The sequence below is a fragment of the Achromobacter animicus genome (assembly GCF_040775605.1).
GTDB classification, from domain to species: Bacteria; Pseudomonadota; Gammaproteobacteria; order Burkholderiales; family Burkholderiaceae_B; genus Achromobacter; species Achromobacter animicus.
Map to the genome: position 1 here is coordinate 4,587,194 of NZ_JAYGJK010000001.1, position 111,871 is coordinate 4,699,064.

General features: G+C 65.3%; 102 protein-coding genes, 2 tRNA genes, 1 other RNA gene and 2 pseudogenes (2 of these 107 cut by a window edge). 51 read left to right on the forward strand and 56 right to left on the reverse strand.

The annotated features are described in order from the left end of the window. The 4 genes in view from AB3147_RS20965 to AB3147_RS20980 are tightly spaced (at most 20 nt apart) and all read left to right on the forward strand, a layout consistent with a single transcriptional unit that may run on beyond the window. Positions 1-725: the end of a branched-chain amino acid ABC transporter ATP-binding protein/permease gene (locus AB3147_RS20965; protein ID WP_367352877.1), read on the forward strand. 1,057 nt of this gene lie to the left of the window's left edge; 725 of the gene's 1,782 nt are visible here — the last part of the coding sequence; the start codon falls outside the window, past its left edge; the stop codon is at positions 723-725. After that, positions 718-1,422, forward strand: a complete 705-nt coding sequence (locus AB3147_RS20970; protein ID WP_218343211.1) for an ABC transporter ATP-binding protein — start codon at positions 718-720, stop codon at positions 1,420-1,422. The genes AB3147_RS20965 and AB3147_RS20970 overlap by 8 nt, the downstream gene beginning before the upstream one ends. A 20-nt stretch (positions 1,423-1,442) precedes the next feature. Continuing rightward, complete coding sequence (locus AB3147_RS20975) at positions 1,443-2,438, forward strand: NAD(P)H-quinone oxidoreductase (RefSeq protein ID WP_367352878.1); 996 nt, start codon at positions 1,443-1,445, stop codon at positions 2,436-2,438. After that, positions 2,435-3,202 (forward strand): SDR family oxidoreductase, encoded by a 768-nt coding sequence (locus tag AB3147_RS20980; protein WP_367352879.1) that lies wholly within the window; start codon positions 2,435-2,437, stop codon positions 3,200-3,202. The genes AB3147_RS20975 and AB3147_RS20980 overlap by 4 nt, the downstream gene beginning before the upstream one ends. A gap of 12 nt (positions 3,203-3,214) precedes the next feature. Here AB3147_RS20980 and AB3147_RS20985 read toward each other — a convergent pair whose 3' ends face one another. Further along, the gene (locus AB3147_RS20985) at positions 3,215-3,874 is read right to left on the reverse strand and encodes a thiopurine S-methyltransferase (protein ID WP_239215356.1); all 660 of its coding nucleotides are present in this window, start codon (positions 3,872-3,874) and stop codon (positions 3,215-3,217) included. 267 nt (positions 3,875-4,141) lie between these two features. Between AB3147_RS20985 and AB3147_RS20990 the strand changes: the two genes are divergently transcribed. Both AB3147_RS20990 and AB3147_RS20995 read left to right on the forward strand, forming a co-directional pair. Then, the gene (locus tag AB3147_RS20990; RefSeq protein ID WP_367352880.1) at positions 4,142-4,861 is read left to right on the forward strand and encodes a tetratricopeptide repeat protein; all 720 of its coding nucleotides are present in this window, start codon (positions 4,142-4,144) and stop codon (positions 4,859-4,861) included. 22 nt (positions 4,862-4,883) lie between these two features. After that, positions 4,884-5,639 (forward strand): hypothetical protein, encoded by a 756-nt coding sequence (locus tag AB3147_RS20995; protein WP_367352881.1) that lies wholly within the window; start codon positions 4,884-4,886, stop codon positions 5,637-5,639. Positions 5,640-5,669: 30 nt separating this feature from the next. On the opposite strand, the pseudogene AB3147_RS21000 reads toward AB3147_RS20995, so the two are convergent. The 4 genes and pseudogenes from AB3147_RS21000 to AB3147_RS21015 form a co-directional block, all read right to left on the reverse strand. Beyond that, positions 5,670-6,422 (reverse strand): annotated as a pseudogene (locus AB3147_RS21000) (YoaK family protein); the annotation flags it as partial. Positions 6,423-6,496: 74 nt separating this feature from the next. After that, the gene (locus AB3147_RS21005; protein WP_175138282.1) at positions 6,497-7,183 is read right to left on the reverse strand and encodes a lysozyme inhibitor LprI family protein; all 687 of its coding nucleotides are present in this window, start codon (positions 7,181-7,183) and stop codon (positions 6,497-6,499) included. Continuing rightward, entirely contained in the window at positions 7,180-8,409 is a 1,230-nt protein-coding gene (locus AB3147_RS21010; protein WP_367352882.1) for an SMI1/KNR4 family protein, read from the reverse strand. Before AB3147_RS21010 ends, AB3147_RS21005 begins: the two co-directional genes overlap by 4 nt. 185 nt (positions 8,410-8,594) lie before the next feature. Next, positions 8,595-9,641 (reverse strand): aldo/keto reductase, encoded by a 1,047-nt coding sequence (locus AB3147_RS21015; RefSeq protein ID WP_218343204.1) that lies wholly within the window; start codon positions 9,639-9,641, stop codon positions 8,595-8,597. A 318-nt stretch (positions 9,642-9,959) separates the two neighbouring features. Between AB3147_RS21015 and AB3147_RS21020 the strand changes: the two genes are divergently transcribed. The 3 genes from AB3147_RS21020 to ycaC all read left to right on the forward strand — a co-directional run bounded on the left by AB3147_RS21020 (position 9,960) and on the right by ycaC (position 12,808). Further along, the gene (locus tag AB3147_RS21020) at positions 9,960-10,919 is read left to right on the forward strand and encodes an AraC family transcriptional regulator (protein ID WP_175125989.1); all 960 of its coding nucleotides are present in this window, start codon (positions 9,960-9,962) and stop codon (positions 10,917-10,919) included. A 161-nt stretch (positions 10,920-11,080) separates the two neighbouring features. Continuing rightward, positions 11,081-12,052: a LysR substrate-binding domain-containing protein gene (locus AB3147_RS21025; protein WP_367352883.1), complete on the forward strand. Its 972-nt coding sequence runs from the start codon at positions 11,081-11,083 to the stop codon at positions 12,050-12,052. 129 nt (positions 12,053-12,181) lie between these two features. Next, positions 12,182-12,808 (forward strand): isochorismate family cysteine hydrolase YcaC, encoded by a 627-nt coding sequence (ycaC, locus tag AB3147_RS21030; protein WP_056570984.1) that lies wholly within the window; start codon positions 12,182-12,184, stop codon positions 12,806-12,808. An 83-nt stretch (positions 12,809-12,891) separates the two neighbouring features. Here the strand turns inward: ycaC and AB3147_RS21035 are convergent, their stop codons facing one another. Then, entirely contained in the window at positions 12,892-14,043 is a 1,152-nt protein-coding gene (locus tag AB3147_RS21035) for a sterol desaturase family protein (protein ID WP_367352884.1), read from the reverse strand. 253 nt (positions 14,044-14,296) lie between these two features. Here AB3147_RS21035 and AB3147_RS21040 point away from each other — a divergent pair, with 253 nt between their 5' ends. Beyond that, positions 14,297-14,539, forward strand: a complete 243-nt coding sequence (locus tag AB3147_RS21040; protein ID WP_175125986.1) for a YdcH family protein — start codon at positions 14,297-14,299, stop codon at positions 14,537-14,539. Between the two features lie 18 nt (positions 14,540-14,557). Here AB3147_RS21040 and AB3147_RS21045 read toward each other — a convergent pair whose 3' ends face one another. The 3 genes from AB3147_RS21045 to AB3147_RS21055 all read right to left on the reverse strand — a co-directional run bounded on the left by AB3147_RS21045 (position 14,558) and on the right by AB3147_RS21055 (position 17,871). Further along, positions 14,558-15,550 (reverse strand): Bug family tripartite tricarboxylate transporter substrate binding protein, encoded by a 993-nt coding sequence (locus AB3147_RS21045; protein ID WP_367352885.1) that lies wholly within the window; start codon positions 15,548-15,550, stop codon positions 14,558-14,560. 115 nt (positions 15,551-15,665) lie between these two features. Then, positions 15,666-16,880: a CaiB/BaiF CoA transferase family protein gene (locus AB3147_RS21050; RefSeq protein ID WP_367352886.1), complete on the reverse strand. Its 1,215-nt coding sequence runs from the start codon at positions 16,878-16,880 to the stop codon at positions 15,666-15,668. Between the two features lie 34 nt (positions 16,881-16,914). Continuing rightward, positions 16,915-17,871: a hydroxymethylglutaryl-CoA lyase gene (locus tag AB3147_RS21055; RefSeq protein ID WP_367352887.1), complete on the reverse strand. Its 957-nt coding sequence runs from the start codon at positions 17,869-17,871 to the stop codon at positions 16,915-16,917. A 114-nt stretch (positions 17,872-17,985) separates the two neighbouring features. Here AB3147_RS21055 and AB3147_RS21060 point away from each other — a divergent pair, with 114 nt between their 5' ends. The 3 genes from AB3147_RS21060 (at position 17,986) to AB3147_RS21070 (ending at position 20,086) form a co-directional block, all read left to right on the forward strand. Continuing rightward, positions 17,986-18,897 carry a LysR family transcriptional regulator gene (locus AB3147_RS21060; RefSeq protein WP_279972571.1) on the forward strand — a complete coding sequence of 304 codons (912 nt, stop codon included), beginning with the start codon at positions 17,986-17,988 and terminating at the stop codon, positions 18,895-18,897. A 163-nt stretch (positions 18,898-19,060) separates the two neighbouring features. After that, positions 19,061-19,663: a LysE/ArgO family amino acid transporter gene (locus AB3147_RS21065; RefSeq protein ID WP_175125981.1), complete on the forward strand. Its 603-nt coding sequence runs from the start codon at positions 19,061-19,063 to the stop codon at positions 19,661-19,663. An 81-nt stretch (positions 19,664-19,744) separates the two neighbouring features. After that, positions 19,745-20,086, forward strand: coding sequence for a hypothetical protein (locus AB3147_RS21070; RefSeq protein WP_367352888.1), 342 nt, complete (start codon positions 19,745-19,747; stop codon positions 20,084-20,086). Positions 20,087-20,173: 87 nt separating this feature from the next. Here the strand turns inward: AB3147_RS21070 and AB3147_RS21075 are convergent, their stop codons facing one another. After that, a complete protein-coding gene (locus AB3147_RS21075) occupies positions 20,174-20,503 on the reverse strand; it encodes a hypothetical protein (RefSeq protein ID WP_367352889.1) in 330 nt (109 codons plus the stop codon). Between the two features lie 204 nt (positions 20,504-20,707). Between AB3147_RS21075 and AB3147_RS21080 the strand changes: the two genes are divergently transcribed. Next, positions 20,708-21,616 carry a DNA/RNA non-specific endonuclease gene (locus tag AB3147_RS21080; RefSeq protein ID WP_367352890.1) on the forward strand — a complete coding sequence of 303 codons (909 nt, stop codon included), beginning with the start codon at positions 20,708-20,710 and terminating at the stop codon, positions 21,614-21,616. 64 nt (positions 21,617-21,680) lie between these two features. On the opposite strand, the gene AB3147_RS21085 is transcribed toward AB3147_RS21080, so the two are convergent. Continuing rightward, on the reverse strand, positions 21,681-22,763 hold the full coding sequence (locus AB3147_RS21085) for a flavodoxin family protein (RefSeq protein ID WP_367352891.1): 1,083 nt from the start codon (positions 22,761-22,763) through the stop codon (positions 21,681-21,683). 156 nt (positions 22,764-22,919) lie between these two features. Between AB3147_RS21085 and AB3147_RS21090 the strand changes: the two genes are divergently transcribed. Then, the gene (locus AB3147_RS21090; RefSeq protein ID WP_343738481.1) at positions 22,920-23,186 is read left to right on the forward strand and encodes a hypothetical protein; all 267 of its coding nucleotides are present in this window, start codon (positions 22,920-22,922) and stop codon (positions 23,184-23,186) included. A 90-nt stretch (positions 23,187-23,276) separates the two neighbouring features. On the opposite strand, the gene AB3147_RS21095 is transcribed toward AB3147_RS21090, so the two are convergent. Together AB3147_RS21095 and AB3147_RS21100 are read right to left on the reverse strand one after the other, a co-directional pair. Then, complete coding sequence (locus AB3147_RS21095; RefSeq protein ID WP_367352892.1) at positions 23,277-23,741, reverse strand: hypothetical protein; 465 nt, start codon at positions 23,739-23,741, stop codon at positions 23,277-23,279. Between the two features lie 141 nt (positions 23,742-23,882). Further along, entirely contained in the window at positions 23,883-24,776 is an 894-nt protein-coding gene (locus AB3147_RS21100; RefSeq protein WP_367352893.1) for a LysR family transcriptional regulator, read from the reverse strand. A gap of 83 nt (positions 24,777-24,859) precedes the next feature. Between AB3147_RS21100 and AB3147_RS21105 the strand changes: the two genes are divergently transcribed. Further along, the gene (locus AB3147_RS21105; protein WP_367352894.1) at positions 24,860-25,810 is read left to right on the forward strand and encodes an alpha/beta hydrolase family protein; all 951 of its coding nucleotides are present in this window, start codon (positions 24,860-24,862) and stop codon (positions 25,808-25,810) included. 32 nt (positions 25,811-25,842) lie between these two features. Beyond that, a complete protein-coding gene (locus tag AB3147_RS21110) occupies positions 25,843-26,823 on the forward strand; it encodes a Bug family tripartite tricarboxylate transporter substrate binding protein (protein ID WP_367352895.1) in 981 nt (326 codons plus the stop codon). A 189-nt stretch (positions 26,824-27,012) separates the two neighbouring features. Here the strand turns inward: AB3147_RS21110 and AB3147_RS21115 are convergent. From AB3147_RS21115 to ppk1, 6 genes are all read right to left on the reverse strand, one after another. Beyond that, a tRNA-Pro gene (locus AB3147_RS21115) sits at positions 27,013-27,089 on the reverse strand. Between the two features lie 58 nt (positions 27,090-27,147). Beyond that, on the reverse strand, positions 27,148-27,924 hold the full coding sequence (gene pstB, locus AB3147_RS21120) for a phosphate ABC transporter ATP-binding protein PstB (RefSeq protein ID WP_175126057.1): 777 nt from the start codon (positions 27,922-27,924) through the stop codon (positions 27,148-27,150). Positions 27,925-27,973: 49 nt separating this feature from the next. After that, positions 27,974-28,828, reverse strand: coding sequence for a phosphate ABC transporter permease PstA (pstA, locus tag AB3147_RS21125; protein WP_082579045.1), 855 nt, complete (start codon positions 28,826-28,828; stop codon positions 27,974-27,976). 24 nt (positions 28,829-28,852) lie between these two features. Continuing rightward, positions 28,853-29,869, reverse strand: a complete 1,017-nt coding sequence (gene pstC, locus AB3147_RS21130; protein WP_175126056.1) for a phosphate ABC transporter permease subunit PstC — start codon at positions 29,867-29,869, stop codon at positions 28,853-28,855. 100 nt (positions 29,870-29,969) lie between these two features. Next, entirely contained in the window at positions 29,970-31,010 is a 1,041-nt protein-coding gene (gene pstS, locus AB3147_RS21135; protein WP_175138263.1) for a phosphate ABC transporter substrate-binding protein PstS, read from the reverse strand. A 320-nt stretch (positions 31,011-31,330) separates the two neighbouring features. Then, positions 31,331-33,406 carry a polyphosphate kinase 1 gene (gene ppk1 / locus AB3147_RS21140; protein WP_175138262.1) on the reverse strand — a complete coding sequence of 692 codons (2,076 nt, stop codon included), beginning with the start codon at positions 33,404-33,406 and terminating at the stop codon, positions 31,331-31,333. Positions 33,407-33,625: 219 nt separating this feature from the next. Between ppk1 and ppx the strand changes: the two genes are divergently transcribed. Then, on the forward strand, positions 33,626-35,113 hold the full coding sequence (gene ppx / locus AB3147_RS21145; protein WP_175138261.1) for an exopolyphosphatase: 1,488 nt from the start codon (positions 33,626-33,628) through the stop codon (positions 35,111-35,113). A 159-nt stretch (positions 35,114-35,272) separates the two neighbouring features. Here ppx and AB3147_RS21150 read toward each other — a convergent pair whose 3' ends face one another. The 5 genes from AB3147_RS21150 to AB3147_RS21170 all read right to left on the reverse strand — a co-directional run bounded on the left by AB3147_RS21150 (position 35,273) and on the right by AB3147_RS21170 (position 41,193). Further along, complete coding sequence (locus AB3147_RS21150; protein ID WP_175126052.1) at positions 35,273-36,079, reverse strand: GNAT family N-acetyltransferase; 807 nt, start codon at positions 36,077-36,079, stop codon at positions 35,273-35,275. Positions 36,080-36,248: 169 nt separating this feature from the next. After that, positions 36,249-37,592 (reverse strand): phosphoglucosamine mutase, encoded by a 1,344-nt coding sequence (glmM, locus tag AB3147_RS21155; protein WP_175126051.1) that lies wholly within the window; start codon positions 37,590-37,592, stop codon positions 36,249-36,251. Continuing rightward, positions 37,589-38,434, reverse strand: coding sequence for a dihydropteroate synthase (gene folP, locus AB3147_RS21160; RefSeq protein ID WP_175126050.1), 846 nt, complete (start codon positions 38,432-38,434; stop codon positions 37,589-37,591). The genes glmM and folP overlap by 4 nt, the downstream gene beginning before the upstream one ends. A gap of 18 nt (positions 38,435-38,452) precedes the next feature. After that, a complete protein-coding gene (gene ftsH / locus AB3147_RS21165) occupies positions 38,453-40,339 on the reverse strand; it encodes an ATP-dependent zinc metalloprotease FtsH (protein ID WP_175126049.1) in 1,887 nt (628 codons plus the stop codon). Between the two features lie 221 nt (positions 40,340-40,560). Further along, positions 40,561-41,193, reverse strand: a complete 633-nt coding sequence (locus AB3147_RS21170) for an RlmE family RNA methyltransferase (RefSeq protein ID WP_175126048.1) — start codon at positions 41,191-41,193, stop codon at positions 40,561-40,563. A gap of 18 nt (positions 41,194-41,211) precedes the next feature. On the opposite strand from AB3147_RS21170, the gene AB3147_RS21175 reads away from it, so the two are divergent. Next, positions 41,212-41,814 (forward strand): YhbY family RNA-binding protein, encoded by a 603-nt coding sequence (locus AB3147_RS21175; RefSeq protein ID WP_367352896.1) that lies wholly within the window; start codon positions 41,212-41,214, stop codon positions 41,812-41,814. Positions 41,815-41,944: 130 nt separating this feature from the next. Here the strand turns inward: AB3147_RS21175 and greA are convergent, their stop codons facing one another. Next, positions 41,945-42,421: a transcription elongation factor GreA gene (gene greA, locus AB3147_RS21180; RefSeq protein WP_175126060.1), complete on the reverse strand. Its 477-nt coding sequence runs from the start codon at positions 42,419-42,421 to the stop codon at positions 41,945-41,947. On the opposite strand from greA, the gene AB3147_RS21185 reads away from it, so the two are divergent. Continuing rightward, a complete protein-coding gene (locus AB3147_RS21185; protein WP_367352897.1) occupies positions 42,420-42,671 on the forward strand; it encodes a hypothetical protein in 252 nt (83 codons plus the stop codon). The genes greA and AB3147_RS21185 overlap by 2 nt on opposite strands. Before the next feature lie 167 nt (positions 42,672-42,838). On the opposite strand, the gene AB3147_RS21190 is transcribed toward AB3147_RS21185, so the two are convergent. Beyond that, positions 42,839-44,149, reverse strand: coding sequence for a solute carrier family 23 protein (locus AB3147_RS21190; RefSeq protein ID WP_239215342.1), 1,311 nt, complete (start codon positions 44,147-44,149; stop codon positions 42,839-42,841). A 145-nt stretch (positions 44,150-44,294) separates the two neighbouring features. Between AB3147_RS21190 and AB3147_RS21195 the strand changes: the two genes are divergently transcribed. From AB3147_RS21195 to AB3147_RS21220, 6 genes are all read left to right on the forward strand, one after another. Next, positions 44,295-44,717 (forward strand): FlxA-like family protein, encoded by a 423-nt coding sequence (locus AB3147_RS21195; RefSeq protein ID WP_062841737.1) that lies wholly within the window; start codon positions 44,295-44,297, stop codon positions 44,715-44,717. Between the two features lie 116 nt (positions 44,718-44,833). Next, positions 44,834-46,159 (forward strand): ABC transporter substrate-binding protein, encoded by a 1,326-nt coding sequence (locus AB3147_RS21200; RefSeq protein WP_239215341.1) that lies wholly within the window; start codon positions 44,834-44,836, stop codon positions 46,157-46,159. Between the two features lie 90 nt (positions 46,160-46,249). Continuing rightward, positions 46,250-47,962: an ABC transporter permease gene (locus AB3147_RS21205; RefSeq protein ID WP_367352898.1), complete on the forward strand. Its 1,713-nt coding sequence runs from the start codon at positions 46,250-46,252 to the stop codon at positions 47,960-47,962. Beyond that, positions 47,959-49,044 (forward strand): ABC transporter ATP-binding protein, encoded by a 1,086-nt coding sequence (locus AB3147_RS21210; RefSeq protein WP_105240132.1) that lies wholly within the window; start codon positions 47,959-47,961, stop codon positions 49,042-49,044. The genes AB3147_RS21205 and AB3147_RS21210 overlap by 4 nt, the downstream gene beginning before the upstream one ends. Before the next feature lie 15 nt (positions 49,045-49,059). Continuing rightward, positions 49,060-49,968 carry a LysR family transcriptional regulator gene (locus tag AB3147_RS21215; RefSeq protein WP_175126042.1) on the forward strand — a complete coding sequence of 303 codons (909 nt, stop codon included), beginning with the start codon at positions 49,060-49,062 and terminating at the stop codon, positions 49,966-49,968. Positions 49,969-49,994: 26 nt separating this feature from the next. After that, a complete protein-coding gene (locus tag AB3147_RS21220; protein ID WP_239215340.1) occupies positions 49,995-50,639 on the forward strand; it encodes a histidine phosphatase family protein in 645 nt (214 codons plus the stop codon). A 43-nt stretch (positions 50,640-50,682) separates the two neighbouring features. On the opposite strand, the gene AB3147_RS21225 is transcribed toward AB3147_RS21220, so the two are convergent. The 3 genes from AB3147_RS21225 to carA all read right to left on the reverse strand — a co-directional run bounded on the left by AB3147_RS21225 (position 50,683) and on the right by carA (position 55,926). Further along, on the reverse strand, positions 50,683-51,447 hold the full coding sequence (locus tag AB3147_RS21225) for an SDR family oxidoreductase (protein WP_367352899.1): 765 nt from the start codon (positions 51,445-51,447) through the stop codon (positions 50,683-50,685). 74 nt (positions 51,448-51,521) lie between these two features. After that, a complete protein-coding gene (carB, locus tag AB3147_RS21230; protein WP_175126039.1) occupies positions 51,522-54,761 on the reverse strand; it encodes a carbamoyl-phosphate synthase large subunit in 3,240 nt (1,079 codons plus the stop codon). A 10-nt stretch (positions 54,762-54,771) separates the two neighbouring features. Beyond that, entirely contained in the window at positions 54,772-55,926 is a 1,155-nt protein-coding gene (gene carA / locus AB3147_RS21235; RefSeq protein ID WP_367352900.1) for a glutamine-hydrolyzing carbamoyl-phosphate synthase small subunit, read from the reverse strand. 235 nt (positions 55,927-56,161) lie between these two features. Here carA and tal point away from each other — a divergent pair, with 235 nt between their 5' ends. Further along, positions 56,162-57,115 (forward strand): transaldolase, encoded by a 954-nt coding sequence (gene tal / locus AB3147_RS21240; RefSeq protein ID WP_218343185.1) that lies wholly within the window; start codon positions 56,162-56,164, stop codon positions 57,113-57,115. A gap of 38 nt (positions 57,116-57,153) precedes the next feature. Here the strand turns inward: tal and AB3147_RS21245 are convergent, their stop codons facing one another. Then, on the reverse strand, positions 57,154-57,681 hold the full coding sequence (locus AB3147_RS21245) for a carboxymuconolactone decarboxylase family protein (protein WP_218343184.1): 528 nt from the start codon (positions 57,679-57,681) through the stop codon (positions 57,154-57,156). Positions 57,682-57,778: 97 nt separating this feature from the next. Between AB3147_RS21245 and AB3147_RS21250 the strand changes: the two genes are divergently transcribed. The 4 genes from AB3147_RS21250 (at position 57,779) to AB3147_RS21265 (ending at position 61,641) form a co-directional block, all read left to right on the forward strand. Further along, the gene (locus AB3147_RS21250) at positions 57,779-59,968 is read left to right on the forward strand and encodes an ATP-binding protein (protein WP_343738882.1); all 2,190 of its coding nucleotides are present in this window, start codon (positions 57,779-57,781) and stop codon (positions 59,966-59,968) included. 25 nt (positions 59,969-59,993) lie between these two features. After that, positions 59,994-60,350 carry a response regulator gene (locus tag AB3147_RS21255; RefSeq protein ID WP_224776719.1) on the forward strand — a complete coding sequence of 119 codons (357 nt, stop codon included), beginning with the start codon at positions 59,994-59,996 and terminating at the stop codon, positions 60,348-60,350. Positions 60,351-60,360: 10 nt separating this feature from the next. Next, positions 60,361-60,993, forward strand: coding sequence for a hypothetical protein (locus AB3147_RS21260; RefSeq protein ID WP_218343182.1), 633 nt, complete (start codon positions 60,361-60,363; stop codon positions 60,991-60,993). Positions 60,994-61,065: 72 nt separating this feature from the next. After that, entirely contained in the window at positions 61,066-61,641 is a 576-nt protein-coding gene (locus AB3147_RS21265) for a biliverdin-producing heme oxygenase (protein WP_367352901.1), read from the forward strand. 25 nt (positions 61,642-61,666) lie between these two features. Here AB3147_RS21265 and AB3147_RS21270 read toward each other — a convergent pair whose 3' ends face one another. The 12 genes from AB3147_RS21270 to AB3147_RS21325 form a co-directional block, all read right to left on the reverse strand. Further along, on the reverse strand, positions 61,667-62,461 hold the full coding sequence (locus AB3147_RS21270) for an ABC transporter permease (RefSeq protein WP_175126032.1): 795 nt from the start codon (positions 62,459-62,461) through the stop codon (positions 61,667-61,669). Positions 62,462-62,464: 3 nt separating this feature from the next. Then, positions 62,465-63,274 (reverse strand): ABC transporter ATP-binding protein, encoded by an 810-nt coding sequence (locus tag AB3147_RS21275; RefSeq protein WP_056570777.1) that lies wholly within the window; start codon positions 63,272-63,274, stop codon positions 62,465-62,467. After that, a complete protein-coding gene (locus tag AB3147_RS21280) occupies positions 63,267-64,307 on the reverse strand; it encodes an ABC transporter substrate-binding protein (protein ID WP_175186418.1) in 1,041 nt (346 codons plus the stop codon). Before AB3147_RS21280 ends, AB3147_RS21275 begins: the two co-directional genes overlap by 8 nt. Continuing rightward, positions 64,304-65,578, reverse strand: coding sequence for a CaiB/BaiF CoA transferase family protein (locus AB3147_RS21285; protein WP_175126030.1), 1,275 nt, complete (start codon positions 65,576-65,578; stop codon positions 64,304-64,306). The genes AB3147_RS21280 and AB3147_RS21285 overlap by 4 nt, the downstream gene beginning before the upstream one ends. Before the next feature lie 67 nt (positions 65,579-65,645). After that, positions 65,646-66,254 (reverse strand): recombination mediator RecR, encoded by a 609-nt coding sequence (gene recR, locus AB3147_RS21290; RefSeq protein WP_175126029.1) that lies wholly within the window; start codon positions 66,252-66,254, stop codon positions 65,646-65,648. 21 nt (positions 66,255-66,275) lie between these two features. Further along, positions 66,276-66,602, reverse strand: coding sequence for a YbaB/EbfC family nucleoid-associated protein (locus AB3147_RS21295; RefSeq protein WP_056326789.1), 327 nt, complete (start codon positions 66,600-66,602; stop codon positions 66,276-66,278). Between the two features lie 44 nt (positions 66,603-66,646). Beyond that, entirely contained in the window at positions 66,647-69,049 is a 2,403-nt protein-coding gene (gene dnaX / locus AB3147_RS21300; RefSeq protein ID WP_367352902.1) for a DNA polymerase III subunit gamma/tau, read from the reverse strand. 151 nt (positions 69,050-69,200) lie between these two features. Beyond that, positions 69,201-69,298: signal recognition particle sRNA small type (ffs, locus tag AB3147_RS21305), an RNA gene on the reverse strand. A 313-nt stretch (positions 69,299-69,611) separates the two neighbouring features. Continuing rightward, positions 69,612-73,070, reverse strand: a complete 3,459-nt coding sequence (locus tag AB3147_RS21310) for a UvrD-helicase domain-containing protein (protein ID WP_367352903.1) — start codon at positions 73,068-73,070, stop codon at positions 69,612-69,614. A gap of 2 nt (positions 73,071-73,072) precedes the next feature. After that, positions 73,073-75,742, reverse strand: coding sequence for a PD-(D/E)XK nuclease family protein (locus AB3147_RS21315; RefSeq protein ID WP_438860994.1), 2,670 nt, complete (start codon positions 75,740-75,742; stop codon positions 73,073-73,075). Between the two features lie 124 nt (positions 75,743-75,866). After that, positions 75,867-76,025: a hypothetical protein gene (locus tag AB3147_RS21320; RefSeq protein ID WP_175126025.1), complete on the reverse strand. Its 159-nt coding sequence runs from the start codon at positions 76,023-76,025 to the stop codon at positions 75,867-75,869. Between the two features lie 23 nt (positions 76,026-76,048). Then, on the reverse strand, positions 76,049-77,254 hold the full coding sequence (locus AB3147_RS21325; RefSeq protein ID WP_367352905.1) for an MFS transporter: 1,206 nt from the start codon (positions 77,252-77,254) through the stop codon (positions 76,049-76,051). A gap of 349 nt (positions 77,255-77,603) precedes the next feature. Here AB3147_RS21325 and AB3147_RS21330 point away from each other — a divergent pair. Both AB3147_RS21330 and pbpG read left to right on the forward strand, forming a co-directional pair. Further along, positions 77,604-77,678, forward strand: a tRNA-Arg gene (locus AB3147_RS21330). 311 nt (positions 77,679-77,989) lie between these two features. Then, positions 77,990-79,192, forward strand: a complete 1,203-nt coding sequence (pbpG, locus tag AB3147_RS21335; protein ID WP_246282928.1) for a D-alanyl-D-alanine endopeptidase — start codon at positions 77,990-77,992, stop codon at positions 79,190-79,192. A gap of 60 nt (positions 79,193-79,252) precedes the next feature. Here the strand turns inward: pbpG and AB3147_RS21340 are convergent, their stop codons facing one another. Together AB3147_RS21340 and AB3147_RS21345 are read right to left on the reverse strand one after the other, a co-directional pair. Further along, on the reverse strand, positions 79,253-80,482 hold the full coding sequence (locus tag AB3147_RS21340; protein ID WP_367352906.1) for an MFS transporter: 1,230 nt from the start codon (positions 80,480-80,482) through the stop codon (positions 79,253-79,255). Next, positions 80,467-81,675, reverse strand: a complete 1,209-nt coding sequence (locus AB3147_RS21345) for an MFS transporter (protein WP_367352907.1) — start codon at positions 81,673-81,675, stop codon at positions 80,467-80,469. The genes AB3147_RS21340 and AB3147_RS21345 overlap by 16 nt, the downstream gene beginning before the upstream one ends. Before the next feature lie 135 nt (positions 81,676-81,810). Between AB3147_RS21345 and AB3147_RS21350 the strand changes: the two genes are divergently transcribed. After that, a complete protein-coding gene (locus AB3147_RS21350) occupies positions 81,811-82,398 on the forward strand; it encodes a TetR/AcrR family transcriptional regulator (protein ID WP_175125913.1) in 588 nt (195 codons plus the stop codon). A gap of 83 nt (positions 82,399-82,481) precedes the next feature. Here AB3147_RS21350 and AB3147_RS21355 read toward each other — a convergent pair whose 3' ends face one another. Next, a complete protein-coding gene (locus AB3147_RS21355) occupies positions 82,482-82,868 on the reverse strand; it encodes a ribbon-helix-helix domain-containing protein (RefSeq protein ID WP_175125912.1) in 387 nt (128 codons plus the stop codon). A gap of 199 nt (positions 82,869-83,067) precedes the next feature. Here AB3147_RS21355 and adhP point away from each other — a divergent pair, with 199 nt between their 5' ends. The 5 genes from adhP (at position 83,068) to AB3147_RS21380 (ending at position 88,837) form a co-directional block, all read left to right on the forward strand. After that, on the forward strand, positions 83,068-84,093 hold the full coding sequence (gene adhP, locus AB3147_RS21360) for an alcohol dehydrogenase AdhP (protein ID WP_367352908.1): 1,026 nt from the start codon (positions 83,068-83,070) through the stop codon (positions 84,091-84,093). Between the two features lie 108 nt (positions 84,094-84,201). Next, positions 84,202-85,266 (forward strand): LacI family DNA-binding transcriptional regulator, encoded by a 1,065-nt coding sequence (locus AB3147_RS21365; RefSeq protein WP_286898074.1) that lies wholly within the window; start codon positions 84,202-84,204, stop codon positions 85,264-85,266. 149 nt (positions 85,267-85,415) lie between these two features. Continuing rightward, entirely contained in the window at positions 85,416-86,321 is a 906-nt protein-coding gene (locus tag AB3147_RS21370) for a dihydrodipicolinate synthase family protein (RefSeq protein WP_175125909.1), read from the forward strand. Positions 86,322-86,406: 85 nt separating this feature from the next. Further along, positions 86,407-87,390, forward strand: a complete 984-nt coding sequence (locus AB3147_RS21375; RefSeq protein WP_175125908.1) for a Bug family tripartite tricarboxylate transporter substrate binding protein — start codon at positions 86,407-86,409, stop codon at positions 87,388-87,390. Positions 87,391-87,409: 19 nt separating this feature from the next. Further along, complete coding sequence (locus tag AB3147_RS21380) at positions 87,410-88,837, forward strand: FAD-binding oxidoreductase (RefSeq protein ID WP_367352909.1); 1,428 nt, start codon at positions 87,410-87,412, stop codon at positions 88,835-88,837. Positions 88,838-88,886: 49 nt separating this feature from the next. Here AB3147_RS21380 and AB3147_RS28300 read toward each other — a convergent pair whose 3' ends face one another. Next, positions 88,887-89,021, reverse strand: coding sequence for a hypothetical protein (locus AB3147_RS28300; RefSeq protein ID WP_438860995.1), 135 nt, complete (start codon positions 89,019-89,021; stop codon positions 88,887-88,889). Positions 89,022-89,135: 114 nt separating this feature from the next. Continuing rightward, positions 89,136-90,728, reverse strand: a pseudogene (aceE, locus tag AB3147_RS21385) (pyruvate dehydrogenase (acetyl-transferring), homodimeric type); the annotation flags it as partial. A 171-nt stretch (positions 90,729-90,899) separates the two neighbouring features. Between aceE and AB3147_RS21390 the strand changes: the two are divergent. The 3 genes from AB3147_RS21390 (at position 90,900) to AB3147_RS21400 (ending at position 92,531) form a co-directional block, all read left to right on the forward strand. Next, positions 90,900-91,346: a MarR family winged helix-turn-helix transcriptional regulator gene (locus AB3147_RS21390; RefSeq protein ID WP_367352910.1), complete on the forward strand. Its 447-nt coding sequence runs from the start codon at positions 90,900-90,902 to the stop codon at positions 91,344-91,346. Positions 91,347-91,538: 192 nt separating this feature from the next. After that, positions 91,539-92,204 (forward strand): glutathione S-transferase family protein, encoded by a 666-nt coding sequence (locus AB3147_RS21395; RefSeq protein ID WP_367352911.1) that lies wholly within the window; start codon positions 91,539-91,541, stop codon positions 92,202-92,204. 3 nt (positions 92,205-92,207) lie between these two features. Then, the gene (locus AB3147_RS21400) at positions 92,208-92,531 is read left to right on the forward strand and encodes a DMT family transporter (RefSeq protein ID WP_367352912.1); all 324 of its coding nucleotides are present in this window, start codon (positions 92,208-92,210) and stop codon (positions 92,529-92,531) included. 62 nt (positions 92,532-92,593) lie between these two features. Here the strand turns inward: AB3147_RS21400 and AB3147_RS21405 are convergent, their stop codons facing one another. The 4 genes from AB3147_RS21405 to AB3147_RS21420 all read right to left on the reverse strand — a co-directional run bounded on the left by AB3147_RS21405 (position 92,594) and on the right by AB3147_RS21420 (position 95,747). Next, entirely contained in the window at positions 92,594-93,172 is a 579-nt protein-coding gene (locus AB3147_RS21405) for a DJ-1/PfpI family protein (protein ID WP_175125902.1), read from the reverse strand. A 134-nt stretch (positions 93,173-93,306) separates the two neighbouring features. Beyond that, on the reverse strand, positions 93,307-93,795 hold the full coding sequence (gene ybaK, locus AB3147_RS21410; RefSeq protein WP_175125901.1) for a Cys-tRNA(Pro) deacylase: 489 nt from the start codon (positions 93,793-93,795) through the stop codon (positions 93,307-93,309). Positions 93,796-93,827: 32 nt separating this feature from the next. Then, entirely contained in the window at positions 93,828-94,811 is a 984-nt protein-coding gene (gene xerD / locus AB3147_RS21415) for a site-specific tyrosine recombinase XerD (protein ID WP_367352913.1), read from the reverse strand. Positions 94,812-94,820: 9 nt separating this feature from the next. After that, positions 94,821-95,747: a LysR substrate-binding domain-containing protein gene (locus AB3147_RS21420; RefSeq protein ID WP_175125899.1), complete on the reverse strand. Its 927-nt coding sequence runs from the start codon at positions 95,745-95,747 to the stop codon at positions 94,821-94,823. A 165-nt stretch (positions 95,748-95,912) separates the two neighbouring features. Here AB3147_RS21420 and AB3147_RS21425 point away from each other — a divergent pair, with 165 nt between their 5' ends. The 3 genes from AB3147_RS21425 (at position 95,913) to AB3147_RS21435 (ending at position 100,089) form a co-directional block, all read left to right on the forward strand. Further along, the gene (locus AB3147_RS21425; RefSeq protein WP_175125898.1) at positions 95,913-97,595 is read left to right on the forward strand and encodes a thiamine pyrophosphate-binding protein; all 1,683 of its coding nucleotides are present in this window, start codon (positions 95,913-95,915) and stop codon (positions 97,593-97,595) included. A 143-nt stretch (positions 97,596-97,738) separates the two neighbouring features. Next, on the forward strand, positions 97,739-98,932 hold the full coding sequence (locus tag AB3147_RS21430; RefSeq protein WP_056570859.1) for an acyl-CoA dehydrogenase: 1,194 nt from the start codon (positions 97,739-97,741) through the stop codon (positions 98,930-98,932). 170 nt (positions 98,933-99,102) lie between these two features. Next, positions 99,103-100,089 (forward strand): TRAP transporter substrate-binding protein, encoded by a 987-nt coding sequence (locus AB3147_RS21435; protein WP_313065417.1) that lies wholly within the window; start codon positions 99,103-99,105, stop codon positions 100,087-100,089. Between the two features lie 13 nt (positions 100,090-100,102). On the opposite strand, the gene AB3147_RS21440 is transcribed toward AB3147_RS21435, so the two are convergent. The 5 genes from AB3147_RS21440 to AB3147_RS21460 all read right to left on the reverse strand — a co-directional run bounded on the left by AB3147_RS21440 (position 100,103) and on the right by AB3147_RS21460 (position 106,230). Then, entirely contained in the window at positions 100,103-100,546 is a 444-nt protein-coding gene (locus AB3147_RS21440) for a MaoC family dehydratase (RefSeq protein WP_175125896.1), read from the reverse strand. 70 nt (positions 100,547-100,616) lie between these two features. After that, positions 100,617-101,867, reverse strand: coding sequence for a benzoyl-CoA 2,3-epoxidase subunit BoxA (gene boxA / locus AB3147_RS21445; protein WP_367352914.1), 1,251 nt, complete (start codon positions 101,865-101,867; stop codon positions 100,617-100,619). A 42-nt stretch (positions 101,868-101,909) separates the two neighbouring features. Beyond that, positions 101,910-103,337 carry a benzoyl-CoA 2,3-epoxidase subunit BoxB gene (gene boxB / locus AB3147_RS21450; RefSeq protein ID WP_056570867.1) on the reverse strand — a complete coding sequence of 476 codons (1,428 nt, stop codon included), beginning with the start codon at positions 103,335-103,337 and terminating at the stop codon, positions 101,910-101,912. 111 nt (positions 103,338-103,448) lie between these two features. Continuing rightward, on the reverse strand, positions 103,449-105,119 hold the full coding sequence (boxC, locus tag AB3147_RS21455) for a 2,3-epoxybenzoyl-CoA dihydrolase (protein WP_367352915.1): 1,671 nt from the start codon (positions 105,117-105,119) through the stop codon (positions 103,449-103,451). A 202-nt stretch (positions 105,120-105,321) separates the two neighbouring features. After that, positions 105,322-106,230, reverse strand: a complete 909-nt coding sequence (locus tag AB3147_RS21460) for a helix-turn-helix transcriptional regulator (RefSeq protein ID WP_175125893.1) — start codon at positions 106,228-106,230, stop codon at positions 105,322-105,324. 173 nt (positions 106,231-106,403) lie between these two features. Between AB3147_RS21460 and AB3147_RS21465 the strand changes: the two genes are divergently transcribed. From AB3147_RS21465 to AB3147_RS21490, 6 genes are all read left to right on the forward strand, one after another. Further along, positions 106,404-106,877 (forward strand): DUF4863 family protein, encoded by a 474-nt coding sequence (locus AB3147_RS21465; RefSeq protein ID WP_218343159.1) that lies wholly within the window; start codon positions 106,404-106,406, stop codon positions 106,875-106,877. An 80-nt stretch (positions 106,878-106,957) separates the two neighbouring features. Then, on the forward strand, positions 106,958-108,517 hold the full coding sequence (locus AB3147_RS21470; protein ID WP_367352916.1) for a benzoate-CoA ligase family protein: 1,560 nt from the start codon (positions 106,958-106,960) through the stop codon (positions 108,515-108,517). Further along, positions 108,514-109,338, forward strand: coding sequence for an alpha/beta fold hydrolase (locus AB3147_RS21475; RefSeq protein ID WP_367352917.1), 825 nt, complete (start codon positions 108,514-108,516; stop codon positions 109,336-109,338). Before AB3147_RS21470 ends, AB3147_RS21475 begins: the two co-directional genes overlap by 4 nt. Positions 109,339-109,392: 54 nt before the next feature. Continuing rightward, on the forward strand, positions 109,393-110,553 hold the full coding sequence (locus AB3147_RS21480) for an ABC transporter substrate-binding protein (RefSeq protein ID WP_175125890.1): 1,161 nt from the start codon (positions 109,393-109,395) through the stop codon (positions 110,551-110,553). Between the two features lie 33 nt (positions 110,554-110,586). After that, positions 110,587-111,468, forward strand: a complete 882-nt coding sequence (locus tag AB3147_RS21485; protein ID WP_367352918.1) for a branched-chain amino acid ABC transporter permease — start codon at positions 110,587-110,589, stop codon at positions 111,466-111,468. 30 nt (positions 111,469-111,498) lie between these two features. Further along, positions 111,499-111,871, forward strand: the 5' portion of a protein-coding gene (locus tag AB3147_RS21490) for a branched-chain amino acid ABC transporter permease (protein WP_175138222.1). Its footprint extends 758 nt past the window's final position; only the first 373 of its 1,131 coding nucleotides appear in the window; its start codon is at positions 111,499-111,501; its stop codon lies off the right edge, out of view.

Here is a 111,871-nt window from a genome sequence, read left to right on the forward strand (position 1 = left end):
TGAAGGCGGAGGGACTGTTCAAGAGCTTCGGCGGCCTGCGCGCCACGAACGACGTATCGCTGACGCTCAACCAGCACGAAATCCTGGGCATGATCGGGCCCAATGGCGCGGGCAAGACCACGGTGTTCAACCTGCTGTCGGGCTTTCTGTCGCCGGACAAGGGCGACATCACGATGCGCGACGAGCAAGGCAACTGGGTCACCTGCAAGACGCCCGACGCCTTCGCGCACAAGGGCCTGGGCCGCACGTTCCAGATCGCCAAGCCGTTCACGGGGCTGACGGTGTTGGAAAACATCATGCTGGGCGCGTTCATCCACACGTCGGACCGCGACGAGGCCGAGCAGATCGCCCTGAAGGTGGCCGAGCAGACCGACCTGGTGAAGTATCTGAGCACCGAAGCGCGCAGCCTCACGGTGGGCGGCATGAAGCGTCTGGAAGTGGCGCGTGCGCTGGCGATCAAGCCGCGCATCCTGCTGCTGGATGAAGTGATGGCGGGCTTGAACCCCACGGACATCGAGAAATCCATCCAGATGATCCGTCGCATCCGCGATTCCGGTGTTTCGGTGCTGCTGATCGAACACATGATGCAGGCCACGATGGCGCTGTCCGACCGCATCATCGTCCTGAACGAAGGTGGCGTGCTGGTCAGCGGCGCCCCCAAGGACGTGGTCGAGAACCCGGCCGTCATCGAAGCCTATCTGGGCAAGGAGTATCAGGATGCTTAAGGTGTCGAATCTGACGTCGGGCTATGGCAAGAGCCAGGTGCTCAACGGCCTGAATTTCGAGGTGAACGCGGGCGAGATCGTCACGCTGATCGGCGCCAACGGCGCGGGCAAGACGACCACGCTCAAGACGCTGTGCGGCGTGATTGCCGCCACGCAGGGCAAGGTGGAGTTCGAAGGCCAGGACCTGACGAACCGCGAACCCTACGACATCGTGGACGCCGGGATCACCATGATTCCCGAAGGGCGCCAGCTGTTTCCGCACTTCACCGTGCGGGACAACCTGCTCATGGGCTCGTACAAGCGCGCCGCGCGGCCGATCGTCGAGCGCAAGCTCGACGAGGTGCTGCGCATCTTCCCGCGCGTGAAGGAGCGGTTGAACCAGTACGCCGGATCGCTGTCAGGCGGCGAGCAGCAGATGGTGGCGATTGCGCGCGGCATGATGGCGGACCCGAAGCTGCTGGTGTTCGACGAACCGTCGCTGGGGCTGTCGCCGCTGCTGGTGCAGCAGATGTTCGACATCATCCGCGACGTCACCTCGCACGGCGTGACTGTGCTGCTGGTGGAGCAGAACGTGTTCCGCACGCTGCGGCTGGCGGATCGCGGTTATGTGCTGGAAAACGGCGCGATCGTGCGCACGGGCACGGGCGCGGAACTGCTCAGCGACCCTCACGTCAAGAAGGCCTATCTGGGCCACTGAAATCCAAGGACGAACGTCTCATGTCTTTACGCTGCACATTCATCGACCATGGCAAGGGCGGCGCGCCCGACTGCATGCGCATCGCCGAACGCGACATGGAAGCGCCGACGGGCCGCCAGGTGCTGATCGAAGTAGCCTACGCGGGCGTCAACCGCCCGGACGTGCTGCAACGCTCGGGTTCCTATCCCCCACCCCCGGGCGCCTCGCCCTATCTGGGTCTGGAAGTGTCGGGCACCGTCGTGGCGGCCGGTCCCGAGGTGCAGGGCTTGAAGGCCGGCGACCAGGTCTGCGCGCTGACGCCGGGCGGCGGCTATGCCCAGTACTGCCTGGCCGACGAGCGCCATTGCCTGCCGGTGCCGCGCGGTCTGGATCTGCTGACGGCCGCGGCCATTCCCGAAAACTACTTCACCGTCTGGACCAACGTGTTCGACCGAGCACGCCTCACCGCAGGCGAAAAGTTTCTGGTCCACGGCGGCTCGAGCGGCATCGGCCTGACGGCAATCCAGCTCGCACGCGCATTCGGCGCGGAAGTCTGGACCACCGTCGGCAACGCAGAGAAAGCGGATGCCTGCCTGAAAGCCGGCGCGCACCATGCCGTGCAGTACCGCGACGCAGACTTCGAGGTCGCCGTGCGCGAGGGCACGGGCAACGTGGGCATCGACGTGATCCTGGACATGGTGGGCGGCCCCTACATCAACAAAAACCTGCGGTTGCTGGCCCTGAACGGACGGCTGGTGCAGATTGCGTTCCTGGAGGGCAGCAAGGCCGAGATCGACGCCCTGCCCATCATGACCAAACGGCTGCAATTTACCGGGTCCACGCTGCGCCCGAGGTCCGACGAGGACAAGGGCGCCATCGCGCAATCGCTTGTGCAGAAGGTGCTGCCGCTCATGGAGCAGGGAAAGTGCCTGCCCCTGATCCACGAGGTCTTCCCGCTGGCCGAGGCCGCGCGCGCGCACGCATTGATGGAAAGCAGCAAGCACATCGGCAAGATCATGCTGCAGGTGCGGCCATGAACGCGCGCTTTACCGGCCAGACCATCATCGTCACGGGCGCGGTCGGCGGCATCGGCTCGGCCATCGTCGAGGCGTTTCTGGCCGAAGGCGGCCGCGTGGGTCTCGTCGACTTCAATGCGCAGGCCGGGCAAGCCTACGAGAAGGAACTCCAGAAGCGTGGCCATGACGTGTGTTTCGTGCCCACCGACGTCGCGCATTTCGACCAGTGCCAGGCCGCCTATGACCGCATCACGCGCGAACTGGGCACCGCCACTGTCCTGGTCAACAACGTCGGCATCTCGCCCAAGACGAACGGCCGCGCGCTGAAGGTATGGGAAATGCCGCCAGCGGAGTGGAACAACGTCGTCTCGGTGAACTTGAACAGCGTGTTCTACATGACGCATCTGGTCACGCCGCACATGGTGCAGGCGCGGCAGGGACGCGTCATCAACATGTCGTCGGTGGCCGGCAAGGCGTACTGCGATATCGTGGCGGCGCATTACGCGGCCACCAAAGCCGGGCTGATCGGGCTGACGCGGCACTGGGCAGCCGAGCTCGGCGAACATCAGGTGACCGTGAATGCGCTGGCGCCCGGCCGGATCAGCACACCGCTGCTGAAAAGCGTGCCGCAGGAAATCAACGACGCGGTGGCGGCGATGACTGCGCTGCGGCGCCTGGGCACGCCCGAGGAAGTGGCGGATGCCTGCCTGTTCTTCGCGTCCGATCAGGCCAGGTTCGTGACTGGTCAGGTGCTGGACGTGGCGGGCGGCTGGCTGATGACCTAGCCCGCGAAATGCTCAGTCCTGCACGCCCAGCCGGTAAACCACCGTGTCCAGGCGGCTGACGCCCGCAGACTGGAACTTGGGTTCCTTGTCGAGAATGTCGCGGCGGTCGATGATGACAGCGGGCGAAACGTCCGAGAAGATTGTCTGCACCTCGCTGTCGACCACGGAAAACGGCGGGCCTGCCATCTCTTCCTGCGGATAGTCCAAGGTGATGAGCAGGCCGCGATAGGACGGCGACAACTGCCCGTAGACGTGGCGCACGTAGCTTGCCCGCATCGCGTCCGGCAGCGCCACGAGCGCCGCGCGGTCAAACACGCCCACGCAATGCGACAGCACCTGCGCATCCATCTTGAAGATGTCTCCGCAGACGATCTCGATGTTGCCGGCCACGTAGTGCGTGCCGTATGCGGACTCGTGCTTGACCGGCCGCAATTCGTTTTCGGTGAAGAACTGTTCCACCGCAAGCTGCGAGAGCTCTGCGCCCAGTACCTGATGGCCCTGCGCGGCCAGCCACACCATGTCCAGCGACTTGCCGCAAAGCGGGACCAGCACCTTGCCGCCCTTGGGGACGTCAAGCGTCGGCCAGTACTTCTGCAAAAGCGGCGTGATCCGAGCCTGATGAAAATGCGTGCGCCCTTCGCGCCACCGTTCCAGCCAGAATTCCGCGTCCATGACTTGTCTGCTCCTCCTATGAATACGTGTCGCAACTGCACAGCGATGTTTGGCACCCGGGCGGCACCGGGCGACGCCCGATCACGCCGGGTGGCGCGCCGGGAACAGCGTGCCCGCGGCCATCGCCCGAGCGCCTGGTCGTACGCAATACGCGCTCGGGCATTGTAGTGCTGGTCTGAAATGTCGGGCGCGGCCGCCCCGCCGCCGCTTCGTCCGCGATGGTTCCGGTATCGTATGGGCCCGACATGACGCCCGGCGGCCCTTCTCATGCTTGCAGCGCTTAGCATCCGTCTTTTCTCTCCGTTGCTTCTCGTCAGCGTTCTGACGGGCCAGCCAAGCCATGCCCAGGACGCGTCGCAACTGGACGACGCCTATCTTGCAGAGCTGCAAGCGGAGAACGACGCGCTGCGTGCGCGCATCCAACAGTGGCCCCCTGCCCTGCAGGCGCAGAACGCGCAGGTCTCCGCCGCGCTGCGAGCCGGCAATCGCCAGGAGGCGCAGCGCATCGCCGAGGACATGGCGCGGCAGGCGCCCGCCGACGCCGACATCAGGCTGTTCCTGGGAAAGCTGCACGGTCAGCAAGGCAACATGGCGGCGGCGCTTGCGTTATTCGAGCAGGCCATCGCATTGAATTCCGACAACAGATGGGCGTACGTCAACAAGGCGGGCGCGCAGGCCGAGCGCGCGGATCTGCCCAACGCGCTGGCGACAACGCAGGTGCTGACTGCAAAGTTTCCTGGCTGGAGCATCGGCTACAACCTGCAGGCGTCGGTGCTGGATGCGTTGAACCGCCCGGAGGAAGCGCTGAGCGCCTTTGAAAAGGCCGTGCGCGCCAAGCCGGCCAGCGCACTGATCCTGACAAATCTGGGCAACCTGCAACGCAGGCTTGGGCGTCTGGCGGACGCCCGCAACTCCTACGAGGCCGCGCTACGCCTGCAGCCCGGCTACGCCTTCACCGAAACCCAGTCGGCAACCCTGCCGAAATAGGGCCAATGCGCCCGGAGACCCCATGAACCGTCGTCCCCTGCTGCTGATGCTGGGCAGCCTGATTGCCGCGCCGCTGCGCGCCCTGGCCTCACCCGCCCGCGATGCCATCGTCCGCAAGGTCTATGCGGCGCCGGATGCCAGCCTGTCCTACACCCCTCAGCACGCGGCCTTGGTGCGCCTGCTGCGGCTGCAATGGATGCCGGTCGAATCCGGCGCGCCCGGCATCGATTTCGAGCAACCGCTGCTGGGCGGCGCCGATACGCTTGCCACGGCCCGCGGTGCGCTGAAGACAACCGACACTGCGCTGGCCATCCGGCGGCTGGCCGAAGTGTGCCGCCTGGTCCCGCGCTATGTGCAATCCATCGGCAGGTTGCAACCCGGCCGTTACGCCGTGCCAGCCGAAATGCGCGAGGCCTTCGACTTTCCGGAAAGTGGCGTGGATGCGCAGGGCATGTTCAATCTACGCAAGGAGCATCTTGTCCTGCTGCGCGCCGCGGTCTGGCGCGAAGTGGACGATCAGGCGCTGGGCGCGGTTTTGCGCGAAGGGGATCGCTTCTGGCCCATGCCCTACATCGACGGCAAGCGTCCGTATGGAAATTCCAGTTACTACCAGGTCGACATTGGCCGGCTGCTGGGCGAACCCTACGCGCTGGACGCCAAGGGGCACGCCATCACCGACCCGGTCAAGGACGCCCGCTTCGAACGTCTGCACTATGAAACGCTGGCGGCGCTGCAGGTTTTCCTGAGCCATTCCGCCGCGCTCAAATCCAAGCGGTAATGTCGGCGGGCCCCGCGCGGCCGGCTAAGCGCGGTGCATGAAGCTGCGGATATCGTCCAGGATCGGCACCGCGGCCAGCAGCATCAGCAGCAATGCCAGCGGCCAGGTCGACCCGAAGCCGAAGTTGAAAAACGAATACGCGCCCGTCACGCCGCCGACGAAGAACAAGGTCACCATCAGGCTCAGCACGATGAGCTTGCCGCGGTCGGCCAGCACCCGCGGCATTGACTGCGGGTCGCCCTTCGCGACGTTCCAGTAGAACAGCTTGCCAAGCTCGATGCCGATGTCGGTCACCATGCCCGTCACGTGCGTGGTGCGGATTTCGGACCGGGACACCTTGGTGATCATCGCGTTCTGCAGACCCATGATGTAGCAGAGCAGCATCACCGTGCCGGGCACGTAGAACCAGCGCAGCGTCTCAAGGTTGGCGCCCAGCAGGCCGAAGATCAGCAGCAGCACGGCCTCGAGCAGCAACGGCAGCGCGTACTCGCTGGCCAGCCGGGACCTGCGCCCGAAGTTGATCAGAAAGGCGGAGCTGGCCGCCCCCGCCATGAACGACACCAGGGCCGCCAGCCCTTGCAGCACCACGATCACCCCGCCAAGCGCCATGTGGTCGGCCATCATGGACACGATGCCGGACATGTGGGAGGTGTACTGCTGGACCGCCAGGAACCCGCCCGCGTTGACGGCGCCGGCGGTGAAGGTCAGCAGATAGGCAAGATGGCGATTGGCTTGCGGGCTACGGCTGACAGCGGTCAGCCGGCGCAAATACGGGATGGTCACGCCTGTCCTTTCAAAACAAGAACGTGTTCACTGCAAATCGGAATGACATTCTAGTCGCGGCGGCGGCGCGCCGATCAAGGCCTTGAAACCGGATAGTAAACGCCGCCGAGCGCGCCGTTCAGGCCGCAATATGGCCGGCTGGCTGCGTCGGCGGCCTCGGCCGGCGGGTTTTCGGACAGCACGAGACCGTATCCCTTGCGCGACAACGTCAGCGTCCAGCCCTCGGCGTCGACCGTCTCGATGACCACCGCATTGTTCTTGACCGCGCCCGCGCCGCGCACGTCGCATACCCAGCGGCCATTTTCCGGATGCGCCGCGGAGCCGTCGAATGCCAGGCTGCCATCCGGCTGCCGTTTGATCGAAATGCCGCCGGCGAGGTTTTCCCAATCGCCTTCAAAGCCTTGACGGCGCTTGAGCACCAGCGACGACAGAAAGGCGTCGCGATACTTCAACCGGTCTGCCAGTTCCTTTTGGGGCGGGTCGTTGCCGGGCGGCGACGCGTAGGCCTCGTCCCGCACCTTGACGAACCACCGCTGGTCTTCCGTCAGCGCCTTGCCCGTCGCCGGATCGAAGGTCATTCTGGCCTTGCCGAAGTGTTTCGCGATGCTGGCATCCTGTTCGGCCAACCCGCTATCGGCGCAGATCGCCTTCTCGACCGCCGTCCGGGCCCTTGCGCAATCGAATGATGGCTTGCCGGTGGCCCAGGCCGCCGGACTGCACAGCACGATCGACAGCGCGAACCCGGCGGCAAGACGATTCACAGGACAAACTCCCGCAGATTCTCGACCCGCGCCGCCAGGCCGTCCGCGCCCAGATAGTGGCCCAGCTTGCCGGCGCGCACGCGCTTGAGGTCTTCCTGATAGCGGGTGGCCATCGAATCGCGGACCTGCGCATACGCCTCGGCAATGCCCTCGCCGCAGGCCTGGGCAACGAGACGCGCGGCATCGGGCGATCCGCATGCGACGCAGCGCGCGACACCCAGCGCATCGGCGTCGGCGCCACGCGCCAGCAGCGCGGCGACCAGCTCGGCAGGCGGCTCACGATCGAAGCGGTGAATGGCTGTGGGGCTGACCGGCGCGCCCGCGTCCAGCAGCGCCTGCGCCGCCGCATACGCATGCTGCATCAGCGCAACGTCCAGCGCCTGGGCGCTGCCGCGCAGCGGCGCATCCAGGCGCACGCCCTGCGCCGACAGACGGCGCACGAGGGCCGCGTCATCCTGCGACAACGCGTGCTGCAAGGCCAGCGCGGCCAGGCCAGGCTTGGCGGCCAGCGTTCCGTCCTCGAGCGGGCCGCGCCAGTCGACCAGCGCCTGCCGGTAGAAGACGGCCACGCGGTCGGCCAGCGACTGCGGCATGCCGTGACCCGACACGCGCTCATCCAGATACTCCAGAACGCGCAGGCCGGGGCTGTCTTCGTCTTCCTCGGGGTCGGTTTCCAGGCACAGCGCGGCAAACGCGGCATGCAGGTCCGGCCCGATGGTCGCGATGCCGTCCTGCTGCAAGGCGTGCGTCCAGCCCGGCAGGCCCTGCTTCCACGCGACCACGCTGCCTGCTCTCGGCCCCGGTTCCACGGCGACGTAGATGCGATCACAGTATTCGAAACCGCCTATCGGCAGATAGCGCAGCTTCCCATTCCACGACGCGCCATCCTCGGCGGCGGCTTCCTCGGCGCACTCCTGCTCGTGCTCGATCCACCCTTGCAGGTCGCGGTACTGGTCGCTGCCGTCGTAGAACAGCTCGGACCAGCTCAAGGCCTCTTCGTTGCCGTCCATCTGCGCGCGCAGATCGTAGGCCAGCTCGCCGCCGGCGGTCAGCCGCCACAGGTCGAGCAACGCCGGCGGCAGCGGGCCCTCGCACTGCGCCTCGATCTCGGCGATGCGGGCGTCGGACATCTGAGGTTGCACATCGATCAGCAGGCGGCCGGCAAACACCGCGATGCCGTGCTCACGCAACGCCAGCAGTTCGCCAGACGTGAAAAACTCGCTCATGTTGAAACTTCAAGGTTGGAGACCGGTGCGATTTTACTAGCGGGGGGTGAAGAATCCCCGCACTAAGATGGCCGACCGCCGTTGGTGTACGGAGTTTGCCCTTGGCCTTCAACACGAGAATGCATGACGCCTGGCTGGTGCGGACCGGCGCCGGCGCGCCGGTCCATCCATGAACGCGGTTCGCGTCAGGCGGCGCCGGCCTCGCGCAATTGCTGGCGCCGGTATTCGCCCTGCCGCACATGCATCCAGCCCGGGTACTCCGGCGGCAGCGCGCTGACCTTGTCCAGCGCGGCCAGTTCGTCCTGCGTCAACCGGATATCCGTGGCGGCCAGATTGTCTTCCAGCTGATCCACGCGCTTGGCGCCGATGATGACGCTGGTGACGACCTGCTGGTGCAGCAGCCAGGCCAGCGCCACCTGCGCCACCGACACGCCGCGCGCGTCTGCGATCTGCCGCAGCGCATCAATGCTGTCGTAGGCGCGCTCCCGGTTCACGGGCGGGAAATCGAACGCGACACGGCGGCTGCCCGCCTCGGCCTCGCCATCACGGCTGTACTTGCCGCTGAGCAGCCCGCCGGCCAGCGGACTCCACACCATCAACCCGACGCCCTCGCTCTGCAGCATGGGAACCAGTTCCCGCTCCAGATCGCGGCCGGCAATCGTGTAGTACGCCTGCAGCGACTCGAAGCGCGCCAGCCCCAGGCGCTGCGCGATGCCAAGCGCTTTCATGATCTGCCACGCGGCCCAGTTCGACACGCCGATGTAGCGCACGTGGCCATGCTGCACCAGCGTGTCCAGCGCGCGCATGGTTTCTTCGACCGGCGTGGCGGGGTCAAAGCCGTGGATCTGATACAGGTCGATATGGTCCAGCTGCAGGCGGGACAGGCTCTTCTTGACGCCATCCAGGATGTGTACGCGCGAATTGCCGCGGGCATTGACGCCCGCGCCCGTCTGCCCGAAGACCTTGGTCGCGATCACGACGTCCTCACGCGGGATCTTCAGATCGCGCAGCGCCTGGCCCGTGATGATTTCCGAGCGGCCTTCAGAGTACACGTCCGCCGTGTCGATGAAATTGACGCCCGCGTCCAGCGCGCGGCCCACCAGCCGGTTGGCGTCTTCCTGTTGCAGGCTGCCGATCTTGCTCCAGAGCTCGCCTTCGCCGCCGAAGGTCATCGTGCCCAGGCAAAGCTCCGAGACGAACAGGCCCGTGCTGCCGAATTTCTTGTATCGCATGTGTGCTCCTTCAGGGGCGGGCGAGCGCGCCGGGCCCCGGAGTGGGACACCGCTGCGGCAGCCTGCCGGGGTGCGGACAGTATGCGTCCGGCGAGCCACGCGCACGCTGCTTGATCCTGCCCTTTTTTTGCCTGATTCTCCGGCCCGGCAGCCAACTCAACGCGACCCGTCGTTTTCTCCGGAATTCCTGCCTAATCCTCCGTTCCCCCATGCCGGCCGGCGCGGACCGCGCAAGATGGCAATACACTGGCGGACACCCAATCCTCTGCCGCCGCCGCCCCTCTTGTTTGCGGGCGGCGCGCCCCCGGGAGCCCCTCGATGTCCCTGAATTCTGCCCGATCCCTCGCGCCCGGCATCGCCGCCCAGGACGCCGCCTGCGAACTGGCGCGGTCCGAGCTGCTCTGCACGCTCGAGCGCATGACCGGCAACCTTGAAGGGGCGCTGGATACGCCGGTCGAAGGCCTGTACCTGCATCGGCTGTCGCAGCCGTCGGGGGCCAAACCGGTCGTGCAGAAAGCGGCTCTGGCTGTGATCGCGCAAGGATCGAAGCGGCTTTTCATCGGTGACGAGACCTATGAATACGATCCCTTCCATTTCCTGATCTCTTCGGTGGATCTGCCCCTCGTGGCCAAGGTGTCGGTGGCCAGCCCGACCCTGCCTTATCTGGGCTTGCGGCTGGACCTGAACCCCGAGGAGATCACCGCGCTGATCAGCGACGAGAACCTGCCGCCGCTGGTGCCGGCCGAAGCCTCGCGCGCGCTTTGCGTCAATCCGCTGGGCAGCACGCTGCTGGACGTGGTGCTGCGCCTGCTGCGGTTGCTGGACACGCCGCGGGACATTCCGATCCTGGCGCCGATGATCAAGCGTGAACTGCTTTACCGCCTGCTGATGAACGGCCAGGGCGTCGTGCTGCGCCAGACGGTGCTGCAGGACAGCCAACTGAACCGCGTGGCCAAGGCGATCCGCATCCTGCGGGACAATTTCGCGCAACCCCTGCGCGTGGAAGAGATTGCGCGCGACGTCCACATGAGCGTGTCGTCGCTACATCATCATTTCAAGCAGGCCACGGCCATGAGCCCGCTGCAGTATCAGAAGCACCTGCGGCTGCAGGAGGCGCGCCGGCTCATGCTGACGGACGATGCCGGCGTGGCGCTGGCCGCTCACGCCGTCGGCTACGAGAGTTCATCGCAGTTCAGCCGCGAGTACAGCCGCCTGTTCGGCACGCCGCCGCTGCGCGACAAACAGCGTTGGAAGGACGAGACGGCGCTGGCCGCCTAGCCACGCGCGATCTGCCGGTTTCCGGGCAATTGCCGCAAATCCTCGAATACGATCCGTAGTCCCGCCTGGCTCAGCCGATCCAGCCAAGTGCGCGTGATCCCGCTGGAAACCGGGCCGCGCGCCGTATCATGCGGGGCACCGACGACTCTCGAGGAATTTGCATGCACGACCTGAATGACCTTTATTACTTCGTCGAGGTCGTCAAACACGGCGGATTCGCGCCGGCCGGCCGGGCGCTGGACATCCCGAAGTCGCGCCTGAGCCGCCGCATCGCCCTGCTGGAAGAACGCCTTGGCGTGCGCCTGATCCAGCGCTCCACCCGAACGTTCGCGGTGACCGAATTGGGCCAGGAGTACTACGACCAATGCCTGGCGATGCTGGCGGGCGCCGAAGCGGCGCAGGATGTCATCGACCGCACACACGCCGAACCGCAAGGCACCATCCGCATCGCCGCACCGCCCGCCCTCATCTATTACTTCCTCGGGGACGTGGTGGCGCGCTTCATGGAAAAGTGCCCCAAGGTGAACGTCTACCTGAAGAGCTTCAGCCGGCCGGTGGACGTGCTGCGCGAAGGCTTCGACCTGGCGGTGCGGGTGCGCTTTGGCGCCATCGAAAGCAGCGACCTTGTCATGAAGAACCTGGGCCTGAGCTGCCAGAGCCTGGTCGCCAGCCCCGCGCTGGCTCGCACCCTTCCGGGTTCCGCCGATCTGCAGCACATCAGCCGGCAGCCGACCATGGCGCTCGGCACCGAGCAGCGCGAATGCCAATGGCGCCTGCTGGGTCCCGACAACGCGCGCCTGGCGGTGCCGTTCATGCCCCGGCTCGTCACGGACGACATGCTGGCGCTCAAGCAAGCCGCGCTGCGGGGCGTGGGGGTCGTCGCCCTGCCGCTCCTGATGATCCGCGAGGAACTGGATGCGGGCACGCTGGTGCCCGTGGGCGCCCCCTGGCAACCCGAGCCCGGCAGCGTGCATGCCGTGTTCCCGTCGCGCCGGGGCCTGCTGCCCGCCGTGCGGGAGCTGTTGGATTTCATGGGAGACGCGTATCGTGAAAACGCGCGCTGCGAAGCCGCAACCCAGACGCGCCACGGCATCCCGACACTGCAACCGGTCCAATCGCTGTCCGATAAATAGAACGCTGAGGGTCGAAATTCCCGTCTACCGGCGCGGTTGTCCTGAAATTAATATCCTTCCTACGCTCTCAGCGTTGCACAAAACACCGCGCAACACCGCGCACAACCTGAATAGACCAAGGAATCAGCCATGACCCGCCCCTACGTTAAGCTCGACAAGTCCCAAGCCGCCGTTCTGCTAGTGGATCACCAAGCCGGCCTCCTGTCCCTGGTGCGCGACTTCCAACCCGATCAGTTCAAGAACAACGTGCTGGCCCTGGCTGACCTGGCCGAGTACTTCAAGCTCCCCACCATCCTGACCACCAGTTTCGAAGACGGCCCCAACGGCCCGCTGGTCCAGGAACTGAAGGACAAGTTCCCCGACGCTCCCTACATCGCCCGTCCCGGCAACATCAACGCCTGGGACAACGAAGACTTCGTCAAGGCCGTCAAGGCCACCGGCAAGAAGCAACTGATCATCGCCGGCGTGGTCACCGAAGTCTGCGTCGCCTTCCCCGTGCTGTCGGCCATCGAAGAAGGTTTTGACGTGTTCGTGGTGACCGATGCTTCGGGCACCTTCAACGAAGTGACGCGTGACGCCGCTTGGCGCCGCATGGAGCAGGCTGGCGCGCAACTGATGTCGTGGTTCGGCGTGGCATGCGAACTGCACCGCGACTGGCGCAACGACGTGGAAGGCCTGGGCACCTTGTTCGCCAACCACATCCCCGACTACCGCAACCTGATGGCCTCGTACTCGGCCTTCAAGGCGGCCAAGTAAGGTTGCCGCGCGGCCGGCTTGCCGGCCAGACCACGCTGAGACAGCGGTGAAAAAAAGGCCCAGGCAAATCGCCTGGGCCTTTGTCATTTCCGCTTGCGGGCGAAGGGATACGCCTGCTGCGCCAGGAATGTCCCGGGCATGTCGTTGTCTAGAATCCCGTAGTTCTGCGGCAGCCGGTTGCCCGCCCCGCGGACCGCGGTGCCGAACAGATAGTCGATGAAGGAAAAGTGCGCCGCGTAGTTCTTGTCGATCGCTTCGGTGTCGGAAGAGTGATGCCAGTGATGGAAGTCCGGCGTCACGATGATGTAGCGCAGGCAGCCCCACGGCAGTTTCACGTTGGAATGGATCAGCACCGCCTGGAATCCCACGATGATGATGTAGGCATCGAGCACCGCCTTCGAAAAGCCCAGCACGAACAGCACGCCCAATACGGCCACGCGCGTGATCAGCAGTTCAACGATGTGCAGGCGCGAGCCGGCCAGCCAATCCAGCGTGCGCGTGCTGTGATGCACGGCATGGAAGCGCCACATGAAAGGCACCTCGTGATAGATGCGATGCGCGGCGTATTGCGCCAGGTCCGCCACCAGCACGGCCACGAACAGTTCCAGCAGATATGGCATCGACTGGATCGCCTGTTGCAGCGGTTCGTACGCCGCCCAGGAAAACAGACGGTGGATGAAGAAGTTGATGCACAGCAGCACCGCGCCCACCGACAGGTGATTGAACAGAAAGTGCTTCATGTCCACCTGCCACTCGCCGCGGAACACGGGCTGGCCGGGGTACAGCGGCGTCAGCTTTTCAAAGATGATGAAGACGGTGCTGGACGCCAGCAGATCCAGGATGAACCAATCAAGACCCAGATACGGATGGCCGCCGGTGTTGGTGGCATTGACCGCTACCTGGCTGCCGCCTGCAGCCACCGCGCAGCACACCAGCACGAACGCGGAAATATTGAGCCAGCGTTGCCGCCCCAGCACAGTGTTGGCCAGCGCGATCGAACCGGACACCAGCAGCGCGCTGAACAGCAGCGTTCGCATGGCCTCCACCGAATAGAAGCTGCGCAGCTCTGGCGTGGTCAGGTAGGCGGGAAAATGAAACGCCAGCACGCCCAGCACAGAAAGAATCGCCAAAAACAGCGCGATCACGCCGCTCATCATTCCGGTGCCGGGATGAATCCGGCCGTCCTGCTTGAAAAGATCCATCACTCTGCGATAGACGGGGGCGTGCTGTTTCATTGGGGATCTGGGACAGTCCAAGGGGAAGCGAGTGTATCGCCGGGGACGGACCCTTCTGTAAAGAAACGTGAACGCTCACGACAGAATGGCTCATTTCTTGACACCCTTGCGCAGGGTCAACGGTGCACAGCCGTGGTTCGACCCGTAAGGTTGACAAGGCGTTGTCATTGGCGTGTCATGGCCTTTGACGCTGATGATCGCGTCGTGACAGGCGCATCGTCGGTCCCGTCAACCGGTTCCTCAAGAGGCCTTTATGTTCCCTGAATACCGCGAGCTCATTACCCAACTCAAGTCCGAAAACGCTCACTTTTCGGCGCTGTTCCAGCGGCATAACGATCTGGACCAGGAAATCCAGAACATGGAGGACGGCATCAAGCCGTCCTCAGGCGCCGCGATCGAGGTGCTTAAAAAAGAAAAACTGCACCTGAAAGACAAGCTCTACGGCCTGCTCCGCGCGGCCGACCAAAACGGCCACGGCAAGAGCAACGGCAGCTGACCTGCCGCTCAGCGCGGGCTACATCAGCTCCAGGCCCGCGCCCTTGACGACGGAGGCGTACTTCGTCATCTCCGAACGGAAGTACGCCACCGTCTGTTCCGGCGGCATCAGGACGATACGGTTGTTCTGGGTCGCCATCGCCTGCTTCACCTCCGGCGAGTTGAACGCGCGCCCCAGCGCGTCGTAGATGCGGCGCACGTCCGCTTGCGGCAGCTTTGCCGGCCCGACCGCCGCAAACCATCCGCCGATCTCGTAGTCCGACATCCCCTGTTCGCGCAGCGTAGGCAGGTCGGGCAGCGCCGCCATGCGCTCCGCGCCACAGGCGCCCAGCGCCTTGAGCGCACCGCTCTTGATCTGCGGCAGCACGGACGGCAGCGATAGCACGCCAAAGTCGACCTGACCGCCGATCAGATCGGCCATCATCGGACCCACGCCCTTGTAGGGAATGTGCCGCGCCTTCACGCCCGCTTGCTGCACGTACATTTCCGCGGCCAGGTGCAGGATCGTTCCATTACCCGAAGACGCGTAGTTGTAGCGGCCGGGCTGGCTCTTCAAGAGCGCGGTCAGCGCCTTGATGTCGTTGGCGGCAATCTTTTGCGGATTGGAGACCAGCAGGAACGGCGTCATGCCCACCATGCTGATCGGCGTGATGTCGGCCAGCGGATCGAACGGCAGGCTCTTGTAGACGCTCGGGAAGATGACATGGTTGTTCGACACCATGCTGAGCGTGTACCCATCGGGCGCCGATCGCACCAGCGCCGACGTGCCCACGATGCCGCCCGCGCCCGGCTGGTTTTCCACCACGACGGTATGGCCCAGCGCGGTGGACAGCGCTGGCCCCGCCGCCCGCGTGATCGTGTCCACGCCGGACCCCACGCCCACCGGCAAAATGAATTTCACCGGCCGGTCCGACTGCGCCCACGTCACGCCGGGCACGCCCAGCATGGCGGCGCCCAGCGCACCCAGAACCTGGCGGCGGCTAAAGCGCCCGCCCGCACGTTGATTGCTCATGTCTGTCTCCTGATGGTTTTTGTATCGGCCGACTTGCGCGGCCGTTTACTGCAAGGGCTTCAATCATTGCGCTGGCGCGGCGCGGCATGCTGCCCGCCTTGCGCGCGCCGTTACCTCATGCCGCGGCGCCCTGCTCGCGCAACGCTTCGATCTGTCCGGCGTCGTAGCCCAGTGCTTGCAGGAGTTCGTTGGTGTCCGCTCCCAGCACAGGCGGATCGCGCCTCACGCCAAGCCGCTGCCCGTCCATCATCAGCGGAAACAGCGCGGCGCCGGCGGTCTGCCCGGCACGCTCGCCGTCGGGCAGACGGATCTCGGCCAGCCCGCCGGTGGCGCGCAGGTGCGGATCGTCGTACAGCTCCTCGGGCTTGACGATGGGGGCGAACGGCAGGCCGATGCGTTCGAATACGGCCGCCAGTTCGGCGGCGCGGTAATTTGCCAGCCGCTTGCGCAGATCCGCCAGCAGCGTGGGCCGCAACAACACACGGTCATTGTTCGTGGCCATTGCAGGATCGTTCTTCAGATCGTCGAATCCGAAGGCATCGCAGAACGTCACCCACTGCGCGTCGCTCACTGCCGCCAGGAATATCTGCTCGCCATCTTTGACCGTGAAGACGTCGTAGAGCGCCCAGGCGGACACGCGCTGCGGCATCGGCGCAGACGGCTGGCCCGTGATCGCGTACTGCAGCATGTGCTGGCCCACGAGGAACACATTGTTCTCGAACAGCGCCGACTGCACTTCCTGCCCGCGCCCGGTGATGCCTCGCTGGATCAGCGCCGCCATCGCCCCGATGGCGCCGAACATGCCGCCCATGATGTCGTTCACGCTGGTGCCGGCGCGCACCGGATCGCCCGGCCGCCCGGTCATGTAGGCCAGCCCGCCCATCATCTGCACGACCTCGTCCAGGGCCGTGCGCATGGCGTAAGGGCCCGGCAAAAAGCCTTTGTGGCTGACGTAGATGAGGCGAGGATTCGCTTTGGACAGCGAGGCGTAGTCCAGGCCGAATTTCGCCATCGTGCCGGGCCGGAAGTTTTCCGCCACCACGTCGGCGCTGGCGGCCAGCTTGCGCGCCACTTCCGCGCCCGCCGGGCTTTGTATGTCCAGCGCGATGCTCTTTTTATTGCGGTTGAACATGGGGAAAAATCCCGCGCCAACGCCCAGCAGATGACGCGTGCGGTCACCGCGCACAGGTTCGACCTTGATGACTTCGGCGCCCAGATCGGCCAGGACCATTCCGCAGGTGGGGCCCATGACCATGTGCGTGAACTCCACGACGCGCAGGCCGGCCAGCGGCAAGGGCCGGGAGGATGGAGGAACGGCGGCGTTTTGCATGGTAAGGCTCGATGTCGATGCGTGATGCGCGCGCTCAGGCCGGCTGGCCGCTGCGTGCAGGATAGGTCTTGGGCAGGCCGGCGCGCCACAGCGCACCGTGCAGGGGCTGATCGGGCAGCCACCCGGCGGCGGCTTCGCGCAAGGCGAGCAGACGGGGCAGATCGACGCCGGTCTCGATGCCCATGCTCTGCAGCATGAACACGAGGTCCTCGGTGCTGACGTTGCCGCTGGCGCCTGGCGCGTGCGGGCAGCCGCCGATGCCGGCCAGGCAGGCGTCAAAGCGGGCCACGCCGGTGTCCAGCGCGGCCAGCACGTTCGCCAGCCCCAGCCCCCGTGTGTCGTGAAAGTGCGCGCAGCACAGGCGATCGCCCGCGATGCGCCTTGCCGCTTCAAACAGGCGTCCCACCGAGGCCGGATCGGCATATCCCACCGTATCGGCCAGACTGACGCGGTCGGCGCCGGCATCCAGCAGCGCCTGCATGAGCCGCAGCACTTCATCCTGCTGCACTTCGCCCTGCAACGTGCAGCCAAAGGCTGTTCCGACGCCACCCTCGATCAGCATGGACGAACCCGCCGCGTCGCGCGCCGCGCGCATCTGGCCGACCATCGCCACCACCTCGTCTGGCGTCTTGCGCAGGTTCGCCAGGCTGTGCGCGTGGCTGGCCGACAGCGGCACCAGCATCAGGTGGGCGCCGCTGGCCAGCGCCAATTCAGCGCCCTTCAGATTGGGAACCAGCACGGACACCATCAGGCCGGCAAGCTGCGTGGCATGGGCGATCAGTTCCGCCGTATCCGCCAACTGCGGCAGCAGGCGGGCGGGCACAAAGGAGCCCACTTCGATCTCGCGCTGGCCCGCCGCGTAGGCCGCGTCGATCCAGTCGAGTTTGGTCTGCGTGGGCATCACGACAGAAAGGCTCTGCAGGCCATCGCGCAGGCCCACTTCACGGACCGTGGCGGCCGATGGGCGACAGGCGGGTTCTTGAATAGGCATGGCAACAAGGCATCGAAAAAGAGAAATTCCAGTGTAGATATTCTCAAACCAGCCACAAGCGGTATTTTGGAACGCTTAAAATTCCGTTTCGGAACATCAAACAGGATGACCGCCATGCGCGACCTCGACATCACCACCCTGCGGCTCTTCGTCTCCGTCTGCGAGACCGGCAACATTGCCCGCGCCGGCCAGCGCGCCAACATCGTGGGGTCGGCCATCAGCAAGCGGCTCGCGCAGCTTGAGGACACCGTGGGCGCCAAACTGCTGACGCGCAAGCGCCGGGGCGTCGAGCCCACCGAAGCCGGCGAAACGCTGCTGGAGCACGCGCGCGCCATCCTCGCCAGTTCCGAACGCATCGAACGCGACATGTCCGCGTACGCCAGCGGCGTAAAGGGGCAAGTGCGCATCCTGGCCACCGCGTCGGTCCTGGCCGAATCCCTGGCCGAGGACATCGCGGCCTTTCTTCAAGCCGCTCCCCACCGCAACATCCGGGTCGACATGGAAGAACGCGTCAGCCAGGAGGTCGTGCGCGGCGTCCGCGAGGGCATCGCCAGCCTGGGCATCTGCTGGGATGCGGCCGATTTTCATGGGCTGGAACAGCGTCCCTACCGGGGCGACCGCCTGGCCATCGTCACCGCGCCGGGCCATCCGCTCGCTGACCGGGAAGCCGTTTTCTTTGAAGACGCGCTGGAGTACGAGCATGTCAGCATGCCGGCCGCCGGCGCCGTCCTACGCATGTTGCAAACGGCAGCCAACGACAGCGGCAAGGCACTTCGGCACCGCGTCACGGTCAGCAACTTCGATTCGGCCTTTCGCGTCGTGCTGGCGGGACTGGCCATCAGCGTGGCGCCCATCGAAGTCGCCACGCCCTATGCGATGGCGCACGGGCTGCGGGTGCTGCCGCTGAAGGACGCCTGGAGCCGGCGGCGCTTTGCGATCTGCATGCGTAGCGAAGCGGCGCTGCCTGCGGCGGCGGCATTGTTGCTGGATCATCTGGTGGCGGCAGGCGCGAGCAGCGAGTCGTGAACTGGCGTGGGCATGGACGGGGCTTCGGCGTGCGCATCGACCGGGAGCAGGCAAGTCAGGAACGATTAGCCATGCTAATCAAAGATTAGGATATTTAGTTTTTCTAATTTCCCCGCCAGCGCTAGTCTGAGCGCCCCCTAATGACCTTGCCAGACCTTGCAGCATGTCCACCGCCTTCATCCCCGGATTTCTCCTCGGCCTCAGCCTCATCGTCGCCATCGGCGCACAAAACGCCTTTGTGCTGCGGCAAGGCTTGCGCAAGGAGCATGTCTTCCTGATCTGCCTGACTTGCGCGCTGTCCGACGCCATTCTGATCGCGGCGGGCGTGGCGGGCTTTGGCATGGCGGTCGGTCTGCTGCCGTGGCTGGAGCCCGCCATGCGCTACGGCGGCGCCTTGTTTCTCTTCGTCTACGCGGCGCGCAGCCTGCACTCGGCGTTTCGCAAGCAGCACGACCATCTATCACCCTCGTCCCGTCAGGCAAATAGCCCGTTAGCGGCGCTGGCCACGTGTCTGGCGCTCACCTGGCTAAACCCGCATGTCTACCTGGACACTGTCGTACTGCTGGGCTCCATCTCCAGCCAGTACGAAGGGCGCAAGCTGGCCTTTGCTGCCGGCGCGATCTGCGCGTCGTTCTGCTTTTTCTTTGCGTTGGGATATGGCGCGCGGCTCCTGCGGCCCGTCTTCGCAAATGCCACCGCGTGGCGTGTGCTGGATGCCTGCGTCGGCATCCTGATGATCGTGATCGGCATACAGCTGGTGAGGTAATCCTCATCCATCTGGCGGACGGCGAAGGGGGCGGCGCACTGCTACGCTGCCCTACCCGTCGTCCTTGAAGGATCGTCCGCCATGAGAATCGCAGTTGGCGCCGCCGGCGCATTGGCCATCCTGCTGTGCAGCGGTCCGGCCTTTGGCCAGTATGTGGTGCGGACCCAGGACATGAGCGGCAAATGGAGCGTGCCCAACCCGCAGTACGAAGGCGTGCCCGAGCTGTTCCGGGCAAGCTCGGGCGCCAAGCGTGCCTGCCTGGATCGCGGCCCGCTCAGCAACCTGTACCGCGCCACCAAGGTCATCGACCTGCGGACCGGCGAAGAGGTGCTGGTGGTGGACTGCATTCCGATCCGCAACGAGCAGCGCCAGCGATCGGAACAGATTCGGGCCAATGCGTTGAAGGCGGCGCCGACGCAGTGACCACTCGTTCTTTAAACTTGTCGCCGTCCGTGATGGCGCGCCGCCAGGGTTCGGCGGCGTAAGCCACGCGCCTTTGCGACGAGCGCCCTATCGCTTCTTTTGCGCGCCGTCCCTTTCGCCCGCGGACGCGTTCATGTAGTCCTTGACCGTGCCGTCCTTGTTGTAGGTCACCGTCAGCGTGCGCTGATCCTGCATGGCGCCGTACTCGCTGTTGTTGAAGTAGAACCATGACGCGGTGCGCAGGCCTTGCGGGTTGACCTGCTGCGTGCGAGGGGGACCAAAGTCGCGGACCATCTCAACGAACGTCGTGACGTTGATCTTGATGGCTTGCACCTTATCTTGCGTGATCATGTCTCCCGGCGCGGGAGCAGCGCAGCCCGCCACGATGGCGGCCACGAAAAGCACGGACGATCTCATTGAACTTCCCCAGTCCTGTGTCAGCCGGCAAACGCGGCCGTTGTGTTTGTGAATTCCGAACGAGCATAAGAATACTCTGCCCGCTGCCGCGCGCAGCGTGGGCGTGCGCCGCAATGGCCGGTTAACGTCTGTCACGTTGCGGTCATCTACAATGCCGCCAGTTGCCGAGCGCGAAGTGGCGCCGGCCCGCAACAAACAGGCAGCATGACCCGCGCGAAGAAATCAGCACCCAGAAAGAGAGCACCGGCCAGCAAAAGCCGGGCCGCCAGCCCCGGCCGCATCTACCGATTCCTGCGAACGTTCACGCTCACGTCGCTGGCCGCTTTCGGCGCGGCCACGTACGCGCTGAACCCGCAATGGCGCGCCCACTTCTCCATCGACGACATCCTTGCGCGCGTCGGTTGGCCGACCCAGGAAAAGTTCGCGCCTGCCGCGGTGCCCGCCGGCGGCATGGCGCACACGCGCTTTGCCGACTGCCCGCAATTCTTCCCGCAGCAGCGCCCGCCCGTCGTGCCCGCCAGCCAGGCGCTGCGCGAGCTGTGCTTTTCAAACTTCGCCATCCTGCACAACGGCCAGACCAAGACGCCGGTGTTCGTGGCCGAGCGCCTGAACCGCAAGATCCTGACGCTGGCGCAGGGCATGGAGCGGTCCGACAAGTTCTATGCCGAGGCACGCGTGCCGCGCGCCGAACGCGCAGAGCTGACGGACTACAAGGGATCGGGTTACTCGCGCGGTCATATGGCGCCGGCGGGCGACATGTCCACGCATGAGGCCATGGCGCAAAGCTTTTCGCTGGCCAACATGGTGCCGCAGGACCAGCGCCACAACGGTGGGCCGTGGAGCCAGATCGAACAGGACACGCGTAAGTATGTGATGCGGGCATCGGGCGATGTGTATGTGTTCACCGGTCCGTATTACGGCGACAAGCCCAAGGAGATTGGGTCCGGCGTGGCGGTGCCGAGCCATTTGTTCAAGGTCGTGTTTGATGCGTCCACGGGGCGCTCGTGGGTGCATTGGCAGGCGAATAGCGCAAACACAAAGGCGGGCGCGCCGATCAGTTATGAAGAGTTCGCGCGCCGCACGGGGATGCAGTTGCTGCCGACGGGGAATTGATCGTCTCGTCGGCGTTGACTGCCCGGTTTTAGTTTAGGTGTCGACCGCATATCACCCGCGGCGCCTACTTCGGCCGCGGCGATGGCAACCCCTGATCCACGGCGGGCCACTCTCCGGCCCGCAGGCGCGGCAGGCACAGCACCATCGCCTTCGCCACATTGCGCACCTCTTCCTGCACTGCCGTGTCCTCGTCCAGCTCCGCGTGGCTCGTGGCATACGGCTTGTAATAGCCAATGTAGCGATCCAGCTTCGACGACGCCCCGGCATCCACCAACCCCATCCATTCGAGCCAGTCGCAGAGCGCGCGCCGCTGCCCCTCGATGCCCGCCACGTCGCCGTGCACCACCACGCCGTAGGCGCGGCCGGCCAAGTGCTTCGGAAACGGCCACCCGTCCATCTCGATCTGCTTGGCCTTCATCGCGTCTTTGCCTGACGTCGTCGTCGGATCGGGGTTGCCGCCATCCGCACAGACCAGCCGGTCAATCATCAGCTTCAGGACGCTGGGCGACTGATACCAATAGGTTGGCGCGAGCAGAATCACGCCATGCGCCGACACCCACTGCTCGTAGATGTCGTTCATCGCATCGTTGTCCTGCCCGAGCGAATGATTGGGATAACAGCTACAGGGCCAATGGCAAAGCGGCATCGCGGTGGACACGCAGCCTTTGCAGGGGTGGATGAGGTACTGGTATTCCGACGTCAGGCGGCTCAGATCCAGCATGTCCGCCTGCACACCGGCCGACTCCAGTTCGTCGCGAATGATTTCAGACAGCCGCCAGGTTTTTGAGATTTCGCTGGGACAGGTCCCATCGTTGCGCGCCGCACCGATGACGACCAGGACGCGAGAACGTGTTTCTTGATTGCGCTGCACCAGTGCGGCGCGCGCAAGTCGATCGTGGGCGTCCTTCCATTCCACCGACAGGTCGTAATCGGGATCTGCATAGTCCGATCCTGCCTTGACGGTGACGGGCGCCTTGCGTCCGTTCTCGTAGGCGTCCCAAGCGATGGCTTCGAGCCGGTCCAACGCGTCGGCTTCCACCTTGAAGGCCGGATCGTAGAAGCGGCGCATGAACCGCAAGCGGAACGTGTCGCGCGGGAGCTTGCCGGCATATTGTCCTGATCGGACTTCGAGCTTTGGTTTGGCCATGGCGATGAGTCTGCAAGGATAAACGGCATTTCGCAGCAACTCTTATGCCCATCCGCCCGCCGCCGCGGAATGCGCCGTGCTGACCACGGTGCAAAGCGTCTAACCTTTCAAGGGCGCATTCAGTGCAGTAGGATGAACCGACCGACTGGAGGAATTATGCAAACAGCCAAGTGGGACTTTCAGATCGCGCAGCCCGAGCAGGACGGCGATGAATGGCGCATCGGCTACACGCTGATCTCGCCGATCGCCGGCGTGCCGTCCGAACGCATTGCCATCGACGAGCGGTTTCATTCCGCGCATGGCGCTATTGCCGAGGCGACCCGCCTCGCGCAGATTCATGTTGCCGACTTGAACGGCGAAGCGCCGACGTTCGAACGTCCGAGCGATGCCGAGGTGCCGTTCGACAAGGACCAGCGGTTTTAGGCAAACCCGCGCATACAAGCAAACGCAGCCACGCGATCGTCTCTCGCGTGGCTGCAACTCGCTACGTTTGTGCGTTCTAGGACAGGCCGTTCAGCGGGCCGGCGCCGGTGCGGTGCTGGCTGGTGTAGCCGGATTCGCCGGGGTGGCGGGCACCTGGATCTCTTTCTTGCGCAATACGCCACCGCCCTGCACGCTGCCCTGCACATTCGTGGGCGAGGTCATCTTCGCCACGCAGGTCGCCCGCTGCGATTCGGGCAGGCGGTTGCAGCGCGCCAGCTCGTTCTGCCGCAACTGCTCGGGGCTCTCGGCACTTAGATTCTGACGATCACGCTCTTGCCGCGCCGCGGCCGCTTCGCGGAGGCACGTCTCGAGCGGTTGGCCGGAAGCACCACTCTTGCAGGTCGCGACATCCTGCTGGTGTTGCGCTTGCGAGGTAGCGCTGGTGTCAGCGGCGTAGGCCGCGCCCGTGGCCCACGTCATACCCGCCAGGCAAAGAATCGCGGAAACTCTTTTCAGGGGCACTTGAACAGCATTCATCTTGTGAACAGTATTCATGGTCAGCTCCTCAAAATAGGGACATGCGCCCGGCGACACGCCGAACGGAATCTCCCGGCGATATATCTAACACGCAGGGTTCAGAAGTAGCAGCAAACGAAGTAACGCGATGTGTCAACCGCCGCGTTCGATAGGCGTGTTTCAACGCGCAAGGTAGGCGCGTACGAGTTCCATCAAATACTGGCCTTGCGGCGTCGGCGTGGTGTCACGGCGGCGCACGATATACACATCCCGCGCGATGTCGGGATCCAGCACAGGGATCGACTTCAGGCCATACCCATGCGCTTCGAACAACGCCGGCATGATGGTCACGAAATTGCCCGATTGCACCAGCCCGATCATGGTGGCCAGCTGATCGACTTCGATGGTCCAGGGCAACTCCAGCCCGCGAGCGTTCAGGACACTGTCGATCTGCAAACGGGTGGAACTGACCGGATTCAGCCCCACTACCGGCAGGCCCGGCAGCTTTTTCCAAGACAGCTTGCGGCTGCGTGGCGCCAGGGCAGAACCCTCGGCAAACACCAGGTTGTAGCCATAGGTGGCGACGCGCTCGGCCTCCAGCGTGGGGCCGAATGACACCGGCGTGGTGATGCCGAATTCCACCTCGCGCTCTTCGACCAATCCCGTCGTGACGGTCGCGTTGCCGTCGCGGATGGACAGATACACCTGCGGATGCCGTGCATAGAATTGGGGCAGCACATTCGGCAGCACCGAATAGCCTACCGAAGCCACCGTGCTCACCATCAGCGTGCCTTCGTGCCCCCGCGCGCGGCGAGCGGCCTCGGCCAGGCTGGCATCCATCTGGGTAACGATGGGCAGCACGCGCTCATACAGCGCGCGGCCTGTCGACGTCAGCACCACGCTGCGCGTCGTACGTTCAAACAAGCGTCCGCCGATTTCCGATTCCAGCTTTGCGATACGCCGGCTCAACGCCGACGTCGTGACGCACAGCAGCGCGGCGGCGGACGTGTATTGGCCCATGCGCGCCACGCAGCAGAACGAGCGGATATCTTCCAGATCGTAATTGATTCGCATGGATCAAGAATCGTTGAAATTTTTTCGATAGACGTAACTATACGCGCGGCCTGAACATGCGGGCATCACTTCAACGAGCCATCATGAATCCACAAGGCAAGGGCATTTTTCTGAAATCGATGAACAGCTTCTTCGTGGGCGGCGCGACCGCCGTGCTTGAAGGCCTGCCCGTCGAATATCGCAGCATGGTCCTGAACGGTTCCCCGCGCGAGGTCAACCCAAACGGAGAGCAGGTCTATGGGCAGATGTATGTCCAGGAATACCGCCTGGCACAGCCCCGGCATCCGGATCCGGTGCTGCTTTGGCATGGCGGGGGCATGACCGGCTGCACATGGGAAACGACCCCAGATGGCCGCAACGGCTGGCTGTGGAAATTCCTGGATGCCGGTTACGACGTCCTGGTCAGCGACGCAGTGGAACGCGGCCGTTCGTCGTGGGCACGCTTCCCGCAGGTGTATCGCGAGTCGCCCGTCTTTCGCACCAAGCGCGAGGCCTGGACGACGTTTCGGATCGGACCCGTCTACGACCCGGATCCGCCGCAGCGAAAGGCCTATCCAGGGCAACAGTTTCCCACCGAGGCGTTCGACGCGTTCGCCAATCAATGGGTGCCGCGCTGGCCGGGCCACGAGTCCATGATCCTGGCGGCGTATGAAGCGTTGATCGACCGGGTCGGGCATTGCCATATCGTCGCCCACAGCCAGGGCGCGGGCTTTGCCGCCGAGATTGCGCGCCGCCGTCCTCAAGCAGTGCGCCGGGTGGTGGGCGTGGAGCCTGGCGGTATGCCGCAAGCGGCGCCGATTGAAGCGCTGCCGCCGCATCTTGTTGTGTGGGGCGACTTCATTGAAGCGTCGGGCTCGCACTGGGTCGGCTACCGCCAACAAGCCGAGCGTTATCTGGATTCCATCCGGAGGTGCGCCGACGTGTCGGTGCTGGACCTGCCCGCCAGCGGCGTAGCGGGCAATTCCCACCTGCCGATGATGGACCGCAATAGCGACGAGGTGTTCCAACGCGTCTTGAAGTGGCTGCAAAGCTGAAGCAACACGAACGAAAACAACAGGAGACAACCATGACCATTCGACCTTTTTCCAGCGCCGCGCTGCTGGGAGCCCTTGTGTTGGGAGGAACCAGCGCGGCGCATGCGCAGGCCTACCCCGCCCATCCCATCAAGCTCATCGTGGGCTACGCACCGGCAGGATCGGTGGACACGTTCGCTCGCATCATCGCCCCCGAACTGGGCCGCGAGCTGGGCCAGACCATCGTCATCGAGAACGTCGCGGGAGCCGGCGGCATCATCGGCGTCACGCGCGCGGTCAACGCCAAGCCCGACGGGTACACGGTGCTGATGGGCATCGTGTCCGATGTCGTGATCGCGCCCATTCTGCAATCGTCGGCCAAATACACCTACCGCGACCTGGCCGCCGTCGCGCCGCTGGGCACAAGCGGCGTTGGCGTCGTGGCGAATCCGAATCTGGGCGTGAAATCGTTCGGCGACCTGATTACGCGCGCCAAGGCAAACCCGGGCAAGCTGACGTACGGCGCCACGGGCGTCGGCTCGCTGCCCGCCATCGCCATGGAGAGTTTCAAGCTCACCACGGGTACGGACATCACGTTCATTCCCTACGCCAGCGCGTCGAAAATCGCGACCGATGTCATCGGCGGCAATGTTGATATCGCGGTGTCCGGGCTGCCAGCCCTGCTCGAACTAATTAAAAGCGGCCGTGTGACGGGCGTGGGCGTCATGAGCCGCGAACGCGACATCGGCAACCCGGACTTGGCGTCGGCGGGTGAAACACCGGAACTCAAAGGGATGGACTATTACTTCTGGACCGGAATTTTTGCACCGTCGAATACGCCGGCCCCCATCGTCCAGACGTTGAACGCCGCGTTCAGCCGTGTCATGGCCAAGCCGGAGATCCAGGCACGGTTCAAGGAATTGGGTGTCAAGGTCAGCCCGGCCACCTCGCCATCTGCGTTCGGCCAGTTTGTGGCAAGCAGCGATGCGCAATGGCAAAAGCTGATCGAAGAAGCGAAGATCCCGCGTCAGTAGGAGGAAGGGACGGAGCATGCGATTACACGCCTAAGCTCACACGCTCGAAGCCTGATCGCGAGTCGGGCGGACCAACAAAATGGCCCCAACCTCGGTGAGTTTGGGGCCATCTTTATGGTGGTCCCAATTTTCTTGGACCACCTGTCGTCTTTGCTTGCACTGCGGAAATCCGGAGACCCGCATGGATATTGGTCGGGGCGGTGGGATTCGAACTCACGACCCTCTGCTCCCAAAGCAGATGCGCTACCAGGCTGCGCTACGCCCCGAAGGGTGGAGACTATACCAGAAACTGGTGTCTGGCGTCCGCTGCGCCCGACCCTGCGGTCAGCCGAAGCGGCCCGTAATGTAGTCCTCGGTTTCCTTACGCGAAGGCTTCACGAAGATCTGGTCGGTCTGACCGAATTCCATCAGCTCACCCAGATACATATACGCCGTGTAATCCGAGCAACGCGCAGCCTGCTGCATGTTGTGCGTCACGATCACGACGGTGTAGTCGTTCTTCAGTTCAGCGATCAGTTCTTCGATCTTGGCGGTGGAGATCGGATCCAGCGCCGAGCACGGCTCATCCAGCAGCAGCACTTCGGGCTTGATCGCCACGCCGCGCGCGATGCACAGACGCTGTTGCTGGCCGCCGGACAGGCTGTTGCCGCTCTGGTGCAGCTTGTCCTTCACTTCGTTCCACAATGCAGCCTTGCTCAGCGCCCATTCCACGCGCTCGTCCATCTCGCCTTTCGACAGGCGCTCGAACAGACGCACGCCGAAAGCGATATTGTCGTAGATGCTCATGGGAAACGGCGTGGGCTTCTGGAAGACCATGCCGATCTTGGCGCGGATCAGCGAGATGTCGGTCTTGGCCGTGAGCAGATTGTCGCCGTCCAGCAGAATTTCGCCCTCGGCGCGCTGGCCGGGGTACAGCTCGAACATCCGGTTGAATGTGCGCAGCAGCGTCGATTTGCCGCAGCCCGACGGACCGATGAAGGCGGTGACCTTCTTCTCCTGGATCGACATGTTCACGTTACGAATCGCGTGGAACTTGCCGTAATAGAAGTTCAGGTTCTTGACCTCGAGCTTGTTCTTGACTGCGGTAGCGGTGTTTTCCATTGGGTTTCCCTTGGATGTCGGCGCGGCCAGCGCGCCGGCAAAGCGATCTTTATTTGCGGAACAGGTTGCGGGCGATGATGTTGATGCCCAACACCAGCAGCGTGATCAGCGTGGCGCCGGCCCAGGCCAGGTTGTTCCAGTCCTTGAAGGGGCTGGCGGCGTATTGGTAGATGACGACCGGCAGGTTGGCCATCGGGCCGTTCATGTTCAGCGACATGAACTGATTCGACAGCGCGGTGAACAGCAGCGGCGCGGTTTCGCCGGAGATGCGGGCGATGGCAAGCAGCACGCCGGTGATGATGCCGGACTTGGCGGCGCGATAGCAGACCAGCGTGATCATGCGCCACTTCGGGCAGCCCAGCGCGGCGGTCGCCTCGCGCAGGCTGTTGGGCACCAGCAGCAGCATGTTGTCGGTGGTGCGGACCACGACCGGGATCACCAGGATGGACAGCGCAATGGCGCCGGCCCAACCCGAGTAATGCCCGACCTGCGCCACATACACGGCATAGATGAACAGGCCGATGATGATGGACGGCGCCGACAGCAGCACGTCGTTCAGGAAGCGCGTGGCCGGGGCCAGCCACCCGCGCTGGCCGTATTCAGCCAGATAGGTGCCGGCCAGGATGCCGACCGGCGTGCCGATCAGCGTGCCGACGCCCGCCATCATCACACTGCCGAGAATGGCGTTGAGCAAGCCCCCTGCCTGGCCCGGCGGCGGCGTGATTTCGGTGAAGAGCGTGTACGACAGCGCGGGCGCACCCTTCATCAGCAACGTGAGAATGATCCAGAACAGCCAGAACAGGCCGAAGACCAGCGTCGTCATCGACACGGCGAGCATGATGCGATTGACCACGCGGCGCCGGCGGTAGATGCCGTTCTGCATGTTGAGTACGGATTCAGCCATGATTTTTTCCTTGTGCTCCGGGCGTCAGGTCTTCTTGCCTTCGCCGGCGGACAGGCGGACCAGCAGCGTCTTGGCCAGGGCCAGCACGATGGTCGTGATGAGGAACAGGATCAGGCCCAGTTCCAGCAACGCCGCCTTCTGGATGCCGCCCGCCTCGTTGAATTCGTTGGCGAGCGCCGAGGCGATGGAGTTGCCGGGCGAGAACAGGGAACCGGACCACTTGAAGGCGTTGCCGATGACGAAGGTCACGGCCATGGTCTCGCCCAGGGCACGGCCCAGGCCGAGCATGATGCCGCCGATGACGCCCGACTTGGTGAAGGGCAGCACCACGCGCCACATCACTTCCCAGGTCGTGCTGCCCAGGCCGTAGGCCGATTCCTTGAGCATCGCGGGGACCAGTTCGAACACGTCGCGCATCACCGCGGCGATGAACGGGATGATCATGATCGAGAGGATCAGGCCGGCGGTGAAGATGCCGATACCGAACGGTGGGCCCGCAAACAGACCGCCGATGATGGGAAGATTGCCCAACGTCGCGATCAGGAACGGCTGCACGTACTGCTGGAACACGGGCACGAAGACGAACAGGCCCCACATGCCGTAAATGATGGACGGGATGGCCGCCAGCATTTCGATGGCGGTGCCCAGCGGGCGGCGCAGCCAGGTCGGGGAGAGTTCGGTCAGGAAGATGGCGATGCCGAAGGACACCGGCACGGCGATGATCAGTGCGATCGCGGACGTCAGCAACGTGCCGATGATCGGCACGACGGCGCCGTAATTGGAGTTGACCGGGTCCCAGTCATTGAGCCACAGGAACGACAGGCCATATTTGGCCAGCGATTCGCGGCTGCCGTAGATGAGGGAGATGAGAATCGCCGCCAGAAGAATGAACACCAGGAAGGCGAACAGGCGGGTCAGATTCTTGAACAGCGCATCCATCAGCGCGTTTTTTGTTTGCTTCATAGGCGAAGGCGTGCCGGTAGTCACGGAATCCGCCACGCTGGGCGGAAGCGGCACACTATTATCCATTACCGCGCTCATGGATGGACTTTCCTTAGGAAACCTGGGGGAACAGCAGAGAGGTCGATTTACAAGCGGCGGCCCCGCCCGCCATCAGGCGTCGGGGCCGCTCGGTACTGATTTACTTCCAGACAGCCTGGCCGTCAGCGGACTTCACTTCGCCCCAGGCGGCGCGGATTTCCTTGGTCACGGCTTCCGGCAGCGGCACGTAGTCCATGGCTTCAGCCGACTTGGCGCCGTTCTTGAAGGCCCAGTCGAAGAAGTCCAGCACAGCCTTGCCCTGAACCGGCTTGTCTTGCGACTTGTGGATCAGGATGAAGGTGGCGGCGGTGACGGGCCACGAATCGGCGCCCGGCTCGTCGGTCAGGACCACGCCCATGCCCGGCGCGCTCTTCCAGTCGGCGTTGGCGGCCGCGGCAGCGAAAGCCTTTTGCTCGGGCTGGACGAACTTGCCGTCCTTGTTCTGCAGTTGCGTCCAGGCCAGCTTGTTCTGCTTGGCGTAGGCGTATTCGACGTAGCCGATCGAGTTCTTCAGCTGGCCGACGTAGGCGGCGACGCCTTCGTTGCCCTTGCCGCCCTGACCGGTGGGCCACTTGACGGCCTTGCCTTCACCGACTTGCGACTTCCACTCCGGCGACACCTTGGACAGGTAGTTCGTCCAGCCGAAGGTGGTGCCCGAGCCGTCCGAACGGTGCACGACGATGATGTCGGCCGAGGGCAGCTTGACGTCGGGGTTCAGCGCCTTCAGCGCAGCGTCGTCCCACTTCTTGATCTTGCCCAGGAAGATGTCGGCCAGGACCTTGCCCGACAGCTTCAGCTTGCCCGGCTCGACGCCGTCGACGTTCACGACGGCGACAGTGCCGCCGATCACGGCGGGGAATTGCAGCAGGCCGTGCTTTTCCAGGTCGGCAGCCTTCATCGGGTCATCCGAGGCGCCGAAGTCGACCGTCTTTGCAATGATCTGCTGTTGACCGCCGCCCGAACCGATGGACTGGTAGTTGACCGCGTTGTTGGTCGCAGCCTTGTAGTCGGACGCCCACTTGGCGTAGATCGGGTACGGGAACGATGCGCCGGCGCCGGTGACGTTGGCGGCCTGGACGGCAAAAACGGCGGCGCTCAGCGCGACGCCCACGGAAACTTGCTTGAAGACACGTTTGAACATCTGGGTTCCTTCTGTGCTCGTTAAAGGAGTCTTGGCAGGCTTTTTAGCTGCCTGTCTTTCAGCGACCCTCGCATCTTAGGTACCCAACGTGACAAGACCATGACAGTCATGATCCCCCCCCGACGCGCTTCGCGCCTCCCCCCAGGGGGCGCCGGTGGCGGACCGGCGAAGCCGGATCCGCGCGGCCGCGCTCGGGAGGCCGAAGCTCGAAGAAAAGCCCATTCCCGCTGAGGGAATGGGCTCGTCGCGCCGGTGACACCGGCCAGGCGTAAAGTGGCGTTTGCCCCCCCTTACTCATTTGGGGACAGAACACTAACCTGCTACACGCCCAGCTTCTGCATCAGGAACTGGTGCAGGTTGTAGGGCTCGCGGCGGCTCTTGACGCGCGCGTAGTCGCCGCTGGGTTGCTGCTGCCAGGCCAACTGGTTGTCGCGCAGTGCGTACGTGAAGGCCTCGTCGATAACGCGTTTCTTGAGCGTCTTGTCGTAGATCGGGAAGGCGATCTCGACGCGGCGGAAGAAGTTGCGGTCCATCCAGTCGGCGGACGACAGGTACACCGTCTCTTCGCCGTCGGCGTAGAAATAGAAGACGCGGGAATGCTCCAGGAAGCGGCCCACGATGGAGCGCACACGGATGTTTTCTGACAGCCCCGGCACCCCGGCGCGCAAGGCGCAGACGCCCCGCACGATCAGGTCGATCTTCACGCCCGCCTGGCTGGCCTTGTACAGCTCGGCGATGATCTGCTCTTCCAGAAGCGAATTCATCTTGGCCATGATGCGCGACCGTTTGCCCGCCTTGGCGGCGCGCGCCTCGGCGCGGATCAGCGACACCATGCCTTCGTGCAGGGTGAACGGCGACTGCATCAGCGATTTGAGCGCGCGGCGCGCACCCAGGCCGGTCAACTGCGCGAACACCTTGTCCATGTCCTCGCACAGCTTCGGGTCCGCCGTCAGCAGCCCGAAATCGGTGTACAGACGCGCGGTGCGCGGGTGGTAATTGCCGGTGCCCAAGTGGGCATAGCGGCGCAGACGACCCTTTTCCCGGCGCAGCACCACCGCCATCTTGGCGTGCGTCTTGTGCGCAACCACGCCGTAGACGACGTGCGCCCCCACCTCTTCCAGCTTGGAGGCCCAGTTGATGTTGGTCTGCTCGTCAAAGCGCGCCATCAGCTCCACCACCACCGTCACTTCCTTGCCGGCGCGCGCGGCCGCCAGCAGGATCTTCATCAGCTCGGAGTCCTCGCCGGTGCGGTAGATGGTCTGCTTGATGGCCATCACGTCCGGATCCAGCGCGGCGGCGGTCAGGAAGTCGATGACGGGCTGGAACGACTGATAGGGATGGTGCAGCAGGCGGTCGCACTCGGCCACTGCCTCAAAGAGTTCCGCGGGCTTGTCGCCGACGCGGTCAAACGGCGCGGGCACGGGCGCGCGGTAGTCGGGAAACAGCAGGTCCGGGCGCGCCGCGGAATTGCACAGCTGCATGAGCCGCGACAGGTTCACCGGGCCGGGCACGCGATAGGTGTCGTCGGCCTTGAGCGAAAACTCGCGCTGCAGGAAGGTTTCCAGTTCGACGGGCGTCAGCTTGTCGATCTCAAGGCGGACGGCCGCGCCGAAGTTGCGCTGCGACAGCTCGCCCTGCAGCGCATGGCGCAGGTTGGTGACTTCTTCCTCGTCCACGAAGAGGTCGCTGTTGCGCGTGACGCGCCACTGGTAGCAACCCAGCATCTCCAGGCCCGGGAACAGCTCGCCCACGAACGCGCGCAGGAGGGAAGTCAGGAGGATGTAGCCCTCGGGTTGGCCCGAGAGCTCCTGCGGCATCTTGATCAGGCGCGGCAGCGCGCGGGGCGCCTGGACGATGGCGATGGACGCCTGACGGCCGAACGCGTCAGCGCCGGCCAGCGACACGATGAAATTCAGGCTCTTGTTGTAGACGCGCGGAAACGGGTGCGCCGGGTCCAGCCCGATGGGGGTCAACAGCGGCATCACGTCACGGTGGAACACGTCGCGCGCCCATTCCTGCTGCTCCGGATTCCATTCGGAAGCGTGATGCAGCGCGATGCCCTCCTTGTGCATGGCGGGCAGGATCTGATCGTTGAGCAGGTTGTACTGGCGGTTCACCAGTTCGTGCACCGCCTGCTGGACGCATTCGAATGCCTCGTCGGGCGTCATGCCGTCCGGGCCGACCAGATTGGGCGACTGGCGCTGCTGCTCTTTCAGGCTGGAGATCCGGATCTCGAAAAACTCGTCCAGGTTGGAACTGACGATGCACACGTAGCGCAGCCTTTCCAGCAGCGGCGTCTTGGGGTTTTCCGCCATCGCCAGCACGCGTTCGTTGAACTTGAGCAGCGACAATTCGCGATTCATGAGCAGAGGCTCGCCTGGCGGACGTGTGGGCATACCGGATTCCATACGAAAAGAGAGCGTGAAGTTTTACTGCAAACAGGTGACGGTTCTATGACAGCGCCCAATCGCTAAGGGTACGTCAAATGCGGGACATATGGCGCACCGGACAATGGCTTCCAAGCCTCTGTTCCGTAAGCAAAAACCCGTATCCGGCGGCGTTGTCACATGGGGTCCTTATAATCGGTCCACCTCACAGCCAATATTACGAGCCGCATGGATCAACTTCTGGCCGCGGTGGACCTCGGGTCCAACAGCTTTCGCCTCTCCATCGGACGCATCGTTCAGCAGGACGGTACGCCCCAGATCTACCAGATCGACCGCCTCAAGGAAACCGTCCGGCTCGCCGCCGGTTTGGACGCCGAAAAACGGCTTGGCGACGCCGCCATCGACCGCGCCATTGCCGTCCTGGAACGCTTCGGCGAACGCCTGCGCAGTTTCCACCCCAACCGGGTCCGTGCGGTTGCCACCAACACGTTCCGCGTCGCCCGCAATACCAAAGATTTCCTGCCCCGGGCCGAAGCCGCATTGGGCTTTCCCATTGAAGTCATTGCCGGCCGCGAAGAGGCCCGCCTGATCTTCACGGGCGTGGCCCACACCCTGCCCCCCTCGCCCAACAAGCGCCTGGTCATCGACATCGGCGGCGGTTCCACCGAAGTCATCATCGGCAAGGGCCACGAACCGGGCCTGATGTCCTCGCTGTACATGGGCTGCGTCAGCTACAGCCGCCAGTTCTTCTCGGACGGCGTGGTGGATGCGCACCAGATGAAGCAGGCCGAGCTGGCCGCGCGCCGCGAAATCGAAGTCATCGCCAAGCAATACCGCAAGATGGGCTGGAAGGAAGCCTATGGCTCCTCCGGCACCGCCAAGGCGCTCTTTGCGATCCTGACCGAAGGCGGCTATTCCGACCGCGGCATCACGCGCTCGGGCCTGACCAAGCTGAAGGACCGTCTCATCCGCTCGGGCCGCGTCATTCCGTCCGAGCTTCCCGGCATCAAGATCGAACGCGCCGACGTGCTGCCCGGCGGGCTGGCCATCATGAGCGCGCTGTTCGACGAGCTGGGCATCGATGTCATGCACACCGGCGACGGCGCACTGCGCCTGGGCGTGTTGTACGACCTGCTGGGCCGTGACGACGAGCACGACAAGCGCGACGAATCGGTACGCCAGTTCGTCAAGCGCTATCACGTGGACGTAAACCAGGCGCGCCGCGTTCGCCACGCCGCCCTCAGCCTGTTCGACGCCATGTTCCCCGAAGGCCAGGAGCGCGCCGAGCTGCGTCCCGCACTGGGCTGGGCGGCCGATCTGCACGAAGTGGGTCTGTCGATTGCCCACAACGCGTATCACAAGCACACCGCCTACGTGCTGGAAAACGCCGACATGCCGGGCTTTTCACGCGCCGACCAGCAACTGCTGGCCTTGCTGGCGCTGGGACACCAGGGCAAGCTGGCCAAGGTGGAACCGCTGGTGCGCACGCGCCCGCAATGGAAGGCCATCCTGGCGCTGCGTCTGGCGGTGTTGCTGTTCCGCCGCCGCGGCGAGATCGAACCCCTGCCCCTCACCGCGTCGGTCCGCGACAATTCCATCGTGGTGCGCGTCAACCGAGAATGGCTGGCCGAACACCCGCTCAGCGACTTCACGCTGCGCGCGGAAGAAGCCGAGTGGAACAAGGTCGGGTTTTCGTTCGAACTGCTGGAGTTCTGAAAATCAAGAACGGGGCGGCGCGGCCGCCCCGGCTGATCAGAATGGCGAGAGATCGGTTTCCCGATCCAGCCGCCTGAGTTCCATGCGCAGCGGCCGGGTGGCCCGCCGGATCAGTCTGATTGTCATTCGGCGGAACAGGCGGCGCATGATGGATGGGGTCTAGCGCTGGGTGGCGATGATGGCCGGCTGGTCCAGGCCGAAGTGGCGACGGTAGCGCTCGTCCATGCGCTCCATCTTCAAGAGCACCGGGAAGTCGGCGGCGTTGAAATCCGGATCCCATGCCGGTTCGCCGCATACCTTGGCGCCCAGCTTCAGATAGCCCTTGATCAGCGGCGGCACGCGCGCCGGCAAGGTGCTGTTGAGCTTTTCGACCGGGTAGCGGTGCAGCGGCGTGACGCGCGGCTCGTTGCCCTGGGGCATCTGCTTGGCCACCGTACGCCACACTTCCGCTGCGGTGACGCCGTCATCGCGCAGGCTGACGCTGGCGCAACCGAGCACGTATTCGTAACCGCCGCGGCGCAGGTATTCCGCCAGGCCGGACCACAGCAGCATGATGACCGCGCCGCCACGGTAATCGGCGTGGGTGCAGGAGCGGCCGACTTCAACGACTTCGTCGCGGATGGCGCCAAGGCCCGACAGGTCGAATTCCGACTGCGAGTAATAGCCGCCGGCTTCGCGCGCTTTTTCGGGGGTCAGGATCCGATACGTGCCAACGACTCGGTCGGTGTCGAGTTCGCGGACCATCAGGTGTTCACAGAACGGATCGAAGCGGTCTTGCTCGATGCCATCTTGCGCATCGGGGAAGACGACACCCATGTCTTCGGTGAAGACCTCATAGCGCAGGCGTTGGATCTGCTCTATTTCTTCGGCGGTACGCGCCAGGCCGACAGCCAGGACCTTCGGGGCGGAGCCCGTCCAGGGTTCTGCGGTACTGCGGCTCGGATTGATGCGTGCTAATTCCAGCATTGCGCGAAGCTCCTAGAGAGTCCAGCCAGTGTGGACGCCCTGTATGTCAATGACTTGACCAATATGTTACGTGACTATGACGCTTAAACCGGCATCGAAAACGCAAACAAACAAAAGGCCACGCGACGATTTCGACGCGTGGCCCACATATTAAATCGAAACTCAGGGTTTACCCCAGGCTTGCCGCAAGCTTCTCTGCAGAATTGGTCGCCAGCGCCTCATCTTCGGCCTCAACCATCAGGCGCAGCTTGGGTTCCGTCCCCGAAGCGCGGATCAGGATGCGACCCCGGCCATCCAGCTCTGCCTCGACGGCCTGGCGCGCGGCGGTCAGACCGGCATGCGTCTTCCAGTCCAGGCCCGGCGTCAGCGGCACGTTGATCATCTTTTGCGGATACATGCGCAGGTCGCTAACCCAGTCGCCAAGCGTGGTGGAATTGCGACGCAGCGCGGTCAAGACCTGCAGCGCGGCAACGATGCCGTCGCCGGTGGAGTGGCAATCCAGGCACAGCAGGTGGCCGGAGCTTTCGCCGCCGTACAGCCAGCCGCGCGATTGCATCTGTTCCAGCACGTAGCGGTCGCCCACGTTGGCGCGGTCAAAGCCCACGCCCAGGCGCTTCATTTCGCGCTCGAAGCCAAAGTTGGTCATCAGCGTGCCGACCACGCCCTCGACCTTGCCGCGCTGCATGCGCTCGCGCACGATGGCGTACATGAGTTCGTCGCCGTTGTAGATGCGGCCCTCGCCGTCCACCATCTGAAGGCGGTCGGCATCGCCGTCCAGCGCAATGCCAAGCTGGGCGCCGCGCGCCTTGACTTCCTTGGCCAGCAGCTCGGGATGCAGCGCGCCCACGCCCTTGTTGATGTTGAAGCCGTCGGGGTGCACGCCGATGGCGTGGACTTCGGCGCCCAGCTCACGGAAGACGTGCGGCGCGATGTTGTAGGCGGCGCCGTGTGCGGCGTCCACCACGATCGTCATGCCGTTCAAGTCCAGGTCGTTGGGGAACGTGCTCTTGCAGAACTCGATGTAGCGGCCCTGAGCGTCGCCCATGCGGCGCGCGCGCCCCAGCGCTTCCGAACTGACGCAACCCAGGGGCTCGTCCAGCGCGGCCTCGATGTCGGCTTCGATTTCGTCGGGCAGCTTCATGCCCTGCGCCGAGAAGAACTTGATGCCGTTGTCCTGGTAGGGATTGTGCGAGGCGCTGATGACGATGCCGGCGACCAGGCGCAGCGCGCGGGTCAGGTAGGCGACCGCGGGCGTGGGGATCGGGCCGGCCAGCAGCACGTCGATACCGGCAGCGGACAGCCCCGCTTCCAGCGCGGACTCCAGCATGTAGCCGGAAATCCGGGTGTCCTTGCCGATGACGACCTGCGGGCGGCTTGCGCCGCGCACGGCGTGCTCGCGGGCCAGCACGCGGCCAGCGGCGTAACCCAGGCGCAAGGCGAATTCGGCATTGATCACCGGACCGCCGACTTCACCGCGTACGCCATCGGTACCGAAATATTTGCGTCGAATCATGAACTGATTGCTCCTTGTTCAGCCGCCTGCCATACCTTAAGCGCATCCACCGTGGCCGCAACATCGTGCACGCGCACGATGGAGGCGCCACGCGCGACGCAGGCAAGCGCGGCGGCAATGCTGCCGGGCAGCCGGTCGCCAACCGGCCGGCCGGTGGCCTGGCCGATCATGTTTTTGCGCGACAGGCCGATCAGCAATGGATAACCGGTACTGCGCAGGCTGGACAGCCGGCGCAGCAGTTGAAAGTTCTGGTCGGCCGTCTTGCCAAACCCGAAACCCGGGTCCAGCACGATGCGGCGAGGATCGATCCAGGCCGCGCGCAGCTTTTGCGCGCGAGCCCCCAGAAACAGGCCGATTTCACCGATCAGGTCGGTGTACTCGGGCGGCGCTGCCTGCATGGTGCGAGGCTCGCCTTTCATGTGCATGACGCACAGGCCACAGCGCGATTGCGAGACGGCTTCGATCGCGCCTGGCTGCCTGAAACCGTAGATGTCGTTGATCATGTCCGCGCCGGCGTCCAGCGTGGCGCGCATGACTTCCGGCTTGAACGTGTCGATGGAGAGCGGCACGCCGCAGTCGCGCAGCGCCTCGACCACCGGGAGCAGCCGGTTCAGCTCGTCGGCCACGGAAACGGGGTCGGCCCCCGGGCGCGTGGATTCGCCGCCCAGGTCCAGAATCTGGGCGCCTTCCTCGATCAACTGGCGCGCATGCGCCACGGCGGAATCGGTATCGTCGTGTTGGCCGCCATCGGAAAACGAGTCCGGTGTGACATTGACGATGCCCATGACAAGCGGGCGCTCGAGATCAAACTCGAAGCGCCCGCAAAGGAAGTTATTTGCCATAAACCAGAACGAAGAACCTCAGACCGCAGCTGCCGTGCTACCGCCTGCAGCCAGGCCGGTCGGCGGCGTATCGGACGTGTCCGACGGGCCTTGCGGCGTCTTCGGGGGACGCGGGGGGCGGCCCTCCATGATGTCGTTGATCTGGTCGGCGTCGATGGTTTCCCATTCGAGCAGCGCGGACGTCATGACTTCGACCTTATCGCGGTTGTCTTCCAGGATCTTGCGCGCAACGCCGTACTGCTCGTCGATGATGCGGCGGATCTCGGTGTCCACCTTCTGCATGGTGGCTTCGGACATGTGCGTGGTCTTGGTGACGCTGCGGCCCAGGAAGACTTCGCCTTCGTTCTCGGCGTAGACCATGGGACCCAGTTCGTCGGTCATGCCGTAGCGCGTGACGATGTCGCGGGCGATGGCGGTGGCGCGTTCGAAGTCGTTCGAGGCGCCCGTCGTCATCTGGTCCATGAAGATTTCTTCGGCGATACGGCCGCCAAACAGCACGGCGATGGTGGACAGCAGACGGCCCTTGTCCATGCTGTAGCGGTCGGTTTCCGGCAACTGCATCGTCACGCCCAGCGCACGGCCGCGCGGGATGATGGTGACCTTGTGGACCGGGTCGGTCTTGGGCAGCATGCGCGCGACGATCGCGTGGCCGGATTCGTGGTACGCGGTGTTCTTGCGTTCCTCTTCGGGCATCACGATGGAGCGGCGCTCGGCGCCCATGATGATCTTGTCCTTGGCCTTTTCAAAGTCGGACATATCGACCGTGCGGCCATTCCGGCGGGCGGCGAACAGTGCGGCTTCGTTGACCAGGTTGGCCAGGTCGGCGCCGGAGAAGCCCGGGCAACCGCGCGCCAGGATGGTCGCGTCGACGTTGGGCGACAGCGGAACCTTGCGCATGTGAACCTTCAGGATCTGCTCGCGGCCACGGATATCGGGCAGCGGCACCACGACCTGGCGATCGAAACGGCCCGGACGCAGCAGCGCCGGATCCAGCACGTCGGGACGGTTGGTTGCGGCGATCACGATGACGCCCTGGCCGGATTCGAAGCCGTCCATTTCAACCAGCATCTGGTTCAGGGTCTGTTCGCGCTCGTCGTTGCCGCCGCCCAGGCCGGCGCCGCGCTGGCGGCCGACCGCATCGATTTCGTCGATGAAGATGATGCAGGGAGCGTGCTTCTTGGCGTTTTCGAACATGTCGCGGACACGGGCCGCGCCCACACCGACGAACATTTCAACGAAGTCCGAACCGGAAATGCTGAAGAACGGGACCTTGGCTTCGCCGGCGATGGCCTTGGCCAGCAGCGTCTTGCCGGTACCGGGCGAACCCACCATCAGCACGCCGCGCGGGATACGGCCGCCCAGCTTCTGGAACTTGCTGGGGTCACGCAGGAAGTCGACCAGTTCCTGCACGTCTTCTTTGGCTTCGTCGCAACCGGCGACGTCAGCGAAGGTGATCTGGTTGGTGTTCTCGTCGAGCATCCGGGCGCGCGATTTGCCGAAGCTGAATGCGCCGCCCTTGCCACCGCCTTGCATCTGTCGCATGAAGAACACCCATACGCCGATCAGAAGCAGCATCGGGAACCACGAGACGAAGATGCTCATCAGGAGCGACTGCTCTTCGCGCGGCTTGCCCGAAACCTGCACGCCGTACTTCAGCAGATCGGAGACCATCCAGAGATCGCCGGGGGAAGTCAGCGTATAGGCGCGGCCCGCGTCCGGGGTGACGTAGAGCACGTCGCCTTGAACGTCGACCTTGCGGATACGTCCCGCCTTGGCGTCGTCCATGAACTGCGTGTAAGTCACACCGTCCTGGGTCTGAGCGCGTCCGTCGAACTGTTTGAAGACGGTGAACAGCACCAGGGCTATCACCATCCAGACAGCGACTTTGGAAAATGAATTGTTCAAGGTCGATCTCCTGCTTTCGATTCCGACCGGCGACTGCGCACCCGCGTATGGCACAGTCACAAGTATGTCAATAGCCCATTCTAACCTGTAGGACGGAGTTGCGTCCTGGCAGCCGTGGGGCCCATTTAATTACATTTGATTCTTGAGTTTTCTGGTCGTTGTCTCGGCGGGACGGGGGTTTTCTTGGCCGGGACGGTTTGCCCCGGATGATTACGGAAGGGTTACTTCAGATCGCGCGCCACCAGAAAGGTTTCTGAGGACTTGTCCCGAGAGGCCTTCGGTTTGCGTTCGACCACCCGGCGGAAGCGCTTTTTGAAGGATTCCACGATCTGCGAGAAGCCCGTGCCGTGGAAAGCCTTGACGATCAGCGCCCCGTTGGGCTTGAGGTGGGCGCAGGAAAATTCCATCGCCAATTCGCAAACATGCTGGATGCGCGCGGAGTCGGCAATACCCACCCCGGACAAGTTGGGGGCCATGTCTGAAATAACAAGGTCCACCGCACGCGATCCGACCATGTCTTCCAATTGTTTCAAGACTTCGTCTTCGCGGAAGTCGCCCTGGATGAATTCCACGCCCGCCACGGGCTCCATGGGCAGGATGTCCAGCGCGATGATGCGCCCGTCCACGACGCCGCCCGGCCCGGCGAGCCGCTCGCGCGCCACCTGTGACCAGCTGCCCGGCGCGGAGCCCAGATCGATGACCAGGTCGCCCCGGCGCATCAGCTTTTCGGTGTCGAGGATCTCGATCAGCTTGAAAGCGGCGCGGGCGCGATAGCCCTTCTGTTGCGCCAGCTTCACATAGGGATCGTTGATGTGCTGGTGAATCCAGTCTTTAGAGAATTTATTCTTGGCCATTACCGTACAATTCCACGCATGCCTATATTAGAACTTACCTCTCGTGAGCGCAGCGACCTGCGGTCCGCCGCTCACCCTCTGCGCCCCGTCGTCCTGATTGGCGACAACGGTTTGACCGACGCCGTGCTGAAGGAAATCGATCGGGCGCTGACTTCGCATGGCCTCATCAAGGTTCGCGCGGGCGGCGACGACCGTGAAGCCCGGGACGCCATGCTCGCCACGATCTGCGAGACGCTATCCTGCGCGCCCGTGCATCACTTGGGCAAGACCCTGATCCTGTTCCGCCCGCTGCCCGGCAACATCAAGCCCGCCGCGCTGGCCGCCCAGGAACCCGAAGCGCCTGCCAAACGCCGCGACTCGGAACCTTACACGCCCAAGAAGCTGGCCGCCGAAGGCAGGACCCTTGCCAAGCGCCCGCGCCGCAGCGAATCCGAAGAGCCCGCACCCGCCAAGAAGCGTTACATCCCCCAGGACGAACTCAACAAGAACGGCAAGCCCATGCGGCCTTCCAACAAGCGCGCCACAGCTGGCGGCCACGGCATTCCGCGCCGCGCCGGCAGCGCGCTGAGCCTGCGCGCCGGAGCCCGCAGCGGCACCAGCCGCAAGACCGCAAAAAGGTAAGTCCAGGCACAAAAACGGGCGCTTTACGCGCCCGGTCCACCATAGCGATCCGCAATGTACCGCGGAATTCAGACGAACGTAGCGTCCGGGCCAGGGTGGTTTGACATTTTTACTGCTTGTGGCGCTAGCGTCAGATGTAACGCACGCCCAGGACTTCGTATTCGCGAACGCCAGCCGGGGCAACGACCTCGACCACATCGCCTTCACTCTTGCCGATCAGCGCGCGAGCCACGGGGCTGGACACGGAAATCAGGTTGGACTTGATATCGGCTTCAACGTCGCCGACGATCTGATACGTAACGCGATCGCCCGAATCCAGGTCTTCGATGTCGACGGTAGCGCCAAACACGGCGCGGCCTTCGGCCTCGAGCGAGGTCGGGTCGATGAGGTGGGCATTGGAAAGCGTGCCTTCAAGCTCGGCAATCCGGCCCTCGATGAAACCTTGGCGCTCGCGAGCGGCATCGTACTCGGCGTTTTCCGACAGATCACCCTGTGCGCGCGCCTCGGCGATTGCGTTGATCACGGCAGGACGTTCGACGGTTTTCAGCCGTTGGAGCTCTTCTTGCAAGCGCTCGGCCCCGCGCACGGTCAAAGGAATGGCAGACATGTCGTTTCCCAAACAAAAAGTAGAAAAACGCCCCGAAGGAGCGTTCTCGGTGAAGGCCGCAGGACCGGCGCGCTTGCCTTTTGTTTGCCATTTGATGCTTGGAAAAATCTGGCGAGCGGCGCGGGCGACCAAAACAAAACCCCGGCTCGGGTCGGAACCGGGGCAATCAAAGTCATATTGTGGTCAATCTCGGCGGGAATTGCAAGCCGCCGGAGGAAAACGGCCTTTTCGGCGCATTTCGGCGCTGTAACCCGCTAAAACCGGCGATTTCGCACCGAAAAGGCTTTGCGGCCTTGCCGGGCCCGATGGACTCCCGCGCGAACCGAGGGTTTTCCGGGAGCCTCCCGAGCCAAGATACTACTGGACGATAGGCTTTGCGCCACGATGCGGGACGCCTCGGCGTCCCGCATGTCGCCGTTACTTCGTGCGCCGCAAGAGCGCGTACAGGATGATCGCGCCGAACGTGGCGGTACCGATGCCGCCCAGCGTGAAGTTGCCCAGCTTGATGGTGAAGTCGCCCGCGCCCAGCACCAGCGTGACCGCAGCCACGATGAGGTTGCGGTTGTCGGTGAAATCGACCTGGTTGACGACCCAGATACGGGCGCCGGCAATGGCGATCAGGCCGAAGACAACCACCGACATGCCGCCCAGCACAGGTCCCGGGATCGTCTGGATGAGCGCGCCGAACTTGGGCGAGAAGCCCAGGACGATCGCGATCAGGGCAGCGATCACGAACACGAGCGTGGAATAGATGCGGGTGACCGCCATCACGCCGATGTTTTCGGCGTAGGTCGTGACGCCCGTGCCGCCGACGGCGCCCGACACCATGGTGGCCACGCCGTCGCCGACGAAGGCCCGGCCGAGGTAGCGGTCCAGGTCGCGGCCCGTCATGGCGCTGACGGCCTTCACGTGCCCCAGGTTTTCGGCCACCAGGATGATGGCGACCGGCACGATGAGGCCCATGGCCTCGGCCTTGAAGACGGGCGCCGCGAAGTGCGGCAGGCCGAACCAGGCGGCGGCCGACACGGCGGTGAAGTCGATGGGCTTGCCCAGGCCCAGACCGTTGGCCAGCACGGCGTACACCACGCACGCGAGGATCAGGCCGACCAGGATCAGCAGGCGCTGCACCATGCCGCGCGTGTAGACGGCGATGCCGCCCACGCAGACGATCGTGACGATGGCCATGGCGCTATCGAAGCCCGACGCCCCCATCGCGCCCTTGGCGGCGATGGGCGCGAGATTCAGGCCGATCACGGCCACCACCGCGCCTGTGACGACGGGCGGCATGAGGGTATCGATCCAGTCGGCGCCGCCGCCTGCCCGGGCATTGACGATCCAGACGATGACGCCGATCAGCGTGTAAGCCAGACCGCAGGCAATGATGGCGCCCAGCGCGACGCCGATGTTGGCGTTGGCCCCGCCGCCGGCATAGCCGGTCACCGCGATGACGCCGCCGATGAACGCGAAGCTGGAACCCAGGTAGCTGGGCACCCGGCCGCCCACGAACAGAAAGAAGATCAGCGTGCCGATGCCCGACATCAGGATGGCGACGTTGGGATCGAACCCCATGAGCAACGGCGCCAGGACGGTCGAGCCGAACATCGCGACGACGTGCTGTGCGCCCATGGCGACGTTCTTGGGCCAGGACAGCCGTTCGTCGGGCGCGATGATGACGCCGGGCTCGGCGTCGTCCGCCAGGCGCCAGCGCGGAAAGTAGGAGTTGGACATGGATTCCCCGGGGTGGTACGAGAGGGTTTCAAACTGCGAGCGGGCGCCAGTGTAAAGGGGGCCATCAAGCGGGGGCAACGTTTAAGTTTTGCCGGCCGATTGCCGTATTAGTGGAAACCCCGAAATCCCAGGCAAAGGAATAGTCATGGCGATCAATAGCATCAGCGGCACCTCCCGGATCAGCAGCCTTGCAGATCTTTGGGCCGAGAAGATCCAGGCCAACAAGGAAGCGAAGAACGCTTCGGGGCAGGATGCGGTGTCGGTGACCGCGGAAGGCAAGATCCGCGTCAACAATCCGGGCGCCACCAAGGTCGGCAACGCGCAGGCCACCGAAGAAACCGACAACGACGACGAATACACCCGCCAGATCAAGGAGTTGCAAAAGCAGCTCAAGCGCATCATGGATCAGATCGCCAAAGTGAAGGCGAGCGGCATGTCGGCCGAAATGAAGGCGCAGCAGATCATGGCGCTCAATGCCCAGGCTGTGCAGATCCAAGGCCAGATTTCCCAACTCCTGGCAAAACAGGCGCAGGCTGCCAAACAGGCCGGCGTGTCGGCCCAGGCCTGATTCGGCGCAAGCGATGTGGCGCCGTCGCTGATGGCGCGCATCAAAATTTCTGATTGGACGCTCATCGGGCGTGCCAGTACTGTCTCCAGACAAATCTAAAACCACGGAGACAAACCATGCACGCAATGCGCACAGCCCTTGCCGGGGCGCTGCTGGCCGTTTGCGCGGCGCCGGCCCTGGCCGGCACCGTCACGGTGATCACGTCGTTCCCCAAGGACCTGACCCAGGCCTACAAGACCGCTTTCGAGAAAGCCAATCCCGGCATCACGCTGGAAATCCTGAACAAGAACACGGTGTCGGGGATCGCCTTCGTGCGGGAGACGCCAGCGGGTCAGCGCCCCGAGGTCTTCTGGGCCAGCGCGCCCGATGCGTTCGAGGTGTTGGGACGCGACAAGCTGCTGGCCAAGTCGGCCGACATCGCGAACAAGGATGTGCCGGACAAGATCGGCAGCTATCCCATCAATGATCCGGGCGGCATGTATCTGGGCCAGGCGCTGGCGGGCTACGGCATTATCTACAACACCCGGTACATCGCGGCGCACAAGATTCCCGCGCCTGTCGAGTGGAAGGATCTGCTGTCGCCCAAGTGGTTCGGCCACGTGGGCATCACGTCGCCCTCGCGTTCGGGCACGATGCACCTGACCGTGGAAACCATCCTGCAAGGCGAAGGCTGGGATGACGGCTGGAACACGCTTTTGCGCATGTCGGGCAACAGCAGCGCCGTCACCGAGCGCTCGTTCGGCGTACCCGACGGCGTGAACAACGGCCAGTTCGGCGCCGGACCGGTCATCGACTTCTTCGGGCTGTCGAGCAAGTACTCCAAGTTCCCCGTTGAGTTCGTCTATCCGTCCGAGACCGCCATCGTCCCGGCGAACATCGCGCTGATCGAGGGCGCCAAGAACACCGAGGAAGGCAAGAAATTCATCGCCTTCACGCTGAGCCAGGCGGGCCAGGAGCTGCTGCTGGAGCCGAAGATCTCGCGGTTGCCGGTGCTGCCCTACTCCGCACTGGCCGGCAAGATTCCGCCCGGCTATCCCGACCCGGCGGAAATCGCCAAGCGCAGCAAGGTTCATTTCGACGCGGACCTGTCGCAGTCGCGCTACTACGTCGTGCAATCGCTGTACGACCAGACCGTCACGTTCCGGCTGAAGGAATTGCAAGCGGCCACCAAGGCGATCTACGACGCCGAGGCCAAGCTGGGCGACAAGGCCAAGAGCGGCAAGGCAGCCGAATTGCTGGGAGAGGCACGCAAGCTGGCCTGGGCGCCGCTGATCGACAGCAAGAAGGCGGCCGACCCGGCGTTCCTGGCGATCTTCGCCGGCAACAAGAAGGACGCGGCCGTCAACCAGCAGATCACGCAGCTTGAAGGCGAGTGGAATGGCCGCGCGCGCGCCAACTACGAAGAAGCCGTCAAGCTGGCACGGCAGGCCGCCGCGCTCTGATCGTCTGAATGCGCTGAACACGGCAGGCGGACTTAGCCCCGTCCGCCGTGGATCGCGCCTGTCTTCTGGCAACGATTTTCGGGACTCTCGATGAATCATTCGAGCCATTCGCGCCTGCCCGCCGGCCCCGTCCTGGCGGCGCTGCTGGTGTTCGGCTTTCTGCTGCTTTTCCTGGCCGTCCCGGTGGGTACGGTCTTTCACAGCGCCTTCGTCAATGCCGACGGCAGCTTCACCACCGGTCACTTCGGCGCCTTCTTCAACCAGCCGTTGATGCGGGAAGCGTTCTTCAACAGCCTGTACGTGGCGGGCTGGTCGGCGCTGATCGCTTCCCTGATCGCGGTGCCGCTGGCGTACTTCACGGTGCGCTTCGATTTTCGCGGCGCCCTGCTGATCCAGACGTTGGGCGTGCTGCCGCTCATCATGCCGCCCTTCGTGGGCGCGGTGGCCATGCAGCTGATCTTTGGCCGTTCGGGCAGCGTGAACCTGCTGCTCAATGACTGGTTCGGCTTCACGATTCCGTTCATGGAAGGGCTGAATGGCGTCATTTTCGTGGAAGCCATCCACTATTTCCCGTTCATCCTGATGAACCTCGTGGTGGCGCTGCGCAACATCGACGGGGCCATGGAAGAAGCGGCCTTCAACCTGGGTTCGCGCGGGTTCCGGCTGTTCCGGCGCGTGATCTTTCCGCTCGCCCTGCCCGGCTATGTGGCGGGCGCGTCGCTGGTGTTCGTGAAGGTGTTCGACGACCTGGGGACTCCCCTGGTGCTGGGCACGACCAACATGCTGGCGCCGCAAGCGTACCTGCGCATCACGCAGGTGGGGCTGGAGGATCCGCTGGGCTATGTGATCAGCGTGATCATGGTGGGATTTTCGATACTGGCGCTGTGGCTGTCGGCGCGCGTGCTGAAGGGACGCGACTACTCCACGCTGCAAAAGGGCGGCAATTCCATCCAGAAGCGCAAGCTGGGTCCGATGGAAAGCGTACTGGCGTATGGCTGGATCATCCTGGTGCTGCTGCTGGTGCTGTCCCCGCACATCGGCGTGCTGCTGCTGTCGCTGGCCAGCGTCTGGAGCTATGCGCCGCTGCCGGACGGGTACACGCTGGCCCACTACTCAGCCGTGTTCTCGGAATCGCAGGGCATGATCGCCAACACGCTGCTGTATTGCGGCCTTGCCGCGGGCATCGACGTGGTCCTGGGCACCGCGATCGCCTACCTGATGCTGCGCACCCGGCTGCCGGCGCGCCAATGGCTGGATTTTCTGGCTTCGGCGGCATTGGCGATTCCGGGCATCGTGCTGGCCATCGGCTTTCTGCGCACCTTCCGCGGCATCGAGCTGCCTGGCACGGGCACGATGCTGACGTCGTCGTGGATCATCATCATGCTCGCGTATTCCGTGCGGCGTCTGCCGTACGCGCTGCGTTCGTGCGTAGCGGCGTTGCAGCAGATCCACGTGTCGCTGGAAGAGGCGGCCCAGTCGCTGGGCGCCACGCGCATGAGCACGATCCGACGCGTCGTGGTGCCGCTGATGGCGGGCGGCATGCTGGCCGGGTTCGTGACCAGCTTTGTGACGGCCGCCGTGGAACTGTCGGCCACCATCATGCTGGTGACCAAGGACAGCCAGGCGCCCATGAGCTACGGCATCTATCTGTACATGCAGAGCGCGGCGGGCCGCGGACCGGGCGCCGCGCTTGGCGTCCTGGCAGTGGTCGCCGTGGGTATCGGCACTTACGTATCGCACCTGCTGGTGGACCGCGCATCGAAGCGCCAGCAACCGGCGCGCAATGAAGGGGAATCCGCATGAAGAAAGTCAGCGTCGAATGCCGCAACATCCAGCTCTCGTACGGCAAGACCGAAGTGCTGAAGGACGTCAGCATCAGCATCGAGCCGGGCGAGTTCTTCGCGCTGCTCGGGCCGTCGGGCTCGGGCAAGTCCACCCTGCTGCGGTTGATCGCGGGTTTCAACCGCCACAGCGCAGGCCAGTTGCTGGTGGACGGCAAGGACATCAGCGGGACCCCCCCCTGGCATCGGAACATCGGCATGGTGTTCCAGAACTATGCGCTGTGGCCGCACATGACGGTGTGGGACAACGTGGCGTTCGGCCTGGTCGAGCGCAAGCTGCCGCGCGCCGAGATCCGCACCAAGGTGGAAGCCGCGCTCGATCTGGTGGGGCTGTCGCAATATGCCAAGCGGCGTCCCAACCAGCTTTCGGGCGGACAGCAGCAGCGCGTGGCGTTGGCGCGCACCATCGTGATCGAACCGCAGGTGCTGCTGCTGGACGAGCCGCTGTCCAACCTGGACAAGAAGCTGCGCGTGCAGATGCGCCAAGACCTTCTGAGCCTGCAGCGCCGACTGGGCATCACGACGATCTTCGTCACGCACGACCAGGAAGAAGCGATGACCACCGCTGACCGGATGGCGGTGCTGGATCACGGCGTGGTGCAGCAGATCGGCGCGCCAAGCACGCTGTTCGACTACCCCGTCAACCGCTTCGTGGCGAATTTTGTGGGCACGATGAATGTGCTGGAAGGCAATGTGCGCGAGCGCACCAGCAGCAGCGTGACGCTGGCGGTGGACGGCGTGGGCGACCTGCACCTGCCACTGACGGGCGAGGCGCCCGCAGCGACGCGGCTGGCAGCGAGCTTTCGGCCCCACACGGTGCAGATCGAGATGGCGGATGGCCTGGGCGATGCGCGTTATGTCTGGCTGCCGGGCATCGTGGAAAGCAGCGAGTTTCTGGGCGAATTCACGCGGTATCAGGTGCAGGTTGGCGAGCAGCGGCTGACGGCCGACCAGGCGCATCTGGCCGGCCTGTCGCCCTTTCCGGCGGGCGCGCCGGTGTCGGTGGGACTGGAGCCGACACAGGTGCGGCTGCTGGCCGCCTGACCTACACTCGCGGCCATGGAAATCTACCAGATCCGCGCCTTCGTCACGGTTGCCCGATTGGGCAACCTGACGAAGGCGGCCGAGGCGCTGTCGCTGACACAGCCCGCCGTGACCGCGCAAATCAAGGCGCTGGAGCAGAGCCTGGGCGTCGCGCTGTTCGACCGCAGCGGCGGCCGGCTTGCCTTGGCCAAGGCGGGCGAAGTGCTGCTGCCGACGGCGGAATCGCTGCTGGTGCTGGGCGCGCAATTCAAGTCCGAAGCCCAGCAGTTGCAGGGCAATCTGCATGGCGTTGTCGAGCTGGGTGTTCCCAGCGAAAAGCCCGATTTCCTGCGCTTGGGGGAGCTGGCCTCGGCCGTCACGCAACGGCTGCCGCTGGTTGAACTGAAGACCCAGACCCAGCCCGCTGCGGCACTGGCCGAACAGGTCAGCACCGGCCGCCTGCCCGCCGCGCTGACCATCGCGGCCAACGCGCCGCGCGGCGTGTTGTGGCAGCCGCTGCGCAGCGTGCGGTATCGGATTGCGATGCCCGCTGAGCACGCTGCGGTGCTCAAACGCGGCGGCTGGCGCGAGGTGGCGCAACTGCCGTGGCTGGACGGTCCGTCCGGCAGCCACACGCATCTGTTGCTGCGCGATATGTTCGAGCGCCACGGGCTATCGCCGCGCATCGTCATGCAGAACGACGATCAGGCCAACATGGACGCGCTGGTGCGGGCCGGCGCGGGCTGCGCGCTGCTGCGCGAGGAAACCGCGCTGGCGGGTGCCGCGTCCAGCGACTTCATCGTGTGGGGCCAGGCGCGCGTCGACGCGGTGCTGGGCTTCATGCTGCCTTACGAACGCGCTAGCGAGCCCGCGCTGGTCGCGTTAAGCTCGATCATTCAAGCCATCTGGAAGCCGCGCGCGCCCATCGCGCCGGTCCAGGCATAAGGCTCAATCCCCGCAACAAGACTGCAATGACTGAAATCTGGTTCATCCGCCACGGCGAAACCGACTGGAATCGCCAACGGCGCCTGCAAGGCTGGCAAGACATCCCCCTGAACGAATTCGGCGTCAACCAGGCCAGCCTGCTGGCCGCGCGCCTGCACGAAGAGGCCAAGCACACGCCAATCCACGCGATCTACAGCAGCGACCTGCAACGCGCGCATGCGACGGCCGTGCCTGTGTCGGAGCAGCTTGGCCTGCGTGTACGCGTGGAACCCGGCATCCGCGAGCGGGGCTTTGGGGTGCTGGAAGGCCTGGACCATGAGCGCATCGACGTCCTGGCGCCGGAAGCCGCGGCGGCATGGAAGAGCCGCGATCCGCTGCGCCCGCTGGACGGCGGCGAATCGCTCGGGCAGTTTCAATCGCGCGTCATCAGCACCGTGGACGATATCGCCAGCCGCCATGAGGGCGAGCGCATCCTGATGTTCACCCATGGCGGCGTGCTGGACATCATTTGGCGCCATGCATCGGGCGTGCCGCTGAATGCGCCGCGCGACGCGGCCCTGCTCAATGTCAGCATCAACCGCGTCGGCGTTGACGGCCGTAAATGGGAAGTGCTGGATTGGGGTGATGTGACGCACATCGCCGCCGAAGTGGGCGACGACGTGGTGCCTTGAGGGACATGCCTGCCCCCGTCCGGCGGGCGCCGGACGGCTGGCCTCACACCGTTTTGCGCGGCTTGCGCGGGGCGTTTCGGGCCAGCCTGTCGTAGACGGCATTGGGCAGCAACCGCATCAGCTTGGCCACCACTCCCATTTGCCACGGAATCACCGTGTAGCTCGTTCCCCGGCTGATTGCCGCGTGCGCGCGGGTGGCGAAGGCGTCGGCTTCCATCAGGAAGGGCATCGAGTACGGGTTATGCGCCGTCATGGCCGTCTTGATATAGCCGGGCGCGATCGTCACGACGCTGATCCCCTGCGCGGCCAGTTCCAGCCGTAGGCTTTCGCAATAGGTCACCACCGCCGATTTGGACGCGCTGTAAGCGCCGGCACCGGGCAGGCCGCGTATGCCCGCCACGCTGGCGATCCCGACCATGCGCCCTGCCCCCGCCGCACGCATCGGCGCGATGAAGGGTTCGAACGTGGACACGGTGGCCAGCAGGTTGGTGTCGACGATGGCCTTGAAGACGTCGAAATCCTCGCCGTGGTCGGTCAGCGTGCCGGCGCTGATGCCGGCGCTGGCGATGACCACATCCACCCTGCCCTCGCAGAACGCGATGAAGTCCTGCGCCGCGGCGTGCAGCGCCGTGCGGTCGCGCACGTCCACGGCATAGCAGCGATGCTCACCCGGCAGGCTGGCGGCCAGTTCGCGCAGCGCTTCCTCGCGGCGGCCCAGCAAGCCCAGCGTGGCGCCCTTGGCTGCGTACTGCTGCGCCAGGGCGCGCCCCAGGCCGCTGCTGGCGCCCGTGATGAAGACTTTGTCCATGTCCTGACCTGCCTGTTGTCGCGTTGCAAAAAATTAGGGCACGCTTTCGCGTGCCCTAATTGTGATCTGCCGGCTTACTTCTGCAGGGAAGCGTGAAGCTCTTGCAGCGGGTAGACCTGCAGGCCGAGGCCCTGGCGCAGATACTGCATGCCTTCGACCGCGGCGCGGGCGCCGGCGATGGTCGTGAAGAAGGTCACGCGGGCGGCCAGCGCCTGGGTGCGGATGGTGCGCGAGTCGGCGATGGCGTTGCGGCGCTCTTCGACGGTGTTGATGACCAGCGAGATTTCGCCGTTCTTGACCATGTCGACGATGTGCGGGCGGCCTTCGTTGACCTTGTTGACCACCTGCACCGGGATGCCGGCCGCTTCGATCTCGGCGGCCGTGCCGCGCGTGGCGACCAGCTTGAAGCCCAGGGTGTGCAGGCCGCGAGCCACTTCAACGGCGCGGGCCTTGTCCTGGTTCTTGACGCTGATGAACACCGTGCCGGACTCCGGCAGGCGCACGCTGGCGGCAAGCTGCGACTTCACGAAGGCTTCGCCGAAGCTCATGCCCACGCCCATCACTTCGCCGGTCGACTTCATTTCCGGACCGAGGATGGTGTCCACGCCCGGGAACTTCACGAACGGGAACACGGCTTCCTTGACCGAGAAATAAGGCGGCACGACTTCCTTCGTGATGCCTTGCGCGGCGAGGGTCTGGCCGGCCATGGCGCGCGCGGCGATCTTGGCAAGCTGCAAACCGGTGGCCTTGGAGACGTAAGGCACCGTGCGCGAGGCGCGCGGGTTCACTTCCAGCACGTAGACGTCACCGCCCTGGATGGCGAACTGCACGTTCATCAGGCCGCTGACGTTCAGGGCCTTGGCCATCATCGTGGTCTGGCGCTTGATCTCGGCGATGACTTCCGCCGACAGCGAGTACGGCGGCAGGCTGCACGCCGAGTCGCCCGAGTGCACGCCGGCCTGCTCGATGTGTTCCATGACGCCGCCGATGAAGACGGTTTCGCCGTCGGCCAGGCAGTCCACGTCGACTTCGGTGGCGTTGTTCAGGAAGCGGTCGAGCAGCACGGGCGAGTCATTGCTGACCTTCACGGCTTCGCGCATGTAGCGCTCGAGGTCCTGCTGCTCGTGCACGATTTCCATCGCGCGGCCGCCCAGCACGTAGCTGGGACGCACGACCAGCGGATAACCGATTTCGGTGGCGTGGGCCAGGGCCTCGCCTTCGGTGCGCGCGGTGCGGTTGGGCGGCTGACGCAGGCCGAGCTTGTTGAGCAGCTTCTGGAAGCGCTCGCGGTCTTCGGCGACGTCGATGGATTCGGGGCTGGTGCCGATGATGGGCACGCCGTTGGCTTCCAGGGCGCGCGCCAGCTTCAGCGGGGTCTGGCCGCCGTACTGGACGATCATGCCGACCGGGTTTTCCTTGTGGACGATTTCCAGCACGTCTTCGAGCGTCAGCGGCTCGAAGTACAGACGGTCGGAGGTGTCGTAGTCGGTGGACACGGTTTCCGGGTTGCAGTTGACCATGATGGTCTCGTACCCGTCGTCGCGCAGCGCCAGCGCGGCATGCACGCAGCAGTAGTCGAATTCAATGCCCTGGCCGATCCGGTTCGGGCCGCCGCCCAGCACCACGATCTTCTTGCGATCGGTGGGGGCGGATTCGCACTCTTCCTCGTACGTGGAGTACATGTAGGCGGTGCGGGTGGCGAATTCGGCGGCGCAGGTGTCGACGCGCTTGTAGACCGGACGCACGTTGAGCTGGTGGCGCAGCTTGCGCACTTCGGATTCCGAGGAATCCAGCAGGAACGCGAGGCGGCGGTCGGAGAAACCGCGGCGCTTCAGTTCGAACAGCGTGGCGTAGTCCAGGTCGGCCAGCGTCTTTTGCTCGAGCGCCAGCTCGATGTCGACGATTTCCTTGATCTGCGAAAGGAACCACGGGTCGATGTGCGTGATGTTGTGCACTTCGTCCAGCGTGAAGCCTTGCGCGAAGGCGTCGCCCACGTACCAGATGCGTTCCGGACCGGGCTCGCCCAGTTCGACCTGCAGCTTTTCGCGGTCGGTGGTCTTCTGGTTCAGGCCGTCGACGCCCACTTCCAGGCCACGCAGCGCCTTCTGGAACGATTCCTGGAAGGTGCGGCCGATGGCCATGACTTCACCCACGGACTTCATCTGGGTGGTCAGGCGCGCGTCGGCGGTGGGGAATTTTTCAAATGCGAAACGCGGCACCTTGGTGACCACGTAGTCGATCGTGGGTTCGAACGAAGCCGGCGTGGCGCCGCCGGTGATCTCGTTGCGCAGCTCGTCGAGCGTGTAGCCGACGGCCAGGCGCGCGGCGACCTTGGCGATGGGGAAACCGGTGGCCTTGGAGGCCAGCGCCGACGAACGCGACACGCGCGGGTTCATCTCGATGACGATCATGCGGCCGTTCTTGGGATTGACGGCGAACTGCACGTTCGAGCCGCCCGTATCCACGCCGATCTCGCGCAATACCGCGATCGATGCGTTACGCATGATCTGGTATTCCTTGTCGGTCAGCGTCTGGGCCGGCGCGACGGTGATGGAGTCGCCCGTGTGGACGCCCATCGGATCCAGGTTTTCGATGGAGCAGACGATGATGCAGTTGTCCGCCTTGTCGCGGACCACTTCCATCTCGAATTCCTTCCAGCCGAGCAGCGACTCTTCGATCAGGAGTTCGCTGGTGGGCGAGGCTTCCAGGCCGCGGCGGCAGATGGTTTCGAATTCTTCGGCGTTGTAGGCAATGCCGCCGCCCGAACCGCCCATCGTGAAGCTGGGGCGGATAACGGCGGGGAAACCGGAGGTGCCGACTTCGGCCGCGATGCGGCGCTGCACTTCCCAGGCTTCGTCCATGCTGTGGGCGACGCCCGACTTGGCCGATTCCAGGCCGATGTCGGTCATGGCCTGCTTGAACTTCTGGCGGTCTTCGGCCTTTTCGATGGCGTGTTCGTTGGCGCCGATGAGTTCCACGTTGTGCTTCTTGAGCACGCCATGGTGGGCCAGGTCCAGCGCGCAATTCAGCGCGGTCTGGCCGCCCATCGTGGGCAGCAGCGCATCGGGCTTTTCACGCTCGATGATTTTTTCGACGGCTTGCCAGGTGATGGGCTCGATGTAGGTGACGTCGGCCGTTTCCGGGTCCGTCATGATCGTGGCCGGGTTGCTGTTCACCAGGATGGTGCGGTAGCCCTCGGCCTTGAGCGCCTTGCAAGCTTGCGCGCCGGAGTAGTCGAATTCGCAGGCCTGCCCGATGATGATGGGGCCGGCGCCGATGATGAGAATGCTTTTTAGGTCTGTACGCTTGGGCATGATGCAGTCTTTACTTTTGGCCGGACATCAGGCTGATGAACTTGTCGAACAGCTCGAGGATGTCGTGCGGACCCGGGCTGGCTTCGGGGTGACCCTGGAAGCAGAAGGCCGGGCGGTCGGTGAGCTCGAAGCCTTGCAGCGTGCCGTCGAACAGCGAGACGTGCGTCACGCGCGCGTTGGCGGGCAGGCTGGCTGCGTCGACACCGAAACCGTGGTTCTGGCTGGTGATGAACACGCGCTTGGACGCGAGGTCCTGCACCGGATGGTTGGCGCCGTGATGGCCGGTTTTCATCTTGACGGTCTTGCCGCCCACCGCCAGGCCCATGATCTGGTGACCCAGGCAGATGCCGAACACAGGCAGCTTCTTGTCCAGGAAGGCGCGGGTGGCGTCGATGGCGTAGTCGCAGGGCTCGGGGTCGCCGGGGCCGTTGGACAGGAACACACCGTCGGGATTGAGCTTGAAGACGTCTTCGGCGGTGGTCTGGGCCGGCACCAGCGTGATGCGGCAGCCACGGTCGGCCAGGAGACGCAGGATGTTGCTCTTTACGCCGTAGTCGTAGGCGACCACGTGGAACTTGGACTGGTCGGGCGACGTGAACCCGCCTTCGAGCTGCCAGGTGCCTTCGGTCCAGCCGGTGCTTTCCTTGATGGACACGACCTTGGCCAGATCCTGGCCGGCCATGCCGGGAAAGCCGCGGGCGAGTTCAACGGCGCGCTCGGCGTCGGAACCCACGAGGATGCAAGCGCCCTGGGCGCCCTTTTCGCGCAGGATGCGCGTGAGCTTGCGGGTGTCGATGCCGGAAATGGCAACGATGCCCTGCTCGGTCAGGTAGTCGGGCAAAGATTGCGTGGAACGGAAGTTCGACACGCGGGCGGGGCAGTCGCGTACCACCAGGCCGGCGGCATAGACGCGATTGGATTCCACGTCTTCGGCGTTGACGCCGGTGTTGCCGATGTGCGGATAGGTCAGCGTGACGATCTGACCGCTATAGCTGGGATCGGTGAGAATTTCCTGGTACCCGGTCATCGCGGTGTTGAACACCACTTCGGCAACGGTATGGCCAGGCGCACCGATCGACACGCCTCGAAAAATGGTACCGTCCGCCAGAGCCAGAATTGCAGGAGGGAAGCGGTTGATCCCCTCGGGAAAGAGTTGCGGCAGCACAGTAAACCCCGGTTTTAGAATCGATAATCAAACCTTCGGATTATACCTCGAGCGGCCGTTTTTCCCGGAGAACCGCGCCAAATAAGGCCGAAACCGGGTTTTTCGGCCGTTTTGCCGCGCCGTTGCGCGGCCTGCAATCAGCGCCCCTCGCCCTTGCGGCGGACTGCGGGCCGGCAGCGTCGGTGATACGCTAGCAGCACCTTCAACCCTAGCCAGCTGCGAGTCGTATAAGTCCATGCCCAGCCAACTTGACGCCCTGCGTGACCACACCACCGTTGTTGCCGACACCGGCGATTTCGAAGCCATGAAGGCGTTGCGTCCCACGGACGCGACCACCAACCCGTCCCTGATTCTGAAGGCCGTCCAGCAGGACGCCTACCGCCCGCTGCTGGAAAAGACCGCGCGCGAGCACCGCGGCGCCTCCACCGCCGAACTCATGGATCGCCTGCTGGTCGCCTTCGGCCGCGCGATTCTGGACATCGTGCCGGGCCGCGTGTCCACCGAAGTGGACGCCCGCCTGTCCTTTGACACCCGCGCCACCATCGAACGCGCCCGCGGCCTGATCGCCCTGTACGAAGCCGCCGGCATCCCGCGCGAACGCGTGCTGATCAAGATTGCTTCCACCTGGGAAGGCATCCAGGCCGCCCGGGTTTTGCAGTCTGAGGGCGTCCGCTGCAACCTGACCCTGCTCTTCTCGCTGCCCCAGGCGGTCGCCTGCGCCGATGCGCACGTGCAGCTCATTTCGCCTTTCGTCGGCCGCATCTACGACTGGCACAAGAAATCGGCCGGGGCGAACTGGGTCGAAGACGACAACACGGGCGCGCGCGACCCGGGGGTTCAGTCCGTCACCAATATCTACCGCTACTACAAGCACTTTGAAATCCCGACCGAGATCATGGGCGCGAGCTTCCGCAACGTGGGTCAGATCCTTGCGTTGTCCGGCTGCGACCTGCTGACGATCAGTCCGGACCTGCTGAACAAGCTGGCCGCCACTGAAGGCGACGCGCCCGCCCAGCTTCGCGCTGACGACGCGCGCGGCGACATTGCGCGCATCGGCGCGGACGAAGTGACGTTCCGCACGCTGCTCAATGACGATGCGATGGCCAGCGAAAAGCTGTCCGAGGGGATCCGCCTGTTCGTGGCCGACGCCATCAAGCTGGATGCCCTGATCGACGCGCAGCGAGGCTGAGTCAGTGCGGCGCGCGGTTGCTGTCCGCGCGCCCTTGCCTAGCGGTGATCGTGAGAGTGCACCTGCAGCGCTTCCAGGAACCGCGATACCATGTTGTACGCGGCGACTGTCGCCGTCAGCTCTACCACCAGCTTTTCCGACCCCATGGCCGCCCGGACGGCGTCGAACACCGCCTCGGGAACCTGCACGTGACGCGTCATGGCGTCCGTGTAGGCCAGCACCGCCCGTTCGCGTTCGCTGAACAGACCCGAGGTTTCCCACGCATCCAGCGCGTCCAGCTGCGCCTGGGATACGCCTTCCTTCAACGCGATCGGCGCATGCTGGTCGGCCTCGTAGGGCGCACCGTTGATGGCCGCCACCCGCATGATGACGAGCTCGCGCAGATCGCCCGGCAACGTGCTGAGTTGCCGGATCGACGTCAGGTAATTCAGCCAGCCGCCGGCCACCGCGGGACTATGCAGCAGCATCTGATACAGATGCAACACACTGCCCCGCTGCGCGACAATGCTTTCCACCAGGGGCCGTGCTTCGGGATGAGTCAAATCAGCGTAGGGCAAACGGGCCATGCAAACTCCGGAAGGTAGGGGGCAGCAAATGCACACATTCTCACAATATCTTTGACATAATGGCAACACACTTGCGCGTCCACGGTATCTCACTCGCATGAATGCGCCCACCGAATCCTACCCCCAACTCACTCTCGCCAATTGCGACAGCGAACCGATACACATACCGGGCGCCATCCAGCCGCTGGGGGCCCTGCTCGCGTTCGATCCCGACGGCACGCTGCGTTACGCCAGCGAGAATGCCGCCCAGTTGCTCGACACCTGCCTGACGCTGGACCAGCCTTGCGCGCCTGAGGCGTTGCCGCCGGGCCTTGCGTACTGCCTGTCCACATGGCTCGGCAACCCCGACCCCATTTTCGATCCGCTGACCATCACGCTGGATCGCGCCACCTATGACGTGATCGGCCATCGCAATGTCGATGGACTGACGATTGTCGAACTCGAGCGCCGGGCCGACGGCGTCGGCATTGCCGCGCCCGAGCGCATCTACCGCAGCATCGAGCGCGTGCGCCGGCAGCGTGACATTCCCGCGCTCCTGGACAGCATGGTGCGCGAAGTGCAGCGCGCCACGGGCTTTGACCGGGTGATGGCGTATCGCTTCCATCCCGACGACAGCGGCGAGATCGTGGCTGAACAGCGACGCGCCGACCTGGACGACTGGGTGGGCCGCCGCTATCCCGCCGGCGACATTCCGGCGCAGGCGCGCCGGCTCTATACGGTAAACACCCTGCGCCTGATCGCCGATGCGACCTACCACCCGGTGCGCGTGCTGAGCGCCCCTTCGCCGGATCCCCGCCCGCTGGACTTGAGCTTCTCGGTCTTGCGCAGCGTGTCGCCCGTCCACCTGGAATACATGGCGAACATGGGGGTACGGGCGTCTATGAGCCTGTCGCTGGTGATCGGCGGCCGCCTGTGGGGCATGATCGCCTGCCACCATCACACGCCGCGGGCCGTGCCCTACCCCGCCCGCCTGGCGTGCGAGGCGATGGCGCAGGTCGTTGCGGCCACGGTGTCCGGCATCGAAGCCAATGAGCGGGCCGAGCAATCCCGCCAGAACGCCGCGCTGGTCAGCAAGCTTGTCGAGCGCGTGTCGGCCTCTGAAAACGTGCATCAGGCGCTGTCGCAGGGCGGTGAGACGCCGGCGTCGCTGGTCCCGAACGATGCCGCGCTGTGCCTCTGGAGCAACAGCGTCACGGTGTTTGGCGGCATTGCGCCGCGCGGCGAACTGGCGGGCATCCTGAACGCGCTGGACCAGAGCGGACAGCGCGTGGTGCACACCACCAACATCGCGCGCGATTACCCCGAATTGCAGACCGAAATCGTCCCGTACGCGGGCCTGCTCGCGTGCAAGTTCGACCCCATGAACAATGGCTGGCTGGTCTGGTTGCGCAAGGAGCAGATCGAGACCCTCGTGTGGGGCGGCAAGCCGGAAAAGCAGTACGCGGTCGGCAGTCTCGGCCCGCGGCTGACCCCGCGCGGCTCGTTCGAAGCCTGGCGCGAGGTCGTACGCGGGGTCTGTCTACCCTGGCTGCCTGGGGAGCTTGAGGCCGTGGACAACCTGCGTGACGAGCTCTCGCACATTTCGACCAGCCGCGCCGCCGACGTCGACCGCGCCCGCACCGCACTGCTGGCCATGCTGGGCCACGACCTGCGCGACCCGCTGCAATCCATCTCCATGGCCGCGACCCTGCTGTCGCGCACCGACACCGGCGCGCGCATGGGCGAGCGCATCCGCTATTCCAGCGGCCGGATGCAGCGCCTGATATCGCAGGTGCTGGACCTGTCGCGCCTGCAAGGCGGCCTGGGGCTGGGCATTGAAAAGCGGCTGTGCGACCTGTCGGCACTGGTGAACGGCCTGATCGAGGAAAAGCGCCAGGCCTACCCCGGCCTGCGCATCGAACCCGACGTGCCGGATGGCCTGACGCTCATGGCCGATACCGACCGTATCGCGCAGGTGGTGACCAATCTGATGGGCAACGCGCGTCAGCACGGCGCGCCCCGTCAGCCCATCATGGTGACCGCCGCAAAAACTGATGACGGCATTACGCTCAGCGTCATCAACCATGGCGGCCCGATCGCCGAAGACGTGCTCGCGCACCTGTTCTCGCCCTTCAAGCCGGAATCGGTGGGCCAGTCGCGCAACCGCACCGGCCTGGGGCTGGGCCTGTACATTGCCGAGCAGGTCGTGCGCGACCACGGCGGCGACATTGCCGTCCAATGCCGCGACGGGCTCGTCATCTTCACGGTCACGCTGCCCCGCGCCATGCCTGAAGCAACCCCCTCTTGAACCTGGGAGACATAACTTGAACGAAGTGCGCGCCATGCGGGTCCTGCTGGTGGACGACAACGAAATGGGATCGGAACTGCTGGCCGAGTTCCTGGCGCTTTCAAACCTGGAGACGCGGTGCGCCGCCACCGGGGCCGAAGCCCTGGAGCTGGTCAACACGTTCGCGCCGGATGCCGTGCTGCTGGACATCCTGCTGCCCGACATGGACGGCTACGAGCTGGCCAAGCGCCTGCGCGAACGCGCCAACCCGCCGCGCATCTATGCGCTGAGCGGCCTTGCGCGGCACGAACGACGCGATGCCATCAACGGCATCTTCACTGGATGGATCGAAAAGCCGGCGGACCCCGACGCGCTCCTGGCCATTCTGCACGAGGCCAACTGACGGTTCTTTCATGATGCAATCCGACACCCTTGGCCTGCTGGCCGCAAAGGGCGTGCAGCTCAAGGTGCTCAGCCAGATCTTCCCCGTGCTGCGCCATGAAGTGCTGGGCCCGCTGTCCAGCGCCTCGCTCGCGGCCGCCATGCTGCGCCAGGCGCCTGAAGGCACCACCGGCGAAGCCGTCCAGCAGCGCTGCGAGCGGCTTGCCGGCGATCTTTCCGACATGCTCGACGAAAGCGTGGGCGTGGTGCGCGAGCTGGATGGTTGGCTGAGCGATGGCGGCGCCATGACGTCCAGCGGCGACCTGCTGCATGACTGCCGCAAGCTGATGTTCTCGCACCTGCTGCTGGCGAGCCACGGCATCCGCTGGCCCGAGCAGGTGGCGCACGCGGACGTGCCGTTGTTCAGCACACGATATCTGGTCCTGGCATGGCTGTTGTGCCTGTTGCCGCTGGTGCCCGCGGATGCGCAGCTCGAAGTGGACGCGTCCGAGCCCGGCGTGTGGCGTGCCCGCGTGCCCGAAGGCGCACCGGCCTCGGACAAGCCGCCGGCTTTTGATCCGCAGGAAATCGAGCTGCTTGCGTCCGCTTCGGGCTGGCGGCTGGAGCGTCAGGATCGCTGCTGGTCGCTGCATCTGCCGGCGTAACCCGCCGCCGTAATATCACCGGCTTGATGTCGCCGGTTTAACCGTCCCAGCAACCTTTCCGCCACGAACCCCATGATTTCTCCCGTCCACCAAGTGCTGCGCGATGGCACCCGCGAACGTCACGAAGCGCTGGACCACGGTCTGGCGCTGGCCGAAGACCATGTCGACCGCGGCCACTATCTGGCCTATCTGCGCGCGCTGCTGGGATGGCTGGAACCGTTGGAGCAACAGCTCTGGGAACTGGACTGGCCGGCGTCGCTGCGCGCCCCTGAGCGGGCCGGCAAGACCGCCTGGCTGCATGAAGACCTGAAGGCGGCGGGCGACCCCGCGGCCGTCGTGCATTGCGCACAGCCGCCGCAGGTGGCGGCGCCCGACGCCTACGCATTGGGCGTCGCGTACGTTGTCGAAGGGTCGCAGTTGGGCGGCCGGTTCCTGGCCAAGCGTCTGCAGGCGGTGGCGCCCGACTTGCCCCAGCGCTACTTGCGCGGGTATGGCGAGCAGGTGGGACCGCTGTGGAAGGAATTTCTGCTGTACCTGGACAGCGAGGCCGGCGCGGCGGGCCGCGAGGAACAGGCGCTGCAAGGCGCCCGCGACGCCTTCGACAGCCTGACCGCCTGGCTGCGCAGCCAGGGCGCGCTGCGGGCCTGAGCCCGGCAGCGCGACCCAAGGCGGATTACAGCTTTTCGGTTTCGCCCGACTTGGGCTGCCACTTCATCAAGCGCTTCTCGCCAACCCCGACGATGGTGTCCAGGATCAGCGCAAAGGCGGTCAGCACGATGATGCCGGCAAACACGGTGTTCACGTCGAACGTCCCTTCGGCCTGCAGGATCAGATAGCCCACGCCGCTTGCCGACCCCAGGTATTCGCCGACGACCGCGCCCACGAACGCCAGACCCACCGACGTGTGCAGGCTGGAAAACACCCAGCTCGTAGCCGACGGCAGGTACACGTGACGCAGCAGCTGGCGCTTGCGTGCGCCCAGCATGCGGGCGTTGTCCAGCAAGGTGGGGCTGACTTCCCGCACGCCTTGATAGACGTTGAAGAACACGATGAAGAACACCAGCGTCACGGCCAGCGCCACCTTGGACCAGATGCCCAGGCCGAACCACATGCCGAAGATGGGCGCCAGGATGACGCGCGGCATCGAGTTGGCTGCCTTGATGTAGGGATCCAGGATTGCGCTGGCGCGCGGCGACAGCCCGAGCCACAAGCCGAAAGCCAGGCCCGCGATCGTGCCGATGAAGAACGCCAGCACGGTCTCGGTCAGCGTCACGGCCAAGTGGTTGTAGATGTCGGCGTTGGTGACGAACCACGCCCAGATGCGCCCCCACACCTTCAGCGGTTCGCCGAAGAAAAAGGCGACCTTCGGATCGCGCGACGCAAAATGCCAGACGGCCAGGATGATGACGAGCAGCAGCAATTGCCAGACGCGCAGGCTGCCGGAACCGGATTTGTTCAGTTTGGGCATGGCTCAGGCTCGCTTCTGTTGGGCATAGCCCTTGAGCACTTCCTCGCGCAGCACGCCCCAGATGGCGGCATGCAGCTCGACGAAACGCGGGTCGATGCGCACTTCGGCCACGTCACGCGGACGCGGCAGATCGATGGCAAATTCTCCGATGGGATGGGTGCCCGGACCGGCGGACAGCACGATCACGCGGTCGCTCATGGCGATGGCTTCGTCCAGGTCATGGGTGATGAACAGCACCGCCTTGCGCTTGGCCATCCACAGGTCCAGGACCTCGTTCTCCATGAGCTGGCGCGTCTGGATGTCCAACGCCGAGAACGGTTCGTCCATGAGGATGATGTCGGGGTCGCGGATCAGCGTCTGCGCCAGCATGGCGCGTTTGCGCATGCCGCCCGACATCTGATGCGGATAACGGCCCTCGAAACCGCCCAGGCCGACGCGGCGCATCCATTCACGTCCGCGGTCCAGCGCCTCGGCGCGGGGCACGTTGGCGAACTCCAGGCCGGCGATGACGTTGTCCAGCGCGCTGCGCCAGGGGAGAAGCGCCTCGCCCTGGAACATGTAGCCCGCACGTTCGTTGATGCCAACCAGCGGCTGGCCAAAGACCTTCACCTGCCCCGACGACGGCGCCAACAGGCCGGCGCTGACGTTGAGCAACGTGGACTTGCCGCAACCGGTCGGGCCCACCACGGACACGAACTCGCCCGGCGCGATGGCCAGGGTAGTGTCGCTGACCGCGGTGTAGCGCTGCGACCGGTCGTCACGCGAGACAAAGGTGCAACTTATGTTTTCCAGCGACAGCGCGGCTTCAGCCATTGGCATACTTCTCGTTGGCGCGGCGCGCGAAATCGTTGGTCCACACCTTCGACGGATCGACCTTCGAGCCGTTGAAGTCAGCCTGGTAGGCGGCCAGCGCCTTGAGCGCGGTGGCCGCGCCGTCTTCCGGGATCATGCCGTCCGGCGACAGGCCTTCCATGCTCTTGCCGAGCGCGGCCTTGTAGATGGCCGGATCGCCCAGCAGGTAGGTTTCGGGCACGACCTTGGCGATTTCCTCGGGGCCGGCCTTCTGAATCCACTTGTCGGCGCGCACGATGGCGTTGGTCAGCGCCTGGACGGTGTTGGGATTGGCGTCGATGAACGTCTGCGGCGCATACAGGCAGCCGGCGGGCATGTTGCCGCCGAAGATTTCCTGCGTGTCCTTGAGCGTGCGCGTGTCGACGATGATCTGGATGTCGCCGGGCATTTCCAGCATCGAGACCACCGGGTCCGTGTTGGAGATGGCGTCGATCTGGCCGCTGCGCACGGCAGTCACCGCGCCCGCGCCAGCGCCCACGCCGATGAAGGACACGTCGGAGGCCTTCAGGCCGTGCTTGGCAAGGAAGAAGCTGACCACCATGTTGGTGGACGAGCCCGGCGCGGTCACGCCGATCTTCTTGCCTTTCAGGTCAGCCGCGCCCTTGTAGCCCGGGATGTTTTTCTTGGAGACGCCCACGCCGATCATCGGCGCGCGGCCTTGCAGCACGAAGGCGCGATAGGCCTGACCCTTGGAGTGCATGGACAGCGTGTGCTCGAAGGCGCCCGAGACCACGTCGGCGCTGCCGCCCACCACGGCCTGCAAGGCCTTGGAGCCGCCGGCAAAGTCCGCGATGCTGACGTCCAGCCCTTCGTCCTTGAAGTAACCGCGCACCTCGGCGATCGTCAGCGGGAGGTAATAGATCAGCGGCTTGCCGCCGACTGCGATCTGGACCTTGGTCTTTTCAAGCTTCTGCGCGCGCACGATGGCAGGGGCCATGCTCATGACGCCGGCAGCGCCGGCGATCTTGAGCAGTTCACGGCGGGTGACTGTCATTGCTTTGTCTCCTGGTTGTCCGATATTCCGATAGCGCCGGTCTTCGCCAGCTTGTCGATAGCCGCTGAATCATACCCCAGCGATTTCAGGACTTCCTCGGTATGTTCCCCTAATTTCGGGCCCACCCAGCGCGTCTGGCCAGGTGTTTCGGACAGCTTGGGAACCACGCCCGGCAGCTTGACGGGACTGCCGTCCGCCAGGCGATGCTGTTCGATCATGCGGCGCGCAAGGAACTGCGGATCGCTGAACATGTCGGCCACGCTGTAGATCTTGCCGACCGGCACGTCGGCGCGCTTCAGGGCTTCGAGCGCCGCTTCGATACCGCGTCCGTCGCACCATTGCTGGATGGCGCCGTCGATCTCTTGAACGCGCCGCGCGCGGCCGTCGTTGCGCACCAGATCCGGATCCTCGGCCAAATCGTCGCGGCCGATGGCCCGCATCAGACGATGAAAAATCGCGTCGCCGTTGCCGGCGATGACGATATTCTGGCCGTCGCGCGTGGTGTAGGTGTTCGAAGGCACGATGCCCGGCAGCGCGCCGCCGGTGCGCTCGCGCACCACACCGGCCACGTCGTACTCGGGGACCAGGCTCTCCATCATGTTGAAGACGGCTTCGTACAGCGCCACGTCAACCATCTGACCCTGCCCTGCCTGGCATTCGTCGCCCGTCTTGCCGTTCCAGCGGCCGCCGGTGGCGTCGCGATGGCGCAGCGCCATCATCGCGCCGATCACGCCGTGCAGCGCCGCGATGGAGTCACCGATGGAGATGCCGACCCGCAGCGGCGGGCGGTCGGGGTGGCCCGACACGTAACGCAGGCCGCCCATGGATTCACCGATGGCGCCAAAGCCGGGCTGATCCTTCATGGGGCCCGTCTGGCCGTAGCCGGACAGGCGGACCATGATGAGCGCGGGATTGATGGCGCGCAGCTGCTCAAAGCCGAGCCCCCACTTTTCCAGGACGCCGGGGCGGTAGTTCTCGACCACCACATCGGCGTCCAGCGCCAGCTTGCGGGCGATCTCTTGCGCACGCGGGTCCTTCAAATTGAGCGCGATGGATTGCTTGTTGCGGGCCTGCACCGTCCACCACAGGGAATTGCCCTCGTGCAGATGGCGCCAACTGCGGATGGGATCGCCGCCGCCCGTGCCGTCCGGCCCGTGCGGGGTCTCCACCTTGATGACGTCGGCGCCGAATTCGCCGAAGATGCGCGCGGCGAATGGGCCGGCGATAAGCGTGCCGAGTTCCAGGACTTTCAGTCCGGTCAGCGCTGACATGGATTGTCTTCCTCACATTGATTGCCCGGCCGATACGTTGCCGGCGGGCGTTCTGGTACCGCGAGCGTCAGGTGGTCTTGCGCTCCATCAGCGCCCAGGCGATGGTGCCGGCGTCGACGTATTCGAGCTCGCTGCCGGCGGGCACGCCACGCGCCAGGCGCGTGACCCGCAGGCCGCGCTCGCCCAGGGCCTCGCCCAGGAAATGCGCGGTGGTCTCGCCTTCGGCCGTGAAGTTGGTGGCCAGGATGACTTCCTGCACCACCCCATCCGTCGCGCGCTTGATCACGCGCTCGAAATCCAGTTCACGCGGGCCGATGCCTTCCAGCGGCGCGACCCGGCCCATGAGCACGTAATACAGGCCACGGTAACCGTGGCTGGACTCGATCATGTTCTGGTCGGCCGGCGTTTCGACGATGCACAGCAGCGAGGGATCGCGCTTGACATTGGAGCAGGTGGCGCAGACCTCGTCTTCGGAGAAACTGTTGCAGCGCGCGCAGTGCTTCAGATCCCGCACCGCGCCGGCAAGCGCCCGCCCCAGCAGATCCGCACCCTGCGGATCATGCTGCAACAGGTGATACGCCATGCGTCGGGCCGATCGCACGCCCACGCCGGGCAGGCGCCGCAGCGCTTCGATCAGCGAGACCAGCGGCTCGGGTTCGGGCAGTAAGGGATCCATTGCAACCTACGGCAGCGGCAATCAGAACGGCAGCTTCATGCCCGGGGGCAGCGGCATGCCGGCGGTGACGGACGCCATCTTTTCCTGGGACGTGGCTTCAGCCTTGCGCAGCGCGTCGTTGAACGCGGCGGCGACCAGGTCTTCCAGCATGTCCTTGTCGTCGGCGAGCAGCGACGGGTCGATCTCGACGCGCTTGACGTCGTGGCGGCAGGTCATGGTGACCTTCACCAGGCCGCCGCCCGAGGCGCCTTCGACCTGGATGTCGGCCAGCGCGTCCTGCGCCTTCTTCATGTTTTCCTGCATCTGCTGCGCTTGGCGCATCAGGCCGGCGAGTTGTCCTTTCATCATGATGGGAGCTTCCTTGAACGAGGGGAATGAGGTTGGCCGCCGCGTCAGGCGGCGGCCGCTGAATCAACGTGGCGGATCGAGCCAGCAACGACGTGGCCGCCGAAATCCGACAGCAGCGCTTGCACGAAGGGATCGTCGGCGACGGCGTTTTCGGCCGCGAGCTGGCGCGCCGCGCTCTCGGCCTGGGCCACGGCATACGCCGTGGCGTCGCCGGTGACGCCAACCTGCACGTCCAGCCGGATGCCCTGCCCGAAATGTTCGCACAGGACGGTCTGCAGGCGCACGCGGCTTTCGCTTTCGGCCAGGGTCTTGACGGCCACGCGCAGGATGATGGCATCGCCCTGCACGCCGGCCCATTCGCTCTGGCGAGCCAGTTCCGATGCCAGGCCCGTCACGGGCAGGCGCGCGGCCAGCTCGGGCCAGGACGCCGAGTCCATGTCCGTCAGGCGAGGCGCACGCGACTGGCGCTTGCGCGCGGGCGCGGGGGCATCGCGGCGGGCGGCCGGCGGTGCTGGCGCCGGGGTGGGCGACGTGGCCAGCGTTTCGAAGTCGTCGTCCGGGTCGGACGTGAAGCCGCTGTCGGGCATGAACCCGCCTTCGGCTTCAAAAGGAATTTCTTCGTCGACCCAGGACGGCGGGCCGTCGGTGTCGCCCATTGCCGGGGCGGACGCGGATGCCGGAGCGATCGCCGCGGCGGCCGGTGTCACGGCCAGGGCAGCGGAGCCTTGCGGTTTGGCGGTCGGGGCGTGAGGCGCTGCGGCGTCGGGCGGCGAGGAGTCGGCGATCGGGGTGTCGGCGGTCGATGCGTCAGGCGTCGATGCGTCAGCGGCCGTTACGGCGCGCGCTGCCGCGTTGCTCGTCGGTGCATTGGACGTCGCTGCGCCCGCGTCTGCATTCGTGGCGTCCGGCGGCAGGTCTTCCCAAGGGGGGACACTGCTGCTGTCTGCGGATTGCGGGACGGGCGCGGCAGGCGATTGCGGCAATGCGACGGCGGCGGGCTGCGCGGGCGCGGCAGCGACAGTGGCGGGAGATTCCGACGTCGCGTCAACGGACGCGGACGCTGATGCGGACGCGGACTCTGATGCGGATGCCGGCGCCTCGTTGCGCGACGCATTGTCGTCGGCGGCGTTGCTCACCGAGGCATTGACGGTCTCGGCATGGTTGACCGCTGCGCCGGACACTGACGGAGCGACCGCGCTGGCGTCGGGTGCAGACACGGCAGGCTGACCCGCGCCCGAAGGCGCTGCGGCGGCGATGACAGCAGCGCCAACCGCAGCGGCGGCTGGCGCGGCGATGGCTGCCGCGGGTTCCGCGGTCTGACGCGCAGGCGCGGCGGGCGCTTCCAGCGCGGTCTGCGGGCCGGCGTCGCCATTGAGCGCCAGCATGCGCAGGCACGCCATGATGAAGCCCGCGTATTCGTCGGGCGCCAGCGTCAGTTCGCCGCGGCTATGGACGGCGACGGAGTAGAACAGTTGCACGGCATCCGGATGCAGCGCCTGTGCAAGCCGGGCGATGTCGCCGGCCAGCGGATCTTCGGCGGCGGTCACGCCGGTCACGCGCTGCTCGATCGCCACGCGCGAGAGCAGCACGGCCAGGTCGGCCAGCGCACCGGCATACGACAGTCCGCGAATCGCAAGCTCGTCGGCCACGGCCAGCACGCCCTTGGCATCGCCCGAAGACAGGGCATCCAGCAGGCGCACGAGATGGCGTTGGTCGATGGTGCCGAGCATGCCGCGCACGGCATCTTCGGTAAGGTTGCCCGCGCTGTAGGCGATGGCCTGGTCGGTGAGCGACAGGGCGTCGCGCATCGAGCCCGACGCCGCCTGCCCGATCAGCCGCAGGGCCGGGATTTCAAAGCCGACGTCTTCCTCGCCGAGCACGGCCTGCAGATGGCCAACGATAGAGTCGGCCGGCATCTGCTTCAAATTGAATTGCAGGCAGCGCGACAAAACCGTCACCGGGATCTTTTGCGGATCGGTGGTGGCCAGGATGAATTTGACGTGCGGCGGCGGCTCTTCCAGCGTCTTGAGCATGGCGTTGAACGCGTGCCCGGTCAGCATGTGGACTTCGTCGATCATGTAGACCTTGAAGCGTCCCGCGCCCGGCGCATAGACCGCCTGCTCCAGAAGCTGCGTCATTTCCTCGACGCCGCGGTTGGAGGCGGCGTCCAGCTCAAGGTAGTCGACAAAGCGGCCCGCATCGATCTCGGTGCAGGCGCGGCAGACGCCACAGGGCTTGGAGGTGATGCCGGTTTCGCAGTTGAGCGATTTGGCCAGGATGCGCGAGAGCGTGGTCTTGCCGACGCCCCGGGTGCCGGTGAACAGCCAGGCGTGATGCAGGCGTTGCGTGTCGAGCGCATGCGTGAGCGCGCGCACCACGTGATCCTGTCCCACCAGGGTATCGAACGATCGCGGCCGCCACTTGCGGGCCAATACCAGATAAGTCATGGCTGGATTGTAGAGCCTGATTGTTGAACCCGTTGATCGAGCGGGCTGGAATGCAAAGGGGACGGGCTTATTCCCGTGGAACGAATCCTTGGAAAATAACCCCGTCCCCTGTGAAAGCGAAGTAGCAAACGCTACAGCTTTGAAGAATCCGGTTGGCGAGCCTTACTCCGGCACTGACCCTAAACGACTATGGCTGCTTCGTTCCCGACCTGACCAGGTTCACCGTCGAACCATGCGAAGGGGCCCGCCAGCCGAGATTCTAGCAGAGCTGCGCTTCGCGCGCTCGCTAGCCTCTCGGCTGGCGGGCCCCGGGGGGCAATATGTGGGCCCCCTCCCCGGCCCTCCCCCCGAGGGGGAGGGGGTTGGGGTCTTGCTTCGCTTGCCCCCCTTCGGCTCGCTTCGCTTTGCCTTGCCTTGGGAGCTGCGCTTTTTTGGATTGGGGGGCGTTGCTTTGCTTGCCCCTTTGGCTTGCTTCGCTTTGCGGGCGTTTGCTCAATTTGGCTTGCCTTGCTTTGCTTTGCCTTGCTTTGCCTCGCTTTGCCTTGCTTGGATTTTCGCTTCGCTATTCCATCAAATCTATCCACGCCTTTGCGCGGGGGAAGTACAGGGCGGCTCGGGCGCTGCGGCCGTCTAGGGCTGTGACTTGGGTGCAGTAGCGCTGCAACTGTTCACCGTGGCGTTGGCGCATTCGGGTGGCGAAAGCGGGTGCGGACTCGCCGGGGTGAGGTCTGCCCGTCTTGTAATCGACGATCAGCCAGCCGTCTTCGGTGCTTAGGGCCAGGTCGATGACCGACACTTTGCCTGCCGCGTCGATGAGGGGCCACTCTCGACGGGCGCCTGACTGGGATAAGAGCCATAGGCCGCGTTCGTCTGCCAGGGTGGCTTGCAGGGTTTCCAGGACGGCTTCGGCGGCTGCGTCGGCTTGGCTGGCGGGGATGCCTGCTCGAGTCAACTGACGGCGCATGGCAGGTAGGCGGGGGGTTAGCGCTTCGGGGGGCCACGCTTGTATGCCGTCCTGGCCGATGCGGGCCAGCCATGCGTGGGCCAAGGTGCCGATGGCGGCGTCGTAGCCGGCTTCCAGTTGCCACGCGGGATGTTCGGCTGCTTCGCCCCATGCGCCTCGGGTGGCCGTGGCGAAGCCTGCGCTCATGGTGATGTTCGATTGGCGTTGCAGCTGCGCGAGGCCCGCGCTGTCGATGCGGCGCAGGGGTTCGCCTTGCCATTCGGGGGCGTCGCCCTCCTCTTGGATCGGCTCGCCGTTGAGCGATGGCGGGACGGGTGGGGTCAGGCAGGGCCACAGGCGGCCTAGCAGGCTGGCTGCGGGTGGGGTCTTGGTCTGGCCGGTGGCTTCGTCGATCGATACGTGACCCACCAGGTGCAGGCGCTTGCGGGCTCTTGTGGCGGCGACGTAGAGGAGGCGGTCGATTTCGTAGGAGGCGCGGCGGGCTTCGCGGGCGCCCAGGTAGCGGGAGACGGGGTCTGCCTCGGTTTCGGCGCGGGGCTTGACCGGGCCGAAGAGGACGCGGCCGCCGCTTTGTTCGAAGCGCACCAAAGGCGCCTGGTCGCCGCGCGGCGCGCGGTGCAGGCCGTACAGGATCACGGTTTCGAACTGCAGGCCCTTGGACTTGTGCATGGTCATGATTTCGACCGCGCCTTCGTCTTCGTCGGCGGCGTCGGGGGCCGCGAAGAGGCGGGAGATGCCGGCGTCCAGTGCAGCCACGTCAATGCTGCCGTGGGGGGCAAGGCGTTCGACCAGTTGGAACAGGCTTTCTGCGTCGTTGGCGACGGACAGGCCGGCGTACAGGCCTGGTCCGCCCAGCCGGCGCCATAGCGATTCCACCCATGCTGCGAACGGCATTGCGCCGGAGGCGTTGCGCTTGTCCAGCAGCACGGATGCGACCTGGCGCAGGCGTGCGAACTCGTCGGCGCTGAGCACGCTTTGCGCGGACGGCGCTTCGGGTTCGGGTGCCGGCGCATCGAAGAGCGACGCTTGCGGGTCTGCCGACGCAGCGGCCGTTGCCGTCGCGGCAGGTTGCGGCGCAATGCGCAAGGCGCGTTCCAGCAGTACAGGTATCGGCGTGATGTGGTCGTCGCCAAACAGGCGCTGCAGCGACGTAAGCGTCAGGCCGCAATAGGGCGCGCGCAGCACGGACAGCCAGGCGAGGCGGTCGGCGGGATGCGACAGCGCGCGCACGAGCTGGACCAGGTCGGCCACGACGGGGCGCAGCGCCAGCGGCACGAGGTCGACCGCGCGGGAACGGATGCCTTCCTGCGCCAGCCGGCGCGTGAGATTGCCGAGGTGGCTGCGGGCGCGCACCAGGATGGCGACGGGGTGCTTGGCGCCCTTGTGGTCGGTGAGGGCCTGGCGCACCAGTCCCACCGCGATGTCTTCGGCCTGCTCTTCGGCGGGCGGCGCGCCCTCGCGTGACCAGGCCGGATGAAAGCGCACGGCGGGGTCGGGCAAGGCCGGATGAAAGGCCGTGGACGGGCTGTAGGCGATGGCGCCTGCGGCGGCGTCGCTGCGGCGGGGCAGCAGGTCGACGAACGACTGGTTCACCCAGTCCACGATGCCGGCTTGCGACCGGAAGTTGTCCGTGAGGTTCAGGAAGTCTGGTTTGACCTCTCCCACGCCGACGTCGGCCACTTCCAGGAACAGGCCGACCTCCGCCTTGCGGAAGCGGTAGATCGACTGCATGGGGTCGCCCACCAGGAACAGGCTGCGGCCGTCGCCGGACTGCCAGCCTGCCGTGAGCGTGCGCAGCAGGTCGAGTTGCGTCTGGCTGGTGTCCTGGAATTCGTCGATGAGCAGATGGCGGATCGAGGCGTCCAGCTTGAGCAGCAGTTCGCCGGGATCGTCGGCGCTGCCCAATGCGGCGGCAGCGCGCTGGGCGATTTCGATGAAGTCCACCTCGCCCTTGTCGGCGAAGCGCAGGCGCAACTGCGCGACGGCGAGCGCGAGCGTCATGAGCTGCGCGCCCAGCACTTCCCATTGCGCATCGGTGAAATGCGGCGCGGGGATATCGCGGACGGCGTGCAGGCGGCGCACCCACGCGCCTTGCGCGTCGGCGCCTTCAAGCCAGGCGACGAAAGGTTCCTTGTGCGCGCATTTGGCCGGGAACCCCAGATTCTTGTTGACCGTCTTGCGCAAGGAGCCGGTGCCGGTCAGAAGCAAATGCGCGACGGCGCGCCAGGCGTCCAGCAGTTCCGCATCGGGCTGCAGTTCGTCAGTCCAATCCAGCAATGCGGCCAGCTTGTTTTCGTCTTCGCCGTCCTGCAGGTTGGCCGCGGCAAGCCGCGCGGGGCCGCTGAGCGAATCGCACCAGCCGTAGGGCATGGCGGCGCACAGGGCATCGAGGTCTTCGCCGATGGCTTCGGCCAACGTGGCCTCCATGGCCTCGCGGTCGGAGCCGTGGCGCAAGAGCGGCAGCCATTGATCGCGCTGGCCCAGCATGTCGGCGATGGCGTCCTTGGCGGCCTGCACGTCGACGTCCAGGTGGCGCAGCAGGATGCGCACGGCCTCGTAGTCGTCGGCGAGATCCAGCGTGGCCCGCGCCGCAGCCTCGTAGTGCGAGCGCGCGTCGTCCGTGATGTCCGGCATGCCCCCCAGCTCGGACAGCCACGGCATGCTGCGCACCAGCCCCGCGCAGAACGAGTCGATGGTGCGGATGGCAAGACGCGCGGGATGCTCGAGCAGATGCCAGCCTTGTTCGGCATTGCGCTCGAGCGCCGCGCGAGCGAGGTCCCAACTGCGGCGTTCGTGGGCGGCTGCGGGCGGCGCCTCCAGGCCACGGCGCAGCTTGCTCAGCACGCGGGCATGCATCTCGGAGGCGGCCTTGCGCGTGAACGTGATGGCGACGATTTCTTCGGGCCGGTTCACCGTAGCCAGCAGGGCCAGGATGCGGTCGGTCAGGAGTTCGGTCTTGCCCGACCCCGCAGGCGCCTGGACCAGAAAGGAGCGCGCGGGATCGAGCGCTGCGGCGCGCGCGGCGTGGTCATGCGGAAGGCGATCTTGTTCGGCCATGGTCATGCGTCCTCGTCGTCCAGATGCAAGCGCAGGAACGGCAAGGCATCGCAGTATTTCAGATCGTCGCGCCGGTACGCGACGTTGGCCGCATAGCCGGCGACGTATTCGTCGGCCAGCGACTCGATAGCCACGCGCCAGCGTTGGCGGATGTCGGGCCAGGACAGGCCCTCGAAGAATTTGCTTTCGCTGGCCAGCGTGACGCCCGGCATGCCCAGGTCTTCGTCGGCCAAGCCTTGTGCGGCGACCTGCCGCGCGTGGATCTGCGCGAGCACCAGGCCCGCCGCTTCACCGCCGGCGGCGTCGGCCAGCACGGACGCGTAGAACGGCAACTGCACGTTCACGGGACGGCTGCGCGACCAGTCGGGCTCGGGCTTGGCCGCGGCCACGCCGGTCTTGTAGTCGACGATGACGTTGCGGCCATCGGGCAGGCTGTCGATGCGGTCCAGCCGCAGCTTCAGGTTGAGCGCACCACGCTGCCACTGATGGTTCTTTTCGACCTGTGCGACCGCGAACGGCATGCGCTGCGCTTCGAGGTCGAGCCACGACGCCAGCACGGCCTGGGCACGCTGGCATTCCAGCGCCCGCAGGGCCGGTGCGTATTCCTTGAGTTCTTCGTCAGCGGCCTGCGCCACGGCCTGCTCCAGCAGCGCCGGCAGGCGGCCTGCCGCAAGCTGTTCGTGCAGCGCATCCTGGTCGGGCATCATGCCCCACACGATTTCGAGCGCCTTGTGCAGGAACTGGCCGCGCACGTTCACGGTGGCGGCGTCGGCATACGGCGCGAGCTCGCGCCCGCCGAGGCGATGGCGCACGAAGGCCCACAGCGGATTGCGCGCCTGCGTGTCCAGCACATCCAGCCCGCCCCCGCCACGATTGCCGGCGGCCAGCGGCGGCCCTTGCGAATCGTCCAGCGATTCCTGCGGCAAGGCGGCCTGCGATTCGGCCAGGACCGGCGCCCAATCGGTGAGGGGAAGCGCGGCGATCAGCGGCGACGGGCGCAATTCGCGCTCGCCATCCATGTGCGCGTGACTGACGATGATGCCGGGCGCACAGCGGCAGAGCGCGGCGTACATGCCTTCCGCCCATTCGCGTTCGCGCTCGGGCGTGGCGCGTGGCGCCCTGGCCTGACGCAATACGGCCAGGGGCAGCAGCGGGTTTGGCTTCGGCGATGCCGGCAATACGTCGTCCGTCAGGCCCAAGAGCCAGACACCATCCCAGTAGCCGCCTTCGGCTTCCAGCAAACCCAATACGTCCAACCGCGCGAGCGGGTCGCGCTGCGGCTGGAACGAGGATGAACACGCCACGCTTTCCAGCAGGTTCACCGCCGCCAAGCCGCCCAGTCGGCCCGCGGCCGGCGCCAGCGCCGAAAAGCTGCCGAGCGCATCGCCAAGCGCACCCATGACCTGATAACCGACGCTGTCCAGCGGCGCTTCGCCGGGGAAGCCCAGGGCCGTCAATGCGGCCTTCATGCGCAGCATCCAGACATCGCACGTAGCCTTGTTGCCGCCTTGCGTCCAGATCTCTGTGGCGTGGTTCCAGGCCTGCGCCAACAACGGAATGTCCGCGAGCAGCTTGCGCCATTCCGGCAAGGCTACGTGCAGCTTGCCCTGGCGTCGCCAGCGCGCGTCAATGGCCGCAAGACGCGCGCGGTCGCGCACGTCGCCGGCGCAATGCCCTGCAAGCAGCGCGGCGCCCAGCACGTCGACGCCGCATCCCTTGCCGGGCGCGCATTCGGCCAACGCCCGCAGCCACGCCAACGCCGCGCGCGCCATGGGCCATTCGTCGAGCGGACGGCCCACCGCCACGTTGAACGCAAACGCCGGCGCGCCGTCTCGCCCGGCCAGCGCCTGGCTGAGCACGCGGCGTGCAAATGGGGATTCGGCTTCAAGTTGCGGCGAGACGATGGCATAACGGCCGGCGGGGTTGGCCTTCAATTGGCTGGCCGCCCAGGCCGCGGCGGCGCGCCATTCAGCGCCTTGGTCTGCGGCTTCGAAGCGATGCGCCACCGCTTGCACGCGCTGCGTGTCGCGCCATTGCGCAACATCCGTGCCCTGCGCCTCGAACGCCAGCAGCAGGCGCTGAAAGCGCGGTGAGATGTCCGTGAATCCGGCAAGCACCAGTTGCCGCGGCGTGGCGAGGCGGCCGGCTTCAAGCGCGCGCAGCACGCGCGCATAGCCCTGGTTCGCGTCTTCGGCGTCAATGCCGGCGAGGGTCTGGCGATAGCGTTCGCGCCATCGCGCAAAGCCGCGGTATTCGTCGGTATCCGCGCCGGAAGGCACCTGCAACGCCCATTCGTCCATGAGCAGGTCGGCATCCATCGACAGCCGGGCAGCCTGGCTGGCGTCCAGCAGGACGCGTTCGGCTTCTTCGATGCGGATGGCTTCGGTCCAGACGAGCTGTGTGGCGAAACTGTCGAGCCGGTAGGCAGGCACGTCTTCGTCGGATTCGAACGCGAGCTCGTTGGCGGATTCCGCAAGCCAGGCGGACAGCGGCAGGATGCGAGGCAATTCGCTGACCTGACGTTCCTGGCGCAGCAATCCGGCGAGCTCGAGCGTAAGGCGGCGCGACAGGCGATTGTTCACCGTCAGCACAAGCGTGTCCGCCGCAGGCAGACCAGCGATGTCTGGCAACGAGAGATCGGAGTAGGTGGGCGCTGCGTCCTGCATGGTCATCCAAGGGCGCGCGCGGCAGGCGCCACGCGAAGAAAAAGAGATGAAAAAGGCGGAGAAAAATCTCCGCCGTAGGATACCGCGAGCCGGCCGGCAAAATGCGCCGGTTGCGGTAAGCCGAGCCCTGTCAAAACCCGCAGAGTGCGGCCAGGTTTTCCCAGTGAATCTGCATCTCTGGCGTGGTGTACCCCCAGAATGCAAGCCCCAACACGGCAACCAACGCCAGCACGCCCACGGCGCGCCAGCCTTTGCGGCGCGGGGCTTCGGGGTTCGGGCTGGCGTTCATGGCGCGGTTCCGGGAGGTCGTGATCACGCCGTTGCGGGCTGAGCCGGCGTCACCGGCTGTTCACGCACGGGCAGGCACAGCAGCGCGGCGATGACCGCCAGTGCAACGCCCAGCCACCAGACCAGGTCATAGCTGCCGGTCTTGGCGTAGGCGTAGCCGCCCAGCCACACGCCGATGAAGCTGCCCAACTGATGGCCGAGGAACACGATGCCCGAGAGCGTGGCCGCATAGCGCAGGCCATAGATCTGACCGATGAGCCCCTGCGTCAACGGCACGGTGCCCAGCCAGAACAAACCCATCCATGCGGCAAATACGTACAACACCCATGGCGTCAGCGGCACCGAAAGCAGCAACAGGATGCCGAAGGCCCGCATGAAGTACACCACCGCCAGCAGCCGCTTCTTGCTGTACTTGCCGCCGAGTTTGCCGGCGTAGAACGACCCCAGGACGTTGAAGAGGCCGATGAGCGCGATTGCGGTGGCGCCCTGCCCGGCCGTCAGCCCGCCGTCGGTCACATACGCAGGCAAATGCAAGGTAATGAACGCAGTGTGGAAGCCGCAGACGAAGTAGCTCCAGAACAGGAAGTGGAACGACGGATGCCGCACGGCCTGCTTGATGGCGGTGGCCAGCGATTGCTGGGGACCCGTGTGCGCTTGCGGCCGGCCACGCAGGAAATACGCAAGCGGTGCGGCGCATGCCACGAAGAGCGACAGCACCCACAGCGCGCCGGTCCAGTCCAGACCGCTGATGAGCAGTTGCCCGGTAGGCACCACGGCAAATTGCCCCAGCGAGCCGCCCGCGCTGGCAATGCCCATCGACGTGCTGCGATAGGCGGGCGGCACGGAGCGCGCGACGACGGGCAGGATGACGGGGAAGGTGGTGCCCGCCTGGCCCAGCCCGACCAGCACGCCGGCCGTCAGATAAAGCGTGGCCTCGTCGGTGGCAAAGCGCGTGCCGATGAGGCCCAGCATGTACAGCAGCGCGCCCAGGGCAATCGTGCGGCCCGAACCGTATCGGTCGGCCAGCATGCCCATGAAGATACAGGCCACGCCCCACACCAGGTTCTGCAGGGCGAAGGCCATGGAGAACACTTCGCGGCTCCAGCCGTGCGCCAGGCCCATCGGTTGCATGAAAAGGCCGAAGGTGGCGCGCACCCCCATGGCAAGCAGCACGACCAGGGTGCCCAAGGCAATGGTGCGTGCGGAAATCGTATCGGTTTGGCTAGACATGAAACCCGTGTCTGGTTGTTTTTGGGTTTGCGCCCCCTCCTCGGGGCGGCCCCGCGCGGCGGCGGGACTCAAACATCATATACAAGTCGGCAGGCGGGTCCGTGAATACCCGCGTTGGCACGACAAGCTTCGCGGACGAGGCGTTTGCGAGGCGCCAGTCAAAGCCCAATGATTTGGGCGTTGCCCCGCCTGCTGATAGACTTGCGTCCTGCTTCGAGGCCCGCGTCCGCAGTGCTAAACTTCGGCTCGCAAGTTCCGCAGCAATTTCAAGGCCTTAGTGCAGTAGCGCGCCCATGCTGGCGCCCGTTTGCCGCCCTCAGTGCTGCAAGCGCCTCGCGCACCCGCCCCGCTCGCCGTAGTTAAATGGATATAACCGGCCCCTCCTAAGGGTCAATTGGTGGTTCGATTCCACCCGGCGAGGCCACTCAAGCCTCGGCCTTGCGCGCCGTTCCTCCTCAAAAAAGTCCACCCATTCAGCCAGATGAGGGTTAATCCGGGCTACGCTCTTGCGCGCTGCGCGGTTAGCTTTGCGACTTCTGACATGTGACCAATTGCTGCTGCGTCAATATGTCACTGATATTTTTTTTCGGTAAACGTCGCAAATCGCCTTGCGTGGCACTTGAAATTGCTGTTTAAATTCGACGCGTAAGCCCATAATTCATCTGGACTTTTCCTGATCCGACGAAACGCCGGCTTAAGAAATATTTGTTCACAGACCGACAAGCCTGCTCAACCATGGCCTTTTCCTGGAAACGTGCAATTGCGAAAGCCCTAGCGCCTGCCGCGCTGGCGGTGTGCGCGCTCCTGCCCCCTGCGGCACAAGCAGCCAAAAATTCCGATCCTTGCAAGACAAACGCCAAATCGGCGGCCTGCAAGGCGCAACAAGCAAAGAAGGCCCCCGCGCCCAAGGCGGGCTCGGGCAAGAGCGCCGCTGCCAAGCAGGCAGCGCCGTCCGCCAAGAAGTCGCCTCCCAAATCCTCTTCGGCCAAGAAGGCCCCGCCCAAGAGCGGCAAGCAGGTTGCCGCGAAAGGCACGCCGTCCAAGAAGGCGGGCGCGTCGGGTAAGAGCGGCAAGGGTGGCAAGGCGGACAAGGCCGCTCGCGGCCGGCGCGTTGCCGCAGCCGGCGCTGCCAGCGCCGCGATGCCGCCGCCCGCCGCCTCGGCCCGCGCCGAAGCGGCCGCGCTGCGCTCCAGCACCGCCTATGTGCAAGACCTGGAAACTTCCACGGTCATCTTCGCCAAGAACGAAAACGTCGTGCGCCCCATTGCTTCGATCTCGAAGCTGATGACCGCCGTCGTCGTGGTGGACGCCAACCTGCCGATGGACGAGATGCTGGAGATCACCGACGAGGACGTCGACGAGCTCAAGCACACCACGTCGCGGCTGCGCGTGGGCACCAAGCTGTCGCGCGGCGACATGCTGCACCTGGCGCTGATGTCTTCCGAAAACCGCGCCGCGAACGCGCTGGGCCGCCACTACCCGGGCGGCCTGCGGGCCTTCGTGGCCGCCATGAATGCCAAGGCGCAATCGCTGGGCATGACCAGCACGCGGTTCATCGAACCCACTGGCCTGTCCAGCAACAACGTGTCGTCGCCGCATGATCTGGCGCGCCTGTTGCGCGCGGCGTCGCAGCGTCCGCTGATCCACCGCTACTCCACCGACACGGAGTACGAGGTCGAGATCAACAACCGCACGCAGACCTTCCGCAACACCAACCTGCTGGTGCGCAAGCCCGACTGGGACATCAAGGTGTCCAAGACCGGCTACATCAACGAAGCGGGCGAATGCCTGGTGATGCTGGCGCGTATCAACGGCCGCGATCTGGCGATCGTGCTGCTGGATTCGCAGGGCAAACTCTCGCGTATCGGCGATGCCGTGCGCATCCGCCGCATCGTGCAGAGCGAAGTGGCGATGGCGTCGATAGGCGCCGGGGGCTGATGGCCGGCTGACCGCTGCGTGTAGCAAAAATGAAGGGCCCGATTGCATCGGGCCCTTTCCTCATTTGGCGCGCACTTGCGCACTGCACTTCGCGGGCTTTCCATCAGAGCCGGCTTTCGCGCCCTGCTTCCCCAGGCTGGCATACAGCGCCAGCACCAGCAGCGCTGCGGCAGCCAACCCTCCCGCCGCAAACAGATTGCTGGTCAAGCCGAAGCCATCGACGATCTGGCCGCCTGCCCATGATCCGAGTGAAATGCCGATATTGAACACGGCCACATACAGCGCGGTGGCGACTTCCACATGCCCCGGCGCGGCCTTCATCATCCAGGTCATGAGGCCGACAGACACGCCGCCATAGGCCAGGCCCCATGCCACGAGCGCCACACCACCGCCGATAGGAAAACCGCCCACGGCCAGGAACAGGGCCGGTGTCAGCAGCAATCCCAGCGCAATTGCCGTCAAGGTCGGCACGGTGCGCTGCGCCGCGGCGATGCCAGCGAGGAAGTTGCCGACGATGCCCGCGAGTCCATAGGCAAACAGCAACGCGCCGATCCATTGCGCGTCGAACCCCGACACCGACAGCAACAGCGGACGCACGAAGGTGAAGGCCGTGAAGTGCCCGGTCACCAGCAACAACGTCAGCAGCAGCCCCGCCCGCAATCCGCGATTGGCCAGTTGCGCGCCGAACTGGCGCGCGGAGGCCGAACTGGCCACGGGCAACGCCGGCATGACAGCAAGATGAAGCGCCAGCACCAGCGCGCTGAAGACGGCCATGCTTGCGAAGGCCCAGCGCCACCCGGCGAGTTCTCCAATCAGCGAGCCGAGCGGCACGCCCATCACGGATGCGGCGGCGACGCCGCCAAAGATGATGGATGTCGCCAAGCCGACAGCGCCGTGCGGCACAAGCCGTGCAGCCAGGCCGCCGGCGATGGCCCATATGCCATCCATGCAGAATCCGACGAGGACGCGCGCCGCGAGTAGCCAACCCATGCCGGGCGCGAATGCCGAACCCACGTTGGCGATCACCAGCAGACCCAGCAGGCCGCTCAGGATCTTGCGCCGATCCATGCCGCCCGATGCGATCACCACCAACGGCGCGAACAGCGCAGCCAGCAACGCGGGCAGCGAGATCGTCAGCCCGGCGGATCCCGTGGAGACGCGCATCGTGTCGGCAATGGGCGTCAGCAGACCTACCGGCAGCATTTCAGTGGTCACGACGGAGAAAGTGGCAAGACTGGCCGCCCCGACGGCCAGCCATAATGACCGGGCCGCCATCACGCGGCCCGCCATGCCGGCGAGCCATGGGCGCTCAGGCGCCGATGCCCCCACATCGCCACCAACAGCACTACCCCGCCTGCGCCGACCGCGACGGCGAAGCCCGCCCGTGCCCCACCGCCATCCACCACGTGGCCGGATAACGCAGCGCCCAGCGCAACGCCGACATTCAATCCGGCCAGCAGCCAAGTCATGCCTTCGGTCAGGCGTTGCTCGGGCACCAGGCGCTCGACCAGCGACATGGCGACGATCATGGTCGGCGCGAAGAACACTCCAGCAACCAGCACGGCGCCAGCCAGCGCGGCGATGCTGCCGACGAGCAGGAATGGCAAGGTGGTGGCTGCGATTGCCAGACCGCACAGCAGCAAGAGGCGATGCTGTGGCGTCTTTACCTTGAGCGCGCCGTACAACAGTCCGGCCGCGCAGGAACCCACGGCATAAGCCGACAGCACCAGACTGGCCGCGGCCGGCTGGCCCATCTGTTCGGCGAAGGCCACGCTCACGATGTCCACCGTGCCCACGATGATGCCCATCGCCACCATCAGCAGCGCCAGCACACAAACGTGCGCCGATCGGATCACCGATCCGGCGTCCGTGGTGGCGGCGTCTTGCGCCTGGACGGGCGGTTCGGTGTCCCGCTGCACGACCAGCGCGAACACACCAACCATCAGCAACAGTGCCGCGACCAGCGGACCGGCCTGGGGATACACCGCGACCGACAGTCCGACCGACAATGGCGGCCCGGCGATGAACGTGACTTCGTCGAGCACCGTTTCCAGGGAGTAAGCCGTCTGCAAACGCGGCTGGCCCCGGTATAGCACGGCCCAGCGCGCCCGCACCATTGCGGACATGCTTGGCATGAAACCCGCCAGCAAGGCGCCGGCAAACAGCGTCCAGTTGGCCGCCTGCCACCACGAACCGCCAAGCAGGATCAAAAATCCGATGACGCTAACGGCCGTGGCGACGGGTAGCACGCGCATTTGCCCATGCCGGTCCACCAGTCGGGAAATCTGCGGCGACAGCAGCGCATAGGTCAGCACAAAGGTGGCGGAAACAGCTCCCGCCAAGGCATAGCCGCCACGCAGTTGCGACAGCATGGTGATGATGCCGATGCCGGTCATCGGCAGCGGGATCCGCGCCACGAGGCCCGCCAAGGCAAAGCCCCGCGTGCCGCGAGCGGCGAAAAGGTCGCCATAAGGGTTGGTCATTCATCTCTCCAGCAGGTATCGGCTTGCCGCTGCACGGCCGGCCGGCGACAATACAAACAGTCCGTATGAATAAGATCGTATATTCATACGGACTGTTTGTAAATAATCATACGCGTCGTATGTAAGGAGAGAGGAATGGTTCGCCGCACGCGCGCCGAGATGGAAGAAACCCGCGCCACGCTGCTCGCAACGGCCAGACAGTGCTTTGCGGCGCACGGCTATGCCGCCACTTCGATGGACGACCTCACTGCGCAGGCGGGACTGACCCGTGGCGCGCTATACCACCACTTCGGCGACAAGAAGGGATTGCTGTCGGCGGTCGTGGCGCAGATCGACGCCGAGATGGATGCGCGCCTTCAGACGATCTCGGACCGCTCCGACGACGCATGGGAAGGCTTTCGAAAACGCTGCCATGCCTACCTGGAAATGGCGCTGGAGCCCGAGATCCAGCGCATCGTGCTGCGCGACGCCACGGCGGTGCTGGGTGGCGCATCCCCGGAATCACAACGCCATTGCGTGGCGTCTATGCAGCGCCTGATCGACAACCTCATCCAGCAGGGGATTGTGGCCGACGCGGATGCGCAGGCGCTCGCTTCGCTGATTTACGGCAGTCTGGCCGAAGCCGCGTTCTGGATTGCCGACGGCGAAGATGGCAGTGCGCGGCTGGCGCGGGGCAGCGCGGCATTGGAGCTATTGCTGCGGGGACTGTTGGCGACACGGTAGGCAGCACGAATGCGCGGGACCTGTTGCTGCCGCGGGCGGGCATGGAGCGACGCCTGCTCGCCAAGTCAGCGCGCGCTATGTCGTCATGCCGCGCGGCGCTTCGCGGGAACGGGTTGGGCATCGCACAGCGACGGCGGCAGCCCTTCCAGGACGGCTTGGGCATTGAGCGATTGGATCGGCACGCGGGCATCCCGGGGAATGCGGCCTTCGGCCTGCAGCAACTGATACCGCAGGCAGCATACGCGCAGGAACGAGGTGAAGTTGGCGGCCTCGCCGCGGTACTCGACCAGTTCGTCGTACAGGCGTTCGATCAGTTGCGTGACCCGCATGCCGTCGCGGCCGGCGATTTCTTCCAGCACCTGCCAAAACAGGTGCTCGAGCCGAAGGCTGGTCGCCACTCCGTGCAGGCGCAACGATCGGGTTTCGCAGGCGTAGGAGTGCTCGGTGGCGCGGATGAAGATTTCACACATGGACGGCTCCTGGGCATCGGCGACACGCTGCCGGGAACGGCGCGCCTGCGAACGACTGTACGACGATTGCCGCGCCGGCCGCAATACGGCCCCCGACTCGGTGACGAGTTGTACCTTCCCGCGCTGATTGATGTACATCATGGTTTTAGCCGCCCAAGCGGCCGAGCATAGTCAAACTGATCAGACTTCGGAGGTAGTGATGAACAAGACCATGAAGGCAGCAGTCGCACGCGCGTTTGGCCAACCGCTGGTAATCGAGGAAGTCGCCGTGCCGCGCCCGGGTCCGGGCGAACTCCTGGTAAAGATCGAAGCCTGCGGTGTCTGTCACACGGACCTGCACGCCGTCGAAGGCGACTGGCCCGTCAAACCCAATCCCCCTTTCATTCCCGGCCACGAGGGCGTCGGCTACGTCGTCGCCGCGGGCGCCGGTGTCACGCACGTCAAGGAAGGCGACCGCGTCGGGATCCCGTGGCTGTATTCCGCCTGCGGCCATTGCGAGCACTGCCTGGGCGGCTGGGAAACCCTGTGCGAATCGCAGCAGAACACGGGCTACTCCGTCAACGGCGGTTTCGCCGAGTACGCGCTGGCGGCAGCCGATTACGTGGGCCTGCTGCCCAAGAGCGTCGGCTTCGTCGATGTGGCCCCGGTGCTGTGTGCCGGCGTCACCGTGTACAAGGGCCTGAAAATGACGGACACCCGGCCTGGCAACTGGGTGGTCGTTTCGGGGATTGGCGGCTTGGGCCACATGGCGGTGCAGTACGCCAAGGCAATGGGCCTGAACGTGGCGGCGGTGGACATCGACGACGCCAAGTTGGACTTCGCGCGCCGCCTGGGTGCGGAAGTCACCGTCAATGCGCTGACCACGGATCCGGCTGCTTACCTGAAGCGGGAGATCGGCGGTGCGCATGGCGCGCTGATCACCGCGGTGTCGCCCAAGGCGTTCGAGCAGGCGCTGGGCATGGTGCGCCGGGGCGGCACGATTTCGCTGAACGGGTTGCCGCCGGGGGATTTCCCGCTGTCGATCTTCGACATGGTGCTTAACGGCGTCACCGTGCGCGGCTCCATCGTGGGATCGCGGCTGGATCTGCAGGAGTCGCTGCAGTTTGCCGAAGAGGGCAAGGTCCACGCCACCGTCGCCACCGAAAGCCTGGACAACATCAACAGCGTGTTCGACCGCATGAAGCAGGGCCAGATCGAAGGCCGCATCGTGCTCGACTTCGCCTGATACCTGCGCGCGCCCCAAAAGCGTCCGCTGCGGCATGTGCCGCAGCGGGCGCTTTTTCGTGGCGGCGGCTCGGTACAATCCGGCCTACCCTGATCCCAGAGAGGCCGCATGTCCCCTCCTCCCACTGAGCGTCGCAGCAAGCCTGCCACCAGCCGCGCGCCTCGGCGCGGGTCTGGCCGGGTGACCATTGCGGACGTCGCGCGCGTGGCGGGCATGTCGATGCACACGGTGTCGCGGGTGCTGAACGCCCCCGAGAACGTACCTGAACGCACCGTCAAGCTCATCCACGACGCCATCGCCCAGACCGGGTACGTTCAGGACCTGGTTGCCGGCGGCCTGGCCAGCGGCCGCAGCCGTCTGGTGGCGGTGACGGTGCCCACGCTGGGCAGCCCTGTGTTTCTGGAGGCGCTGCAGACGCTCAGCCTGCACCTCAGCCGCCACGGCTATCAGATGATGCTGACCGAAAGCGGATACGACCCCGAACTGGAAGTGTCCGCCCTGCAAGCGATCCTGGGCCGGCGGCCCGACGGCGTGGTCATGATGCGCACGGTGCTGACCCCGACCGGCAGGACGCAGTTGCGCGCGGCGCGCATTCCCGTCGTGGAAGCCTGGGATTGGAACGACGATCCGGTCGACATGCTGATCGGCTTTTCGCACGAGGCTGCGGGCGCATGCGTGGCGCAGTTTCTATCTGAAACCGGAAGGCGGCGGCCCGTGGCCGTCATCGGGAATGACCCGCGTGCGGGACGCCGGTTGCAGGGTTTCACGGCGGCGGCGCGCGAGTTGCGTTTGATCGACGCGGACGCAGACACGCCGCATGTGCTGATCCCCGCCCCCGCCACGATGGGCGCGGGCCGCAGCGGGCTGGCCGAACTGCTGGCTCGCGAGCCCGATGCCGATGCCGTGGTGTGCAGCACCGACATGATTGCCATGGGCGTATTGCTGGAAGCCGCAGCGCTGGGCAGGCAGGTGCCCGGTGACCTGGCCGTCGTGGGATTCGGCGATCAGGCTTATGCGGCGGCCACCACCCCGCCGCTGACGACCGTGCGCATCGACGGCTCGCTGATCGGCGAGCAGGCCGCGCGCGCCATCATCGACCGCCTGGAGGGTCAAGCCAATGCGGGGTTGCGGGTCGATGTGGGATTCACGTTGATGCGGCGTCAGAGCGCCTGACGCTTTCCCTGTCCTGCCCAGGCTGAACCGCGCCTAGTTCTGAGCGGAAACATCGCATTTCCTGGGGAATCTCCCTATCAAAAATATTAGCGCTAATAAAATATTAGCGCTAATATTTTCCGATATTCATACCAAGATCAGGAGACAACATGCTTGACCAAGCCCGTGGCGTTTACATCGTTGCGCAGACGCCCTTCCAGGAGAACGGCGCCATCGACCTGGAGAGCGTCGACTCGCTGACCGACTTCTATTTTTCACACGGCGCCAATGGCCTGACCGTGCTGGGCGTTGCCGGCGAGGCCAACAAGCTCACGCCGGCGGAATCGCTGGCGGTGGCGTCGCGGTTCATCGCGCGCGCCAGGAACAAGCCGGTCGTGGTGGGCGTCAGCAACAGCAGCGTGGCCCAGATGGCCGAGCTGACCGGTCAGGTGATGGACGCGGGCGCCGCGGGCGTCATGATCGCGCCGCCAGGCGGGTTGCGCACCGAGCAGGAAGTGTTGTCCTACTTCGAGGCCGTGTTCGACCGGATCGGCAATGTGCCGACGGTGCTGCAGGACTTTCCGTTTTCGACAGGCACCTGGATGTCGGTGCCGGTGATTGGCCAGTTGATCGAGCGTCACCCGCAAATCCAGGCGGTCAAGGAAGAGGACCTGCCCAGCATCACCAAGATCACCAAGCTGCGCGCCCTGCCCGGCCGCCGCGTCGCCATCCTGACCGGCAACAACGCGATGTTCCTGCCGCTGGAAATGGGCCGCGGCATCGATGGGCCGATGGCCGGGTTCTCGCATCCCGAGATGCTGTCGCAGGTCTATGCGCTGTACACGGCGGGCCGTGTCGACGAAGCCCACGCGGTGTTCGACCGCTACCTGCCGTTGCTGAGCTACGAGAACCAGAGCCAGTGGGGCGTCGCCGTCCGCAAGGAGATCATGAAGCGCCGCGGCGCGATCAAGCATGCGGGCATGCGCCGGCCGGGTCCGAAGCTGGACGCGACTGACCACGCCGAGATCGATCTGCTGCTTGAACGCCTGAAGCGCACGCTCGCCGAAGCGGGTTGACCGAATTTCCCGAGCGCCGTGTTCCCGCGGCGTTTCGGGATGCACTGCAGTACCGAACATCAAAAACCATAAGCAAGGAGACAACATGTTCAAGAGCACCAAGCAGAGCATTGCCTACGCGTGCGCGGGTCTGGTCGCGCTGGCGGCGTCGGCGGGCGCGAGCGCGGCGGATAACTGGCCGACCAAACCCATCCGCATGGTCATCCCGTTTTCTGCGGGCGGAAACACCGACGTGGTGGCCCGGCTGATTGCGCCGCACATCGAGAAAGCGGTGGGTCAGCCCGTCGTGGTGGAAAACCGTCCGGGCGCGGCGGGCAACATTGCCGCGGACTTCGTAGCGCGCGCCGATGCCGACGGCTACACGCTGTTGATGGGCACGGTGGGCACGCAGGCCATCAACTACGCCATCTACAAGGACATCCGGTTCAAACCGGCGGATTTTGCGCCGGTCACGCTGGTGGCGTCCGTGCCGAACGTGCTGGCCGTGACGGCCAGCCTGCCCGTGAAGTCGGTGCAGGAACTGATCGAGTACGGCAAGAAGAATCCGGGCAAGCTGAGCTTTGCGTCCAGCGGCGCGGGCAGCTCGATCCATCTGTCGGGCGAAATGTTCAAGAGCCGCACGGGTGTCGACATGGTGCACGTGCCGTACAAGGGCAGCGCCGCGGCCGTGACGGATCTGGTCGGCGGACAGGTGCACCTGATGTTCGACAACCTGCCGACCTCGCTGCCTTTCATCAAGAACGGCACGCTGCGCGCGTTGGCCGTGACCAGCGCGGAACGCAGCACCAATCTGCCCGACGTACCCACCATGGCCGAGGCCGGCGTGCCCAATTTCGAGGCGGGCTCGTGGTTTGGCGTGCTGGCCCCGGCAGGCACGCCGGCGCCCATCGTGAACCGCATCGATCAGGCCATCGAGAAGGCCATGGCCGACCCCGATATGCAGAAGCGCGTGATCGAGCTGGGCGCGGTGCCTACCGTCAAGGGTCCGGCGGAATTCAACGCCTTCATCGGCACCGAGATCGAGAAATGGAAAGCCGTGGTGCAAGCCGCCGGCGCTTCCGCCAACTGACGCGACAAACGAGCCGGCCATGCCTGACGAAGACATCAAAGCCTCTTTACGCGCCGCATTTCAGGGGCGCGTGCTGGACGACGCCGACGCCCTGGCGCCGCACCTGACCGACTACCGCAAGCGGTGGACGGGCCGCACCCTGGCGCTGGCGCAGCCCGACAGCACCGAGGACGTGGCCAAGCTGGTGAATTGGTGCCGGGAGCGCCGCGTCGCCATCTATCCGCAAGGGGGCAACACAGGCCTGGTCGGCGGCAGCGTGCCGGACGGCGGCGGTCACAGCATCGTGCTGTCGCTGGCCCGCATGAACGCCATCCTGGACGTGGACCGCTACAACAACACGTTGACCGCGCAGGCGGGCGCCGTGCTGGCCAACGTGCAGGAGGCTGCTGCTCAGGCGGACCGGCTGTTTCCGTTGAGCCTGGGCGCGGAAGGAAGCTGCACGCTGGGCGGCAACCTGGCCACCAACGCCGGCGGGATTCAGGTGCTGCGCTATGGCAATGCGCGGGACCTGTGCCTGGGCCTGGAAGTGGTGACGCCCGACGGGCAAATCTGGAACGGACTGCGCGGGCTTCGCAAGGACAACACCGGGTACGACCTGAAGCAGCTTTTCATCGGCGCGGAGGGCACACTGGGCATCATCACGGCCGCCACCGTCAAGCTGTATCCGCGCCCCGCCGCGCAGATGACGGCCTTTGCCGCCGTGCCGGACCCGCAGAGCGCGGTGCAACTGCTGTCGCTGGCCCAGTCGTATCTGTCGGCCAGCCTGACGGCCTTTGAACTGATCAGCGGTCCGGCCGTAGAGCTGGTGCTGCAACACACGCCCGGCGCGCGCAGCCCCGTGCCTGCCAAGGCGCCGTATTACGTGTTGCTGGAATCCAGCGACGCCGAGAGCGCAGCCCATGCCACGGAGCGGTTCGAAGCGCTGATGGAAGCGGCCTTCGAGGCGGGCATCGTCACGGATGCGGCCATTGCGTCGACCCTGGCGCAGTCGGCCTCGTTCTGGCAGATCCGGCATCACCTGCCCGAAGCGCAATCCATCGACGGCGAGAACATCAAGCACGACATTTCGCTGCCGATCTCGCGCATCGGGGAATTCATCGACGCCGCGCAGACGGCGGTGCATCGCGTGTTGCCCAATGCCCGCATCTTCGTGTTCGGCCATGTGGGCGACGGCAACTTGCACTACAACGTGTCGACGCCGCCCGGCGCGGATGCGTCGGCTTACCAGGCCATGCGCAATTCGGAGAAGGCGGTTTCGGGCGCGGTGTACGACGTGGTGGCGCGCATGAACGGGTCGATCTCCGCCGAGCATGGCGTGGGACAGCTGCGGGTGGGTTCGATCGGCCGGTACAAGCCGGCCAACGAGATGGCGATGATGGCAAGCATCAAGCGCCTGTTCGATCCGCTGGGGTTGTTCAACCCGGGGCGGGTGATCGCCGCGGACTGACGTCGACGGTCACCGAAGCGCGCCCCTGTGGTGTCGCCTTCGCCTTGGCCTAGACCGATGCCGGGTCCACTTTATTCACGTCGATGTCATAACGGCTGATGACCTCACCGATCTTCTGGCGCGGGACGACGCCCTCGTCAGCCAGCGCCTTGACGGCTGCCAGCACGATGAAATGACGATCCACCTCGAAGAAGGTGCGCAGTGATTCGCGGGTGTCCGAGCGGCCGAACCCGTCCGTGCCAAGGGTGACGAACCGGCGGTCAGTGACGAAGGGACGGATCTGGTCGCCGATGATCTACAGACCTTCCATGCCGAAAGTGCGCGATTCGTCCGGCACGATAGGAATCACCAGCTTGCCCAGGTTGGGGTCCTTGAGCAGCGTGGTCAGGATGCGCACGAAAGACATGGTGGTCGAAACCCCGCGCTCGCCACTGTCTTTCAATTGCGTGGCGAAGGCGCTGAGCGGCGGCACCGCCAGCGGCGCAACCTTGCCGGAGCGCGACGGAACATAGCCGCCCAGCGCGGCCCGGCGTTGTGCAAAGTAGCGGGCTTCTTCGCTGTCGGGCGCGGGTTTCAGGTAGGGCATGGCTTCGAGCTCGTCATCGGGCACCGGCAGCGAAAAGCGATCACGGAACGCACGCACGGCGTCTGCGCTCATCTTCTTCAACTGGTGGTTGATGTTCTGGCCTTCGCCAGCCTCGCCCATGCCGAATCCCTTGACGGTCTTGACCAGGACGACCGTGGGCCGGCCTTCCGTGCTGACGGCTTGCGCGTAGGCGGCATGCACCTTCTCCGGGTCATGGCCGCCGCGTGTCAGCGCGCAGATCTCGTCGTCCGACAAGTGCGCCACCAACGCCAGCAGCTCGGGATACTTGCCGAAGAAGTGTTCGCGCACATAGGCGCCGCTTTGCGACTTGAAGGTTTGATATTCGCCGTCCACGCATTCCATCATGCGTTGGCGCAGCAGCCCGCTCGTGTCGCGCTTGAGCAGATCGTCCCAACCGCTGCCCCACAGCACCTTGATGACGTTCCATCCTGCGGCCCTGAAGGTGCCTTCGAGTTCCTGCACGATCTTGCTGTTGCCCCGCACCGGGCCGTCCAGACGTTGCAGATTGCAGTTGACGACGAAGATCAGGTTGTCGAGGCGTTCGCGCCCTGCGACCGAGATAGCGGCCAGCGATTCCGGCTGGTCCATCTCGCCGTCGCCCAGGAAAGCCCACACCTTGCGGCCCTGATGCTCCAGCAATCCGCGGTACTCGAGATAGCGCATGAACCGCGCCTGATAGGCGGCGGTCAGCGGACCCAGGCCCATCGACACGGTGGGGAACTGCCAGAAGTCGGGCATCAGGCGCGGGTGGGGGTAAGACGACAGGCCAACGCGTCCCGCCTCGCGGCGGAAGTTGTCCAGCTGCGCTTCGGTGATGCGCCCCTCCAGATAGGCGCGTCCGTAAATGCCCGGTGCGGAATGGCCCTGGATGTAGACCATGTCGCCGCCGAATGTCTCGGTACGTCCCCGGAAGAAGTGGTTGAAACCCACGTCATAGAGCACGGCGGCGGACTGGTAGGTGGCAATGTGTCCGCCGACGTTGGACTGCTTGCCGGCGCGCAACACCATGACCATCGCATTCCAGCGGATGTAGGCATTCAGGCGCTGTTCGATGCCGATGTCGCCCGGGTAGGCGGGCTGCGGGTCTTTGCCGATGGTGTTGACGTACGCGCTGGTGACGCGGCCATGCATATCACCGTGCCGGCTGGCGTCGAAGTCGGTAAGCCGGTCGATCAGGTAGTGAGCGCGCGAACGGCCTTCGACCGTCGTGACAGCCTCCAGCGCTTCCAGCCACTCTCGAGTTTCCAGCGGGTCGACGTCGACCAGGGCGAGGGGGTGATTCATGGCGGTCCTCCAGGAAAAATGACGGGTTGAAGCGGGGCTGCGGCCGACCAGCCAGACGGGCGTGGCGCAGTCACCAACGTTCAATCCATGAATTGCAAATGCAATCGTATGGGCCGCAATTCTAGTTCAGCTAGAATTGCAAATGCAACTAAAACTCGAAAGGAGCCTGCCATGGTGAAAGACGCAGCGGATCTTTGGTTCTCGTTTGTGCGCGCCCATCGTTTGATGATCCGCGAGGTCGAAAGCCGCCTGGCAGCGGCCAAGCTGCCCGTCTATGCCTGGTACGACGTTCTTTGGGGACTGGAAAGCGGACCAGGCGGCACACGGCGGATGCACGAACTGGCCGACGCGCTGGCGATCGAACGATACAACCTCACTCGGCTGGTCGACCGCCTGGAGCAAGAGGGGCTGGTTCAGCGCGCACGCTCGGCCGAAGATGGCCGCGCCGCGTTCGCCACCATCACAAAGGAAGGCCGCGCGCTGCGCAAGAAGATGTGGAAGGTCTACGAAGGAACCGTTGCCGAAGTGTTTCTGAGCCAGTTCAGTGCCGAAGAGCAAAGCAAGTTTGCCGCGGCGCTGGACCAGGCCGCTGCCGTTGCCCGCGCGCAAGGCAACTGAAGCTGGCAGGCAATTTGTTCAAGACATGCAGACGCCGCCCGCCGGCTTGGCGGCGTGAACGCGGGCGAGCGAAGACGCTGCGATCGCATGGCTGACCTCTGTTGATGGACCTCTTGCACGACGCGGCATCGTGTCATACGATTGCATTTGCAACGATTGCAATTGCAATGCTATTCATCGACAAGGATAGACATGACACAGGCCGATCTCGCGTTCTACACCGCAGACACCCCCAACGGGCAGAAGGTCAGCATCTTTCTCAAAGAAGCCGGACTGACCTATGAGCAGTTCGATCTTGATCTTGAAAAGGGCGACCAGCATCAACCGGAGTTCCTCAAGATCAACCCGAACGGCAAGATTCCCGCCATCGTTGATCGAAAAGCCGGCCTGGCCGTCTTCGAGTCGGGTGCCATCCTTTCCTATCTGTCGTCGCAAACGGGGTGTCTGCAGCCCGAGACGCAGGCCGAAAGCGTTGCTGTGCAGCAGTGGCTGCATTTCCAGATTGGCGGCATAGGCCCGATGCTGGGGCAGCTATGGTGGTTTCTGCATGCCTCGACAACGGGCAATGCCGAGGCGATACAGCGATACCGGAAGCAATCGCTTCGGCTTTATCAGGTCGTGGATACCCGCCTGAGCGAATCCGCCTTCATCGCGTCGGAAAACTACAGCATCGCCGATATCGCCGCATTCACCTGGCTGAGAACCTGGGACGAGTTGGACCTGGACATCAGGTCCTATCCACACGTTCAGCGCTGGCTGGATGTGATCGCTGCGCGGCCTGCGGTACAGGCGGGGCTTCTGGCGAACAAGCCGGCTTCCCGTGCTGCCCCCAACCGGTCTGCTTCCACCAAGGGCTGAGCCATGGCGTGGACTTATCTGTTCCTTGCCGCAGCCTTGGAGATAGTGATGGGTCTTTCGCTCAAACTGAATGCGGGTTGGACCAAGCCTGGGCCAAGCATCATCGCCGTGATGGCGGGGTTGGGCAGCATCTACCTGCTGGCGCTGGCCTTGCGCGCATTGCCCATGGGGATGGCTTATGCCATCTGGACCGGCATTGGAACGATCGGGCTGGTGCTTGTCGGCGTGCTGGTGTTTCAGGATGAGATGAACTGGACCCGCGCCTGCTTCCTTGGCCTGGCGTTCATCGGAATCGTTGGACTGCGCCTCTCGGAGGCGGCGGCGTAAGGAACATGATCGTCGACAACTGAGCGCGGCGCCCGCACGCCGCGCTCAGTGCGTGATCCCGGTCAGTGCGTGATCTTGGTGCCCAGCACCGCCAGGAACTGCGCCATCCAGGCCGGATGCGCGGGCCAGGCGGGCGCCGATACCAGGTTGCCATCCGTGTAGGCCTGGTCGACGGCGATCTCGGCGTAGGTGCCGCCCGCCAGCCGGACCTCGGGTGCGCAGGCGGGGTACGCCGAGCAGGTCCTGCCCTTCAGCACGTCGGCCGCAGCGAGGATCTGCGCGCCGTGGCATACGGCGGCGATGGGCTTGTTGGCCTTGTCGAAATGCCGCACGATCTCCAGCACCTTTTCATTCAGGCGAAGGTACTCGGGCGCGCGCCCGCCGGGGATCACCAGGCCGTCGTAGGACGAGGGTTCGACGCGATCGAAGTCGTAGTTCAGCGTGAAGTTGTGGCCGCGCTTTTCGGTGTAGGTCTGCGCGCCTTCGAAATCATGGATCGACGTGGCCACCGTGTCGCCCGCCTTCTTGTCCGGGCAGACCGCATGCACCGTGTGGCCGACGGTCAGCAGCGTCTGGAACGGCACCATGGTCTCGTAGTCTTCGGCGTAGTCGCCGACCAGCATCAACAGTCGTTTGCTCATGATTGTCTCCGTGGGATGAGGGTGGCGTCCGGTTGCTTGCCCGCGGATCGGGCTCCGGTTCTTGGTGTTCTAGTCCCATTGTGCCCGCCGCGCCAGCGGGCCAGGTGGTAGCGGGATACCACCGGGCTCCCTCTCTACTCCAGCGCCACCGTCACCGGCTTCGCGCCCAGCAGGTCCACCAGCACCTTCGGATCGATGCCCACCAGATAGCCGCGCCGCCCGCCGTTGATGTAGACCACGGGATACTCCAGCACGTCGGCTTCCACCCACACCGGCATCTTCTTGCGCGTGCCGAACGGCGACGTGCCGCCCACCTGATAGCCGGAATGGCGCTGCGCAACCTCGGGCTTGCAGGGCTCGACCTTTTTCAGGCCCGCCTGGCGCGCCAGGTTCTTGGTGGAGACTTCGCGGTCGCCGTGCATGACCACGATCAGCGGCTTGGCCGATTCGTCCTCCATCACCAGCGTCTTCACGACGGCGTGCGGGTCCAGACCGAGCTGGCGCGCGGCTTCGCCGGCGCCGCCGTGATCGACGTAGTCATACGTGTGTTCGGAATAGGCCACCTTGTGCTGCTTGAGGAATTGGGTGGCGGGCGTTTCGGAGACGTGGCGGGCTTTGCTCATTTTTGTGCCGGTGGGTAGGGAGATGGCGGCGGTCAGCCGCGTGGATGATGGGCCGCGTGCAGCGCCTTCAGGCGTTCTCGCGCCACATGGGTGTAGATCTGCGTGGTGGAAATGTCCGCGTGGCCCAGCAGCATCTGCACGACGCGCAGGTCGGCGCCATGGTTCAGCAGATGCGTGGCGAAGGCGTGGCGCAGCACATGGGGCGACAAGGGCGCATTGACGCCGGCGAGCACAGCGTACTTCTTGACGAGTTGCCAGAACGCCTGCCGCGACATCGCCTCGGCGCGGCTGGTGATGAAGAGCGCATCGCTGACGCGGCCTGCGGCCAAATCGGGGCGTGCCGTGGCCAGGTACTGCGAAATCCAGTGCGCGGCTTCGGCGCCCAGCGGCACGAGGCGGTCCTTGCCGCCCTTGCCCAGGACCACGCGCACCACGCCTTCGTTCAGGCTGACGTCCAAAGCTCGCACGCCGACCAGCTCGGACACACGCAGGCCCGTGGCGTACAGGGTCTCGAGCATGGCGCGGTCGCGCAGACCGCGCGGCTGGCTGACGTCGGGCGCGCGCAGCAGCGCGTCCACCTGTTGCTCGGACAGCGTCTTGGGCATGCGCGGCGGCTGCTTGGCGGCGACCAGCGTCAGGCAGGGATCGCGCTCGGCGCGGTGTTCGCGCAGCGCCCAGGCGTAGAAGCGGCGCAGCGCGGCCAGCCGGCGGTTGGCGGTGGTGGCGCGGGTTTCTTCGTGACGGAAGGCAAACCAGGCCTCGATATCGGCCTTCTGCGCATCGCGGATCGGCTTGGCCGGGCCGGCGGGCAGGATCTGGGCACGCGCCGGCTCGCCGTGCCGGTCGGCCAGTTCCCTGGCGTAGGCGTCGGGGTCTTCAAGCCAGCGGGCGAAACCGGTCAGGTCGCGCCGGTAGGCGGCCAGGGTGTTGGCGGACAGGCCGTCTTCGAGCCACACGGCGTCGATGAAGGCGTCGATATCGGCCTGGGAGGCAAGCGGCTGGCGGGCGGTAGACATGGCGGGATTCTACGGCGCGGCGCGGCCGGGCAGGCGCTCGCCCACGCCTGCGGCGGCGGACTTGAGCCAGGCCTCGAATACCTTCAGCGCATCGGACCGTTCGCTGCGTTGCGGATAGCCGAAGTAATACCCCTGGCTGACCGCCAGCGACTGCGGCACCGGCATGGCAAGCGCGCCCTGGTCCAGCGCGGGCTGCGCCAGAAAGCGCGGCATCAGCCCGACGCCAAGCCCGGCCTGCACCGCCGCCATCACCATGGTGAAGAGCTCGTAGCGCGGGCCGCCAGCCGCCTGCGGTCCATACAGATATCCATTGGCCGTGTACCACTGGCGCCAGGCGTCGGGCCGCGAGGCCAGATGCAGATGCGTCATCCCGGTCAGCGCGCCGCCGCCCTGCTCCGCCACGCGCGCCGCCAATTCGGGCGCGCAGACCGGCACCAGTTCGCGTTCCGGAAACAGCAGCCCACCCTGCGTGCCGGGCCAGAGTCCGTCCCCGTGATACAGCGCGCCGTCGAACGGCTGGTCCTTGAATTGAAACGGCAGGGTGCGCACGGACAAGCTGACGGTGATGTCACCGTGCTCGCGCTGGAAGTCGGCCAGACGCGGGATCAGCCAGGTGGTGGCCAGCGTGGGCACGACGGCGATGTGGATGCTGCGCCCCATGCCGGTCCGGCTGACGAGACCAAAGGTGTCTTTCTCGATCTGATCAAGATGGTGACGGATCCGGCCGGCGTATTCGGCGCCGTGATCGGTCAGCACGATGCGGCGGCGCACCCGCGTGAACAGTTGCACGCCCAGCCGCGCTTCCAGGCTGGCCACCTGACGGTAGACGGCGCTGTGCGTCAGCGACAGTTCTTCGGCGGCACGCGAAAAGCTGCCCAGCCGGGCCGAGGCCTCGAACGCCTGCAGGGCCGTTAGATTGGGGATGCCGTTTCTCATGGAAATACCGCCGGAAGTCCGGCCCGCCGCCGTGCGCCCGCATGCTGCGGCGCACCAGCCGCCACGTGCCGGGGGATCAACAGAATGTGCAATTTTATCAATTGCGTTGTGCGCCCAGGGAACATATGCTCGGGAGTTCTACCCTAGGCTAACCACGACACCACCATGCCCCAGCAAGATTCCCGCCTTGGCGGTCACATTCTGGTCGACCAACTGGTCGCCCACGGCGTCAAACATGTCTTTTGTGTCCCTGGCGAAAGCTATCTGGCGGTGCTGGACGGCCTGCACGATGCCGACATCAAGGTCACGGTGTGCCGTCAGGAAGGCGGCGCGGCCATGATGGCCGACGCGCACGGCAAACTGACCGGCGAGCCCGGCATCTGCATGGTGACGCGCGGTCCGGGCGCCTCCAATGCGCTGGCCGGCGTGCACATTTCCAAGCAGGACTCGTCGCCGATGATCCTGTTCGTGGGCCAGATCGAGCGCGGCATGCGCGAGCGCGAAGCCTTCCAGGAAATGGACTACCGCGCCGTGTTCGGCACGCAGGCCAAGTGGGTAACCGAGATCGATCAGGTCGAACGCATTCCCGAACTGATCTCGCGCGCCTTCCACATCGCCACGTCCGGCCGCCCCGGCCCCGTGGTGATCGCGCTGCCGGAAGACATGCTGGTCGAGGCCGCCAAGGTGGCCGACGCGCCGCGCTACGAAGTGATTGAATCCGCCCCCACCGCCGGCCAGCTGGCCGACCTGGAAAAACTGCTGGCCGATGCGAAGAACCCGGTCGCCATTCTGGGCGGCACGCGCTGGGACGCGCGCGCCGTGCAGGAATTTGCCGACTTCGCACAACGCCATGCGCTGCCGACCGCCGTGTCGTTCCGCCGCCAGATGCTGTTCCCGGCCGATCATCCGTGCTTCATCGGCGACGTGGGCCTGGGCATCAATCCCGCCCTGCTCAAGCGCGTGGCCGACGCCGACCTGATCCTGCTGGTGGGCGGCCGCATGTCGGAAAACCCCAGCCAGGCGTACACGCTGCTGGATATTCCGGTGCCCAAGCAAAAGCTGGTGCACGTGCATCCCGATGCCGCCGAGCTGGGCCGGGTGTACCGCCCTACCCTTGCCATCAACACGTCGCCGTCCGCCTTTGCCGCCTCGCTGGCGGACCTGAAGGCGCCGGCCACTCCGGTCTGGGCCGACGGCACCAAGGCCATGCGCGAGTCGTACCTGAAGTGGAGCGATCCCGAAACCGTCACCACGCCCGGCGCGCTGCAACTGGGCCAAGTAATGGCGTACCTGGAAAAGACGTTGCCGGCCGACGCCATCATGACCAACGGCGCGGGCAACTACGCCACCTGGCTGCATCGCTTCCACCGCTTCACGCGCTTTGGCACTCAACTGGCCCCCACGTCCGGATCCATGGGCTACGGCCTGCCGGCGGCCGTTGGCGCCAAGCGCGTCTGGCCCGACAAGACCGTGGTGTGCTTTGCGGGCGACGGCTGCTTCCTGATGCACGGCCAGGAATTCGCGACGGCGGTGCAGTATGACCTGCCCATCGTCGTGATCCTGGTGGACAACGGCATGTACGGCACGATCCGCATGCACCAGGAAAAGCACTATCCGGGCCGCATTTCCGCGACCGAGCTCAAGAACCCCGATTTCGCCGACTACGCGCGCGCCTTTGGCGGCCACGGCGAACGCGTGGAAACCACCGAACAGTTCGGTCCGGCCTTTGAACGGGCATTGGCCAGCGGCAAGCCCGCGATCCTGCACTGCTTCATCGACCCGGAAACCATCAGCCCGTCCACGACCCTCGAGAAAATCCGCGAGGCGGCGCTGAAGGCCCAACACTGAACCCTGCACGGGCGGAATAGCCGGCAACCCCACCGGCGGCGCGCCGTGGCGCACCGCCGTGCAAACCCCAACTTGCCGCCCGAATTATTTTAAGTTTAAACTTTCCAGATTCCGATCACGGAAATCCATAGCGGAGACCCAGCATGTCCTCGAACCCCTCATTCCACTGGCAAGATCCTCTGTTGCTGGACCAGCAACTGACCGACGAAGAGCGTATGGTGCGCGATGCCGCCTACGCCTACTCGCAGGACAAGCTGGCTCCCCGCGTGCTCAACGCCTTCCGCAACGAGAAGACCGATCCCGAGATCTTCTCCGAAATGGGCGAACTGGGCCTCTTGGGCGCCACGATCCCCGTCGAATATGGCGGCGCCGGCCTGAATTACGTCAGCTACGGCCTGATCGCCCGTGAAGTCGAACGCGTCGACTCCGGCTACCGCTCGATGATGAGCGTGCAGTCCTCGCTGGTGATGGTGCCGATCAACGAATTCGGCTCCGAAGAACAAAAGAAGAAGTACCTGCCCAAGCTGGCGCGCGGTGAATGGATCGGCTGCTTCGGCCTGACCGAACCCAACCACGGCTCCGACCCCAACGGCATGGAAACCCGCGCCGTCAAAACGGCCGACGGCTACAAGGTCAGCGGCAACAAGATGTGGATCACCAACTCGCCCATCGCGGACGTGTTCGTGGTCTGGGCCAAGTGCGTCGGCGGCGACTTCGACGGCAAGATCCGCGGCTTCATCCTTGAAAAGGGCATGAAGGGCCTGTCGGCCCCCGCCATCCACGGCAAGGTCGGCCTGCGCGCGTCGATCACCGGCGAAATCGTCATGGACGAAGTGGAAGTGTCCGCCGACCAGATGATGCCCGGCGTGTCCGGCCTGAAGGGTCCGTTCACCTGCCTGAACTCCGCCCGCTACGGCATCGCCTGGGGCGCTGTCGGCGCCGCCGAGGCCTGCTGGCACACCGCCCGCCAGTACACCCTGGACCGCAAGCAGTTCGGCCGCCCCCTGGCCGCCAACCAGCTCATCCAGAAGAAGCTGGCTGACATGCAAACCGAAATCACGCTCGCCCTGCAAGGCTGCCTGCGTCTGGGCCGCATGAAGGACGAAGGCACCGCCGCCGTCGAAATCACCTCGATCATGAAGCGCAACTCGTGCGGCAAGGCGCTGGACATCGCCCGCCTGGCGCGCGACATGCTCGGCGGCAACGGCATCTCCGACGAGTTCGGCGTCGCCCGCCACCTGGTGAACCTGGAAGTGGTCAACACCTACGAAGGCACCCACGACGTGCACGCCCTGATCCTGGGCCGTGCGCAGACGGGCATCCAGGCGTTTTATTGATCGCCTGCCTCATGTAGCGAAGGAAGCCGCCTGCGTAGGCGGCTTTTTTATGTCCGAATGCAATAAGCCATACGCCCGATCCCGCCTCGCCTGCGCATTGCCGTAAGCCCGACTAGGCGTATGCCTGTATACCTCTTACGCTTCACGGGTCCCTTTCCGAGGAGTCGCGCATGCAAGGCATCACCCCCCTGCGCCTGGCGGCAGTCATCGCCATGGCTTTCGTTGCCCACGGCGCTCAGGCCGCCACGACGCTCACCATGACCACCGAGTACCCGGCCACCTCCATGCCGGGCCAAGGCGTGTCCACGTTTGCCGAGCTGGTGCGCGCCAAGTCGGCGGGCAACGTCATCATCGACACGAGTTTCGACGCGGCCAAGGGCATCAAGTCCGGCGACATGATCGACGCGGTTCAAACGCGCAAGGTCGATGCGGGCGACGCCTTCGCCGGCGCGTTGGCCACGAAGTATCCGCTGTTCGGCGTGTCGTCCCTGCCCTTCCTGGCGGACTCGCTGTCCAAGGCGCGCAACCTCAACAAGGCCGCCCGTCCGGCGTACGAGAAGCTGCTGGCTGCGCATGGCCAGAAGCTGCTCTACACCACGCCGTGGCCGGCGTCGGGCATCTGGTCCAAGCAGAAGGTGGACAGCGTGGCGGCGCTGAAGCGCCTGACCATCCGCACCTATGACGCCACGTCGCAGGACGTCATGCAGCGTGCCGGCGCGCGCGCGGAGAACATCTCGTTTGCGGACGCCATGCCGCGCATCGCGTCGGGCGAGGTCAATGCGGTGCTGTCCTCCGGCGACGGTGGCGCGGGCCGCAAGTTGTGGGAGTATCTGCCCCACTTCGCGGAGATCAACTACGCCATGCCGATCTCGGTGGCGACGATGAATCTGAAGGCGTACGAAGCGCTGGATGCGCGGTCGCGCAAGGCCATTGACCAGGCGGCCGCGCAGACCGAGACCGAGCAGTGGAAACGCATCGAAGGCCGGCTGCAGCAGAACTACGCGAACATGCGCAAGAATGGCGTGGCCATCAACACTGCCGTGCCGCCCGCGGTGCGCAAGGCGTTGCAGGACGCATCCAAGGAATCGATCAACGCCTGGAAAGCGGCGGCCGGCCCGGAAGGGGCCGCCATTCTCAAGCAGGCGGGCAAACGGTAGACGAAAGCCGCGCCTAGTTGTTGCCGGACAGGTCGAACAGGCTGGTCGCGTCCATTTCCAGCACGCTTTCGTCGTGCTGGTTCACGACCGTCCACGCCCAGTTGATGATGCCCAGGTCCGGGCGCGAGGACGAGTGGCGCGCGCCTTGCACGCGCGCGTGCAGGTGCAGGGTGTCGCCAGGGCGGACTGGCGTGCGCCAGCGGACTTCGCCCAGGCCGGGCGAACCGAATGATTCGGAATCGTGCAGGGCGGCGTCGACCGCCATGCGCATGGCCAGCGCGCAGGTGTGCCAGCCGCTGGCGATGAGGCCGCCCCACCGGCCTTCTGCGGCGCGCTGCGGATCGGTGTGAAACCACTGGGGATCGAATTGGCGGGCAAACGCCAGGATCTCCGCTTCCGTCACGGTGACCGGCCCGCCTTTGATCACCATGCCGTCCTTGAATTCCGCGAACTTCATGTTGTTTTTCCCCGTGCAAACGAAACCGGCGCGCCCAGGCGCGCCGATCGTCACGCAACTGTTGTTGTGGTCAGTAAGTCTCGAAGTGCAGCCGGCCTTCACGGCGCAGCGCTTCATGCAGGATAGACCAATCCTCGCCCGACTGCACCACCACTTCGCGCAACGCGTCCAGCACGCCGACCTCCATGCCCTTCAGGCCGCAGACGTAGATGCAGGTGTTTCGGTCCGCCAGCAAACCACGGACCTGCGCGGCGCGCTCGCGGATCAGATCCTGCACGTAGCGCTTGGGCTGGCCGGGTTCGCGCGAGAGCGCCAGGTTGATGTCGATGAAATCACGCGGCAGCTTCATCAACGGCCCGAAGTACGGCAGCTCGCGTTCGGTGCGCGCGCCGAAGAAAAGCATGAGCTTGCCGATGTCTGCCGTGCCGATCAGGCGGCGGCTGCGCTCCGTCATGGCGCGCATCGGCGCAGAACCTGTGCCCGTGCAGATCATGATGAGGTTGGCCTTCGGATGATTCGGCATCAGGAAGGTGTGGCCGAACGGGCCAATCACCTGCACCGTGTCGTTCTTCGCCAGGTCGCACAGATAGTTTGAGCAGACGCCGTGCGCGGCCTCTCCACCGTGATCCTGCGTGACGCGCTTTACCGTCAGCGACAGGTTGTTGTAGCCCGCTCGTTCGCCATCGCGCGGGCTGGCCAGCGAATACTGGCGCGCGTGATGCGGCCGGCCCATCGCGTCCACGCCCGGCGGCAGGATGCCGATCGACTGCCCTTCCAGCACCGGAAACGGCTGCTCGCCAAAGTCCAGCACGATGTGGTGGATGTCGCTTTCCGTGTCGGCGCCGGTGACGCGGTAATTGCCCACCACCGTCGCGGTGATGGGAGTCTTGTGCGTGTAGAGATTCACATAGGGGTGCGCGGCAGACCACGGGGGGACGGCCGCGCCGGGCGTCACAAGCGTCGCCGGCGGCGCTGCCGGTTCAGCCTGCAGATCCGCGGCGGTCTGCTGCGCGGCATCGTCCGCACCAGCAGCATCCAGCGGCAACGACTTTTCCTGCGGCAGCTCTTCCCAGCCTAACTGGTCCTGCACGGAATAGGCCTCGGCGCGCACCACCAGCCGCCAGTTGTCGATGGAACCCGTCGGGCACGGCGGCACGCAGGCCATGCAGCCGTTGCAGATCTCCGGATCCACCACGTAGTTGTTCGAATCGTGCGTGATCGCATCGACCGGACAGGTCTCTTCGCAGGTATTGCAGCGGATGCAGATCTCGGGATCGATCAGATGCTGCTTCAGGACTTCCACCGGTAATGGGGCGTTCATCGCCGTCCTCCCAAACGCGCGGGCACGGGGCCCGCGCGGCCATCAGTTGAAACGCACGTACTCGAAATTCACCGGCTGGCGGTTGACGCCCATGACGGGCGGCGCGATCCAGTTGGCGAATTTGCCCGGTTCCGTGACCCGGCCCATCAGCGACGCGACGAACGCGCGATCTTCCGGCGTGGGCAGCCACTTGTGCTGGTTGGCCTGCCATTGCGATTCGGACACGATCTCGCCTTCGGGCGACATGCGGATGCCGGCCAGCGTGCCGATCTGGCGGTTGAACGCCTTGTGCGGCACCTGCAGGCGAAAGGCCAGGCCGCTCTTTTCGATGACCTTGTTCCAGCGGCCGATGCCGGCCACCGAGTCGCGGATGAAGTCATCGCGCAGCACTTCGTTCAGCGCGTTCAGCATCGGCACCTCGATCTCCGTCAGCTTGCCGTTGCTGACGTTCAGCACGCGGTACGTGTCGTTCTTGAGCTGATGGTCGTCGTTGCGCTTGGTCTCTTCGTAGCGGCCCTTCAGGCCCGATCCGTAGAAGATGGCGGCGTTGGACGACTGGTCCGCGCCGAAGAGGTCAATGGTGACGCTGTAGTGGAAGTTCAGGTAGCGCTGGATGGTGGGCAGGTCAATCACGCCGGCCGCACGCACGGCTTGCGGATCGTCGGTCTTCAGTTCCTTCATCACTTCGCAGGTGCGCTGGATGACGCGCGAGATGCCGGACTCGCCGACGAACATGTGGTGCGCTTCCTCGGTCAGCATGAACTTGGTCGTGCGGGCCAGCGGATCGAAGCTGGATTCGGCCAGCGCGCACAACTGGAACTTGCCGTCGCGGTCGGTGAAGTACGTGAACATGTAGAACGCCAGCCAGTCGGGCGTCTTCTCGTTGAAGGCGCCCAGGATGCGCGGGTTGTCGGAATCGCCCGAGCTGCGCTGCAGCAGCGCATCGGCTTCCTCGCGTCCGTCGCGTCCAAAGTAACGGTGCAGCAGGTAAACCATCGCCCATAGATGCCGCCCTTCTTCGACGTTGATCTGGAACAGGTTGCGCAGGTCGTACTGCGACGGCGCGGTCAGGCCCAGATGGCGCTGCTGCTCGATCGACGCCGGTTCCGTGTCGCCCTGCGTGACGATGATGCGGCGCAGGTTGGCGCGGTGTTCGCCCGGCACGTCCTGCCACACGTCGCGGCCGATGTTCTCGCCGAAGTGGATCTTGCGCTGGCCGTCCTGCGGCGCCAGGAAGATGCCCCAGCGGTAATCCGGCATGCGCACATGGTTGAAGTGCGCCCAGCCGTCGGGCTCGACGCTGACCGCCGTGCGCAGATAGACGTCGAAACCATGCGAGCCATCAGGCCCCATGTCCTGCCACCATTGCAGGTAATTGGGCTGCCAGTGCTCCAGCGCACGCTGCAACGTACGGTCGCCGGACAGGTTGACGTTGTTGGGAATCTTGTCGGTGTAGTTGATGCCGGACATGTCTCTCTCCTGATTCTTGGAATGGGGCGCCAGCCGCGCGGCGCTTGGGTCTCAGGACCACCGGGCCGGCGCGCATGACGCCTGGCCGCCCGTTGGCCGAACGCTTGCCGCCTAGACGCGGTTCCAGTCGAATGCCGCCTGCTCGCCCTTGCCGTACAGCTTGAGCGCACCCTTGTCGCCCGCCGCATTGGGGCGGTTGAAGATCCAGTTCTGCCAGGCGGTCAGCCGGCCGAAGATGCGGGTTTCCATGGTTTCCTGCCCGCCGAAGCGCAAGTTGGCTTCCAGGCCGGTCAACGCATCGGGCGACAGCGCGCGGCGCTCTTCCAGCGCCAGCCGCACTTCGTCGTCCCAGTCGATGCTGTCGGGCGCGTAGGTGATGAGGCCCAGTTCCAGCGCGGCGGATGCCGGCAGGCTGCGGCCGGCCTGCGCGCGCACCGCTTCCAGCGGCTGCGCCTCGCCGTAAAAGCGCCGTTGCAGGCGGCTCTGGCCGTTCACCATGGGGTACGCGCCAAAATTGCGCTCGCCCACCACGATCTGCGGCGGCGGGGCGTCGATGGCTTCGTCGTCCTCAACGTCCAGCATGTAGCTGCGGTCCGCAGCCAGCGCCAGTTCCAGCAGCGTGCCCGCAAAGCACGAGCCCGGTTCGATCAGCGCGAACAGGCTGCGCGACGTCACGTCCAGCCGCGCCAGCGTGCGGCGCAGCATGCCGGCGGTCTCGCGCACGAACCAGTGGCCGGCGTGCCGTTCCAGCGCCGCGTCGGCCGCAAGCACCGCCTCGGCGTCGCCCTCCGTCTTCAGGATCCAGGTGCCGATGTCCAGCTCGTTGGTGCGCATCGACAGGATGGCGTCATCCAGTTCGCGCGCCATCTGCAGCGGCCACCAGGCGGCGCCCGCGGCAACGATGTCTTGCAGTTCCGTTTCGACGCGGCCTTGCGGCGCGCGAACCGTCCACGTCGCCTGACGCTTTTCGCGATCGAGCTGCACGTCGACGTAGCGATAGGACAGGCTGGTCTCGGTCTCGGTGCGTTGCAGCGGCGTCAGCGACACGCCTTGCTCGCCCGCCGGGCGGTGGCTGTCCTGCGCCAGCGCCAGGGCGCGGGCACGGACTTCTTCCTCGAAGCGGGCTGGCTTGACCACGTCGTCCACCAGCCGCCAGTCCTTGGCGCGTTGCCCGCGCACGCCCTCGACCAGCGTGCAGAAGATGTCGGCATGATCGTGCCGCACGCGGCGCTTGTCGGTGACGCGGGTCAGGCCGCCCGTGCCGGGCAGCACGCCCAGCAGCGGCACTTCGGGCAGGGCCACGGAAGACGATCGGTCGTCGATCAGCAGGATTTCGTCGCAGGCCAGCGCCAGTTCGTACCCGCCGCCCGCGCACGCGCCGTTCAGCGCGGCGATGAACTTCAAGCCGCCGTGGCGGCTGGAGTCTTCAATACCGTTACGGGTTTCGTTGGTGAACTTGCAGAAGTTCACCTTCCAGGCGTGGGTGGACAAGCCCAGCATGAAGATGTTGGCGCCGGAACAGAAGATCCGGTCCTTCATGCTGGTGACGACCACGCTGCGCACTTCGGGGTGTTCGAAACGAATGCGCTGCAGGGCGTCATGCAGTTCGATGTCGACGCCCAGGTCGTACGAATTGAGCTTGAGCTTGTAGCCGGGGCGCAGGCCGCCGTCTTCGGCGACATCCATGGCCAATGTCGCGACCGCACCGTCGAAGGCCAGGCGCCAATGCCGGTACTGGGCGGGATCGGTTCGAAAGTCGACCCGGCTGATGGGGCTGCTCATAGTGTGTCTCCTCATACGCCCTGTGCTCGGACAGGAAAAATACTGCACCACATGAATTATTATGCAGATTAGTGCAGGCGATTTGGAGCGTCAAGCGGAATATGCAGAAAAGTGCAGGTCCCGAAGGACTGGAGGCGGAAAGCAAAAGGCCGCCCCCCAAGGGGCGGCCTTATCGCACATCAACCGGGCGAGCGGCGCAGCGCTACAGCGGCAGCCCGCAAGCCTTGCGCACCTGCGTGCGCAGACCCGCGAAGCTTTCGGGCACTTCCAGATTGCTGGTCACCCACGTCAGGTCCGCCTTGGCATAAAACGCTTCGCGCCCGGCCAGGATGCGCTTCAAGTCAGCCATCGCTTCGTTGTTGCCCGACATCGGGCGGAAGTCGCCCTGCGCCATGACGCGGCTCATGTGCTCTTCGGGCGTGGCGCGCAGCCAGACCGTATAGCAGTGGGTCAGCAGCAGGTTCAAGGTTGCGGGTTCGGACACCAGACCGCCAGGCGTCGCCAGCACCATTTCCGGGTAGATCTGCACGGCCTCTTCCAGCGCGCGCCGTTCGTAGCGGCGATAGGCATTGGGACCGTAAAGGTTGTGGATCTCCAGGATGCCGCAGCCGGCCACCCGCTCGATCTCGCGGTTCAGTTCCACGAAGGGGTAGCCAAGATCGTCGGCCAGCATCTGGCCCAGCGTCGACTTGCCCGCACCGCGCAGGCCGATGAGCGCCACGCGCTGCGTACGGTTTGGGCGCTGCGCCCCCGCGCCCACACCAAACAACTGCGTCAGCGCCTCGCGCGCACGCTGCAGATCGGATTCGGTGCGCCCGCTGAGCAATTCCCGGATCAGCAACCAGTCGGGCGATTCCGTGGTCACGTCGCCGACCAGTTCGGCCAGCGCGCAATTGAAGGCGCGCGCAATCTGCAGCAGCACCAGGATCGACGCGTTGCCGACGCCGTGCTCCAGATTGGCCAGGTGGCGTTCGGACACGCCGGTCGCCTGGGACAGCCCCTTGCGCGTCATCCCGCGAATGGCGCGCAGGCGGCGCACGCGCTCGCCCAGGGCGATCAGAAAGGGCTCGCGCCGGGGTTCGATGGGCGCCGTGTCTAGCGCTTGATTCATGGTTCGACTGACTCCGCAAAAACCCTGATTACCGCTCTTTTATGCACTATAGTGCTTGACCCACATCAACGGAAGCACTATTTTTCCATCCAACGAGTCCACAGCCGATCCGGTGCAAAAAAACAGCAGTCCAACAGGACTGCCGAGCGCCGACAGTGTAAAGGAGCCGCCTGGTGAGTACGCCTGACCAATTCCATGCCCTGATGCGCGACGTGACGCGTCTGACGGCCGGCCAACCGCTGGATGCAGCGCTGCAGGCCCGGCTCAATGACGCGGCCGGTCCGGACAGCGCGCTGTTCCAGGACATCTTTGCCACCTGTAGGCAGGGCGTGGCCGACGGCTGGATGTGCAACCGCGAAGGCGGCGGCATCAAGTACGGCCGGGTCATCAAGCCCGCCGATGACCTGGGCGGCTGCTCGGTGGACGTCGTCGACATGAACGATCTTGCCGGCCCGCACCACGCGCATCCCAATGGCGAGATCGACATGATCATGCCGCTGACCGAAGACGCCCGCTTTGATGGCCACGGCGCCGGCTGGCTGGTCTACGGCCCGGGGTCGGCGCACCGCCCCACCGTGACGCAGGGCCGCGCCCTGGTGCTGTATCTGCTGCCCGGCGGGGCCATCGAATTCACGCGCCCCGGCTGACAGCCGGTCCGGACACCCGCCCTGCCGCCAACAACAACCACAGGCACGGCGTCCGCCCACCAGGACATCAGGAGACAACCGTGAACACCTGCCCCGCCGAACTGAATTTCGCCAGCCACCTTGCCGCGCTGAACGCGCCGCGCGCCAACAAGCTGGCCTACATCGACGACACCCGCCAGCTCACGTACGGAGAACTGGCCGAGCGCGTGGCCCGCATGGCCGGAGCACTGCGCAATCTGGGCCTGCGCCGCGAGGAACGCATCCTGCTGCTGATGCAGGACACGGCCGACTGGCCGGTGGTGTTTCTGGGCGCGCTGCACGCCGGCGTGGTGCCGGTGGCCGTGAACACGCTGCTCACCGCTGACGACTACGCCTACATCATTGCGCACAGCCGCGTTCGGGCCGTGTTCGTGTCGGGCGCATTGCTGCCGGTTCTGCAATCGGCGCTGGCCCAGGCCCCGGCGGATATCGAACACCTGGTCGTTTCGCAGCCGGGCGCAAACCTGCCGGACGGCGCCCACGAATTCGAATCCCTGCTGGCGGCCGCCCCGCTTGCGCCCGCCGCGCGGACGCTGTCCGACGAGATTGCGTTCTGGCTGTACTCGTCCGGGTCCACGGGCAAGCCCAAGGGCGTGGTGCACACGCACGGCAATCTCTGGCACACGGCCGAACTCTATGCCAAACCCGTGCTCGGCATCCGCGAAGACGACGTGGTGTTCTCGGCTGCGAAGCTGTTCTTTGCGTACGGCCTGGGCAATGGCCTGACGTTTCCGCTGTCGGTGGGCGCCACCGTCGTGCTGATGGCCGAGCGCCCCACGCCGCAGGCCGTGTTCCAGCGTCTGGTCCGGCATCGTCCCACGGTTTTTTATGGCGTGCCGACGCTGTACGCCAGCATGCTGGCCTCGCCCGACCTGCCCGCCCGCGAGCAGGTGGCCATGCGCGTCTGCACATCCGCGGGCGAAGCCCTGCCGCGCGACATCGGCGAGCGCTTCACGCGCCATTTCGGCTGTGAAATCCTGGACGGCATCGGTTCGACCGAGATGCTGCACATCTTCATTTCGAACCGCGCGGGCCAGTTGCGCTACGGCACCACGGGCAAGCCCGTGCCCGGCTACGAGGTGCAATTGCGCGACGACAATGGCGCGCCGGTCGCGCCGGGCGCCATCGGCGATCTCTACATCAAGGGCCCGAGCGCCGCGCTGATGTACTGGAACAACCGCGACAAGACGCGCCAGTGCTTTCTGGGCGACTGGCTGAAAAGCGGCGACAAGTACGTGTGCGATCCCGACGGCTACTACACCTATGCCGGCCGCAGCGACGACATGATCAAGGTCAGCGGCCAGTACGTGTCGCCGGTGGAGGTCGAGAACATCCTGATCCAGCACGAGGCGGTGCTGGAAGCCGCAGTGATCGGCGTGCCGGATCACGACGGCCTGGTCAAGACGAAGGCCTATGTGGTGCTGCGCGCCGGCTTCGAACCCGACGCGCAGACGGGCGCCGCCTTGCAGCACTATGTGAAGCAACATCTGGCGCCGTTCAAGTACCCGCGCCAGATCGATTTCCTGGAAGAACTGCCCAAGACCGCCACCGGCAAGATCCAGCGGTTCCGCCTGCGCGCGCTGGAAGAGGCCGCGCTATGACCACCGCCACCGGGGCTGCCCCGGTCTTTGCCACCCTCCACGCGCGCGGCCGCGACATGCGGCTGGAATGCGCGTGGATCGCGCCGGAACGCGTTCATACGCCACTCATCGTGTTCCTGCACGAGGGGCTGGGATCGGTGTCGATGTGGAAAGACTTTCCGCAACGCGTCTGCGAGGCGGCCGGCTGCCGCGGCCTGGTGTATTCGCGCTACGGCTATGGCCAGTCCACCGCGCGCCCGCTGCGCGAAGCCTGGCCTGTGGACTTCATGCATCGCGAGGCGCACGAGGTGCTGCCCGCCCTGCTTGAAGTTTTGGGCGTGAACGCGCACCACGACAAGCCCGTGTTGTTCGGCCATAGCGACGGCGGCTCGATCGCATTGCTGTATGCCGCGCGGTATCCGGATAAGGTCGCCGGCGTGGTCGCGGCCGCGCCCCACATCTTCGTCGAGGACATCTCGGTGGCCAGCATCGCGCAGGCCCGGCGGGCCTATCTGGAATCGGACCTGCGTGCGCGGCTGGGGCGTCATCACCAGGATGTCGACTCGGCATTCTGGGGCTGGAACGACATCTGGCTGAAGCCCGAATTCCGCGCGTGGAACATCGAAGACGAATTGAACCGTATCACCTGTCCCGTGCTGGCCATCCAGGGCATGAACGACGAATACGGCACGCTGGAGCAGGTGCGCGGCATCCGCCGGCGCGCGCCGCAGACCGAATTGCTGGAGATACCGGCGTGCGGGCACTCGCCGCACCGGGATCAACCCGCCACCGTTGTCCAGGCCGTCGCACGCTTTGTGGGCGCGCTGGAAAAACCCGGTTGACCCAGGCCGCGCGATCGGCCCGGCGTTAGCCCATAACAAGCACGGAGACAAACCATGAACCACGTCCTGACCCGGGCTGCGCTGGCCGCCGCCCTGACGATCGCCGCAAGCGGCGCGCATGCCGACGATAAGCTCAAGGTCGGCTTCATGCTGCCCTACAGCGGCACCTTCGCCGCGCTGGGCAACGCCATCGAGAACGGCTTCAAGCTCTACGTCGCCGAGCAGGGCGGCAAGCTGGGCGGGCGCGAGATCGAATACTTCAAGGTGGACGACGAATCCAATCCGGCCAAGGCTGCGGAGAACGCCAACCGCCTCATCAAGCGCGACCAGGTGGACGTACTGATCGGCACGGTGCATTCGGGCGTGGCGATGGCGCTGGCCAAGGCGGCCAAGGACGCCGACACCACACTCATCGTGACCAACGCCGGGGCGAATGCGATCACCGGCCCGCTGTGCGGCCCCGGCATCTTCCGCACCTCGTTCACCAACTGGCAACCGGCCTATGCGATGGGACCGGTGGCCTATGCCAAGGGCCACAAGACGGCCGTGACCATCACGTGGAAATACGCGGCGGGCGACGAGGCCATCGGCGGCTTCAAGGAAGGCTTCGAGAAGGCCGGCGGCAAGGTCGTGCGCGAACTGAGCCTGCCGTTTCCCAACGTGGAATTCCAGTCCCTCCTGACGGAGATTGCCGCGCTGAAGCCGGACATGGTCTTCACCTTCTTTGCGGGCGGCGGCGCGGTGAAGTTCGTGCAGGACTATCACGCCGCCGGCCTGGACAAGACGATTCCGCTGTACGGCTCGGGCTTCCTGACGGACGGCACGCTGCAGGCGCAGGGCGCGTCCGCGCAGGGGCTGCTGACCACCCTGCACTACGCCGACGGGCTGAACACGCCGCGCGACAACGCGTTCCGCGCCGACTATTCCAAGGCGTACAAGATGCAGCCGGACGTCTATGCGGTGCAGGGCTATGACGCCGCGCAGCTCATGCAGTCGGGTCTCACGGCCGTGAAGGGCGATTTCTCGAAGAAGGAAGCCTTCCGCAGCGCCATGCGCACGGCAACCGTGGACAGCCCGCGCGGCTCGTTCACGCTGTCCAAGGCGGGCAACCCGGTGCAGGACATCTACCTGCGCCGCGTCGATGGCCTGGAGAACAAGGTCGTCGAAGTCGCGGTTCAGAAGCTGGCCGACCCCGCGCGCGGCTGCAAGCTGTAACGCCACGCACCGCGTCCGCCACAGGGAGGCCCCATGGACATCAGCATCCTGCTCATTCAGAGCCTGAACGCATTCCAGTACGGCTTGCTGCTGTTCCTGGTGGCCAGCGGACTCACGCTGATCTTCGGGATCATGGGCATCATCAACCTGGCCCACGGCAGTTTCTACATGATCGGCGCGTACATGGCGTTTGCGCTGGGTCCGGTGGTCGACCGCTGGCTGGGTGGCGGGTTTCTCGCGACGCTGGCCGTCTGCGTGCTGGCCGCTGGCGTGCTGGGCTACGTGCTGGAGGCCGCGTTCTTCAGCTACCTGTACAAGCGCAACCACTTGCAGCAGGTGCTGATGACCTACGGCCTGATCCTGGTGTTCGAGGAGCTGCGCAGCATTCTTGTGGGCAACGACGTGCACGGCGTGCCGTTGCCGTCGTGGCTGCAGGGCAGCATTGCGCTGGGTGACGTGATGACCTATCCCGTCTACCGGCTGTTCATCTCGGGGGTGGGCATTGCGGTGGCGCTGCTGCTGTACTGGGTCATCTCGCGTACGCGGCTGGGCATGATGCTGCGCGCCGGCGCCAGCAACCGCGAGATGATCAGCTCGCTGGGCATCGACATCAACAAGCTCTACCGCGTGGTGTTCGCGGCCGGCGTGGCGTTGGCGGCGCTGGCCGGCAGCATCGCGGCGCCCGTCTCGTCGGTGTATCCCGGCATGGGCAACGGCGTGCTCATCATCTGCTTCGTGGTGGTGGTGATCGGCGGCATCGGGTCGATCCGCGGCGCCTTCCTGGCCGCGATGCTGGTTGGCTTTGCCGAGACCTTCGGCCAGGTGCTGTTCCCTTCCGCGGCGGGCGTGCTGGTCTATCTGCTGATGGCCTTCATTCTGCTATGCAAGCCCGAAGGGCTGTTCAAACAGGGCTAGGTCCTGTCGACGTCAAAAGGACCCTCTCGCATGCGCACGCCTCTGCTCAACCGACTTCTACCCTTCGCCGCGCTGCTGGCGCTGGCCGCCTTTTCGTTCAGCGGCAGTGATTACTACACCGGCCTTGCGGTGAAGATCATGATCTACGCGATCTTCGCGCTGAGCCTGCAACTGCTGGTCGGCGGCGCCGGGCTGGTCAGCCTGGGCCACGCCGCGTTCTTCGGCATCGGCGCGTACGTGGCGGCGCTGCTGTCGCCGGAGTCGGAAGCGGCCGGGCTGTGGTGGCTGCTGCCAGCCGCCCTGCTCGCAGCCGCCGCCTATGCGCTGGTCACCGGCGCGCTCGCGCTGCGCACGCGCGGCGTGTACTTCATCATGGTCACGCTGGCCTTCTCGCAGATGGCCT

Excerpts from the sequence above, each read along its gene's own strand:
- AB3147_RS21225 (WP_367352899.1), bottom strand. The coding sequence starts at position 51,447 with ATGGACAAAGTCTTCATCACGGGCGCCAGCAGCGGCCTGGGGCGCGCC.
- tal (WP_218343185.1), top strand. The coding sequence starts at position 56,162 with ATGCCCAGCCAACTTGACGCCCTGCGTGACCACACCACCGTTGTTGCC.
- ybaK (WP_175125901.1), bottom strand. The coding sequence starts at position 93,795 with ATGAGCAAAGCCCGCCACGTCTCCGAAACGCCCGCCACCCAATTCCTC.
- AB3147_RS21270 (WP_175126032.1), bottom strand. The coding sequence starts at position 62,461 with ATGCCCAAACTGAACAAATCCGGTTCCGGCAGCCTGCGCGTCTGGCAA.
- AB3147_RS21105 (WP_367352894.1), top strand. The coding sequence starts at position 24,860 with ATGAATCCACAAGGCAAGGGCATTTTTCTGAAATCGATGAACAGCTTC.
- AB3147_RS21375 (WP_175125908.1), top strand. The coding sequence starts at position 86,407 with ATGTTCAAGAGCACCAAGCAGAGCATTGCCTACGCGTGCGCGGGTCTG.
- AB3147_RS21015 (WP_218343204.1), bottom strand. The coding sequence starts at position 9,641 with ATGCGATACAAGAAATTCGGCAGCACGGGCCTGTTCGTCTCGGAGCTT.
- AB3147_RS20970 (WP_218343211.1), top strand. The coding sequence starts at position 718 with ATGCTTAAGGTGTCGAATCTGACGTCGGGCTATGGCAAGAGCCAGGTG.
- AB3147_RS21350 (WP_175125913.1), top strand. The coding sequence starts at position 81,811 with ATGGTTCGCCGCACGCGCGCCGAGATGGAAGAAACCCGCGCCACGCTG.
- AB3147_RS21430 (WP_056570859.1), top strand. The coding sequence starts at position 97,739 with ATGTCCTCGAACCCCTCATTCCACTGGCAAGATCCTCTGTTGCTGGAC.
- AB3147_RS21280 (WP_175186418.1), bottom strand. The coding sequence starts at position 64,307 with ATGACAGTCACCCGCCGTGAACTGCTCAAGATCGCCGGCGCTGCCGGC.
- AB3147_RS21200 (WP_239215341.1), top strand. The coding sequence starts at position 44,834 with ATGCACGCAATGCGCACAGCCCTTGCCGGGGCGCTGCTGGCCGTTTGC.
- AB3147_RS21075 (WP_367352889.1), bottom strand. The coding sequence starts at position 20,503 with ATGAGATCGTCCGTGCTTTTCGTGGCCGCCATCGTGGCGGGCTGCGCT.
- AB3147_RS21045 (WP_367352885.1), bottom strand. The coding sequence starts at position 15,550 with ATGAGCAATCAACGTGCGGGCGGGCGCTTTAGCCGCCGCCAGGTTCTG.
- AB3147_RS21070 (WP_367352888.1), top strand. The coding sequence starts at position 19,745 with ATGAGAATCGCAGTTGGCGCCGCCGGCGCATTGGCCATCCTGCTGTGC.
- AB3147_RS21210 (WP_105240132.1), top strand. The coding sequence starts at position 47,959 with ATGAAGAAAGTCAGCGTCGAATGCCGCAACATCCAGCTCTCGTACGGC.
- AB3147_RS21325 (WP_367352905.1), bottom strand. The coding sequence starts at position 77,254 with ATGTCTAGCCAAACCGATACGATTTCCGCACGCACCATTGCCTTGGGC.
- pstS (WP_175138263.1), bottom strand. The coding sequence starts at position 31,010 with ATGTTCAAACGTGTCTTCAAGCAAGTTTCCGTGGGCGTCGCGCTGAGC.
- AB3147_RS20985 (WP_239215356.1), bottom strand. The coding sequence starts at position 3,874 with ATGGACGCGGAATTCTGGCTGGAACGGTGGCGCGAAGGGCGCACGCAT.
- AB3147_RS21040 (WP_175125986.1), top strand. The coding sequence starts at position 14,297 with ATGTTCCCTGAATACCGCGAGCTCATTACCCAACTCAAGTCCGAAAAC.
- AB3147_RS21365 (WP_286898074.1), top strand. The coding sequence starts at position 84,202 with ATGTCCCCTCCTCCCACTGAGCGTCGCAGCAAGCCTGCCACCAGCCGC.
- AB3147_RS21150 (WP_175126052.1), bottom strand. The coding sequence starts at position 36,079 with ATGCTGGAATTAGCACGCATCAATCCGAGCCGCAGTACCGCAGAACCC.
- AB3147_RS21175 (WP_367352896.1), top strand. The coding sequence starts at position 41,212 with ATGCCTATATTAGAACTTACCTCTCGTGAGCGCAGCGACCTGCGGTCC.
- AB3147_RS21460 (WP_175125893.1), bottom strand. The coding sequence starts at position 106,230 with ATGAATCAAGCGCTAGACACGGCGCCCATCGAACCCCGGCGCGAGCCC.
- AB3147_RS21020 (WP_175125989.1), top strand. The coding sequence starts at position 9,960 with ATGTCCCTGAATTCTGCCCGATCCCTCGCGCCCGGCATCGCCGCCCAG.
- ycaC (WP_056570984.1), top strand. The coding sequence starts at position 12,182 with ATGACCCGCCCCTACGTTAAGCTCGACAAGTCCCAAGCCGCCGTTCTG.
- AB3147_RS21480 (WP_175125890.1), top strand. The coding sequence starts at position 109,393 with ATGAACCACGTCCTGACCCGGGCTGCGCTGGCCGCCGCCCTGACGATC.
- AB3147_RS21085 (WP_367352891.1), bottom strand. The coding sequence starts at position 22,763 with ATGGCCAAACCAAAGCTCGAAGTCCGATCAGGACAATATGCCGGCAAG.
- AB3147_RS21320 (WP_175126025.1), bottom strand. The coding sequence starts at position 76,025 with ATGAACGCCAGCCCGAACCCCGAAGCCCCGCGCCGCAAAGGCTGGCGC.
- AB3147_RS21250 (WP_343738882.1), top strand. The coding sequence starts at position 57,779 with ATGAATGCGCCCACCGAATCCTACCCCCAACTCACTCTCGCCAATTGC.
- AB3147_RS21025 (WP_367352883.1), top strand. The coding sequence starts at position 11,081 with ATGCACGACCTGAATGACCTTTATTACTTCGTCGAGGTCGTCAAACAC.
- glmM (WP_175126051.1), bottom strand. The coding sequence starts at position 37,592 with ATGATTCGACGCAAATATTTCGGTACCGATGGCGTACGCGGTGAAGTC.
- AB3147_RS20990 (WP_367352880.1), top strand. The coding sequence starts at position 4,142 with ATGCTTGCAGCGCTTAGCATCCGTCTTTTCTCTCCGTTGCTTCTCGTC.
- pbpG (WP_246282928.1), top strand. The coding sequence starts at position 77,990 with ATGGCCTTTTCCTGGAAACGTGCAATTGCGAAAGCCCTAGCGCCTGCC.
- AB3147_RS21340 (WP_367352906.1), bottom strand. The coding sequence starts at position 80,482 with ATGGCGGGCCGCGTGATGGCGGCCCGGTCATTATGGCTGGCCGTCGGG.
- AB3147_RS20995 (WP_367352881.1), top strand. The coding sequence starts at position 4,884 with ATGAACCGTCGTCCCCTGCTGCTGATGCTGGGCAGCCTGATTGCCGCG.
- AB3147_RS21110 (WP_367352895.1), top strand. The coding sequence starts at position 25,843 with ATGACCATTCGACCTTTTTCCAGCGCCGCGCTGCTGGGAGCCCTTGTG.
- AB3147_RS21425 (WP_175125898.1), top strand. The coding sequence starts at position 95,913 with ATGCCCCAGCAAGATTCCCGCCTTGGCGGTCACATTCTGGTCGACCAA.
- AB3147_RS21035 (WP_367352884.1), bottom strand. The coding sequence starts at position 14,043 with ATGAAACAGCACGCCCCCGTCTATCGCAGAGTGATGGATCTTTTCAAG.
- AB3147_RS21195 (WP_062841737.1), top strand. The coding sequence starts at position 44,295 with ATGGCGATCAATAGCATCAGCGGCACCTCCCGGATCAGCAGCCTTGCA.
- AB3147_RS21080 (WP_367352890.1), top strand. The coding sequence starts at position 20,708 with ATGACCCGCGCGAAGAAATCAGCACCCAGAAAGAGAGCACCGGCCAGC.
- greA (WP_175126060.1), bottom strand. The coding sequence starts at position 42,421 with ATGTCTGCCATTCCTTTGACCGTGCGCGGGGCCGAGCGCTTGCAAGAA.
- ppx (WP_175138261.1), top strand. The coding sequence starts at position 33,626 with ATGGATCAACTTCTGGCCGCGGTGGACCTCGGGTCCAACAGCTTTCGC.
- AB3147_RS21010 (WP_367352882.1), bottom strand. The coding sequence starts at position 8,409 with ATGAGCGAGTTTTTCACGTCTGGCGAACTGCTGGCGTTGCGTGAGCAC.
- AB3147_RS21295 (WP_056326789.1), bottom strand. The coding sequence starts at position 66,602 with ATGATGAAAGGACAACTCGCCGGCCTGATGCGCCAAGCGCAGCAGATG.
- boxB (WP_056570867.1), bottom strand. The coding sequence starts at position 103,337 with ATGTCCGGCATCAACTACACCGACAAGATTCCCAACAACGTCAACCTG.
- AB3147_RS21405 (WP_175125902.1), bottom strand. The coding sequence starts at position 93,172 with ATGAGCAAACGACTGTTGATGCTGGTCGGCGACTACGCCGAAGACTAC.
- AB3147_RS21400 (WP_367352912.1), top strand. The coding sequence starts at position 92,208 with ATGGCGTGGACTTATCTGTTCCTTGCCGCAGCCTTGGAGATAGTGATG.
- AB3147_RS21055 (WP_367352887.1), bottom strand. The coding sequence starts at position 17,871 with ATGCCTATTCAAGAACCCGCCTGTCGCCCATCGGCCGCCACGGTCCGT.
- AB3147_RS21190 (WP_239215342.1), bottom strand. The coding sequence starts at position 44,149 with ATGTCCAACTCCTACTTTCCGCGCTGGCGCCTGGCGGACGACGCCGAG.
- AB3147_RS21390 (WP_367352910.1), top strand. The coding sequence starts at position 90,900 with ATGGTGAAAGACGCAGCGGATCTTTGGTTCTCGTTTGTGCGCGCCCAT.
- AB3147_RS21260 (WP_218343182.1), top strand. The coding sequence starts at position 60,361 with ATGATGCAATCCGACACCCTTGGCCTGCTGGCCGCAAAGGGCGTGCAG.
- AB3147_RS21170 (WP_175126048.1), bottom strand. The coding sequence starts at position 41,193 with ATGGCCAAGAATAAATTCTCTAAAGACTGGATTCACCAGCACATCAAC.
- AB3147_RS21215 (WP_175126042.1), top strand. The coding sequence starts at position 49,060 with ATGGAAATCTACCAGATCCGCGCCTTCGTCACGGTTGCCCGATTGGGC.
- AB3147_RS21435 (WP_313065417.1), top strand. The coding sequence starts at position 99,103 with ATGCAAGGCATCACCCCCCTGCGCCTGGCGGCAGTCATCGCCATGGCT.
- AB3147_RS21370 (WP_175125909.1), top strand. The coding sequence starts at position 85,416 with ATGCTTGACCAAGCCCGTGGCGTTTACATCGTTGCGCAGACGCCCTTC.
- AB3147_RS21420 (WP_175125899.1), bottom strand. The coding sequence starts at position 95,747 with ATGAGAAACGGCATCCCCAATCTAACGGCCCTGCAGGCGTTCGAGGCC.
- AB3147_RS21275 (WP_056570777.1), bottom strand. The coding sequence starts at position 63,274 with ATGGCTGAAGCCGCGCTGTCGCTGGAAAACATAAGTTGCACCTTTGTC.
- AB3147_RS21245 (WP_218343184.1), bottom strand. The coding sequence starts at position 57,681 with ATGGCCCGTTTGCCCTACGCTGATTTGACTCATCCCGAAGCACGGCCC.
- pstA (WP_082579045.1), bottom strand. The coding sequence starts at position 28,828 with ATGGCTGAATCCGTACTCAACATGCAGAACGGCATCTACCGCCGGCGC.
- boxA (WP_367352914.1), bottom strand. The coding sequence starts at position 101,867 with ATGAACGCCCCATTACCGGTGGAAGTCCTGAAGCAGCATCTGATCGAT.
- folP (WP_175126050.1), bottom strand. The coding sequence starts at position 38,434 with ATGGCAAATAACTTCCTTTGCGGGCGCTTCGAGTTTGATCTCGAGCGC.
- AB3147_RS20980 (WP_367352879.1), top strand. The coding sequence starts at position 2,435 with ATGAACGCGCGCTTTACCGGCCAGACCATCATCGTCACGGGCGCGGTC.
- AB3147_RS21095 (WP_367352892.1), bottom strand. The coding sequence starts at position 23,741 with ATGAATACTGTTCACAAGATGAATGCTGTTCAAGTGCCCCTGAAAAGA.
- AB3147_RS21050 (WP_367352886.1), bottom strand. The coding sequence starts at position 16,880 with ATGCAAAACGCCGCCGTTCCTCCATCCTCCCGGCCCTTGCCGCTGGCC.
- AB3147_RS20975 (WP_367352878.1), top strand. The coding sequence starts at position 1,443 with ATGTCTTTACGCTGCACATTCATCGACCATGGCAAGGGCGGCGCGCCC.
- AB3147_RS21090 (WP_343738481.1), top strand. The coding sequence starts at position 22,920 with ATGCAAACAGCCAAGTGGGACTTTCAGATCGCGCAGCCCGAGCAGGAC.
- AB3147_RS21395 (WP_367352911.1), top strand. The coding sequence starts at position 91,539 with ATGACACAGGCCGATCTCGCGTTCTACACCGCAGACACCCCCAACGGG.
- AB3147_RS21205 (WP_367352898.1), top strand. The coding sequence starts at position 46,250 with ATGAATCATTCGAGCCATTCGCGCCTGCCCGCCGGCCCCGTCCTGGCG.
- AB3147_RS21100 (WP_367352893.1), bottom strand. The coding sequence starts at position 24,776 with ATGCGAATCAATTACGATCTGGAAGATATCCGCTCGTTCTGCTGCGTG.
- ppk1 (WP_175138262.1), bottom strand. The coding sequence starts at position 33,406 with ATGCCCACACGTCCGCCAGGCGAGCCTCTGCTCATGAATCGCGAATTG.
- AB3147_RS21315 (WP_438860994.1), bottom strand. The coding sequence starts at position 75,742 with ATGACCATGCAGGACGCAGCGCCCACCTACTCCGATCTCTCGTTGCCA.
- AB3147_RS21185 (WP_367352897.1), top strand. The coding sequence starts at position 42,420 with ATGTCGTTTCCCAAACAAAAAGTAGAAAAACGCCCCGAAGGAGCGTTC.
- AB3147_RS21355 (WP_175125912.1), bottom strand. The coding sequence starts at position 82,868 with ATGTGTGAAATCTTCATCCGCGCCACCGAGCACTCCTACGCCTGCGAA.
- AB3147_RS21380 (WP_367352909.1), top strand. The coding sequence starts at position 87,410 with ATGCCTGACGAAGACATCAAAGCCTCTTTACGCGCCGCATTTCAGGGG.
- dnaX (WP_367352902.1), bottom strand. The coding sequence starts at position 69,049 with ATGACTTATCTGGTATTGGCCCGCAAGTGGCGGCCGCGATCGTTCGAT.
- AB3147_RS21265 (WP_367352901.1), top strand. The coding sequence starts at position 61,066 with ATGATTTCTCCCGTCCACCAAGTGCTGCGCGATGGCACCCGCGAACGT.
- recR (WP_175126029.1), bottom strand. The coding sequence starts at position 66,254 with ATGGATCCCTTACTGCCCGAACCCGAGCCGCTGGTCTCGCTGATCGAA.
- AB3147_RS21345 (WP_367352907.1), bottom strand. The coding sequence starts at position 81,675 with ATGACCAACCCTTATGGCGACCTTTTCGCCGCTCGCGGCACGCGGGGC.
- AB3147_RS21220 (WP_239215340.1), top strand. The coding sequence starts at position 49,995 with ATGACTGAAATCTGGTTCATCCGCCACGGCGAAACCGACTGGAATCGC.
- AB3147_RS21485 (WP_367352918.1), top strand. The coding sequence starts at position 110,587 with ATGGACATCAGCATCCTGCTCATTCAGAGCCTGAACGCATTCCAGTAC.
- AB3147_RS21475 (WP_367352917.1), top strand. The coding sequence starts at position 108,514 with ATGACCACCGCCACCGGGGCTGCCCCGGTCTTTGCCACCCTCCACGCG.
- xerD (WP_367352913.1), bottom strand. The coding sequence starts at position 94,811 with ATGTCTACCGCCCGCCAGCCGCTTGCCTCCCAGGCCGATATCGACGCC.
- AB3147_RS21440 (WP_175125896.1), bottom strand. The coding sequence starts at position 100,546 with ATGAAGTTCGCGGAATTCAAGGACGGCATGGTGATCAAAGGCGGGCCG.
- pstB (WP_175126057.1), bottom strand. The coding sequence starts at position 27,924 with ATGGAAAACACCGCTACCGCAGTCAAGAACAAGCTCGAGGTCAAGAAC.
- AB3147_RS21285 (WP_175126030.1), bottom strand. The coding sequence starts at position 65,578 with ATGTCAGCGCTGACCGGACTGAAAGTCCTGGAACTCGGCACGCTTATC.
- pstC (WP_175126056.1), bottom strand. The coding sequence starts at position 29,869 with ATGAGCGCGGTAATGGATAATAGTGTGCCGCTTCCGCCCAGCGTGGCG.
- AB3147_RS21310 (WP_367352903.1), bottom strand. The coding sequence starts at position 73,070 with ATGGCCGAACAAGATCGCCTTCCGCATGACCACGCCGCGCGCGCCGCA.
- boxC (WP_367352915.1), bottom strand. The coding sequence starts at position 105,119 with ATGAGCAGCCCCATCAGCCGGGTCGACTTTCGAACCGATCCCGCCCAG.
- carB (WP_175126039.1), bottom strand. The coding sequence starts at position 54,761 with ATGCCCAAGCGTACAGACCTAAAAAGCATTCTCATCATCGGCGCCGGC.
- AB3147_RS21060 (WP_279972571.1), top strand. The coding sequence starts at position 17,986 with ATGCGCGACCTCGACATCACCACCCTGCGGCTCTTCGTCTCCGTCTGC.
- AB3147_RS21065 (WP_175125981.1), top strand. The coding sequence starts at position 19,061 with ATGTCCACCGCCTTCATCCCCGGATTTCTCCTCGGCCTCAGCCTCATC.
- adhP (WP_367352908.1), top strand. The coding sequence starts at position 83,068 with ATGAACAAGACCATGAAGGCAGCAGTCGCACGCGCGTTTGGCCAACCG.